Origin of the sequence: Streptococcus sp. 27098_8_22, assembly GCF_041432415.1 — a bacterium.
GTDB lineage: Bacteria > Bacillota > Bacilli > Lactobacillales > Streptococcaceae > Streptococcus > Streptococcus pseudopneumoniae_M.
The window spans coordinates 576,353-691,695 of the sequence record NZ_JAPVZP010000001.1; the positions used below are offsets into that span (position 1 = coordinate 576,353).

At 40.9% G+C, this 115,343-nt stretch carries 87 protein-coding genes and 5 pseudogenes (2 of these 92 running past the window's edge); 6 read left to right on the forward strand and 86 right to left on the reverse strand.

Features of this window, described 5'->3' with window-relative positions:
* From O3633_RS02865 to O3633_RS02925, 13 genes are all read right to left on the reverse strand, one after another.
* A protein-coding gene (locus O3633_RS02865; protein WP_371620313.1) for a 6-phospho-beta-glucosidase crosses the window boundary here: on the reverse strand, positions 1–1,071 show its 5' portion. Its footprint begins 369 nt before the window's first position; only the first 1,071 of its 1,440 coding nucleotides appear in the window; the start codon lies at positions 1,069–1,071; its stop codon lies beyond the left edge, outside the window.
* A 187-nt stretch (positions 1,072–1,258) separates the two neighbouring features.
* On the reverse strand, positions 1,259–1,606 hold the full coding sequence (locus tag O3633_RS02870; RefSeq protein WP_049530678.1) for a VOC family protein: 348 nt from the start codon (positions 1,604–1,606) through the stop codon (positions 1,259–1,261).
* Between the two features lie 42 nt (positions 1,607–1,648).
* Positions 1,649–1,804 (reverse strand): hypothetical protein, encoded by a 156-nt coding sequence (locus O3633_RS02875; protein WP_162837481.1) that lies wholly within the window; start codon positions 1,802–1,804, stop codon positions 1,649–1,651.
* A 310-nt stretch (positions 1,805–2,114) separates the two neighbouring features.
* Positions 2,115–3,890 (reverse strand): pyruvate oxidase, encoded by a 1,776-nt coding sequence (spxB, locus tag O3633_RS02880; protein WP_371620314.1) that lies wholly within the window; start codon positions 3,888–3,890, stop codon positions 2,115–2,117.
* A gap of 218 nt (positions 3,891–4,108) precedes the next feature.
* Positions 4,109–6,331 (reverse strand): heavy metal translocating P-type ATPase, encoded by a 2,223-nt coding sequence (locus tag O3633_RS02885; RefSeq protein ID WP_371620315.1) that lies wholly within the window; start codon positions 6,329–6,331, stop codon positions 4,109–4,111.
* A 9-nt stretch (positions 6,332–6,340) separates the two neighbouring features.
* Positions 6,341–6,712 (reverse strand): cupredoxin domain-containing protein, encoded by a 372-nt coding sequence (locus O3633_RS02890; protein ID WP_000933322.1) that lies wholly within the window; start codon positions 6,710–6,712, stop codon positions 6,341–6,343.
* A 10-nt stretch (positions 6,713–6,722) separates the two neighbouring features.
* A complete protein-coding gene (locus tag O3633_RS02895) occupies positions 6,723–7,118 on the reverse strand; it encodes a CopY/TcrY family copper transport repressor (RefSeq protein WP_006155565.1) in 396 nt (131 codons plus the stop codon).
* Between the two features lie 285 nt (positions 7,119–7,403).
* Positions 7,404–9,005, reverse strand: a complete 1,602-nt coding sequence (locus tag O3633_RS02900) for a type I restriction-modification system subunit M (protein WP_371620316.1) — start codon at positions 9,003–9,005, stop codon at positions 7,404–7,406.
* Positions 9,006–9,399: 394 nt separating this feature from the next.
* Positions 9,400–10,629: a restriction endonuclease subunit S gene (locus O3633_RS02905; protein ID WP_371620317.1), complete on the reverse strand. Its 1,230-nt coding sequence runs from the start codon at positions 10,627–10,629 to the stop codon at positions 9,400–9,402.
* Positions 10,622–12,142: a hypothetical protein gene (locus tag O3633_RS02910; protein ID WP_371620318.1), complete on the reverse strand. Its 1,521-nt coding sequence runs from the start codon at positions 12,140–12,142 to the stop codon at positions 10,622–10,624. The genes O3633_RS02905 and O3633_RS02910 overlap by 8 nt, the downstream gene beginning before the upstream one ends.
* A 154-nt stretch (positions 12,143–12,296) precedes the next feature.
* Positions 12,297–15,665: a type I restriction endonuclease subunit R gene (locus tag O3633_RS02915; RefSeq protein ID WP_371620319.1), complete on the reverse strand. Its 3,369-nt coding sequence runs from the start codon at positions 15,663–15,665 to the stop codon at positions 12,297–12,299.
* Positions 15,666–15,991: 326 nt separating this feature from the next.
* Positions 15,992–17,239 (reverse strand): toxic anion resistance protein, encoded by a 1,248-nt coding sequence (locus O3633_RS02920; RefSeq protein ID WP_371620320.1) that lies wholly within the window; start codon positions 17,237–17,239, stop codon positions 15,992–15,994.
* A 21-nt stretch (positions 17,240–17,260) separates the two neighbouring features.
* Positions 17,261–18,067 (reverse strand): coiled-coil domain-containing protein, encoded by an 807-nt coding sequence (locus tag O3633_RS02925; RefSeq protein WP_371620321.1) that lies wholly within the window; start codon positions 18,065–18,067, stop codon positions 17,261–17,263.
* A 624-nt stretch (positions 18,068–18,691) separates the two neighbouring features.
* Between O3633_RS02925 and O3633_RS02930 the strand changes: the two are divergent.
* Positions 18,692–18,881, forward strand: a pseudogene (locus O3633_RS02930) (IS3-like element ISSth1b family transposase); the annotation flags it as partial.
* A gap of 71 nt (positions 18,882–18,952) precedes the next feature.
* Here O3633_RS02930 and pyrE read toward each other — a convergent pair.
* The 27 genes and pseudogenes from pyrE to miaA form a co-directional block, all read right to left on the reverse strand.
* A complete protein-coding gene (pyrE, locus tag O3633_RS02935) occupies positions 18,953–19,585 on the reverse strand; it encodes an orotate phosphoribosyltransferase (protein ID WP_070889329.1) in 633 nt (210 codons plus the stop codon).
* A gap of 31 nt (positions 19,586–19,616) precedes the next feature.
* A complete protein-coding gene (gene pyrF, locus O3633_RS02940) occupies positions 19,617–20,318 on the reverse strand; it encodes an orotidine-5'-phosphate decarboxylase (RefSeq protein ID WP_371620322.1) in 702 nt (233 codons plus the stop codon).
* A 240-nt stretch (positions 20,319–20,558) separates the two neighbouring features.
* Complete coding sequence (locus O3633_RS02945) at positions 20,559–21,848, reverse strand: cell division protein FtsQ/DivIB (RefSeq protein ID WP_371620323.1); 1,290 nt, start codon at positions 21,846–21,848, stop codon at positions 20,559–20,561.
* A 9-nt stretch (positions 21,849–21,857) separates the two neighbouring features.
* On the reverse strand, positions 21,858–22,916 hold the full coding sequence (locus tag O3633_RS02950) for a UDP-N-acetylglucosamine--N-acetylmuramyl-(pentapeptide) pyrophosphoryl-undecaprenol N-acetylglucosamine transferase (protein WP_371620324.1): 1,059 nt from the start codon (positions 22,914–22,916) through the stop codon (positions 21,858–21,860).
* A 1-nt stretch (position 22,917) separates the two neighbouring features.
* Complete coding sequence (gene murD / locus O3633_RS02955) at positions 22,918–24,270, reverse strand: UDP-N-acetylmuramoyl-L-alanine--D-glutamate ligase (RefSeq protein ID WP_371620325.1); 1,353 nt, start codon at positions 24,268–24,270, stop codon at positions 22,918–22,920.
* A 95-nt stretch (positions 24,271–24,365) separates the two neighbouring features.
* Positions 24,366–27,071 (reverse strand): ABC transporter permease, encoded by a 2,706-nt coding sequence (locus O3633_RS02960; RefSeq protein ID WP_371620326.1) that lies wholly within the window; start codon positions 27,069–27,071, stop codon positions 24,366–24,368.
* A 1-nt stretch (position 27,072) separates the two neighbouring features.
* On the reverse strand, positions 27,073–27,774 hold the full coding sequence (locus O3633_RS02965) for an ABC transporter ATP-binding protein (protein ID WP_371620327.1): 702 nt from the start codon (positions 27,772–27,774) through the stop codon (positions 27,073–27,075).
* A 206-nt stretch (positions 27,775–27,980) separates the two neighbouring features.
* Entirely contained in the window at positions 27,981–29,165 is a 1,185-nt protein-coding gene (locus O3633_RS02970) for a hypothetical protein (protein ID WP_371620328.1), read from the reverse strand.
* A gap of 3 nt (positions 29,166–29,168) precedes the next feature.
* The gene (locus O3633_RS02975; protein ID WP_371620329.1) at positions 29,169–29,756 is read right to left on the reverse strand and encodes an ABC transporter ATP-binding protein; all 588 of its coding nucleotides are present in this window, start codon (positions 29,754–29,756) and stop codon (positions 29,169–29,171) included.
* A gap of 32 nt (positions 29,757–29,788) precedes the next feature.
* Positions 29,789–29,977, reverse strand: a pseudogene (locus O3633_RS02980) (hypothetical protein).
* An 808-nt stretch (positions 29,978–30,785) separates the two neighbouring features.
* Positions 30,786–37,238: pseudogene (locus O3633_RS02985) on the reverse strand (SIALI-17 repeat-containing surface protein); the annotation flags it as partial.
* A 228-nt stretch (positions 37,239–37,466) separates the two neighbouring features.
* A pseudogene (locus O3633_RS02990) lies at positions 37,467–37,616 on the reverse strand (YSIRK-type signal peptide-containing protein); the annotation flags it as partial.
* Between the two features lie 397 nt (positions 37,617–38,013).
* Complete coding sequence (locus tag O3633_RS02995; RefSeq protein ID WP_371620330.1) at positions 38,014–38,571, reverse strand: SMI1/KNR4 family protein; 558 nt, start codon at positions 38,569–38,571, stop codon at positions 38,014–38,016.
* 14 nt (positions 38,572–38,585) lie between these two features.
* Positions 38,586–40,334: a glycoside hydrolase family 13 protein gene (locus tag O3633_RS03000; protein WP_371620331.1), complete on the reverse strand. Its 1,749-nt coding sequence runs from the start codon at positions 40,332–40,334 to the stop codon at positions 38,586–38,588.
* A gap of 240 nt (positions 40,335–40,574) precedes the next feature.
* The gene (locus O3633_RS03005; protein ID WP_033584559.1) at positions 40,575–40,769 is read right to left on the reverse strand and encodes a helix-turn-helix transcriptional regulator; all 195 of its coding nucleotides are present in this window, start codon (positions 40,767–40,769) and stop codon (positions 40,575–40,577) included.
* Between the two features lie 6 nt (positions 40,770–40,775).
* Positions 40,776–41,105 carry a hypothetical protein gene (locus tag O3633_RS03010; protein ID WP_371620332.1) on the reverse strand — a complete coding sequence of 110 codons (330 nt, stop codon included), beginning with the start codon at positions 41,103–41,105 and terminating at the stop codon, positions 40,776–40,778.
* 153 nt (positions 41,106–41,258) lie between these two features.
* The gene (locus O3633_RS03015; RefSeq protein WP_371620333.1) at positions 41,259–42,215 is read right to left on the reverse strand and encodes a hypothetical protein; all 957 of its coding nucleotides are present in this window, start codon (positions 42,213–42,215) and stop codon (positions 41,259–41,261) included.
* 18 nt (positions 42,216–42,233) lie between these two features.
* Entirely contained in the window at positions 42,234–42,983 is a 750-nt protein-coding gene (locus tag O3633_RS03020; RefSeq protein WP_371620334.1) for a hypothetical protein, read from the reverse strand.
* Complete coding sequence (locus O3633_RS03025) at positions 42,980–43,567, reverse strand: SMI1/KNR4 family protein (protein WP_371620335.1); 588 nt, start codon at positions 43,565–43,567, stop codon at positions 42,980–42,982. Before O3633_RS03025 ends, O3633_RS03020 begins: the two co-directional genes overlap by 4 nt.
* Before the next feature lie 44 nt (positions 43,568–43,611).
* On the reverse strand, positions 43,612–44,676 hold the full coding sequence (locus O3633_RS03030) for an ankyrin repeat domain-containing protein (protein WP_371620336.1): 1,065 nt from the start codon (positions 44,674–44,676) through the stop codon (positions 43,612–43,614).
* 2 nt (positions 44,677–44,678) lie between these two features.
* Positions 44,679–45,116 (reverse strand): hypothetical protein, encoded by a 438-nt coding sequence (locus O3633_RS03035; protein ID WP_371620337.1) that lies wholly within the window; start codon positions 45,114–45,116, stop codon positions 44,679–44,681.
* 18 nt (positions 45,117–45,134) lie between these two features.
* Entirely contained in the window at positions 45,135–45,704 is a 570-nt protein-coding gene (locus O3633_RS03040) for an SMI1/KNR4 family protein (protein WP_371620338.1), read from the reverse strand.
* A gap of 201 nt (positions 45,705–45,905) precedes the next feature.
* Positions 45,906–46,661, reverse strand: coding sequence for an SDR family NAD(P)-dependent oxidoreductase (locus O3633_RS03045; protein WP_371620339.1), 756 nt, complete (start codon positions 46,659–46,661; stop codon positions 45,906–45,908).
* 20 nt (positions 46,662–46,681) lie between these two features.
* Positions 46,682–47,611: a ribonuclease Z gene (rnz, locus tag O3633_RS03050; protein ID WP_371620340.1), complete on the reverse strand. Its 930-nt coding sequence runs from the start codon at positions 47,609–47,611 to the stop codon at positions 46,682–46,684.
* A 14-nt stretch (positions 47,612–47,625) separates the two neighbouring features.
* Positions 47,626–48,249, reverse strand: a complete 624-nt coding sequence (locus O3633_RS03055; RefSeq protein ID WP_371620341.1) for a cystathionine beta-lyase — start codon at positions 48,247–48,249, stop codon at positions 47,626–47,628.
* Positions 48,242–49,480 carry a GTPase HflX gene (hflX, locus tag O3633_RS03060; RefSeq protein ID WP_371620342.1) on the reverse strand — a complete coding sequence of 413 codons (1,239 nt, stop codon included), beginning with the start codon at positions 49,478–49,480 and terminating at the stop codon, positions 48,242–48,244. The genes O3633_RS03055 and hflX overlap by 8 nt, the downstream gene beginning before the upstream one ends.
* Positions 49,473–50,357 carry a tRNA (adenosine(37)-N6)-dimethylallyltransferase MiaA gene (gene miaA / locus O3633_RS03065; protein ID WP_371620343.1) on the reverse strand — a complete coding sequence of 295 codons (885 nt, stop codon included), beginning with the start codon at positions 50,355–50,357 and terminating at the stop codon, positions 49,473–49,475. Before miaA ends, hflX begins: the two co-directional genes overlap by 8 nt.
* 120 nt (positions 50,358–50,477) lie before the next feature.
* Here miaA and O3633_RS03070 point away from each other — a divergent pair, with 120 nt between their 5' ends.
* The gene (locus tag O3633_RS03070) at positions 50,478–50,648 is read left to right on the forward strand and encodes a DUF3042 family protein (protein WP_001051776.1); all 171 of its coding nucleotides are present in this window, start codon (positions 50,478–50,480) and stop codon (positions 50,646–50,648) included.
* A 116-nt stretch (positions 50,649–50,764) separates the two neighbouring features.
* On the opposite strand, the gene O3633_RS03075 is transcribed toward O3633_RS03070, so the two are convergent.
* The 12 genes and pseudogenes from O3633_RS03075 to mecA form a co-directional block, all read right to left on the reverse strand.
* Positions 50,765–51,604 carry a thymidylate synthase gene (locus O3633_RS03075; protein WP_049502758.1) on the reverse strand — a complete coding sequence of 280 codons (840 nt, stop codon included), beginning with the start codon at positions 51,602–51,604 and terminating at the stop codon, positions 50,765–50,767.
* A 101-nt stretch (positions 51,605–51,705) separates the two neighbouring features.
* Positions 51,706–52,665 carry an ROK family glucokinase gene (locus tag O3633_RS03080; protein WP_049548904.1) on the reverse strand — a complete coding sequence of 320 codons (960 nt, stop codon included), beginning with the start codon at positions 52,663–52,665 and terminating at the stop codon, positions 51,706–51,708.
* Between the two features lie 103 nt (positions 52,666–52,768).
* A complete protein-coding gene (locus tag O3633_RS03085; protein WP_371620344.1) occupies positions 52,769–53,614 on the reverse strand; it encodes an excalibur calcium-binding domain-containing protein in 846 nt (281 codons plus the stop codon).
* Between the two features lie 43 nt (positions 53,615–53,657).
* Complete coding sequence (locus tag O3633_RS03090) at positions 53,658–54,281, reverse strand: alpha/beta fold hydrolase (protein ID WP_371620345.1); 624 nt, start codon at positions 54,279–54,281, stop codon at positions 53,658–53,660.
* Positions 54,282–56,003, reverse strand: coding sequence for an aminodeoxychorismate synthase component I (pabB, locus tag O3633_RS03095; RefSeq protein WP_371620346.1), 1,722 nt, complete (start codon positions 56,001–56,003; stop codon positions 54,282–54,284).
* 115 nt (positions 56,004–56,118) lie between these two features.
* On the reverse strand, positions 56,119–61,287 hold the full coding sequence (locus O3633_RS03100) for an SIALI-17 repeat-containing surface protein (protein ID WP_371620347.1): 5,169 nt from the start codon (positions 61,285–61,287) through the stop codon (positions 56,119–56,121).
* 158 nt (positions 61,288–61,445) lie between these two features.
* Positions 61,446–61,558: pseudogene (locus O3633_RS03105) on the reverse strand (helix-turn-helix domain-containing protein).
* 117 nt (positions 61,559–61,675) lie between these two features.
* Positions 61,676–62,791: a peptide-methionine (R)-S-oxide reductase MsrB gene (msrB, locus tag O3633_RS03110; RefSeq protein WP_371620348.1), complete on the reverse strand. Its 1,116-nt coding sequence runs from the start codon at positions 62,789–62,791 to the stop codon at positions 61,676–61,678.
* A gap of 9 nt (positions 62,792–62,800) precedes the next feature.
* Positions 62,801–63,361 (reverse strand): TlpA family protein disulfide reductase, encoded by a 561-nt coding sequence (locus O3633_RS03115; protein WP_371620349.1) that lies wholly within the window; start codon positions 63,359–63,361, stop codon positions 62,801–62,803.
* Between the two features lie 157 nt (positions 63,362–63,518).
* Positions 63,519–69,413, reverse strand: coding sequence for a ZmpA/ZmpB/ZmpC family metallo-endopeptidase (locus O3633_RS03120; protein ID WP_371620350.1), 5,895 nt, complete (start codon positions 69,411–69,413; stop codon positions 63,519–63,521).
* A gap of 1 nt (position 69,414) precedes the next feature.
* Positions 69,415–69,978: a TIGR01440 family protein gene (locus O3633_RS03125; RefSeq protein ID WP_049526246.1), complete on the reverse strand. Its 564-nt coding sequence runs from the start codon at positions 69,976–69,978 to the stop codon at positions 69,415–69,417.
* A 664-nt stretch (positions 69,979–70,642) separates the two neighbouring features.
* Positions 70,643–71,380, reverse strand: coding sequence for an adaptor protein MecA (gene mecA, locus O3633_RS03130; protein WP_371620351.1), 738 nt, complete (start codon positions 71,378–71,380; stop codon positions 70,643–70,645).
* A gap of 125 nt (positions 71,381–71,505) precedes the next feature.
* Between mecA and O3633_RS03135 the strand changes: the two genes are divergently transcribed.
* Positions 71,506–72,984, forward strand: coding sequence for an oligosaccharide flippase family protein (locus O3633_RS03135; RefSeq protein ID WP_371620352.1), 1,479 nt, complete (start codon positions 71,506–71,508; stop codon positions 72,982–72,984).
* A 179-nt stretch (positions 72,985–73,163) separates the two neighbouring features.
* Here the strand turns inward: O3633_RS03135 and O3633_RS03140 are convergent, their stop codons facing one another.
* The 12 genes from O3633_RS03140 to O3633_RS03195 all read right to left on the reverse strand — a co-directional run bounded on the left by O3633_RS03140 (position 73,164) and on the right by O3633_RS03195 (position 89,494).
* Positions 73,164–74,423, reverse strand: coding sequence for a TRZ/ATZ family protein (locus O3633_RS03140; RefSeq protein ID WP_371620353.1), 1,260 nt, complete (start codon positions 74,421–74,423; stop codon positions 73,164–73,166).
* A gap of 273 nt (positions 74,424–74,696) precedes the next feature.
* Entirely contained in the window at positions 74,697–76,445 is a 1,749-nt protein-coding gene (locus O3633_RS03145) for an ABC transporter ATP-binding protein (protein ID WP_371620354.1), read from the reverse strand.
* Between the two features lies 1 nt (position 76,446).
* Positions 76,447–78,171 (reverse strand): ABC transporter ATP-binding protein, encoded by a 1,725-nt coding sequence (locus O3633_RS03150; protein WP_371620355.1) that lies wholly within the window; start codon positions 78,169–78,171, stop codon positions 76,447–76,449.
* Between the two features lie 49 nt (positions 78,172–78,220).
* A complete protein-coding gene (gene msrB, locus O3633_RS03155; protein WP_049529977.1) occupies positions 78,221–79,159 on the reverse strand; it encodes a peptide-methionine (R)-S-oxide reductase MsrB in 939 nt (312 codons plus the stop codon).
* Between the two features lie 123 nt (positions 79,160–79,282).
* On the reverse strand, positions 79,283–80,152 hold the full coding sequence (gene thrB / locus O3633_RS03160) for a homoserine kinase (protein ID WP_371620356.1): 870 nt from the start codon (positions 80,150–80,152) through the stop codon (positions 79,283–79,285).
* A gap of 1 nt (position 80,153) precedes the next feature.
* Complete coding sequence (locus O3633_RS03165; protein ID WP_371620357.1) at positions 80,154–81,440, reverse strand: homoserine dehydrogenase; 1,287 nt, start codon at positions 81,438–81,440, stop codon at positions 80,154–80,156.
* A gap of 287 nt (positions 81,441–81,727) precedes the next feature.
* Positions 81,728–82,450 (reverse strand): peroxide stress protein YaaA, encoded by a 723-nt coding sequence (yaaA, locus tag O3633_RS03170; RefSeq protein ID WP_371620358.1) that lies wholly within the window; start codon positions 82,448–82,450, stop codon positions 81,728–81,730.
* A 45-nt stretch (positions 82,451–82,495) separates the two neighbouring features.
* Positions 82,496–82,906: a peptide deformylase gene (locus O3633_RS03175; protein ID WP_371620359.1), complete on the reverse strand. Its 411-nt coding sequence runs from the start codon at positions 82,904–82,906 to the stop codon at positions 82,496–82,498.
* A gap of 108 nt (positions 82,907–83,014) precedes the next feature.
* The gene (locus O3633_RS03180; protein ID WP_371620360.1) at positions 83,015–85,699 is read right to left on the reverse strand and encodes a cation-translocating P-type ATPase; all 2,685 of its coding nucleotides are present in this window, start codon (positions 85,697–85,699) and stop codon (positions 83,015–83,017) included.
* Positions 85,700–85,889: 190 nt separating this feature from the next.
* Entirely contained in the window at positions 85,890–86,858 is a 969-nt protein-coding gene (locus O3633_RS03185) for a glycosyltransferase family 2 protein (RefSeq protein ID WP_371620361.1), read from the reverse strand.
* Entirely contained in the window at positions 86,851–87,882 is a 1,032-nt protein-coding gene (locus tag O3633_RS03190) for an acyltransferase family protein (RefSeq protein ID WP_371620362.1), read from the reverse strand. The genes O3633_RS03185 and O3633_RS03190 overlap by 8 nt, the downstream gene beginning before the upstream one ends.
* Before the next feature lies 1 nt (position 87,883).
* On the reverse strand, positions 87,884–89,494 hold the full coding sequence (locus tag O3633_RS03195; RefSeq protein ID WP_371620363.1) for a hypothetical protein: 1,611 nt from the start codon (positions 89,492–89,494) through the stop codon (positions 87,884–87,886).
* 157 nt (positions 89,495–89,651) lie between these two features.
* On the opposite strand from O3633_RS03195, the gene O3633_RS03200 reads away from it, so the two are divergent.
* Entirely contained in the window at positions 89,652–90,842 is a 1,191-nt protein-coding gene (locus O3633_RS03200) for a cation diffusion facilitator family transporter (protein ID WP_371620364.1), read from the forward strand.
* A 40-nt stretch (positions 90,843–90,882) separates the two neighbouring features.
* Here the strand turns inward: O3633_RS03200 and scrK are convergent, their stop codons facing one another.
* Positions 90,883–91,770: a fructokinase ScrK gene (gene scrK / locus O3633_RS03205; protein WP_371620365.1), complete on the reverse strand. Its 888-nt coding sequence runs from the start codon at positions 91,768–91,770 to the stop codon at positions 90,883–90,885.
* Between the two features lie 140 nt (positions 91,771–91,910).
* Positions 91,911–93,806, reverse strand: coding sequence for a sucrose-specific PTS transporter subunit IIBC (locus O3633_RS03210; RefSeq protein WP_371620366.1), 1,896 nt, complete (start codon positions 93,804–93,806; stop codon positions 91,911–91,913).
* A 364-nt stretch (positions 93,807–94,170) separates the two neighbouring features.
* On the opposite strand from O3633_RS03210, the gene O3633_RS03215 reads away from it, so the two are divergent.
* Together O3633_RS03215 and O3633_RS03220 are read left to right on the forward strand one after the other, a co-directional pair.
* Positions 94,171–95,625, forward strand: a complete 1,455-nt coding sequence (locus tag O3633_RS03215) for a sucrose-6-phosphate hydrolase (RefSeq protein WP_371620367.1) — start codon at positions 94,171–94,173, stop codon at positions 95,623–95,625.
* Positions 95,606–96,571 carry a LacI family DNA-binding transcriptional regulator gene (locus tag O3633_RS03220; RefSeq protein ID WP_254726861.1) on the forward strand — a complete coding sequence of 322 codons (966 nt, stop codon included), beginning with the start codon at positions 95,606–95,608 and terminating at the stop codon, positions 96,569–96,571. Before O3633_RS03215 ends, O3633_RS03220 begins: the two co-directional genes overlap by 20 nt.
* A gap of 36 nt (positions 96,572–96,607) precedes the next feature.
* On the opposite strand, the gene O3633_RS03225 is transcribed toward O3633_RS03220, so the two are convergent.
* From O3633_RS03225 to O3633_RS03320, 20 genes are all read right to left on the reverse strand, one after another.
* Complete coding sequence (locus O3633_RS03225; protein WP_371620368.1) at positions 96,608–97,882, reverse strand: hydroxymethylglutaryl-CoA reductase, degradative; 1,275 nt, start codon at positions 97,880–97,882, stop codon at positions 96,608–96,610.
* Positions 97,882–99,054, reverse strand: a complete 1,173-nt coding sequence (locus O3633_RS03230) for a hydroxymethylglutaryl-CoA synthase (protein ID WP_049529964.1) — start codon at positions 99,052–99,054, stop codon at positions 97,882–97,884. The genes O3633_RS03225 and O3633_RS03230 overlap by 1 nt, the downstream gene beginning before the upstream one ends.
* Before the next feature lie 176 nt (positions 99,055–99,230).
* Positions 99,231–99,680 carry a threonine/serine exporter family protein gene (locus tag O3633_RS03235; RefSeq protein ID WP_045763178.1) on the reverse strand — a complete coding sequence of 150 codons (450 nt, stop codon included), beginning with the start codon at positions 99,678–99,680 and terminating at the stop codon, positions 99,231–99,233.
* A gap of 1 nt (position 99,681) precedes the next feature.
* Positions 99,682–100,440, reverse strand: coding sequence for a threonine/serine exporter family protein (locus O3633_RS03240; protein WP_049529963.1), 759 nt, complete (start codon positions 100,438–100,440; stop codon positions 99,682–99,684).
* 104 nt (positions 100,441–100,544) lie between these two features.
* Positions 100,545–102,431, reverse strand: coding sequence for a Stk1 family PASTA domain-containing Ser/Thr kinase (gene pknB, locus O3633_RS03245; RefSeq protein WP_049529962.1), 1,887 nt, complete (start codon positions 102,429–102,431; stop codon positions 100,545–100,547).
* Entirely contained in the window at positions 102,428–103,168 is a 741-nt protein-coding gene (locus O3633_RS03250) for a Stp1/IreP family PP2C-type Ser/Thr phosphatase (RefSeq protein WP_045763175.1), read from the reverse strand. The genes pknB and O3633_RS03250 overlap by 4 nt, the downstream gene beginning before the upstream one ends.
* A gap of 15 nt (positions 103,169–103,183) precedes the next feature.
* A complete protein-coding gene (gene rsmB / locus O3633_RS03255) occupies positions 103,184–104,497 on the reverse strand; it encodes a 16S rRNA (cytosine(967)-C(5))-methyltransferase RsmB (RefSeq protein WP_371620369.1) in 1,314 nt (437 codons plus the stop codon).
* On the reverse strand, positions 104,490–105,425 hold the full coding sequence (gene fmt / locus O3633_RS03260) for a methionyl-tRNA formyltransferase (protein WP_371620370.1): 936 nt from the start codon (positions 105,423–105,425) through the stop codon (positions 104,490–104,492). The genes rsmB and fmt overlap by 8 nt, the downstream gene beginning before the upstream one ends.
* A gap of 12 nt (positions 105,426–105,437) precedes the next feature.
* Complete coding sequence (locus tag O3633_RS03265) at positions 105,438–107,834, reverse strand: primosomal protein N' (protein WP_371620371.1); 2,397 nt, start codon at positions 107,832–107,834, stop codon at positions 105,438–105,440.
* Positions 107,835–107,918: 84 nt separating this feature from the next.
* Positions 107,919–108,233, reverse strand: a complete 315-nt coding sequence (gene rpoZ, locus O3633_RS03270; RefSeq protein ID WP_006146546.1) for a DNA-directed RNA polymerase subunit omega — start codon at positions 108,231–108,233, stop codon at positions 107,919–107,921.
* A 24-nt stretch (positions 108,234–108,257) separates the two neighbouring features.
* Positions 108,258–108,884 carry a guanylate kinase gene (gene gmk, locus O3633_RS03275; RefSeq protein WP_000775049.1) on the reverse strand — a complete coding sequence of 209 codons (627 nt, stop codon included), beginning with the start codon at positions 108,882–108,884 and terminating at the stop codon, positions 108,258–108,260.
* A gap of 136 nt (positions 108,885–109,020) precedes the next feature.
* Positions 109,021–110,634: a ribonuclease Y gene (locus O3633_RS03280; RefSeq protein WP_049529959.1), complete on the reverse strand. Its 1,614-nt coding sequence runs from the start codon at positions 110,632–110,634 to the stop codon at positions 109,021–109,023.
* 213 nt (positions 110,635–110,847) lie between these two features.
* Entirely contained in the window at positions 110,848–111,102 is a 255-nt protein-coding gene (locus O3633_RS03285; RefSeq protein WP_049492101.1) for a Txe/YoeB family addiction module toxin, read from the reverse strand.
* Between the two features lie 3 nt (positions 111,103–111,105).
* Positions 111,106–111,360, reverse strand: a complete 255-nt coding sequence (locus tag O3633_RS03290) for a type II toxin-antitoxin system Phd/YefM family antitoxin (protein WP_186822552.1) — start codon at positions 111,358–111,360, stop codon at positions 111,106–111,108.
* A 131-nt stretch (positions 111,361–111,491) separates the two neighbouring features.
* Entirely contained in the window at positions 111,492–112,589 is a 1,098-nt protein-coding gene (locus O3633_RS03295) for a nucleotidyltransferase (RefSeq protein WP_049529958.1), read from the reverse strand.
* A 9-nt stretch (positions 112,590–112,598) separates the two neighbouring features.
* Complete coding sequence (locus O3633_RS03300) at positions 112,599–113,339, reverse strand: methyltransferase domain-containing protein (RefSeq protein WP_049530001.1); 741 nt, start codon at positions 113,337–113,339, stop codon at positions 112,599–112,601.
* Positions 113,340–113,449: 110 nt separating this feature from the next.
* Positions 113,450–113,803: a ribosome silencing factor gene (gene rsfS, locus O3633_RS03305; protein ID WP_049503418.1), complete on the reverse strand. Its 354-nt coding sequence runs from the start codon at positions 113,801–113,803 to the stop codon at positions 113,450–113,452.
* A gap of 11 nt (positions 113,804–113,814) precedes the next feature.
* The gene (locus O3633_RS03310) at positions 113,815–114,315 is read right to left on the reverse strand and encodes a cysteine hydrolase family protein (RefSeq protein ID WP_371620372.1); all 501 of its coding nucleotides are present in this window, start codon (positions 114,313–114,315) and stop codon (positions 113,815–113,817) included.
* Positions 114,316–114,909, reverse strand: coding sequence for a bis(5'-nucleosyl)-tetraphosphatase (symmetrical) YqeK (gene yqeK, locus O3633_RS03315; RefSeq protein ID WP_371620373.1), 594 nt, complete (start codon positions 114,907–114,909; stop codon positions 114,316–114,318).
* A protein-coding gene (locus O3633_RS03320; protein ID WP_049529954.1) for a nicotinate-nucleotide adenylyltransferase crosses the window boundary here: on the reverse strand, positions 114,909–115,343 show its 3' portion. It continues 195 nt past the right edge of the window; 435 of the gene's 630 nt are visible here — the last part of the coding sequence; its start codon lies off the right edge, out of view — the gene reads right to left on this strand; the stop codon is at positions 114,909–114,911. The genes yqeK and O3633_RS03320 overlap by 1 nt, the downstream gene beginning before the upstream one ends.

The following is a 115,343-nucleotide window of genomic DNA, read 5'->3' on the forward strand; positions in this document are numbered from 1 at the left end:
AAGCCCAAGTGGGTCAATCTGCCATCCCCATTCTGAGGATTCTAGATAGGGATTTTTGAGAGAGGCAAAAACATTTCCAGCTGTTAATTCTTTAACTTCTGGATCACCTGAGGCCACTCGACTTGCATAGTAAGAGAAGGAAACAAAGTCAACAGTGTAATTCTTCAACAAGTCTAGATCCTCTGCCGTCATTTCAATCTCAATTCCTTCACGCTCCCACTGCTTCTTGGCATAATTTGGATATTCCCCACGCGCCTGAACATCAATGAAGAAGTAACTCTTACGGTCTTCCTCCATAGCAGCCCAGTAGTCTCTCGGATGGGCTGTGTTAGGATAATACTGCCCTGCCGCCAACATACATCCAATCTTGTTTTCTGGGTCAATTTCGTGGGCAATCTTAGTCGCTAGAGCTGAAGCTACCAACTCATGGTGAGCTGCTTGGTATTTGACTTGTTCTTGATTTTCACCTTCTTCAAAACAGAGACCAGCTCCCATAAAGGGGGCATGGAGAATCATGTTGATTTCATTAAATGTTAGCCAGTATTTGACCAAACCCTTGTAACGGGTAAAGAGTGTGCGACAGAGATTCTCATAGAAGTCCAACATACGACGATTGCGCCAACCACCATACTCAGTAATTAAGTGCATGGGGCAGTCAAAATGCGTAATAGTCACCAGAGGTTGGATCCCATACTTTTGGCATTCCTTAAATAAGTCTTCATAAAAGGCTAGACCAGCTTCATTTGGCTCCGCTTCGTCGCCCTTAGGAAAAATCCGAGTCCAAGCGATGGAAAGTCGATAAGTCTTAAAGCCCATTTCTGCAAAAAGAGCAATATCTTCCTTGTAATGATGGTACATATCAATGGCTTCTTTGGCTGGGTAAAAATAGCCCTCCTCAAACGAAAACATCTTTTTCTGACCTGTGATAATGGCTTCACGATCCTTACCGATGGGGACGACATCAACATTGGCCAATCCACGACCGTCTAAATTATAAGCCCCCTCACATTGATTAGCTGCCGTAGCACCACCCCAGAGGAACCCCTCTGGAAATTGTAGTATTTCTGTCATCACTTTACCTCACTTGATTTACTACTTTTATTATACCACTAAATTTTTAAATGAATCTGAAACTTGATAACCCCTTCATATCGAAAAAAATAAAGAAAAGACCGGATGACTCCGATCTTTCAATAGTTTATATTCTCACATTCTGTTTTAAGAATCATTAAGGTTAACTTCAAATGACTAAGCGCCCTTATTTCATTCTATAAAAATCAATTACTAGACCAGCAGGGCCTCTAACTAATAAGGACTCTGTTCCCCAATCCGTTTCACAAGGACCGTGTAAAATCTCGACATCAATCTCTTTTAAACGTTGGTAATTCTGATTTAGATCCTCAACCTCAATGTGAAGAATGATTCCTGACTGAAAATCTTCCAAAGGAATCAAATGATGTTGAGACAACATAAGACAGTGACTGCCAATCGTGAACTGAGCAAAACTGTTATCAACATAGTCAGCCTTTTTATCCAAAAGTCGCTCAAAGTCAGAACACACTTGGGAAACATCTGAAACAATAATATCTAATTGATTTAAATCCATTTACTCTCCTCTATAAAAATATTAGAAAACGAATACTCCTTATCAATGAATCGATTGATTGATAGTAAATAAGCCGTTAGAAATTATTTGAGCAATAAGTTCAAGACCATGAAAAATAAAACTTCCTATAATCAATCCTAGAATAATTGAACAGATAATCATGGTAATACAGATTAGATAAATATCCTTTTTTTCCATATCTTTCCTCCTAATATCTACTTATTGAGATACTTTCAATCCCAAGTTTCATTGGTCATTATGTGACTTCTCAAAGCCATAAAAAAGAGTAATGAACTGAATGTTATAATCATCCTTTATTTCTAATGAAATAAGAAAATCTACTTACCACACCTATTAAAAAAATCCTCTTTTCTATATCTGTCACATTTTCTATTATTACATTTTTATTATAAGATTTTAGGAAAGCGTTGTCAATTATTTATATGTGATTGCTTTATATAAAAAAAAGACCGGATTGCTCCGATCTTTTTAAGTTCCACGAAAGAAATTATTTGATTGCGCGTGATTGCAACCCTTCTTCTTCTAAGAAGAGGCGGAATGGTACAAGCTCTTCAGCTTCGTATTTTTCCTTGAAGGCTTTGATTGCTTCTTCTGAGTGTTGTTTTGGATCCAACTCAAGTACTTCTACTGGAAGTGGACGGTGTTGCGTGATGTGGGCATCGATCACAACTGTCTTACCTTCTTTGTTCAATTTAACAGCTTCTGCAACGACTGTATCGATATCTTCGATACGGTCAACTGTAAATCCTACAGCACCTTGCGCTTCAGCGATTTTCGCATAGTCAGCATTAGGGAAGTCACAACCAAACAAGTGTTTGTTTGTGTCTTCGTATTTGTCCTTAATGAAGGCATATTTACCATTTGAGAAGACCACGTTAATAACTGGAAGGTCGTATTGAACGTTTGTGATCACGTCTGGGTAGCACATGTTGAAGGCACCATCACCCATGATGTTCCATACTTGGCGATCTGGATTGTCTTTCTTAGCAGCAATACCACCAGGAAGGGCAATACCCATTGTCGCAAAGAGTGGAGATGTACGCCACATGTTCTTAGGTGTCATGTGAAGGTGACGAGTAGATGTTTGAGTAGTGTCACCTACGTCGATTGAGTAGATAGCGTCTTGATCAGCGTATTTGTTGATAGCATTGTAAACTTGATACAATTGCAATTCACCCTCAGTTTTACCTTCGAGTTTGTTCATGTAATCACGCCAGTTTTGGTTGTTCTTCACGTTTGCACGCCACCATGGAGTAGATTCAACTGGGTTCACTTTGTCAAGGATAGCTTTAGCTGCTTGACCTGCGTCACCAAGGATTGAAGCGTCAAGGGCGTGACGTTTACCAAGTTTGTAAGGGTCGATATCCACTTGGATGAATTTTTCAGTGTTTTTAAATGCTTCGTATACTTCAGCAAATGGGAAGTTTGAACCAAGGAAAAGAACTGTGTCTGCTTCAAAGACCACTTCGTTGGCTGGTTTCCAACCAACACGGTATGCAGAACCTGTCAAACCTTCGTAGTTCCATTCAAAAGCTTCAAAGTTTTTACCAGTTGTGATGATTGGGGCTTTGATTTTACGTGACAATTCAGTAATCACTTCACCAGCTTTAACACCACCGTAACCAGCGTAGATAACTGGACGTTCAGCGTTGTTCAAGATTTCAACAGCTTTGTCGATTTCAACTTCGTTCAAAGCAGGAGCGATAAATGAACGTTCGTATGAACCTGAACCGTAGTATGAGTTTTCGTCGATTTCTTGGAAACCGAAGTTTACTGGAATTTCAACAACCGCTGGACCTTTTTTAGAAACGGCAGCACGGCAAGCTTCGTCGATTACTTTTGGTAATTGCTCTGCGTAAGCTACACGTTTGTTGTAAACAGCGATACCGTTGTACATTGGGTTTTGGTTCAATTCTTGGAAGGCATCCATGTTGAGTTCATTAACAGGACGTGATCCAAGGATAGCGAGGAATGGAGTGTTATCCATAGCTGCATCGTAAACACCGTTGATCAAGTGAGTCGCACCAGGACCACCTGAACCAACTGCAACACCGATAGAACCGCCAAATTTAGCCTGCATAACCGCTGCAAGAGCACCTGTTTCTTCGTGGCGAACTTGCAAGAAACGGATATCTTTGTCTTCAGCCAAAGCGTCCATAAGTGAGCTGAGTGTCCCTGATGGGATACCGTAGATAGTGTCTACGCCCCATGTTTTCAATACGTTAAGCATTGCTGCAGATGCAGTAATTTTCCCTTGAGTCATAATGATAACTCTCCTTAAAAGTTAATTTGATGAATAATAAAAGCGCTTTTATATGTTTTTTGAAAACGATTCAGTAAATTTACACTCCTAATTTATCACATTTACTTATAGTTTCATAAGAATGTGCTCACAAAACTTCATTCTCTATTACAGTACAGATTGAAAACGTTTTGAAAATCTGTTTTAGAATAGCAAAAAAAGCGGTTAAGACCGCCTTTTTAATCGACTTTAGTAAAATTAAGCATGAGAGAGCTGATCAGAACAGAGACTGAACTAAAGGCCATGGCTAATCCTGCAAGTTCTGGATTGAGTACCAAACCAAGACCAGAAAACACTCCTGCTGCAATCGGAATACCAATGAGGTTATAGATAGAAGCCCAGAAAAGATTGAGTAGAATACGATTAAAGGTCTTCTTACTCATATCAAAAGCACGTGCCAATCCTAGTAAATTGTTGGTTGTAAGGACAAGATCTGCTGATTCAATGGCAATATCTGTACCAGAGCCCATGGCAATTCCGACATCGGCTACACTGAGGGCCGGCGCATCATTGATACCATCTCCAACAAAGGCCAATTTGCCATTCTTTTGAAGCTTGTGAATTTCATGTGCCTTTTCCTCTGGCAAGACATTTGCAATCACTTCTTCTATCCCAATTTGCTCTGCAATCGCATGGGCTACTCCAGCATTATCTCCAGTAAGCATGACCGTTCTAAGGCCACGTTTTTTCAATTTGGCAATAGCTTCTCGAGCATTTTCCTTAGGGACATCCTGCAAGGCAATTAAGCCTTTTAACTCACCATCCACGGATAGGAAGACAACTGTTTTTGCTTCTTTCTCAAGCAAATCAAATCGTTCTTGATAATCATGTGGAATAGCAAGGTCAGCTAAGAGTTTGGCATTCCCAAGCAAGACTTGTTTACTATTAATAATCCCAGTCACACCTTTTCCATGCAAGGCTTGAAAGTTTTCAACGGGGTAAAGGCTAATTCCTAGTTCAGATGCACGATTAACAATAGCTTGAGCTAGCGGGTGTTGAGATACATCTTCCAGTGAAGCAGCCAAACTTAGCACTTCTCTTTCATCACCGATAACATCTGTCACTACTGGCTTCCCTTCGGTCAAGGTTCCTGTCTTATCAAAAACAACCGTTTGGACTTTTTGGATTTCCTGTAAAACTGTACCATTTTTGAGAAGAATCCCCATCTTGGCACTTCGTCCTGTTCCAACCATGAGTGCTGTCGGTGTCGCAAGTCCTAGAGCACAAGGGCAGGCAATAATCAAGACTGCAACTCCGTAGAGGAGGGAAGTCACAAAGCTTTCACCAAGCAAGACAAACCAGACCCAAAAAGTAAGAAGTCCTAAAATGACAACTGCTGGTACAAAAATCCCAGAAATCTTGTCGGTCAAATCTTGAATAGGAGCACGACTCGTTTGCGCTTTTTTCACAAAGTCCACAATCTGAGCCAACATAGTCTCAGAGCCCACTTTTTCGGCTCTAAAAATGATCGTACCACTATTATTGATGGTTGAACCAATGACAGCATCTCCAACTGATTTATCGACTGGAATACTTTCCCCAGTCACCATTGATTCATCAATACTCGTTTCACCTTCTAAGACAATACCATCAACGGCAATTTTTTCACCTGGTCGAACGCGAATGAGATCCCCAACTTTGACTTGTTCTAGAGGTATTTGAACATAAACATCATCACGCAAAACCTCTGCTGTTTTTGCTTGTAGGTCTAATAATTTTTCGACTGCCTGCGAAGTATTTTTTCGCATTTTTTCCTCAAAAACTGCTCCCAAAAGAATGAAGAAGAGGATAAATGCAGCACTTTCAAAGTAAACGGGCAGACCAGTGAAGAGGGCAACTAAGCTATAGAAATAGGCCACTAGGGTTCCCAGAGCAACCAAGGTATCCATGTTGGAATTGTGCTTTTTAAAACTAGCCCAGGCGCTTCTGATATATGGAACTCCAGCTACCAGCATAATGGGTGTTGTGGCTAAAAAGGTGCCCCAACGCATGACTTGGTGACTAATTCCTCCTGTAGACATCCCAATCATGAGAATCACAAGAGGTACAGTAAAGATACTAGTAATCCAAAAACGCTGAAAAAGACTGAGGGACTTTTTATTTTTTTCAACTACGGTATAACTCCCCTTTTGCATCTTCATGCCGCATGAAAATTCATGCTCACCCAGGTCTTGAGGAGTAAAACGAATGACTTTTTCCTCATCTTGAGCGATTGGTTCTAGGATCCCTTCTTCTTCGAAGAGAATCTCTTTATAACAGTTTGAAGGTGTCACACGATGAAAGGTAATCTCAGCAGGAATCCCTTTTTGCAGTTGAATGTGGGCTGGATGGTAGCCTTTGTCTGCCGTGATACGAATTTTTTGCACACCATTTTCAAGGCTTGCTTTTACAATTTCAGTCATAACATTCTCCTATTCTACAATCATCTTACCGTGCATCATATTCATGCCACAAGAGAAACCATACTCACCTGCTTCTTCAGGAGTGATTTCAACCACATATTGGTCTCCCATAGGCAGATCTGCATGCACTCCAAAGTCTGGAAAAACGATTTGGTCCAAGCAAGGTGAAGGATCTTTTCGATCAAAAATAATACGAGCAGGTTGCGATTTTTTAAGGATAATGGTTTCTGGAGTATATCCTCCCATGACCTCCACTCGAATCTCCTGATAGCCATTTTTTTGCTGGGCTCTCTTAGCATCTTCTTGCGGTTTTTTGAAAAACCAAAAGAGGATAAAAGCAATCATTCCTAAAACAACAATAGATACAAATAGATTTAACATAGCGTCTCCTTTACATACAATTACATCTTACTTCTGTTACAGCACTTGCTTTTTTCTTTGAAATCACTTCTTCCAAGCCTTCCAAGTCAGCTAGGGTGAAATCACATTCTTCAATCAAATCAGCTAGCAAGAGCTTTATTCTTCGAGAACAAAGCTTGTCTTTGATATCCTGAACCATTAAGCCCCTACTATCATCTGGAGTTAAAAGGGACGAATACACAAAGGACTTACCCTGTTTTTCCCGAGTCAAACATTCTTTCTCCACCAAACGAGCCAAGAGTGTCTGGATCGTGGATTTAGACCAGCTAAACCTTTTCTCTAATACTTTTATGAGATCAGTACTAGTCTGCTCCCCCTGCATCCATATAATCTTCATGACCTGCCATTCTGCATCCGAAATCTGCATCAGCACACCTCCAAAATCTACATTTGTCAATTACAATCACCAGTATACTCTTAAAATCTACATTTGTCAACTAAATTTCCTAAAAATTTTTAAATTTCTCTTTCCAATAGATTTTGACTATCATTGTGATAAAAAATACATATTATCCAAATGAGATTTTTAAAGCTACAATTTTTTATCATTTAGCATCATTTTTTACCTATACTATACATGATGTATAATACAGCGAAATCCAAAAACACCTCGTACAATCTATACGAGATGTTTTCATCATTATCCTACTCTCTAAATCTCTTTCAACTTTTCGAGATAGGCGGTTAATTCTGCTTGGGCTTCTGGTGTTGTGCCTACTAGTTGGCTGCGCATTTGTGCAAGTCTGGCTTCTACTTGACAAATTTCTTTATCAATCTCTGCGAGCTGGTCTGCGAGGTCGACAAGGGGAACAACGGGTTCTTCCTCAAAGGTATCGACATAGCGTGGAATGTTGAGGTTGTAGTCGTTTTCGACAATCTCTTCAAAGTTGGCTAGATGGGCAAACTTCTCGACATTCTCGCGTTTTTGATAGGTCTCCAAAATCTTGGCAATATGGTCTTCGGTCATATTGTTTTGATTTTTCCCTTTTTCAAACTCTTTTGAGGCATCGATAAAGAAGACATCCTTATTGGTGCGATTCTTTTTAAGGATAATAATAGTTGTCGGAATAGAGGTGTTGTAGAAGATATTTGCTGGCAAGCCGATAACTGTATCAATAGCGCCTTCTTCTAGCAGGTGCTGGCGAATCTTTTGCTCGGCTGCTCCTCTAAAGAGAACTCCGTGAGGAAGAACGATGGCCATGACACCATTATGCTTGAGATGATAAAAACCGTGAAGAAGGAAGGCAAAATCTGCTTTAGACTTAGGTGCAAGAACTCCATAACTTGAAAAGCGAGGATCTTGTAGGAAGCCACTATCTGCTGACCACTTCAGTGAATAGGGTGGGTTCATCAAAACCCCATCAAAGTCTGTAGGCTCCGTAGTTGGCCAATCTTCGTCTAGGGTATCGTGGTTGCTGAGGTGATAGTTCTCAATCGCGACCCCATGAAGCATCATATTCATGCGAGCAAGGTTGAAAGTCGAAGTAATCAATTCTTGACCGTAGTAAGAAATAGTCGAAGCTTCCTTACTATAGCGCTTGGCATTGAGCAAGAGAGAACCAGAACCCATGGTCGGGTCGTAAACCGACATGCCCTTTTGATGCTCGCGCCCTGAAAAGACAATCTGAGTCATGAGATGAGAGACTGCTTGAGGTGTATAAAACTCTCCAGCCTTTTTCCCAGAATCACTGGCAAACTGGCCAATCAAGTACTCATAAGCATCACCCAAGATATCACCAGCATGACCAGAAACATTAAGGTCGTTGAGCTGTTTCATGACTTCAGAGATGGTCTTGTTTTGCTTTTGTGGGGTGTTGCCTAGCTTTTTCGCATAGAGGTCGATATCTTCGAAGAGATTTTCAAATTTTTCATTGGCCTGCTCGATATCACGGAAACTTTGGGCTAGGGATTCTAGCTGGAAGGTTCCTTCGTAGATAGACTGAACCAGCTTGGTAAAGGTTAGAGAAGGCTCAATCACATAGCCCAGATCGTCATTTAAGACCTCGATGAGGTCTTCACGGACATCTGCATCCGCAAAGTTTTCCTCATAGAGAAGTTGCGCTTGCTGGAAGGACTCAAAGGTCTCTTCCAAGTTATCACAGACGGCTTGGAGGATGTTGTCGGATAGGTACTTGTAGAAAATCAAGCCCAAGAGGTAGGACTTGTATTCATTGGCTTCCATCTGGCCACGCAGGATATCCGCCGCATTCCAGAGGGATTGGTAGAGTTCTCTTGATAAATCTGTTTGTGACATAGGGTCTCCTATCAATGTATGTTGTTAGTAGTATTCCATGTTTTAAAATATTGTTCTTTTTTATATTTTCCTTAAATAGTGCGGACGGGAGCAACTTCCTTCGGAATTTCATCCCTAATTTTTGAGCCTAGAGTCTCAAAAATCCCGTCCTATACAATAACTTTGTTATTGTATAGGATACCACTATGGCGGAAAATATCTTCTAAAAACTCACTTCGTTCGCGCTCATTTTACAATAAACTCTTTTAAAACTAATTACTGGGCTTTTTATGGTCTTGGTATCTTATGAATTGAACACGACCTAAAAGCTGGGTAAAAAAGATAAACTGTCTGGCCTTCATCGAAGACTGCGCCAGTTTCCTATTTTTACTGGGCTTTTGACGGTCTTTGTATCTTATATAAACATTTTTCTGAGTAGGGTTTGTTTGCTTTCTTTGAGTTGGTTGACTTTTTCCTCTTGCTTGGCAATAGCCTTGTCTAGGTCTTGGAAGAAAGAACCGATAGCTTCTTGTTCGGGTATGGTTGGGCATAGTACAATTTCTTTTTCCAAATTTGATTTACTTAAATTACCGATTGCACCATTACCTCCCGCTACCGAAACATCAATGAATCTACTGTACCACTCAGAACTAAGTAAAGCATTTAAAAACTTATATTGTTTACTTCTAGCAAGAAGCATAAAGCCACCATGAACCATCTTCTCACTATCCTCTATAATCGCGTGTTTTCCTACTAACTTTGAAGAACCATTAGCAGCAGTAATTAAAATATCACCAAACTGAACATAGGGAATAGTGACCGAACTATCTTCAACAAAAACATCATCTTCTTGCTTTTTAAAAACATCTCCATCTATATTTGAAGAACGCAACACTCTAATTCCGTTTTCTACAACAGAGGTAGGTTTGTAGGTTAAACCTCGTTTTAATTCTGCAACTTCCCCCAACTTCACTTCCTTCCAGTCATCTTCAAATCCTGCGAAGCGAAGGGCTGGTTTGGTTTGTCCTTTGGCTGGGAAGAGGAGTTTGAGGTAGGTTTTCTTCTGCTCTTTGAGCACCTCTAATTTACGCTGTTGAAGGCTAATGAGCTGGTCAATATCTTGGAAGAAAGAACCAATAGCAGTTTGCTCGGATTGGTTAACAGGAAAAATTAGCTCTGTATCAAAGAAATCTTGGGGCGAAATATTTAAAAGACCATGATTTCTAGCTCCTTCTGCTGCTCGCATAGAAACTTCCTTATACCATTTTGGAGAATCGTAATATACAGCTAAAAAATCTGAATCTATAGAATTGGGTCTAAAAACTATATATAATGTTGATAATACTCCCATTTCATAATTATCCAATCTTTTAACTGCACCCCATGGATAATCTGACGAATAAGATTTATTATACGCAAATTCACCTTTTTTCAATAAGTAATATCCACTGACATCTTTACTAGCAACCTTTTTATTAAAAAAAGTTTCTTGGTCAATCAATCCATACTGAGCAGAAATAGTCAAAGGTAAATCAGATTCCAAATTTTTATTTTTCCTCGTAATCCTTTCCACTATTTCACCCAATTTCTTCTCTTCCCAAGGTTCGGTATAGTTTTTAAATCGATAATCTGGTATCTTAATCATGTGACACCTCTTCTATACTTTCTAAGAAATCAGATGATACAATATATTCTGTCCATAACATCTCACCATCTACTCTTCTTTCATCATCCACTATGACATAGTGAATGTTCTCTACTCGACTTACTTTCAATTGATCTGCTAATTTTTGAGATCTAATTTCTACAGTTTCATACTTACTTGGCGCAATAACCACAAGATGCTTTCCATCTCTTTCAATAGCTGTTCGAATAATACCATTTATATGTTCATCATCTGTGTTAAATCCAAAACCAACAGAACAGATAAAATCAGATTGTCGCAACTTAGAATAATAATCAACATATTTTATGGACATATCAATAGACGTCATTGGTTTCGTACCACTTTGTGTAAATATCAAAGGGACAGCAAAACGTTCATAGCTATCAAATTCTTCTTTACTGATTGTCGTATTCATATACGGATCATAAAATTCATCTATACTGCCATTTAGAAAAATAATATCCTTGCCTGGTAATTTAGCTCCTATCAGATTATTGATATAATTAGATGTCGCAATAGTTTCGATTTCAAAAATATCTTGACTATTTAAATCATCATAATATCCTGCGTTTTGGTCATTAAAATTACAAGATTCTATATATTCACGTACTGAATGAAGAAAGATGCTAATGTTGCAAAACTTACTCCACTCATGTTTAGGAATGTATAGATAATGCCAATTACTATCAATTACAGATTTATAATCCAAAACTTCAGCATAAATTTCTTCTATTACTTTAAAAGCAAGTTTAACAATATGGTGAGCATCATCAGGTGCTTTCCTAGATAAAAGCTCCAACCCCTTAACACCCGCGGCTTGATAATTAACAGAGAGATTACTTCCTAAATCATCAAAAATATCTAACTCTAATTCATGTGTAGAAAAAATATTTTCTTGTAAGTTCCTAGATAGATTTTCACTCATTGCCCCTATATGCAACTGTAAAATAGATTTTACAATATCACCCAGCAATTCTCTATCAGAAATATTCGGAAATTCAAAATTTTTATAATATGTTAATAAAATTGAAAAAATCTTGCTAGTAAATAAACGATTCCCATCCATTAAGTAATCGTTATATTTTAATTGCTGACTGACATTTATATTTTGATATTCTCTACCTAACTCTTCTTGTACAATATTTTTAAAGTTAGGCAAAGAATCAAATATCTGAACTGCTATCGGAACTGCAACCTTATCAAAATTATTAATTCTCTTTACTATATCATTACGATGATTTACTACAGTATCCTTTATTATATTTTCATACACACTTTCTCGAAATGTAGTAACTCTTTTGGAATTATAATCTTGCGGTAGCCATGTGCTTGCATATTGAGAATAATTTAAAATTCTATCACGATTTTCTTTAAACTTTTCCTTAGCTTGACTAGTATCTCTCCTGAAAATATCTAAAGCAAATTTCCCACCATTGGGCATACCATAAGCAATCTCAGCTCCAGCCCCAAATAAAAAACCAATTTTTGTCATATTACTCCCTTTCTATTACTCCATTTTCCTATTTCTACACTTTAGATTTTCTTTTTTGATTTCTATTCTTCAATTTTGCCTATTTTGAAACAATAGAAGGTCTGATTTGACAAGATAACGTTAAACATCTAGCAAATCAGAATATCAAATAAACCTATCTCCCCCTTAGCGGTAAGATATCCTCTGAAATCATGCGCATATAGTCCTCTTTGAGGGCTTTTTTGTATTTGAGTTTTGGTAGTGCCTTGTCTCCGTTGGCTTCCTTATAGGCCAGATAGTCCTGAGACTCGGTGATGGCTTTTTCGCCATTTTGCTTGTCTCGTCCGATGCGGTAGTTGTCCACTACGAACTGGAGTTCATCCTCTCCTATCTGCCAATAATCCGCCGTTTCACGAATCTTTTGCTGGGTAGTAAGCTCAATCATCTCATCCAACTTATGGATGATAGACTGACCCTGATAGCTCTTGGCATCTGCTTGGACATTCTGCCAGAGTTTGGAGATGAGGCTGGATAACTTGGGATTGGATTTGTTCAAATCTTCGATATAGTTATCTACCAGACTCTTTTCCTTTTTACCGATGAGGTTTTCCCGATTTTCAATCAGGGCTTGGATGAGAGAGAGGATATAGTGATAATTTATCTCATCGGTGCGGATGGATTCGAGCTCGTACTCGATATCCAGCAAAACGCCTTCATCTTCTTGGTCTTCTTTTCTGCGTCTGCGGAGTTCTTCGATGACATTTTGATATTGGCCGGCAAAGTTCTCGATGTCCTCTAGGCTGAGACCAATCTCTCTGAGAATGACTTTCTCATCATAGTCAGAATAGACCTGTATAGAGGATAGGAGCTTGTCAAATTCTTGGAAGGCCTTGGCAAAGCGTTTTAATTCTGCATCTGTCGCTGTATCCAAATCAGGCACCTGCTCTGGACTTGGAGCGATGTCTAGTAGTTGATGAACCTTCTCAAGAAACTTGGCCTTCTCCTCCTGCCATTCTGGGGCTAAGACACTGGTTTCGCCACCATTTGAGTAAAGACTCAGAGCTTCATCCACTTTTTCTTTAAAGCGGTCAGGAGTTTGGAAGGTAACGATTTGACCGAATTTCTTGCCTTCATCAAAGAGGCGATTGGTTCGTGAAAAGGCCTGAATGATATGCTGGGGTTTCATGGGCTGACGATCCATGAACAGGGTCGATAGACAAGGGGCATCAAAGCCTGTCAACAAGCGGTCCACTACAATAACCAGATCCAGCTGTTCTTCACGGAAGGCAAAGCGTTCTTTCTTACGGGCCAGACGGTCGTTGAGGTCACTATTGTAGGAAGCAATGGTCGCTAAGCTAAAGTGGGTACCAAACATGGCATTGTAGTCCTCTAGACTTTCCTCCATGTAGGCTTGGTTGACATAGGAGTCTGCTTCATTTTCTGTCACAGAGTAAGTAATAGCAACCTTAGGAAAGTCTGGTAAGACCTTTTTAACATTTTCCGAGATGCTTAGAGACTTCTCTCCATTTTTGACTTGCTTAATCAGGTTATAATAGGCCTGCGCACGAGCAATGCTTTTAACGGTCAAAATGGCTTCATAGGTTTTTCCTACCCCATTTTGGAAACCGAGTTTGCGTCTTGAGCGATTGAGAATGGCATCTAAAACGGCAAGCATGTGACCTTCGTCATCATAACGCTCCTCGTCAATCTCATCTTCTGCCCAACCAGGCATGGTCGTCTGATACTCTACATTAAAGCCAAGAACCGCCTTGTCATGGATGGCTTCTTTGACGGTATATTGGTGGAGGCAGTCACCGTACTGCTCTTCGGTCGTCTGAGCAAGGTCTCCTTTTTGTTCACGTTTATTTTCTGTAAAGATAGGAGTCCCTGTAAAACCATACCAGAGAGAATTTGTAAAGAAGTGCTCTAGGTGGCGTTGGCGTTCAGGAGTCACTGCGCGATGGCATTCATCGACGACAAAGGCTAGTTTGAGTTGCTTGATACGATTGTAGACCTTTTGGTGACGCCCTTCATCAAACTGACGAATCATGGCATTGATTTTCTGGATGGTCGTCACAACGACACGGCGGTCATCAGAAGCCAGATTTTTAACCAATTCCTGTGTATCATCGGTCTCGTCGATATCGATCATGTCGTTCTCTGCGTAAGACTGAAAAGAACTAGTCGTCTGCTGGTCAAGGTCTGTCCTATCAATCACAAAGATTGTCTTTTCGATAGATGGTATCTGGAGCAGATTGCGCGAAACCTTATAGGAGGTCAGGGTCTTTCCTGAACCAGTCGTATGCCAAATATAGCCCGATTGGCGCTGGCGACTGGCTTCACGGATAGCCTCAATAGCATGAACCTGATAGGGGCGCAATAAAATCAAGGCCTTCTTGTCATCATCGATGACAGAATACTGCATGACCATTTCGTGGGCTCTCGGTATCGACAAGACAGACTCTGCAAAGTCAAATAGCTGGGGTTGAGGTCTATTTTCACTATCCACCCACTTGGTCAAGAAGCGTTCATTTAGCTTGTTGGCTTTGGCAGCTGCAATGTAGCGAGTATCCGTTACATTGGAAACGACAAACATTTGAAGACTTGAATAAATACCTCGGAACTGTCCTTCTTGGTCGTATTTTTTAATCTGACGGAAAGCATCCATGTAAGGATGAGAACGGCTTTTCAGTTCGATTTGAATCATGGGCAGACCATTGATCAGCAGAGTCACATCTCCACGGCGCTGGCGAATCCCTTCTCCGCCTGTGATAACTTGGTTGACAACCTCATAGCTTGATTTGCCACCTGCGACATTGTTTCTCCACAAAACTTCCAAGCGAATGGTTCCTAGACTGGCATCCTCACGTTGAACCTGCACCTTGGCAATGCCATTTTCCCCTGCTATCCACTTGGCTGCTTCATAGAAGTTGACAAAATTGAGCTGGTTTTTGATTTGATTTTTCTCTGAATTTGTAAGGGGATGGTCTTGCAAAATGCGGACATTATTGGCTTCCAGCTTGGCAAAAAAGTTTTCCCATAGAAGGTCTTCTGTATTTAACTCAGGTCGATATACCCATTGACTTTCTCCCTTTGTCAACTGGTTGATCAAATCTCGCTCGACAGCCAATTCCTGTTTGGTTTTGGGTTTACCTGCTACAGGGATAGCAGTCTCATCTTTAGGAGAGAGTCTCTGGCTGATGTGGAAATCCTGCAAGGCTGCTTGGTTGAGATGTTGTAATTTTTCAAGAAGGGCTTGCTCCGTACCTTTTATGGCTTGATAGGCTGCTGTCAGGTCTTTATCTGCATCTAGGTAGTGATGGGGATTCTTCTTTATCTGGATATAGCCTTGCACCAAATCTTCTAAACGTCTCAGCTGAATAGTAAGCTGATTCTGGAGCTCCTGAGAATTGCTTCCAGATGCTTCTTTCTGGTTGATAGCCTCTAGGTATTCTACGATAGCAGCATAACTAGCCTGCAGCTCAGATGCTGAAACGATGAGCTCTTGTTCTAATTCTTTTGATAAAGTGTAAGCCATGTTCATACCCCATTTCTACAACGCAAAAAGCCTACCAAAAACATTGGTAGGTTTTGAAAATGGGTATGAAAACGTGAGTTTATATATATATATGCAATCTAGTTATTTGCTTAAATCTGAAAACCATAGGGACTCTTCCTTTTCATTCATCCAAGGCGTTGCGACATCGAAAAAACAGCGCCTTTACTTCCTTCCATTGTATCATAAAAGACTAGTAGTGAAAAGGTTTTCTAGGGCATTCTCTCTAAATCTAGCAATAATTTCCTGACCTTCAAGCTTCTACTAAAACAAGCAAAATCCCCTGCAAACTATGCTTGCAGGGGACTTATGTGTTATTCTTGTACTTCTTTTTGGGCGGCCTTGCCTTGGTCTAGAAGGGCTTGGACGATTTTCTCATCGCGTAGTTTGACAGAATCGTTGATCATTTCTGCGGACTTGACGATGGTTGTTTCTAGTTGGGCACGTTTCTGGCGTCCCAATTCAATGGCAGCGACGATGCCTTGGTTTTGAGCGACCAGACTTTCAGCCAGTTTAGTAACCGATTCGACAGCGACTGTCGGGTTTTGGGCAATTCGTTCCATCTGCGGAATCACTTCCTTACTGGTTTCAGCTAGCATCTGAAGAGCAGCATTATTGGCATTGACAATGGCATCTGCCACAACACCTGATTTCATTGATTGCTGCAAAATACCAAGTTGGGCAATGGAAAGCTTCATTGTTGGAATGGTATTGCGACGAAGCATGCCCAATTTTTGGCGCATATCAGATGATACCTTCACAAGATTGCGCATCTGAGGTGTTGTTGCCCAGGCAACATAGAGACGGCTGACATACTCGGTGTGCTGTTGTTCAAGGGTATTGACCACTTCTGCCATGCGGGCCAATTCTTGAGACTTGGTCTGGTATTCTACCGTACTTGTATCGAGTTGGTCAACTTGAACTTTCAATTCTGCAGCGCGCTTGCCAGCTTCTGTCTGGCTGGCTTCGATAAAGGAAATCACTCCCACTAGATTTTCAATTGATTTGGTATTGTCCTCGATCAACATCTCAGCAGAGACGATATTTCGAGCAAGCACATCTTCTTGCTTGACCACTGCGGCAGCCATGCCATCGAGCTTTTGCTCCACTGTTTTTGAGTCAAAGTAAAATTCCTGGAGGGTATTCTTGCTCTTGTTAAACAATCGTTGCAAAAAGTTTGGCTTTTCTTCTAACTCAGCAATTTCAGCGTTCTTGTATTTGACGACAAAGCCTTGCAACTCACGGTTGGTATTCTTGAGTAAATCATCCACTTGGGGAATCTGCAATTTCTTTTGTTCTGACAAGATACGATTAACCGTATTGTTCACACCTTCTACAGCAGATTGTCCAAAATCCAAAAGAGCATTTTGATTGGTAACAAACTGGTCTACTAACTGGGGCACGTGCGTCTTGATTCCTTCTTGCTGCTCAGAGCTCAACTTTTCAAGGAAGGTCAAGGTCTTGTCCGAGCCAGTATTGGTCTCGATGATTTGGGTTGTTTTATCCACCTTAGCTACCGTATTGTTGGCAATCTGGTCAATATCAAAATTAAATTCTGTCATGGTTACTCCTTTATTTCTAACCTATTCTTTACGATCTTTTTCTAGAATGCGCAGACTGATATCAAAATCACGCATATCTGTTTCATTGAGTTCTCTCAAGACTTGGTCCAGCTCAAGGTCAAATTGTTCGATGGCTGCTTTAGCTTGCGCTAAGCGTTCTTCTGCCCGATTATAGTTCTTCGGATTGGCCTTAATCTTTAAATAGCCTTCTAAAATCGTTTGGAATTTCTCCATCTTCAAACTATGAATGGCAGTCAATTCTTCCTTATCCCCCTCAGCAGAGGTAGCAATCTTGTCTAAAATGGCCTGATGGTCAACGGCAATATTGGCCAAGGTCTGGGACAATTCTGGAGCTAATTCCTCTGGCTCCGCATTTTCAAGATCTACCTGACTTTCTCTATCCAAACGTTCTAGCTGAACATCGATGTTTGCCCTTACTGTACGAACCTTTTTGTCAATACGATTGTAGACATCATCATCAATATAGGACTTGAGACGATCTGCCTCCTGATGGATTTCCCGCAGTTCAATCAATACTTGATTGGCCAGACTCTTATAGGCCTCTGAGCCTTTTTCTACTAAAGTTCCCTCCAATTGCTGAATATCTTTATCCGCCTGACGAATCCGAGCTTTTAAAAGCTCAATCCGATCGTCGAGCGAACGATCCTGCAAAAGAGGATAGCGCCAACGTTTGTAGAGACGGTAACCGCCATAACCCAGTAGGACACAAGCCGCAAGTGGGAGAGCATATTGAACCAAAAGGCCCAGTAAGAACAAGAAGCCCCAAAAATAGAGACAGCCTTTCCAAAAACCATTACCCGATTTCATAAACATTCCTTATTTTCAATTTATAAGTCTATTTTAGCACAAAAGACAAAAATGAGGGCGGAAATCCCTAGAAAAGAGTTGATTTCTTTATTGTAAAATGGAAGCTAGTAGCTCGTATGCTAATTTCAGTGGAGCAGACTCAAACCACAGGCTTCAGTGTTCTAGAATTGTTGAATGAACACTGATGAAATATAAAAACAAAAGCTTGAAATATCGATAGATTTGTGTTAAAATGAACTTACAATGTGAGTAAAGTTACAGCATATGTAACTAAAAAAGCCCCACCGTGCCACCGATGGGGTTTTTTGCTACCCTCTAAAAGGGTTAACCATTACTTCTTACGTTTCTTAAGCCATAACTTGAAAAGCTCAGATAACACGTTAATCAGTAACGGAGCTAGAAACACTGTGAGTAAAGTTTCTAACATATGTAACACCTCCCTTCCTTAAATTGAGGGGGCTAAAACATTATATCATACCGGATTTATATCATCAACATTACTTAATTCAAGGAAGAGGCTGTATACGATAATCCCTTAGTCATGGAAAAGCTATGGAGGCTAATCCAGCGCAACTCCGCTGATTCATAGTATACACCACGAGAATACTAGATGGTCACCACTGCTCTATGTCTAGAGTTGGTATATAAATTGGTAATGCTCCGATTAATCGCTTCTTGGAATACTTTAAAACAGAGAGTGACAATTTGAAGAAGTATAAGACTTTTGAGGAACTTGTTGCCGATATCTACTTTTCGTTTTCAAAGGCGCAACACGGGCCTTTCTCCTCTTGAAATGAGGAACAAAGCCCGTGTGCTTAATCTTTTATTATTTCATTGTCCACTTGACAGGGAGCAGTTCATTTTGACTACCTGATTTTCTATGTCTTAAGCTTTTTGCCAATTTTCTTGGTCTTCTTTGAAGCGTTTTAGGAGGTCAAGTCCTTCTGGTGTGATATAGCCTTCTTCTTGGGCTAGGTGGATGAGCTCGCTGTAGTTTGAAAGTGTTACTAGTTTGACACCAGCATCCGCAAAGTTCTTATCCGCTTTTGGCAATTGATAGCTGAAGATAGCTACAACACCCAGAACATCTGCTCCTTCACGTTTGGCAGCTGCTACGGCTTCGAGAACTGAACCACCCGTTGAAATCAAATCTTCAACAACGACCATCTTTTGTCCTTGGGCTACACGGCCTTCGATTTGATTTCCAGCACCGTGATCTTTTGGTTTGCTACGGATATAGGCAAATGGCAAGTTCATCTTGTCAGCGATGATGGCACCATGCGGAATGCCTGCAGTCGCTGTTCCTGCAATCACTTCTACTTCTGGGAATTCTGCCTTGATGGCTTCCACAAAACCATTTTCAATCAAAGTACGTGTCTCTGGGTAGGCAAGTGTTACACGGTTGTCCGTATAAATTGGTGACTTGATTCCTGATGCCCAAGTGAAGGGCTCTTCTGGTTTGAGGTAAACGGCTTGAATTTTCAATAGATGGCTAGCAATGTCTTTAGCAAGTGTCATGGGATTCTCCTTTGTATTTTAAACTAAATTCTTATTTCCAGTCTCGTGTCCACTCATCCTTGATAGCATGATAAGCTGCTACTGGATCAGTGGCTTGAGTGATTGGGCGTCCGACAACGATATAGTCACTACCAATCTGATAAGCATCTGCAGGTGTCATAACTCGTTTTTGGTCTCCAACTGCAGCTCCTGATGGACGAATACCTGGTGTCAGACAGATAAAGTCTTGGTTGGTAGCTTCTTTGATGAGTTTCACTTCCTGAGCCGAACAAACCACACCATCCAAACCGGCTTCAGCAGTTTTCTTGGCATAGTGAATAACAGATTCTTGAAGGCTGGTTTGAATATTTTGAAAGTCTCTCATTTGTTCTTCAGAAGTTGAAGTCAACTGGGTAACAGCAATCAATTTGGCTTCTTTTCCAAAGCCTTCACGCGCAGCCTTCATCATCTCTACACCACCTGCTGCGTGAACGTTGGTCATGTCAACGCCCAGATTAGACAAAACCTTCATGGCTGACTTGACCGTATTAGGTATATCATGGAGTTTGAGATCCAGAAAGACGCTATGTCCCAAGCCTTTCAAATAAGAAATAATTTCCGGACCTGTAGCGTAATAGAGCTCCATACCTACCTTTAGATAGAGGCTCTCTTCAGCTGGAAAAAGAGCTAAAAATTTCTTGACTGCCTCAAAACTTGGAAAATCAAGAGCAATAACTGGACGAGATTCGCGCATACTTTTCTCCTTTTACCTTTGTGAGCTAGAGAGCATGAAAAAAGGAACCTGCCTACAGCAAGGTTCCACGAAAAATGGGTAGAGTCCACCCTTTCACCGTCTAACCTTAGCTGCCTCTCTGGACTGCTTTAAAGGTTTTTTACTATTCTATTATTTAAAGCGGTACTTGTCAAGTAAAAACCAGTAATTGAACTTGTAGAAAACATGACTCATCATCAAGTCAACAGAATCATCTTAATCTTAACGACTCTGTGATTGTTGGGTTGTTTGATTTTGACTCTGAGTTTGATTCCCCTGCTCTTCTTGTTTTTTCTTTTCTTCTTCCTGCTTTTTCTTTTCCTCTTCTTTAGCTTTGATTCTTGCTTCTTCTAAAGCCTTATCCGTCAAGCTATAACTATAGATCCCGACTTCCATATCAATACCGCTCGGTACTGTTAATTGGGGTTTAATCTTACTATAGTAAGGTAATTTTTTACCTAGTTCTGATAAAGGAACCAAAATTTCGTCCGTATCATACATGGTAATCTTGAGCAAATCACTGGTTACACTAGTTGGAGCCAATTCAATCGTTTTGATCGCCTGCTTAATCTCTGGGCTGACTTCAGCTAGTTGTTCAATCAAGGTTTTGACTTGCTGCTCATCGTTAAAGAGTACAGACATATAGGTTTCTGGAAGACTGACTAGGCTAACTGGACTAGTTTCCACCGTCCCACTAGAAAGAATCGGATAATGGTCCTCTCCAGAAACATAATAGGCTACAATCCCGTATTCCTTGACCTGGATGGTGAAATTGGTCGGGAATTGATAGCGAATGCTAGCAGATTCAATCCAGTGATTGGACTTAATCATCTCAGCATGTTTGTCTTTATTGAGGAGCAGACCAAAGGTATAGTCACTATCACGAATCCCTGAAGCCTCTTTGATTTGGTCTGCATTGGTCTCTACCGTACCAGTAACCTCTATGTTTTTCAAAGTTGAGTATGGCGTCAAAAGATAGATGGAAAAGAACAAGACAAGCAAACTTGGGATTAGAATCGTAACAGCACGCCAGATATGAACACTTGGAATAGAAGGCTTAGCAATCTTTTCCTTAGACTTAGATCTCTTTTCTTCTACTTTTGTTTCTTCAGATTTTTCGTCAGATTTTTCGCCCTCTTCTTCCACTAGTTCTGGTTCAGTGGTTTCCTCCTCATTTTCAAGCGAGGACTGGTCTTCTGCACTCTCCTTCTGCTCTTCAGGATTAGAGTCTGAATCATCTTCCTCCTCAGATAAGTCTGACTCTTGTTCTTCCTTGGTCTCTTCCTCAGCCTTTTTACGCAGATATTCACGGTTCTGCTTCTGCCACTCTGATAAAGTGGTTTCTTCTTCCGGAGCTTTTGCAACTTCTTTTTTATTGGTATCTGCTTGGGTCTTTTCTTTGGCTAATTGGGCCTCTTCTTCAGCTTTTTTTTGAAGATATTCTTGATTTCGTTTTTGCCACTCTGACAATTCCTTGCCTTGAGTTGGCTCTTGTTTCTTATCCTTTGACATCGATTTTCCTTATGATAGATCTTTTTTTAGTAGCGCATAAAAATCCGCCACAGATTTTAATTCATGAGAATTCTTCATCGTGTTCTGGTAGTCTTCCTTGTGGGTCAAAAGCTTGCTTATTTTTTCTTCTAAAGTAGACAAGGTCAAATCGCCCTCTTGCAACTCCTCAGCATAGCCTTTTTTCACAAAGTAAGCCGCATTCTCAATCTGATCTCCACGGCTAGCTTCACGCCCTAGAGGGACAATGACATGCAATTTAGCCATGGCAAGAAGTTCAAAAATCGTATTGGCACCACCACGAGTGATGACTACATCAGCCATATTCATGAGCGGTTGATAGAGTTCAGTCACATAGTCAACACGGTAGAGGTTTGAACTTAGTTCATTTAAGCTAGCATCCCCTGTTAGGTTGATGATATTATAACGACTAGTCAGCTCTTCCTTATGGTCTGTAACTAATTGGTTAAAGACACGCGCACCAGCAGAACCTCCGACGAAAAGAAGAGTTGGTAGCTTATCATTGAAAGAAGTTCGGATATCCACCATTTCTTCAGGTTCTTCCATAACCGGACCAGAAACCTTGGTCACGGCTCCTACATGCTCTACCTTAGTGAGGCTAGACGCTTGCTCAAAAGTAGAGTACATCTTAGTCGCAAATTTATAGGCGATTTTATTGGCCAATCCCATAGAGAGGTCAGACTCGTGGATAAAGACTGGTACTCTGCATACTCGCGCTGCAATAACAGGCGGAACAGATACAAATCCACCCTTAGAAAAGAGGGCTTGTGGACGAACTCGAAGCATGATAAAGAGCGATTGAAGAATTCCAAAAGCAACCTTAAAGACGTCAACCATGTTTTGCCATGAGAAATAACGACGCAATTTCCCAGTTGCAATCGAATGGAAGGTGACATCTAAACCTGACTTGAGAATTTCATGATACTCAATTCCGTTTTTGTCACCAATATAGTGGACTTCCCAGCCATCTTCGATAAACTTAGGCATTAACAAAAGGTTTAGGGTAACGTGTCCAACCGTTCCCCCACCTGTAAATACTATTTTTTTCATATTATCCCTTTAACTCCGCTACAGTGTCGATGAAAAGATCTCCACGTACCTCAAAGTTGGCATACATATCCCAGCTAGCATTAGCAGGACTGAGGAGAACCACATCTCCTTCTTCCGCAATTTCATAAGCCTTTCGAGTTGCGTCAGCAATATCTGTTGCATCCACATAAGCCACACCAGCCTTGTCCGCTGCACGTTTGACACGCTCTGCAGACTGACCGAGGATGACCATTTTCTTAAGACCAGTGATGTCTGGAACCAGCTCATCAAACTCATTTCCACGGTCTAAACCACCAGCAATCAGGACAACCTTACTATTGTCAAATCCAGACAAGGCTTTTTGAGTTGCCAAGATATTGGTTGACTTACTATCGTTGTAGAATTTCACCCCATTGATTTGGTCTACAAATTGGAGACGGTGTTTGACACCACCAAAAGCTGACAAGATTTCCTTGATGGTTTCATTATCAACGCCACGCAGTTTAGCAACGGCAATGGTTGCAAGAGCATTTTCCACATTGTGGCTACCAGGAACTCCGATTTCATCAGCTGCCATGACTTTCTCACCACGGAAGTAAAGAAGACCATCTTCAAGATAAGCACCGTCAACCTTTTCAAGGGTTGAGAATGGTACTACAGTCGCGTTTGTCTTTGTAGCAAGCTCTTTAGCTAATTCCTGGTTGAAGTTCAATACTAAGTAATCAGCCACTGTCATATTGCTTTGAATATTCCACTTAGCTTCGACATAGGCTTCAAAAGAACCGTGATAGTCAATATGTGTTGGCATCAGGTTGGTGATAACAGCAATTTCAGGATGGAATTCCTGAATTCCCATTAATTGGAAAGAAGAAAGTTCCATGACAAGGGTATCCTTATCTGTTGCTGTCTGAGCTACCTGGCTTGCAGGGTAACCAATGTTCCCTGATAAAAGGCCATTTTGCCCAGCTGCAGTCAGAACTTCTCCAATCATGGTTGTGGTCGTAGTCTTACCATTTGAACCAGTAATACCAACAATCGGTGCATCAGAAATCAAGTAGGCCAACTCAACCTCTGTCAAGACTGGAATGCCTTTTTCTAAAGCTTTTTCAATCATCGGATTGCTATAAGGAATTCCTGGATTTTTTACCATGAGAGCAAAATCTTCATCCAATAATTCCAAAGGATGTCCACCAGTGACAACCTTGATGCCCTCTTCCAAGAGACTTTGCGCAGCTGGATTTTCCTCAAAGGGCTTGCCATCATTCACCGTTACGATGGCTCCTAGCTTGTCCAAGAGACGAGCTGCTGATTCACCAGATTTGGCCAAACCTAGGACTAATACTTTCTTATTTTCAAATTGATCAATTCGTTTCATATCTAGAACTCCATTTCTACTCTTACTATTTTACCATTTTTATGAAAATAAAAAAGCCACAAAGGGCTTTCTTATTTGTTTTTGTCCTCTACCAATTATTCTACAGACTTGAGGGCTTCTAACATATCCACCTTTCGGAGATAATGATTGACAAAAACTCCTAGGATGGTCAAAATGACACTGACAGCTAGAACTGGAATGAGATAAACTTCCCAGCCGACCTTCGGTTGAAAACGGAAGGTACCTGGTGCGATCATCTGAATGAGAAATTGATGGAGATAAAAGCCTGATACCAATCCTACAATCATTCCAATTAGTGACAATAGGATGGTTTCCCGATAGATGTAAAGGGTCACTTCTTTGTTATGAAAACCAAGAACCTTGATGGTTGAGAGTTCCCTAATCCGTTCAGCAACATTGATATTGGTCAAATTATAGAGAATCACGATGGCTAATAGCACCGATACCAGCACCAAAATCGCCATGGTATGATTCAGAGAATTAGCAAAACTTTCAAAGAGCTGAATGGTTGAGGCATTTTGAACGAGGCCACTAACAGCAGCTAGATCCATAAATTCTCCTGCGACGGTTTCAGTATTTCCTTCACTTTTATCCTTGAGTTGGACCAGATAGGTGTTCATCTTGGGAGCTTGACCATAAATTTTCTCATAGGTCGCCTGATTCATATAAACAAAATGTCCTACGTAGTGTTCGGTAATGGCTCCAACCTTAAAGGTTTTCCCATCTATTGTAAAGTTGTCACCAAGGGAAACTCCTGCCAACTGGGCTAATTTTTCAGTCAGAACAAGTCCGTTAGATAAGTTCAGTTTTTCTCCATTTTTTTCTAGGAGGACAAATGGAGCCAGATCATCTTGATCCGTTACCATCGTGGTCACGGTTTGAACACCTGCCTTGCCAGCATACTTTTCCTCAACCTGTTTGGAAGAAATCAATCGATAGCTTTCAACTTCATCACTCTGCAATTTTTCTTCTAGCTTTGCCTTATCAGAATCTGAAGCTCGAGAATTGACAGAGAGAATCATCTGGTATTGTTGCAGATTCTTAAACTGCCTGTCAGCAACTCCTACCACAGAAGATTGAATACCAAGCCCTGCAAAGAGGAGAGCTACTGAACCTGCAACCCCAAAAATGGTCATCAGCATACGTTGTTTGTAACGGAAAATATTGCGGGCAGTTACCTTTTGGGTAAAGCTCAAATGAGACCAGATAAAGGTTATCCGCTCCAAGAGAATCTTTGAGCCCTTGACTGGTGGCTTGGGTAGTAATAATTGTGCTGCTTCTTCATGCAATTCTCTACGAGATACAAGGTAGGCAGGTAGGACACTAGCTACTAAGCTTAGTCCCAAAGCCAAGCAACTATAGGTCCAATAGAAATACTGCTGACTCTCACCAACGTTCATTCGCTTAGTGATGATATGCGAAATAGTAGGTGCTAGGATGTAGTGACCAATCAGAATTCCTAGTAGAGTGCCAAGAGTACCAGCAACTAGACCGTAAATCACAAACTTAGCAATGATATCCTTGCTATGGTAGCCTAGAGCTTTGAAAATCCCTGCATTGGTCCTTTCCTCGTCTACAAATCGTGTCATGGTGGTAAAGGTAACCATGGCTGCTACGGCATAGAGAACAACTGGAAAAATATTCCCTACGGCACGAATACTCATGGCCGAATTACTATACATGAGATAACCTTGACCAGTAGGAGAACTCTTGCGATTGTAGACATGATAGGTTGGCTCTGTCAGAGTATTGACCTCATCCTGACTGGTCTGCCATTTAGCCTTTTCATTAATAAGATCTGTTTCGGCTTGGCTCAGCTTTTCCTTTTCTTGCTTTAGTTGGTCTTTTGCTTCTTCTAACTGACTAGAGGCTTGACTTTTTTGTGGTTCTGGTAGTTGGCTCACTTGATTTTCTTGAGCTTGTAGACGCGTTTCGATTTCTTGCAAGCGTTTCTTGCCAGCTGTCAAGTTGGTCTCTGCCTCGTCTAGTTGTTTCTTACCCTCATCAAGGGACTCTTGGGCATCCTTCTTCATTTTCTCTAGCCGCGCTTGTCCATTGTCAGCAACTAGTTCCTTTAAAGTCTCCTCTTCTTCCTCTAGCTTCTTTTCGTAATCACTAGAGAAAGGATTGACATCTGTTAGGCTAGCAAAACGCAGGCGGGCAATCGTGTAAACAGAGCTCTTAAAATTTTCTTCAGTTACAACACCATATGCTGCTAAGTTCCCATTACCACTGGCTGAACTCCCCATATCTGATTTTGAAAAAATATCTGGAGAGTGGATAAAGCCTGTAATGGTATAGCTATCTCGCTTCAACTGAGAATTACTGCCCTTTTTTTGACTCAAATGAATGACTTGACCTATCTGATAGCGATCTTTCCAAAAGTCCGCCAAAGCCAATTCATCTTCTTTTTCAGGCAAACGACCTTGGGTTACTTGAAATTTTGAAATCTTTTCAGTATTTGAAAAAATTCGTACGGCATCTTCACTATCCTCTAATGTCAAATCCGCCATATAACCAAATTCAACATTTGCTCCTGATAGAGTTTGCAATTCTTCCTGGTCTGTCTGATCTAGACCATAATCTCCCATGATGGTCATATCTGCCGCATTAGTATCTTTCAGATAAGCCCAAGCTGTTCGCTCCATATTGGGACTGGCTACTTTAAGACCAACCACAGCCAAAGATCCCAACATCATCAGAGTTAGGATGGATAAAAACCGTCCCTTTGAACCTGTGAAAGACTGGAGCAGGTCTTTCCAATATGTCTTTCTTTTCATCTTAGTACTCCAAATCATCAATATCCTGTGGTTGAGGATTGAGGACAACACTCTTGACACCAGCATCATGCATTTGAATCACCCGATCAGCTATAGGAGCTAGCGAGGCATTGTGGGTCACAATGATAACGGTAGCCCCCTTCTTACGTGACATATCTTGAAGAATCTTTAGAACCTGCTTACCAGTCTGGTAGTCCAAAGCTCCCGTTGGTTCATCACAAAGGAGAATTTTAGGATTTTTAGCCACAGCTCGAGCAATAGATACCCGTTGTTGCTCACCACCTGACAACTGGGCTGGAAAATTATTAAGACGGTGACCTAAGCCTACATCCTTGAGAACCTGCTCAGGATCTAAGGCATCTGATACAATTTCTGATGCCAACTCGACATTTTCTTTGGCAGTCAAGTTAGAAACCAAGTTATAAAATTGAAAGACGAAACCAACATCATCCCTACGATAGTTGGTTCTCTGATGGGAAGTAAAATTCGAGATATTGATTCCATCAATCCAGACTTGTCCTTCATCGTTTGTATCCATACCACCTAGAATATTCAAAACTGTTGACTTCCCTGCACCAGATGAACCAAGGATAATGACCAGTTCTCCCTTTTCAATCTCGAAGTTGACATCTCGATTTGCTACAATTTCTGTATCACCAGTATGATACCTCTTATAGCTATTTTTCATTTCAATATAAGCCATCCTATCTCCTCCTCTTCTCCTACTATTTTCACCTTTATTATAACTCTTTTAATAGCAAAAAAGCCATCTAATGATGACTTTTTTTGGCTCATATTTTGAGAGTCTCCTGAGATTCGTTTCCCCTCATTTTTCATAGCTAACAATAATTCGGATGTTCTTTCATATTCTTGATTGCATGAAGTAGTTATCAAGTGGAAATAGGAAAACTAACACCTATTTAGCATACTCTTTTTTCGTGAATTTCTCAAACTTTCGATAAATAGAATTCCCAATAGCAAAAGAATTATCGTGCAAGGCAGTAAGACCACCCCCATGCCCCAATTTAGATTGACATTATCAATCTGCTTAGGTAATCTTCCAGACAAAATCTCCACTGAACGCAAGTAAGTAAAGGGAATCAGATGTGCAATCCTCTGAAGAGGCTGAATGGTTTGGATACCAAACAATAAGCCAACTATCCCAATTAAGGAAATAAAGAGAACAGGCATTTTTTGCTTAAAAAAGTATGTAATCAAGTAGACGACTTCCACAATAACGATAAAAGCCAAGAAAGCTAATAACAAGCCAGGAAATAACACATCCTGTATTTTCCCAATAGTTACTTCTTGATTGGTTAAGTTATAAATCGGGTAGGGGTAATCTAACTGTCCAAAACCACTTATCAGACTTCCTATTAGAAAAGAAAAGCCACAAATTCCGATAAACAGCACGGTTACATAGCTCACCCCAACTCCAATAGAGGATATGGCAAATGTCACTTTTGAAAAAGGATATAACTGAGCTGTGTCCAGATGATTTTGATATCTTTCTGCAAATAGTTGCGTTAGCATAAAAATAATAGCAACCACAAACAAGCTTGGGATGATAACCTCTAAAATCCAGACAATCTGATCAATCCCGTGGGTCGGATAATATAAATTGTGCGCTTTTATGTTCAAGGGATATAGGGCTTGGTAAGTCTTTCGTTCGCGGTCAACCGCCATTTTTAAGTCAGAGCTAGAAGTCGGTTGCTTCGATACAATTTCATAACTCTTTTCCTCAGCTTGCCACTGCAAATAGTAGGCTTCTTTCCAGCGTCCTTCTTTTAACAAAGCCAGAATTTCTTTCTTTTGAGTCAAAAGATTTTTTTGCAATTCTAAATTACTTTCAGCAATCTGGTATTCCTCCGAGCTGGTGTCAGATATTTGGGAGAGTTTCTCTTCATATCCATTGATGACTCTCTCACGGTCTACAAGACTAGTTTCCAACTCTCTCTCCAAGCTGACGGAGTTTGCAGTCTGACTATTAAAATAAAAGGTAACACCGAGTCCAGATACAAATAAAGCTAAGATAATCCAGTTTAAGCGACTTTTGAAAACTTTTTTCAATAAAAATAGACTAACATCTTTCATAAACTAAACCTCTTCTATCTGTCCCTGACGAATGGTTACTATTCTATCGCAGACATCAACTAGTTCTTCTTTGTAGTGGGAACTTAAAAGAACCAGCTGCTCTTGTCTATCGATTTCTGCTAGCCTATCAAAAAATTTCTGTCGATAATATTCATCTAAGCCATTTGTTATCTCATCCATGAGCCAACATTTCGCCTGACTGAGAAAATACATGGCAATCACCAAGCGTTGCTTCATGCCTAAGGAATACTTGCGAATGGGAAGACTGATATAGTCAGACATTTCCCAGTAGGCGATTTCATCCCTCAAGTTCAGGTCTGACTTCCAGATGTTTTTTATAAGACGAAGGTAGTCCATCCCACTTAGGTTACCATCTAGCCATTCAACACTTTCATAATAAAATAAAGAAGGAGGGACTGCGATATTTCCACTACTTATGGGAATTAAGTTGCTAATGGCGCGGAACAGTGTCGTCTTTCCAGAGCCATTGATAGCAAGAAGACCATAAATCCTACCCTTTTTAAAGGTGAAATCTACATCTTGTAAGATGACTTGTCGCGTTTTTAAGGTAACATGAGTAAACCTTAACATATCAAACCCTCCTTTTTCTCACTCTTTAACGATTAAAAGTCTCCGCTGTAGTAGTTTATGATCTCATAACGATAGAAATTCCAGCCAGAACCTACTTTATACTCTGAATAGCTGTAATAACAAGACCACGACGGGATGTTAAAAGATTAATGGTCGTGATAGTTGGTACTATATTCCCAAACCGTATTCCAATCATACCGATAACTTTTAGTGACTGTCACAACAGATACACCGGATTGAAAAGACTAATTAATAACAAACTAGCTAATAACACGACTTTGACTGATTTTTCATTGCATTTATATCACCGTTATTTAAAACGCTTTCATTATATCATTTTCCCCGTTTTTATACAACAGTTCCCATTTGTTTTAATAATATATAACACGTAGAAGTTAGCTAGTCATACTTTCTAAAAATAAGATTGTTTAACTAGCATAGAGAAAATATGGGATGTGATTTCATTTGATAAAATGGCTTAGGCTAAGACTAGCCTTGGTTTAGCTGACTAAACATCTTCAAGGGAACCTGCTATCAAATGAACGGTAATTTATGAATAAGAAGCCAGCTCTGTCTTATACTCAATGAAAATCAAAGAGCAAACTAGGAAACTAGCCGCAGGTTGCTCAAAGCACTGCTTTGAGGTTGTAGATAAGACTGATGAAGTCAGTTACATATATAATCCAAGGCGACGTTGACGCGGTTTGAAGAGATTTTCTAAGAGTATTACACTTTCTTGTTGTTCACTACAGTTGACAATGAGCCAAAAAAGCGAACAAGACCAGTCTCTGTAGATCAGAAAACTAGTTTTGTCCGCTTTTTATGATTGAGGCTGGAACAAAAGTCCTATCCTCTCAATTGTCTTTGGATTGTCGAGCAAGACGCAGTGGTTGAGTGGGCTCTACTACGCTGATTTCATCAGCTTTTACAGCCCTACTCAACTGTGCGGAGGTGGGACGACGAAATCGAATTCTAACGAATTACCGATTTCTGTCCCACTCTCTATGACTTAGATGCTTTTACATCATCTTATTGGTCTTCTTTTTTCTTTCCCATTGCAAACATACCAAGAAGTGCTCCTACTACACCTGCTGTTGCAAGGGTTGCATTTTCCTTAGTACCTGTTTCAGGGAGGATATTTTGACGACTTGCAGGCGCTTGGTAGGTCTTGTCTTGTGACATAGCAAGAGCTACTTGTGACTGCTCATCGCTGTATGCTGGAGTTTCACCTGTAGTTGGGGCTGAACTATTCACACTTCCAGTAAATTCTGGAACTTGGTGACTAGTCCCTTCTCCACCAGGAACGCCACCTTCAAAGTGTGGAACTTCATGGGTAGCTCCTTCTGAACCATTTACATGACCAGTGAACTCTGGTACTTCATGAACAGCAGCTTCTGCTCCATTGACACCACCTGTAAATTCTGGAACTTCTAATACTGGTGCTGGAATCTTGTCTGCTTCTACCGTAGCTTCAGTATATTCAGGTACTTCATGAACAGCAGCTTCTGCTCCATTGACACCGCCTGTGAATTCTGGAACTTCATGAACTGTTGCCTCTTCTCCATTCACACCACCTGTGAACTCTGGAACTTCGTGTACAGCTGGTTCTGTCTTAGCAGTTTCAACCTTTTCTTTAGTCAATTGGATACGGTATTCCTTGACGTGTTTACCACTTTCTGAAACGAGACGTACCAAGACTGGGAGTTTGTCATCCCCACTATCAACAACTGTCGCTGCTACGTTTTCACCAGCTTCTACTGTCACTTTAGGACGAGTTCCACTATAGGTTACTTGGTAATCTACACGAGCTTCAGAGAAATCAGCAAGCTCTTTACCATCTACTAGAAGTTTAGAAGCTGTATTGTCTTTAGGAGCTTCACTTGGTGCAATAAAGGCCATTTCAGTGATAGCCACACCCTTCTTGTCTGCTTTTCTGTCCATGCGCCATCTCATAGCTTTAGCTTTGACCGGTGCAAAGGTTACATGGATGTCAGTTCCTGCTTGAACCTCTTGATCAGCACGGTATTCAACTTTCTCCCAGTTAGAAGGAGTGTTAAATGGATGTTCTGGATCGTATGGTTGGTAGTTAGAGTAATATTCTGGTGAATCAAATTCTGGTCCCACATAGCGTTCTAGGACGAGTTTAGAAGGGGCGTCTGTTCCACCATCTGCAAAGAATCGAATGCTTCCTTCAGCTACTGTACGTTCAACAATCTTACCAGCTTCTCTAAAGATAACCCCTACTGAGACTTCTGGATTTTCAGATGGACTTGCAGACCAGTTGGTCCAACGACGGGTTTCATCATCTGAACCATCGTTAACATAATCTACACGGTCATGAGAGTTTGGATCAATATCGTTAGTTGCTGAGGCAAATGAACGGTTGCTATCGTCATCGAAGTCTGGGTTGTCTGAAAGGTTTTCACCGAGTTTATCTGTCACACGTACAGCCACTTCAGCAGTTAAATCAGTACCCAAAACGCGACCATGAACTGTAAATTCACCTGCTTTTGTTAGATTTTCTGCTGGAACTGCTTCCCAGTCAACAGCCAAGTCTTTGACTTCATAGTCAGTTTTTCCTGTGAAGTAGACAGGAACTTTTGCTGGTAACTCAAGGGTTTGTCCTTTAGCAACCAAGCGAGATGATTTGTCAACAGCAACAGGTTTACTTGCGAGCAAATCTTTATCATTTGTGAAGTGTAGACGATATTCACCCAGGATATCACCGTTTTCAGCCTTGACAACAACACGAACTGGATCTCCTTCACGTACGCTTGGTACAACTGTTGCAATACCATTTTCAGTAACACTTGCTGTAACAGCTGGAGCTTTTCCTTGGCTTGCTTCAAGATAGTAGTCAGTCAAGCCTGGGTTAAAGTTTGGCAAATCTTTTCCATCTACTTGGATTTGTGCTTGAGCTTTCTTAGCTGCTGCTACCTGTTTAGAGAAGACTTGCATTTCTGTAATAGAAGTTCCCCATTTACCATCTGGTCGAACCATGCGGATACGAACTGCATAAGTGTTGACTTTATCAAAGCTAAAGTGGGTCATTTCTCCAGCTCTTACTTGATCTGGAGCCTTGAGATTTGTTACTTCTTTCCAGTTTTTATCGTCATTAAAGACATGATCTTCACGTGCTACGAAGCTTGGATTCTTAGGAACTGTTGGAGTTGCTGAACCGACATAGTATTCGATGACATAGGATTTAGGTGCACCAACTCCGTGGTCTTCGTGGAAGGCTACATTGAGGTTGTCAACTGAACGTTTAGACATAATACCAGAGTCTCCAAAGAGTACTCCGACTGATGCCTCGCTTGTACGGTTCCAGTTTGTCCAACGGTTTGCTGGTTGGTTATTATATGAGATTAGTTTGTCATTGACATTTGCTACTGAATCACTTGGGTTTGAGTCTGAAGCAAAGGCAAGTGGCAATTCTGAACCAGTCCACTGGTCAGAAATATTAGCACCAGTTTCTGTTTGTGAAGACACACGAACATGAAGTTTGGTTGGTAGTTGAGTACCTTCGACATGTCCTGTCACAGTAAACTTGCCTTCTTGTGCGTATTGGCTTGGTTCAATTGCGTCCCAAGTTACTTTAGCTGAAGATACTTGGCCATTTGAGTGATAAGTCCGAACGCTCTCTGGTAGTTGAGGAGCTTCTGCAACTGGAGTTGTTACGCTCACTTCCTCGACAGCAATGATACCTTCAACAGATACCTTAGCATGAGCTTCTTTTTCAAGCCCTTCTACTTTACCAAGAACATCAAAGCTATGGTATTTAGCAAGTTCTTCCTTAGCAACTGCTTGCCAAGTCACCTTGTGAACCTTCGGAAATCCTTTGTCATACTCTACAGTTACTGTAGCAGGTAGACTTGGTTCTTGGTTCAAACCTGTCACGACACTAACTGGACGGATGGCTTGGACGACTTTGTTTTCAGTATTTGCTTGAATGTTCAAGTCAATCTGACCTTCTGCTCCTTCAAATTGAGCTTTCAGAGTTACTTGACCTGGTTTGTGCAATTCAAGCATACCTTTACGAACGGCTACATCTCCCTCACCTGTAGTTGAGAAGGTAACCTTGTCAGCCTTCAAGACTGCCTGAGTACCATCTTGGTAGTGAGCCAAGACCTTGATACCGACCGTTTGATCCTCTTTCAAAGCAGCTGCATTTTCAACTTCTAGGCTCAAACGTTCAATTTGTGGAGCCTCTTGTAGGAATTGGATAGCATAGGTTTGTAGTGGGCCACCATCGTTGGGTTGAACATGGATGCTTGCACGCATACCATTTGCTTCATTAGCTTGAATAACTGTCACTTGAGCATTTTCAGCCGTAGCTTTAACCTCTGGCAAAGCTACGCCATAAGCAAGCTTGTGGTATTTTACAGGTTGGTCAGTTGAAAGAACTTCAACCGCTTGATCTGCCACAGTTACACTTGGAACTACTGGATTAGCAGCTTCCCCTTCTGCAACTACCAAGGTCGCAGCGATTTCTTCATCTTCTAAAATACCTTTTGCTTGGATGCGAGAGCCTGGGATTGCTAGTTTAGCTTGATCTTCAGCTGCAATTTCCCACTTATCAACATCATAGCTTGCTACAGTACCATCTGACAATACGTAGGAAACAGATTTGTCAACTGAATTTAGGTCTGTATTTGGAGCGATTCTCTTGACTACAGGCAATTCTGCTTCGAGAGCCAAGACTTCAACACGCGCTTCTACATCACGTCCATCTGCTACACCCTTAACAGTTACAATTCCTGGTTCATTGACATCAACTGCTGACCATTCTACTGGAAGTTTTGTCCGGCTACCATCACTGTAGATAAAGGCTACTTTCTTAGGCATTTTCGGTGCTTGACCGATAACAGTACGAACTTTAGCAACTTCTGTACCCAAAACTGTTTTTTCAGCTTGCTCTTTCTTACCTGTGAAAATGGTTGTTTGATCAGATTTCAAGAGATCAGAGTGGGCAGTCAAAGTGAATTTACCTGCTTGCTCAGTTGATTTGACAATGACAACACCCTTACCGTTGAAGGCCTTGCGAATCCATGAACCGTCAGCTTGCTCTTTGTAACGCTCACGGCTTGCTTGTTCACCGTTGTCCACACCGACAATCTGACCTTGTCCATGCAACTGGAAGCGCACAAGGTTATTAGCAGTAGGAACTACATTGCCAGCGCTATCAACGATTTCGTAGTAGATATAAGTGAGGTCTTTCCCGTCTGCTGCGATAGCATTTTCTTCTTTGACTAAGCGAACACCTGCAGGCTCACCAGCAGTCGTAACCTTATCACGAGCAATTTCATTACCAGCCTCATCACGAGCTACTGCTTCCAGGGTTCCAGGTTGATAAGCAACCTTCCACTCAAGGTAAAGTTCATTTGCATTGGCACCTTCTTGGTAAGTACGGCCATCACTTGTTTGTCTCTTGTTAAATGTTTTCTTACCTAAGGACTCACCATTCAAGAATAGTTCCACACTGGCAGCATTTGAAAATGCACGAACAGGAATCTTACCATCTGCATCCGCTACATTCTCTTTTAGACTAGAGTCTTCCCAATTCCAGTGAGGAAGGAGGTGAACCATTGGTTTCTTCTGAGCAGAAACCCATTGGCTTTGGTACAAGTAGTAGTCATTCTTTGGAATGCCGGCTGTATCTACGATACCGAAGTAAGAACTCTTAACTGGTGTGTTGTTTTGGTTGTGCCATGGAGTAGGCTCACCGATATAGTCGGTACCCGTCCAAATAAACTGACCAGCATAACCAGCATTGTCACGATCAAAAGTCCAAGATGCAGTTGCTGTTTTACCCCAACCAACACGGTCATTACCGTAGTCTGACTGCTCATAATGACGGTAAGCTTGGTTACTGTGAACTAGCTCACTTTCTGGACGGAAATAGCTACCACGAGTACGAGTTGCAGAAGAAGTTTCTGAACCGTAAATCAACCAATTTGGATGTTTCGCACGAAGCTTCTTGTAGTTGTCTTCTGAATAGTTAAATCCAACCGCATCAAGTTCGTTCGCAATCTTTTCATGATCACCACTACCATCACCAAAGCGGAACTTGTCTGCTCCCATAGTGACATAGCGTGTCTTATCAACAGCCTTGATCACTTGCACCAAGCGTTTAACCGTTGCTAGAGAACGAGCCTTACCGTCTGCTTCACCGATTTCATTACCGATAGACCACATGAAGATAGCAGGGTTGTTCTTGCCTCTCTCGACCATTGTACGTAGGTCAAAGTCAGACCATTTTTCACCTTTTTTAGCATCTGGGTGAGTGGCGTCTTTGTCAAAGAAACGGCCGTAGTCATACTGTTTCTTACCACCGTACCAAGTATCAAAGGCTTCTTCTTGGACCAACAAACCTAGTTCTGCAGCAATCTGCAAAGTTTGCTCACTAGCTGGGTTGTGGGTTGTACGGATAGAGTTCACACCCATATCCTTCATCTGTTTCAGACGACGGTATTCTGCCTTATAGTTTTCTTCAGCTCCTAGAGCTCCATGGTCATGGTGAAGAGAAACTCCATGGAATTTAATGCGTTCACCATTCAAAGAGAAGCCTTCATTTGGTGTCCAGTTATAGTAACGGTAACCAAACAAGTCCTTCTTAGCATCGACCAATTGACCATCACGATAAACACGAGTCACCAACTCATAAAGGGCAGGCTTGTCGTTAAGGACTGTCCAAAGTTTTGGTTTCTCAACTTGCAAAATAGCATTTAGACTAGTTGATTGATGAGCTTTCAAGACTTGGCTATCTGTACGAACCACGTCCGTTACAGCCTGACCATTTCGTTCGATAATTTGGTATTCAGCAACAATTTCATGATCTTTGTCATCTGTATTGACAATCTTACTTGTTACATGAGTATCAACCTTACCATTTTGTTGTTTTTCAAGGTCTGGTGTTAAGATAGTTGTTCCATTTTTCTCAGCATGAACCTTATCTGTGACTTGAAGGGTAACATCGCGGTAAATACCACTTCCTGAGTACCAACGGCTACTTGGTTGTTTATTAACCGCATGTACAGCTACAACATTTTCACGACCGTCTTTATTGAGATAGTCAGTGATGTCATAAGAGAATTGGTTGTAACCATTTGGATAGTGACCAACTAGCTGACCATTTACATAGACTTGCGAATCCATATAAACACCATCAAAGACTAGGCGAACATTCTTGTTAAGGTCTTTTTCATCTAGTTTAAAGGTCTTGCGATACCAAGCATCACCACCATTGAGTTGTCCACCCTCATTTTGGGCAGGAGAATCATGATCGAAGTCATTGTAGATACTCCAGTCATGAGGAAGGTCTAATTTCTTCCAGCTTGATACATCTGCATCTGGTTTGATGGCATCTTTGGCATTAGCATTGAGTTTAAAATGCCAGTTTTGGTTAAATTCTACTTTACGGTCCTCAACCAATTGATTTACCTCCTCGCTGGTAGCCGGTTTTAGGTCCGGTTTTTCCGTTTGAGCAGATTGATCTTGAGTAATTGCTTGAGGTTTCTTATCTAACATGGAATCCTCTTTTTTATCAGAATCTGATTGTACAGTTTGGTCGTCCTGTGTTTTTTCAACTTCATGAGTTGGTGTAGCAACTTCACTTGCAGCTGATTCGGTTGATGCTGGCTGTTCTGGACTTCTTGCTTCACCAAGTTCCTCTTTATGAGAATCATCCTCTACTTTTTCTGTAGCAACTGCAATTGGAGTTTCATCAGCTGAAACTGGGTTTGCACCAGCTACACTTGCTCCAAATAAGACTGAGCAAGTACCGATGACTACAGAGCAAGTTCCAACGGTAAATTTTCTGATACTATACACTCTTTTTCGATTCCAATGATCTTTTCCCATAAGATCCTCCTTATATTAGTAACCGCTTCCATTTTTATGTAAGCGCTCTACTTTTTCAGTAGTATTTTGCTTCTATTTTATAAAATAATATAAGAAACTTCAATACTGCCAGCATAAAAATCATACTTTTGATTCTTTTTTCTATAATTTGTAGAAAAGTGTAAAAATCTGAATGTACATTTAGTAAATGATTTTATTAAAAAAGGCGGTGGGACAGAAATCGATAGACAAAGTCTCGATTTCGTAGTCCCAGCCCCGCGAGGATGATTAGGAGCTTTTTGGAGTCTAAAAGTTCAATCAGCTACCGCGTCAAAGTTTGAATGCTAATAAAAAGTGAGGTCGGGATCTTTTGTCCCAACCTCTTTTACGGATTTTCAAACTGATATTTCCTTATAAATTATTGACTAGATTTTCCCTTTTCCAAAAGCTTGACAATCTCATTTTTACGCTCTTCTAGCTCTGCAATTTGATGAAGCAAAAGCCCTGAAAAATCACATTCAAGCTCTTCAGTTTCACCACTATTATACCAATCTAGAGCTACAATATGATTCTCCTTATCAAAGCAAAAAATAACATCTCCATCCCCGACGATAGACAGAAATGGAATATAATCCACAAAGCCCAGAGCGTGTAATTCCTTGGTTTTAAGACGAATGTCTGAGAAGTCTGGGATGCCATTTGCAATTCCCAAGACCTTAATACCTCGACAGAAGGTCCAAAATGGTGCTACATCGTAAGCCTTGGCTCTTGGCCATAGCTCTTCCCTGACTTCCATAAAGAGACCTCCAAGAGATGACATGGTGAATTCCCTGAAATCTTCTGGCAGACGAATGCCGTATTGATTTTCAAAATCCTGAACATCTTCTTCCGATGGTTCATTGCCCATGCAGGCGACAACCTGATAAGTTTCCTTATCATAGTGACGAAAATACTCATAAACTTCCTTAAGTGCCATTATTTTAATCCTTTTTACTCAGAAATAATAACTACAAATCCATCTGGCAAGATGACTTGCTGACCATCTTCAAACTGATAATGACTCGCTAAATCAACTGAATCTCTGTCTAAAGTATATTTCTCAGAAGACTGATTAAAGATTGCCTGAACTTCTTTTCCTTGGTAGTTCCAGCTCAAGGCAAGAACATCTGGTTCCACTTCTTCCAAGCGATAATTTCCATGCTGAATCATACTTGCCACTTCCTTACGAATCTTGATTAATTTCTTCATAAAATTCAGCATGTCATTTTCCTCAGACACACGCTCCCAAGGCATGACACGACGGCAGTCAGGGTCTGGTCCACCAATTAGGGCCAACTCTGTTCCGTAATAGATACAAGGAGTCCCTTTTTGAAGGTAGAGGAAAGCTAGAGCAGCCTTGACATGTTGGAGATTTCCTTTGGCAGTTGTGAGGATACGCTCTGTATCGTGAGAATCCAGAAGGTTAAACATCACTTCTGAGATTTGTTGCTTATAGTACATAGACTGGCTATTGATTTCTGAAATGAATTGCTCCGTCTTTTTACGCTGACGCAAGAAATAATCCTTGATACTTTCAGAGAGCGGGTAGTTCATGACCGCATGGAACTCATCCCCTTTTAGCCAAGGCTGAGACGTATGCCAGATTTCACCTAAAATATACAAATCAGGCTTTTTAGCGAGAACTGCCTTTCTAAAATCTTTCCAGAACTGATGGTCAATTTCATTTGCAACATCCAAGCGCCAAGCATCGATATCAAAATTCTCAATCCAGTAAGTTGCAACACTAAGAAGATAGTCTTTGACTTCAGGATTTGCTGTATTTAACTTAGGCATATAGCTAGCAAAGGCAAAGGTATGATAAGGGAGTTGTCTTGGATTCTGAAGTTTATCCTCAGTAATTGGAAATTCTTGGATATGGAACCAATCTTTATAAGGTGACTTTTCTCCGTTCTTTAGAACATCCTGCCATTGGGCAGACTGGTAGCCGATATGATTGAAAACAGCATCTAGCATAATCTTGATGCCCCGTTTGTGGGCTTCCTCGACTAGATTACGAAAGACTTCCTTGTCTCCAAAGTGACGGTCGATTTCAAAATAATCCGTCGTATCGTACTTATGATTGGTTGTAGCTTCAAAAATCGGACATAGGTAAAGTCCAGTGATTCCCAAATCTTTTAGATAGTCTAAATGATCAATAATCCCTTGTAAATCTCCACCAAAAAAATCATCCATGTTAGGTGCAATGACAGCATCCCACTCTCGAGCTCCATCTGGAGTCAGATTAGGATTTCCATTAGCAAATCGTTCTGGGAAAATCTGGTACCAAACGGTACTTGAAACCCAGCTAGGAACCTGACATCCGTCGATTTCGTGAATGTATGGAAGTTTAAAGCCGTTTCCATCAGCATCCAAGTTTTCTTGAGTATGTTCTACGCAACCCTTATCACCGTAGAAAATACCCTGACCTTCCTCATCAAGGAGTTCAAAGAGATACTGAATCCGTGCAAAATCAACAGAGACCGTAACCTGCCAATAATCAAATAAAGCATCCGAGGTTACTTTAGTCATTTCTTTCTTGGCTTCATACTTATCCTCGATGAAGATAAAGGGATCTCCATAATGCAAAATAACCTGCTGGACATCATTTTTCTTGGTTCTAATTCGGATATGTAGCTGACCTTCTTTGTACAGATAAGCATACTCTGATTCTGGTCTATGATAAATGGCTGTCAATTCCATGTCTTATCTCCTAAATAATCATCATCAACAAAAACGCAAACGTTTTCATAACTAACAGAACTAGTATACTATTTTAAGATTCGATTTGCAATTTTTATACCAGTTTTACGATAGATATATAGATGGACAAGGGTAAAATTGAGTAGACTCTTTATGAGCTTTAAAAAGAGAGTTTCCATGAACCGGAAAACTCTCCATCATTACGAATCAGATGATTAGAATAAATGCTATCTGATATCTTTAATCTTCTAAAATGAAAATTTCTTCAACATGTAGTTGTAGCAACCTTGCAATTTTCATTGCTAGTTCAAGTGTAGGATTGTACTTGTCATTCTCGATAGCAATAATGGTTTGTCGACTAACGCCTAATATTTTTGCCATATCTTCCTGACGTAGTCCTTCAGACTTTCTTAACTGTTTGATATTATTTTTCATACAGCATTAGTCTTTCTGAAAACAATAAATGCCAATCGCAAAAACTACGATAATGATAACAACCATCAAAATTATTCCTTGAACAAGTTTATTTGGTTCTTTAAAATCTTCATCACCGTCAATCATTTTCTGTTTTATGGCAGTTTGTGCAAATCCTTGAACACAAATAGATAAACATAAAATCAGACATGGTAACATTTCAAGTTCAATGCCTTTTGTAATAGATTGATAGATATTAAATACTGTCCATCCACATAAGCCAAATAGAGCCGTTTTATACCCCCACTCCGCAGAACGTAGCTGAATTGCTCTGTCCATTTCATCCATTTTTCTCATGGTCCTGTTCCTCCAATCTGTCAAAACAATGTTAAGAGCTCTTTACATTTTTTATTATACTCTAAATTGCTAAAATGTCAAGATGTTTTAACATTTTTTTGTTTTTTATTTTCTTCATCTATTCTAAGAATATTCCAAACTTAGCCTCACAGCCTAGTCAATCTGACAAAGGGCAAGTTCTTTTAATCCTCTATCGTAAAGGAAGGTTAAACAAAAGTTGTCAGTCATATTTTGAAGCTTGTGTTTACTCATTCCTCTAGGCAAGGCTATATCGCATAATTCTCTCGTTGCCAGAGAAAATAGCTTTTGCTTGCCCTTCCAATCATCATTCTTAAATAGGGGGCTCAGGATAATATAAGGCGAATCCGTAAAAATTCCATTGACACCAGCTTTTTTACCTGAAGCCTTTAAATGTTCAGATTCTAATAACTTTTCGATAATACGACCATCACTAGAGATTTTAACAAGAGCATAATAGTCCATGCCCCATTTATTGACAGAAGTTTGACTTTCTCCAGAGCTAAAGGCATAGAGCTCTTGCTTCCAAGATTTCATACTATCGATTTTAGGACAAGCATCAGAGTTCGTGTCGTGGTGATTTAACTCTTTTTTATCAATATGCGAATAAGTGGTCCACTTAGCCTGCTTTTTCTCTCTATCAAATTCTAAAAGGGCAAAGTTTCTTGCCTGATTTGTATAAACATGATCTTCAAAACACACGGGTATCTGGTCGCTATCTGATACTATTTGAAAATATCTCTCTTGTGCCTTTTTAGGAAGTATACTCTGGGAATCCTTTATGGCAATGATTTCTGGATTAGAAAAATCACCAGTATAATAGACTATTTCCTTGCCAGCCTTGATGATGCCAATATTTTGTCCATCTGTAAAGAGTAGAGGCTCTTCCTCCCAAACATGGTCACAAGCCCAAGCATCTATCTCCTTCACACCCAAAGGGGATACTTCAAGCAGACAGTAGCGATTGAAAGTTTCCTTCTCACTGGTTAAGACAAAGGCTCTACCATCATGTAACATGACAGAATTGAAAACACTATTGTAGTCCTTGTCTAGTTCCCATTTATTCAATAGACTTAACTTTAACTTCCCCATTTTCTCTCTCCTAATCCATCACCACTCGTTGATGGCAAATAGAATGGCTAATCTAATATTTCTTAGCAATTGATCCGAAAGTTCATCGTATACTTGACCCAGTCCCTTATCTTGTGCCAGCCATCCAGATTCATCATTCCAGGAGCCCATTCCTCCAAAAACATCCGCTGCACTTGCAGCTCTAAATATGCTTAGATGTTGCGGTGGAATTTGAGGTTCTGCCAGTCCTTTACCAGATTCTGGGTCTATCAAAAAGTTTCTAGCAGAGTGAAAGACTTTGGCAAAGTTGTCACATTCAATTTTACTTGCTAGATTTTCTATACGAGTCAATATGTCCTTAAATTCTTCGATATTATTTTCATAGTGGGGAAGTTCTTGAGAAGACCTTTCCCATTCATACTCAGTGTAGGTAACATCCCAGCCCCTACCTGCGGAAGCAGATTCCCAATTTGGTAGGAAATAACTTGCCTTCCCATCTTTATAAAAACAGAGAATTGCACTCTGTGTCGTATTGGAGAAACCTAAAATACCTCTGTCTTCAACTGAAATAGGACAAAATAATTTTAAGTCCTTCAAACCTTTTTCCTTGAGGTTTTCAAAACAGTCAGATACAGATAGTTCTATAACTTCCCCTTTTTCTGACGGCAAAATTTGAAAGCTCAACTTATTTGTATATTTTTCAGGCTTATAGCATATTTCTTTACCACTTTTTAAAGCCTTCCTAGCTCCTGCCACGATACAGGCTATTTGGTACATTTGTCCGTTCATACTATCTCATCCATTATCCCTTCAATCAGATTTGTAAGGCTTTTAGCCGCATAGATCATCTGGTCAGGATCATGGATGTAGCAAATAACCTGACCTTCCTGACCCTCCTGGTCTGGATCAAAATCCAGCATAAGATAACAAGAGTCACAATACTGAGCAAAAGGAAGCCATTTTTTATTAAAAAGATAGGGCTTAATCCTGCTATCACGCATATTTTCCAGGTCTTGACTAGAAAAATAGTCGGGAAATTCGGTTAACAGAGCATCTCTATTTTGAAAGTACTTTTTACAAGTCTCAATTTCCTGTAGACTCATGAGAGAAAAAGTCAAATCTCTCTGGTCAATTACACAAGGTAAAATAGAGAGGTACTTACTCCCATTTTTATAACTATAAAGCTCTTTGAAGTCACTAGGTAGACGAATACCAAATATTTCCTCAAAGGCTTGAAGCTCTTCCTCGGAAGCACCAGAAATGCCCTGATAATCTTCCAGATATCCTTCCTCTACAGGATCATCCAAATCCCAGTCTTCAAAACACTCACAAATATAAGTTTCTATTTTTTTAACTTGGTCAATTAGTTGCATAATCCCACCATGATTTCTTTATTTTATCTGTCTTCCAATGCTTTTTACCGCTTATAACTTGTTTTTTCTAGGAGAAGGGGTTCAGGATTTTGCTTAATCCAAGCAAGAGCCAATTGGCAGAGGCGGTCTAGGCGAGGCTCGTCATCAAAATCTTTCCCATGAACTTGAGCAATAAGCTCTTTAGTCTCTGCTAATTCTTGTTCTGAAAGAGAGCTTCCTAGAGACAAGTATTGAGGAAGAGCCTGAAGCATTTTTCTATAGTCCCTGTCCCAGTTGACCCCACCATTGCGATCCAGTTCATCTCGAACTCTTCCTGGTATACGGATAACTTCTCCCTGAACAGTTTTGGCTGCTCCACTTGAAGGAATCAAGAAAGACCATAGTTCCTCATATTGCTCCTCCCAGCTACCTTCTTTTACGAGAATCGGAGAAACTCCATCGTGGGTTATTCGTTTGGCTACCGGCTTGACATTAAACAAAGCATAAAGTTTTTCTAGACCCTGATCTGCGGCTTCTAGATAGTCGGGATTGATCCCTTCTCTATGAAATTCAAAATCTTTACCGATATTTTCAACCTTTTCTTTCATAGCAGATGTTTTCTTAGCACCAGAATCCACAAGCATTGTGGCGATTTCAGCTGTTTGGGCAATATAAATCCCCCGACAAACCATCAAGACTGAAGCTAGTGGGGTTCTTCCCATATCATTTTTAGCATTGACATCTGCTCCCTTATCAATCAAAAGTTTGACAGTCTTAGGATGGAAAAACTCAGCTGCTACATGTAGGGGGGTCTCACCATAGGTATTAGGTTTTCCAATGTCTGCCCCCAATTCAAGCAAGAGTTTTACTGTATCTCTCCCCAAGATTGCTTGACGGTACAAAGGTGTTGCTCCATAATAATCAGGGATATTGATATCCAAGCCCTTTTCCACCAGCCAGATAACCAATTCATCCGGGACTCCTCCCATATGCAGAGGTGTACATAAGCTAAATCTTCCATCATGAGCGGTTAATTCACAACGATCATAGACTGCTTTAAGGGCTTCAATATTTCCTTCATCCATTAAATCCTTAAACTCTTTTGGTAATGTAACTCTTTTCTTTGCCATATTTAGTTCCTTTCTTCTGATTTAGCATCTAGGGCAAGCCAATGAAGATTGTCAACCGTTTTCAAAGTCAGGGCTTGTCCATCATAATCATTTTTCAACTCAAGACCGTTTTGCTCAATAGATATATGATTGTACCAGTGGTCTAGGCTGGCGTATTCCCCCGTATGAATGTTGATGAGCATACTCGTTATGGAATCCCAAGTCCCTTTCTTAACTGTTTCTGCTAAGAGGTAGTAAGCATCTAAAAATATGAGATTTCTCCCATAGATCCAAAAGGGCAGATCAAGCCCCAACAAAGGCAACTTGGCAGAAAAAATCTCATCACCGTGCGGTGGCACGGTTTCATAATGAAATTCTATCTCACTGCCATAATAGGCAATCAGGGCTCCCTGACATCCGATATTTTGAGGAATCCCTTCCTCAGCTACAATAAATTCCATGACCTGCTCCTTCTATTTTCAATCATAAAATCCAACCAGACTCTGCCAGAATATCAGGCTGGACGCATGACCTATTCTAGTCATCAAGTGGATGAAGTCACTTTCACAACCCTTCCAAACTGCAGATTGGGCCGTTCCCATGGCTCTAACAAATGCTAAAAAATCTGGTGTCAGCCATATTTTTTCATCATAGTTCATCTCTGCATCAAGAGCATAGACCGCCCCAGATTGACAATCCAGCAAAATAGTGTAGGGATCTCCATTTGCAATGATGATTAAGCCTCTTTCTTGTAGAGTCGAGTAATCATGGTATTCCAGATTGCGATTGATTAGCCAAGTAAGACTAGTGTCGTCCCCATATCCAAACTGGTAACTTAAAAAACCGACCTGCCCCCAGTTATAGGCCAAAATATACTTCCTAAAAATCGGATCCAAATCTTGTATTTGCAGTTGTTTTTTCAAACGATCCAGTTCAGACACGGGCAGTTCAGTATGGCTCAGGACAATTCCTTCTCTTATCTCAGGGTCCAGCCCTTGCGTTTCTTCTTGGGTAAGGGAAATGATTTGGTCAATTGTCAATAATTCCATTGTCAACCTCCGGCTATACATGAGTCATTATCTAGGGTAAGCTAGCTGGTTTGGGACTTCATTTATCTAATGAACTTTCTTATCTCTATTATACCTTAAAGCTATCTAACAGGGATAAACTACCAATATTTTCAGGGATTTTTTTGATCAACAACTTCTCCTAATTAAAGCAAAAAGCCATTCCTCAAGGGAACAGCTTTCTCACTTATAATTAAAGGTTTCTCCAGCCAACTTATCTGCTAGCTTGGGAAAGAGGGTATAAAACTTATGGGCTAGATTGAGCAAGATCGGGAGATTGAGCTCGCGTTTGTTTTTACCTATTATCTTAACAATCTTTTGCGCGACAGCATCTGGTTCCAAGAGAAAACGGTCAACCGACTTGAGATAGGTCCCATCTGGATCTGCCTGGTCAAAAAATCCTGTACGGATCGGGCCCGGATTAACCGTTGTCACATAGACACCATAGGGCATGAGTTCAAGGCGCAAAGCATTTGAAAAACCAATGGCCGCAAACTTGGTCGCAGAGTATAGACTGGACTTGCTAGTCGCTATCAATCCTGCCATACTGACGATATTGATGATATGACCTTTTCGCATTTCCTTCATGCGAGAAGCAACCAAACGAGATAGATTCATGAGAGCAAAGGTGTTAACCTCAAACATTTGATGAATATCTTGATTAGAAATCTGGTCAAATTCCTCAAAAATCCCATAACCAGCGTTGTTTATCAAAACGTCAATCTTGCCATAGCGGAGATAGAGGTCAGCTACCAATCCTTCTAAGGCTTGCTCATCGGTAATATCAATCTCGACCAATTCTGCCTGTGGATGATTTCCGTATAGTTGAACTAATTTTTCCTTATTTCTACCTAGCAAAATGAGTTGGTCTTGAGGCAAGAGTTTGACCATTTCTTGGGCTAGACCACCACTGGCACCTGTAATGAGAATAGTAGACATACTTTTCCTTTCTCGAGATTCTAGATTTCCACTTCTTCTAGATCTTTAACCACATGAACATTTTCAAAAATACTAGCAGCGTCTTTCTTGAGCTGGCTGATATCTTTTGATAGGAAACGAGCACTGATGTGGTTGAGCAAAAGCCGTTTGGCACCTGCTTCTACTGCGACCTGCGCTGCCTGCATGTTAGTAGAGTGACCGTGATTGCGAGCAATTTTCTCATCGCCCTTGCCATAAGTTGATTCATGGACAAGAACATCCGTATTGACAGCCAGACGCACACTGGCATCCGTTTTTCGAGTATCACCCAAGATAGTGATAATCTTACCTGGACGTGGAGCTGAGATGTAGTCTGCTGCCTTGATCTCGGTGCCGTCCTCTAATACAACATCCTGCCCGTTTTTGATTTTTCCAAAAAGCGGTCCAAATGGCACACCAGCAGCCTTTAGTTTTTCAGCGTCCAAGGTCCCTTCTAGATCCTTTTGCATGACACGGTAGCCCACACAGAAAATAGTGTGATCCAACTCTTCTGCATACACCGTGAATTTATCTGTTTCAAGAATTTTCCCTAGAGAATCTTGGTCAAATTCATGGAAATGAATCTTATAGGGCAGACGAGAACCAGAGACACGCAAACTAGTCAAGACAAAAGATTTGATACCTTGGGGACCATAGATTTCCAAATCTGTCTGCTCTTCATTGGCTTGAAAGGCACGACTAGAGAGAAAACCAGGCAAACCAAAAATATGATCTCCATGTAAGTGTGTAATAAAGATTTTGCTGACCTTACGTGGTCGAATCGTGGTTTCCAGAATGCGATTTTGCGTTCCTTCGCCACAGTCAAAGAGCCAGACTTCGTTAATCTCGTCCAAGAGTTTCAGAGCGAGACTTGAAACGTTGCGGGCTTTAGAGGGCTGACCAGCCCCTGTTCCTAAAAATTGAATATCCATTCGATACTTTCTAATTAATCAATATATAACATAGCGGTACGGTTTTCCGAGCGGTAATAAAACTTGCCAGAAAAAGCTCTAGCTTCTTGCAGTAAATCCTCTTGGCTGTAGCCTTTAAGTCGCTTTCTTCCATCTGCCAAGGTTTCCAAATCTGTCAAAGCTGTGAGATTTTCCACGCTAACAACTTCCTCTTCTCCGATTGCCTTCATATAAATTTTTCCAGACTTCTCAAAAACTAGCTGATGGGGAAAAATTTGTGCAATCTCAAAGAGTAATTCATCCGTAATTGCTTCCTCATATTCAGAGAAAATGCGACCAAGGTCGTCCCTCTCATAGCAAAAGCCAAAGGATTTACCCGACAGATTAAGACGAATAAAGGGCTTGCTTTCTTCCGTGAAATTTGGCTCAGCATTGTAAAGGTTTAATTCTTTACTGACTTCCGCAAAATAATCGGTCGCAGCCTCGGGGCTCTTTTTCTGATAGAGCTCGGCAAAGTAGGCATTCACTACGCTGGGTGGAGGAGTGATAAGGGCTAGCTGTTCCTCTTCAGACCTACCAGCTAAAAGCTGGTCCAGATAGACCTTGTCTAAACTTGTATAGCCACCATACTTGAGAGCTAATGATTTGATATCAGTCATAAAATTCTTCTAATCTCCATTTATTTTTCTCAGAAATGAAGCCTGTGATGACTTCGCCGTCATCTTGGTAGTCACGTTCTTCTAAGATAGAAACACTCTCCAAATCATGAATCTTGTAAGACTTAGAAAAAGGCACACGCAAAGTAAAGGGTTCAAAAATTTCCTTAATCTTATCCAGCAATAAAGCCTGCAACTGTTCGCGACTATTCTCAGACTTGGCAGAAATCAGTGCATACGGCGTTTGGGTAGGCGTAAAGTCCTCCACCAAATCCGCTTTATTATAAAGGGTCAAGCGAGGAATATCCTCCATATCCAAGTCTTTCATGATGGAAAGAACTGTTTTTTCATGTTCCTCATGGTAAGGATTGCTGGCATCGATAACATGAACCAGAAGGTCTACATGCTTGCTTTCTTCCAAGGTCGACTTGAAACTTGACACCAATTCGGTTGGTAAGTCTTGAATAAATCCAACGGTATCTGTCAAGGTTACCTGTAGATTGCCACCAAGATGGATGCTCTTAGTCGTCGCATCCAGAGTCGCAAAGAGCTCATCTGCTTCATATTGGGTCTTGCTGGTCAAAGTATTCATAATAGTTGACTTACCAGCATTGGTATAGCCAATCAAGCCAATCTTAAAGGTACTTGACTCCAAACGTTTTTCTCGAACTGTCGCTCGATTTTTCTCAACCACCTTGAGCTGGCGCTCGATATCTGTAATCTGGTTGCGAACACTACGACGGCTCAGCTCCAGTTGACTTTCACCTGGACCACGGGAACCAATTCCCCCTGCCTGACGGCTGAGCATAATCCCCTGACCAACTAGGCGAGGCAAGAGGTACTTGAGCTGTGCAAGATGCACTTGGAGCTTTCCTTCATGACTTCGAGCTCTCATGGCAAAGATATCCAAAATCAACTGCATACGGTCAATAACCTTAACACCTAACACTTCCTCGAGGTTAACATTTTGCCGTGGTGTCAGACGGTTATTGACGATGACTGTCGTGATTTCTTCTGCGTCCACCATTTGAGCAATTTCTTCCAACTTACCAGTTCCGACAAAGGTCTTGGAGTCGTATTTTTCTCGTTTTTGTCTGTAACTATCGACTACGACTGCACCAGCCGTCTTAGCCAGACTAGCCAGCTCTTCCATGGAGAGGTCAAAATTATCCATGCCCTGGAGTTCAACACCAACCAGCAGGACCCGCTCCTCTTTTTTCTCCGTTTCAATCATTTAAAAACTCCTCAATCTGGTTTAAAATACGGTCTGTCACACCAGATTCTCCTATTTGATAAAAGGTCACCTGCATACGATTACGGAACCAGGTTAGCTGACGCTTGGCAAAACGACGGGTCGCCTGTTTGAGACTGTCACTAGCCTGCTCCAGGCTCTGCTCCCCTCGAAAATAGGGAAAGAGTTCCTTGTAACCAATCCCTTTAGCAGCCTGCACATCTGGATAATGGTCAAACAACCACTTAGCTTCATCCAATAGTCCAGCTTCAAACATCAAATCCACACGGTTGTTAATCCGTTCATAAAGCTGACTACGCTCATCATCCAAGCAAATAATCAGAGGTTCATACAAGGTCTCTTGATTTTCCAAGTCTTGAGCAAAATGGGCAATTTCCAAGGCACGCATGGCACGACGACGATTAAACTGGGGAATTTCAAGGCCTATTTGCTCTACAAGATGGGCTAACTCCTCATCTGAAAAAGGATCTAGACTAGCACGATAAGCTAAAATCTCCTCATGAGGTGTCTCCCCACCTAAATGATATCCTTCTAGCAGACTCTGGATATAAAGTCCTGTCCCACCTGCAATAATAGCGAGCTTACCTCGACTTTGAATATCCTCAATGGCCGCCTTAGCTTCTGAAACAAAATCAAAAGCCGAGTAAGACTCGGTTACCTCTCTCACATCAATCAAATGATGAGGGACAGTTGCCTGCTCCTCTGGACTAGCCTTGGCTGTCCCAATATCTAGTCCTCGATAGACTTGTTGGCTATCTCCACTAACTACTTCGCCATTAAAATGCTTAGCAACTTCAATGGCTAGAGCTGTTTTTCCAACTGCAGTCGGTCCAACAATCACAATTATTTTTGTTTTCATCTTTTTTCCTTGAAAAATTCCCATTTTTTCGTTACTATTATTATATCACAAAAAGGTCAGTCAGAAAAATGCGACCTCTTGAGGTAACTGGCTGATTTATAAGTTAAAGGAGGAATACTCATGGCTAAAGGATTCGCTAAAGGTCTTGTAACAGGTATTGCAGGAACTGTCGCTGCAGTTGCAGGTGCAGTATACGCAGTTAAAAAGAAAGTGATCGAACCAGAAGAACAAAAAGCAGCTTTCATCGAAGAAAACCGTAAGAAAGCAGCACGTCGTCGCGTATCACACTAAGCAACAAAAGAAGTTGAGAAAAATCTCAACTTCTTTTTTTCTATTCTTTTATACTCAATGAAAATCAAAGAGCAAACTAGGAATCTAGCGTGGTTTGAAGAGATTTTCAGAGAGTATTAAATGGCCAAGTCAAACTTCAACTGTGGCTTGACTGGATCATAATCAACTAGCTCAAAATCCTCTGCTTTAATATCAAAGAAATTAGTCTTGTCTGGTACATTCAAGACCAAACGTGGTTGGCAATTTGAAGGTTCACGACGGAGCAATTCCTGAGCTTGTTCAAATTGATTGTCATAGATGTGAAGGTTGTTAATAAAGTAGAAGAATTTCCCAACTTTCCAACCAAAGTGTTTAGCAATCATCATCTGAAGAGCCACATACTGCATGGCATTGATGTGGTGAGCTACTAGCATATCATTAGAACGCTGGGTCAAAGTCGCATCCAGATAGATGTCCCCATCAACTCGACGGACATCAAACATAGTCTGAAAGGCACAAGGAAGAAGGCCATCTGTCTCCTCAAAAGCCTGATAATCCCAAAGTGAGATGATATTGCGACGGTTCCAAGGATTGGCTTCTAACTGTTTGAGAATCTTGTTAATGATGTCATGCTTCTTAACAACAGCCCCATAACGTTCCCCAATAGTCCCTGTATCTCCAACTTCCCAGTCATTCCAGTAGTGAACATTGTACTTGTCATTGAGAACTTCCAAACTATTGGTCTGATCTTGGTAGATCCAAAGCACTTCTTTAATAGCTGATTTGATAGCGATAGGGCGCAAGGTCGTAATCGGAAATTCACCCTTAGACAAATCATACTCTGCAAAGGCCCCTGTGATGTACTTGGAGTTAGCAACAGTCCCATCCTTGTACTTGGGACGAGCCTGTTCTGAAAAGACACCCTCATTCAAGATTCGCTCGATATTTTCTTTAAAAATCGTGTCTGCTTTTGTCATTTACTCTCACCTCAATTATTGTCTTAACTAGTATAGCATTAAAAAAGAAAGGAGGAAAATCACTCGCTTACAGAAAGCAATTTTCTCCTTTTTATGTTTATTTATTGCAATACAAGTGATGCAGCACCAATCACTCCAGCGTCATTTCCTAGAGTTGCAAGAGCCAATTTAGTTGTTGTGCGGACTTGTGGGAAGGTATTTTCATCATAAACCTTTTGCACACCTTGAAGAAGGAATTCTCCCGCAGCTGATACACCACCACCGATAACGATTGTTGATGGGTTTAGAATTGAACCGATGTTGGCACATGCAATACCCAAGTAACGTGAAAAGTTACGGTAAACGATCAAAGCGAGGTCGTCCCCTTCTTTTGCCAAATCAAAGACAGTTTTAGCTGTTACTTCTTCTCCGTCATCAATCAAGCGTTTCAACTCTGCATCGCCTTCGTATTCATCTGCGTAACGACGAGTCAAGTTAACAATACCTGTTGCTGAAGCTACTGTCTCAAGACAGCCTTTTTTACCACAAGTACATGCGATTGGTTGATCAAAGTCAACTGTGATGTGTCCAAGTTCACCAGCAGCACCTGCAACACCGTGAAGCAATTTACCTTCTGCTACGATACCGCCACCAACACCTGTACCAAGTGTCATAAAGACAACATCTGGTTGGTTGTCACCAGCACCCATCCAACGCTCACCAAGAGCTGCCACGTTGGCGTCATTGTCGATAAAGAATGGAATCCCCAAGGCTTTTTCCATTTTTTCTTTGATTGGTTGAAGAGTTTTCCAGTTGAGGTTGTAGGCACCGATAACAGTCCCTTTTTCACGGTCAACCACACCAGGTGACCCCATACCAATTCCACTGAAATCTTCAGCAGACAATCCAAGCAAGCCCAAACGGTGTTGAATAGTTTCAATCATATCGTCTACGATATGGCTTCCTTCATCCAAAATGTTTGTCTTAATAGACCATTTTTCTTGGATTTCTCCTTCTTGCGTTAAAATAGCGAACTTGATAGAAGTTCCACCAAGGTCAATCCCAATAATCTTTTGACTCATCGTCTTCTCCTTATTCTTAATTGAAAATGCTTATAGTAATAGTATAACAAAAACTACTTATCAATGCAGAGGTTTGCATTAACTTTCCAGATTTTTTTCTATTCTATGGTTTCCACAAACCAGAAGCATCTACATAATAGCGTCCGCCATCCACTCGTTCATTTTTTGCCATTTTGCCATCTGATTTGAGATAGTAATTTCCTTGCCATGCATTGCGAGCATAAGATCCATCTGATTTCAAGTAATACCAGGCTTGGTAAGAAGAATCATAGACCCACTCACTCTGAGCCATTTTCCCATTTGACTTGAGGTAATATGCACCTTGCCAAGTATTATGCGCATAAGATCCATCTGATTTGAGGTAATACCAAGCTTTGTAGTAAGAATCATAAATCCATTCACCCTGAGCCATCTTACCATCTGATTTGAGATAGTAACTTCCCTGCCAAGTATTGCGTGCATAAGATCCATCTGATTTGAGGTAATACCAGGCTTGGTAATAGTTATCGTATACCCACTCATTCTCAGCCATTCTTCCATCTGACTTGAGATAGTAAGCACCCTGCCAAGTATTTGTTACTGGTTTCCCATTTTCAGAAAAATAGTACCAAGATCCATTCTGACGAACCCAGCCACTTTCAGCTGCTACACTTGGGGTAGGTGCTACACTATTTGGTGCTACATTGGTGTTAGCTTGAGATGTACTCGACTTTTTCTCTTTTAAAACACCCTTAGGCGCATTCTTCGATTCACAGGCAATCCCATCATGATCTTTATCTAGAGTAGCAGAATAACCTGGTTCCCCCCTATGAATATCTGCATAGCCATTCTCCCAAGCCTCCTTACAGCTCGAAAAATGGATACTTTCATCTGCCACAACTGGATGTAAAAACAAAGCTAGAGCAGGTAAAGAAGCTAGGCCTAGTTTTAGTAAATGACGTTTGTTCATGATTTTCTCCTAAAATTATAATATCAATCTCAATATTATTTTATCAAACTTGTTTCAGCAATTCAAGAAAACTTCTGGTTATTTCTGCAAACTCTTTTGGTTTTGCCCTATTCAAGACATGAGGGCCGTCAGGGATAATCTCAAACTGAGAATCTGGCATCAGTTCTTGAATAGCTCTCATTGAACTGAGATTAGGCTTATCCTGACTACCACAAATTAACAGACTTGGATAGGGACAATTCCGTGCAATCTCTCTTAAATCAAGTGTTTTTAATTCCTCAGAAACTCCAACCATAAGAGTCTTATCTGCTCCCTGTTTCTCAAATATCCTTTTTGGGAGTAGTTTGAATATCAGCAACTGAATGTAAAAAGGAATGCTACCTGCTAGTTTCAGTGGACAACCTGACAAAACCAAGGCTTGAAGATTTGGTATCTCATAACTTGAAAGCTCTAATGCAAGGGCAGCCCCTAAGGACAAACCGATTAGGACAAAAGGTTCTGTTTCCACTGTTAAGCGCTGATAAATGCGATCCTTAGCTTCTTGGTAGTTAGCAACTCCGGAAGGAAATAGCTCTAGAGCTTCAGAGGGATAATTTGCCAGCAAATCCTGGACTTCTTTCCAACTATCTGCTGACTGACCTAGGCCATGTAAAAATATTAGTTTCATTTAGTTCTCCCTTACTGACAACTCATATAAGCCCCTTACTGCATTACAAGCATAAATGACTTCTGCCTGTTTCAAATCTTCTACGGTCAAGATTTTCTCTTCTACCTGCCCGCTTTCAAGTAAATGCTGGCGATAAATCCCTGGTAAAATGCCAAGACTACTAGGTGGGGTATAGAGCTTGCTATTCATTTTTAAGACCAGATTCCCAATAGAGGTTTCTAGCAGTTTTCCATCAGCAGTGTGATAGATGATTTCCTGCTCTCCCATTGTCAAATGCGGTCGGTGTGTCGTCTTAAAGTAGGTAAAGGCCTGCTGCAAATCAGCTTCTTGCAGACAAAGTTTAGCCTGACAGAAGCTAGAACTAAGTGGTGTCAATACTTGTCGATCAAATTCTATTTCTCCAGATTTGCTGAGACTGATTCGCAAACGGTAGTCTTGCTGGAGGTCACAAGCCTGACACTCTTCCTCTATCTTTTGTCTCAAGTTTTCTGCATCAAAAGGAAAGGCAAAATAACGACTAGCCTTTTGTAGTCTTTCTAGATGTTGATTTTCAAAGAGCAAGGTTTTCTGGCTGATTTTTCCTGTCGTAATCAGTTGAAAACGAGGCTGTTTGCGATAAAGAACAGCAGCCTTTTGCTGGACTTCACGGTATTCCGATTCCCAAGTACTGTCCCAAGTGATGCCACCACCAACTCCATAGATGGCTTGCCCTCGATGCAGTTGAATGGTTCGAATAGCCACATTGAAAATCCGTCGTCCATTGGGAAGTAAGAGACCGACAGTTCCACAGTAAACTCCTCTAGCTTGTGGCTCCAAGTTCTTGATAATTTCCATGGTCGCAATTTTCGGTGCTCCAGTTATTGAACCACATGGAAAGAGCGAACGAAAAATCGCAACTAGGTCAACATCCGGTCGTAACTGACTCTTGATGGTCGAAGTCATTTGCCAAACTGTAGAATACTGCTCTACTTGACACAGACGCTCCACATGCTCACTTCCCACCTCAGAAATACGGTTCATATCATTGCGCAAGAGGTCAACTATCATCATGTTTTCTGAGCGATTTTTGGGATCTTGCTCCAACCAAGCCGCTTCCTTCAAGTCTTCAACGTCGTTCAGACCCCGTTTAGTCGTCCCCTTCATAGGGCGAGTCGTTAATTCACGGCCATTTTGCTCAAAAAAGAGTTCTGGACTCATGGAAATCACTGCCATGTCGTCATGCTCTACGTAAGCATTGTAACCTGCTTCCTGCTCGACAACCATACGATTGTAGATAGCAAAAGGATTGGCAGACAACTCCTGCTTGAGTTGAACCGTATAATTGACCTGATAAGTATCGCCCTGTCGTAAATGATGGTGAATCTGGGCAATAGCTTTTTCATAGTCCTCTGCAGAAGTTACTTCCTGCCAGTTTGACGGCAAATCCACCTCCTCATAAGTCAGAGGAATGCTAGATGTTTCAATACTGTCATGAACAGTAAAGTAAAGCAAATACTCCCCCAGTAAGGGAGCCTTGTGGACCTCTAATTTTTCCTCAAAAGCTGGCGCAGCCTCATAGCTGACATAACCTGCCACATAAAAGCCTTGCTCTTGGTAGTTTTCCACTTGAGCTAATAAGTCTGCTACTTCTGCTAAATCTCTGGTTTTTAACTCTTTAATAGGCTGGGTAAAGGTGTATCGCTCGCCCAAAACCCTGAAATCAATCACTGTTTTTCTATGCATATCCTAAGTATACCATAAAAGCCAGACCCCAAACAGGAGATCTGGCAATTTTATTCTTTGAGAATGCCAAAGTAGATTTCACTTCCTTAGGAAATCTGAACACACTCTCTTTTATCTATCCTTTGGGAAAGAGTTCGGATGAAAAGGCATCTGTGACCTGCAATAGTTTTTGGAAGACTTTTTTCTTCAGAGCTACTGTATAGTTGGCAACTGAGCCTCCATACTTGAAGTTTCGATAATCCGTTTCTACTGCTTGGTCAAACAAATCTTGCAATTTCTCGTAAGAATCAATTTGCTGACCATCAATTTCAAAACTATGGATTCCTCGTTTTGCCTTGGCAATAATAGCATCAAACCAGGCCTTCTTCCATTCTTCTAAGTTCTGGAACTTGCCTTTCGAAACCTTCTGGATGATGAAATCATCTCCAAGGGTGTCACGTCCCTCGCTTAACGCCTCATCCTTGTATTTATTAGAAGCATAGCCTAAGAAACCATTTTCGTAGCCATAATATCCCCACATACGGAAGGCATTATGCTTGAAAGAAATGGCTCCTGGAGCTCCCTGACTGGTATTTCCACCATAGATAGCATCCACCATCTTGACATTGACATAAGCTGTCTTAAGTTCTTCTGGTCGGTAAGTTCCCTGATAATGCCTATTGGTGATGATGTTATGTTTGATTAAGTCATCCACAGAATTTAGCTGAGTCTTGGCTTCCTCATCTGTCAATGGACGGACATAGTCCCACTGGTTTGGAGCAAGGAGTTTATTATCCTGATCCTGATAGCGCATTTGCTTGGTCATCTTGCTGAACCAAGCCTTCTTCAAAGCAAGATCATTCTTAGCGAGAACTCGTTCTCCTTCCAGATAATCTAGAAGCATCAAGGCCTCGTTATACCCCTTCATGTAGTGGTCAATCTGCTGGCGTGTTTGCAACTTGGTTGGATCTGGATTGTACCATTGATCCCCATCATTTGGTCGCATGTAGGCCATGTTGAGACCAAGAGCGCCGTACTCACCCTGATGACCTTCCTCAGCTGGCGACTGGAGCATGCCCTGAGCATAGGCTTCTACATAGGTTCCTTCACGATGTTTGTAGCCACCCAGATAGACAATGCGATCGTTGACGTGAGTTGTCTCATGGGTGTAGACAGACAAGCCATACTCACTCATCATATCGATTTCCACAAAGTGAACAGCATCTCTGGAATTTATCTTTGGATAGATAGAGGCATAAGCTCCTAGCTTATTGTCTTTATAGTAGCGACCTGCTGGTCCAAATACCTCACGAATTGGCGCGTAGTCTTCCATACCACTGGTATGTCCATAACGCTCTACCCAGCCACGTCCATCAACGCGATAGCCTTCCCAAACTGGTGTAGCTACATTAAAGTCACTCTTAACCATACGGTCTTTAACTTCATCAGCAGCAAGTCGATACCAGAAATCCAAGTAAGTCAACTGGCGGTCCGCTACTAGATCAATGTCAGCTTTCATCTGGTCTATGGTTTTGCCAGATTTATCAGCTGATCCGAAAGTAATGGTATTGTAGTTGGAAATCAGGAACATCTGTGCCTTCTTGACATTCAACAAAGGCAGAATCATATTGCGATGCAACCAGTTATTAAGATTGTCATAAGCCCGATGCTTCCGATTGGCAATTTCTTGATTCTTCGAAGCTCGCTCTGCTATGTACACATGGCCCTTGGTGGCATTCACAAACCAGTCATTCATATCCTTGTCAGTCGTCAATAACTGTCTGTTGTAGTCTAAGAAGGCATGTAAATCTTCAGATTTTGTATCTTTGGCTAGGACTCTGGCAAAGGTTTCATGAGTCTGGTCGCCTTTTAGGTTGTTCTCTCTTGAACCAAGTTCAATCAATCGATCCAAGATATCCACATTTTGCCCATAAAAATCTGGTCTAAAGAGCATGAGTTCTTTTAGATTATAATCGGCAAATCGGATACCGTAATAGCGATTAAGATAAGCCAGACCCAGCATGATAGCTGATTGATTGTCCTGAACTTTTTTCTTTAAGGCAGCAGTTCTAGCAGGCGATTCATTCCACTGGTAGTCTAGATTGGTAAGTAGCTTATCAACCAGGCTTCCTAGCTTCGCTTTGACCTCTGCAAAGCTTTCTTCTAGGTACCAATTCTGCACTGCCTCAACCTTCTTATCAAGGCTAGTGGTTTGATCATCTAGGATTCGATAAACTCCCTCAGACTGTAAGTCCACTATTTTCAGGATAGCTGTTAGCTCCTTGGCTAAGGCAGAATGATCCTTAACAAGCATATCTGGAGTATAAACCACATCCAAGTCAGCAATCTTATATTCCTTGATGGCAGTCAAGCCAGAATTTTGCGAGGTGATTGCAAACACATCCTTGGTCTTGTCTGCATAATGAACCATGATATGGTCTGCCACTGAAAGATCCGTCACAAAGTCTTTCCCTTTCATGGCGATAACAGAGATTACCTCTTTCTTGGCTAGATTGTGATCAAGATTCAGCTTATTTCCTTGATTAACGATCCATTCTTTATTGTAGAACGGTTGCAATTTTTCAAGGTTGCGATAGGCTTGATCGTGGCGACTATCATAATCTTGGATATCCTGATAAGCGTATTCTTTTACACCAAGAACAGCATGAGATGCAGTACTCGACTTAGCCAGATAGTAGCTGTAGCCTTCTTCAAAGGTTTTCTGAGCATCGCGTTGAATCAAGTCAGTCGCTTCAGCAGTCACCTTATAATATTCTTTGCCATCTATTCTCTCAGTTTGGATTGACTTGATGGCTAAACGGCTGGTCTTATGGTCCTCTGAATTAATCTTGAGGTAGTAGTCTTCCAAATTCCTTGGTGCTTCTGTCAAGTGCTGAATCACAGACTCTTTGCCATTTTCAACCTTAACAAGGTTTGTTTCCTTGATATCTTTTATTTCTAGCTTTTTAAGTTCTAAACGAAGCTTCTTGTCCTCAAGCAGAGTGCTCTCCTCACCCTTACCACGATTGTAGACCATCCTTGTAGATATGGTGTAATCCGTATAAAGTTTTAGATTATCAACTGTTGCTTCCAGCTGATCACTCGTTAAGTCAATGGTCTGATCCTCTAGCCCCTTGGCTTTAATAGTGGCACTAATTTTTGAAACGGAAACACCATCTGCCTTCTCCAAGTTATAACTTAAGCGAGCTGAACGGCCCATCGAATTTCCAGTAATATTTGAAAGAGTTAGGACAGGTTCAGGTTTAATTTCTTCTTTTTCCTTACTGCCACGGATGATAACCTGATCTTTAGCTTCTGTTAAAATCCGTGTTGTTTCTTTCAGCTCTGAGATCCGTTTCCCATCTTTTTCCTCATAGCTGGTAACAATCTCTTTCTCACCATCTTGACCGACTTGCTCGATTCTTGTTTCACCGACAAGCATGTCTGGATCAATCTTTTCCCTAGTTTGTTTAGGAATCAACTCTTTTCGGACTTCAACATGTAGAGTCGGTTTTGCATCTTGAACGAGCGCTTCAGTAGCATTCACACCACCACTATAGCTAGGGAGTTCCTGTTTCAGAGTATCAACTGGAACTGCACCACCTTCATACTCTGGTAAGCTTTCAGCTACTGTACCTTGGCCATTGACTCCACCTTCAAATGTTGGTTTTGTTGGCTCAACCAAGGATTCGCCTGATACGCCACCTGTAAAGTCTGCTTTGTCATGGACTTCTGGGATACCACTTTGACTACTCGAGTCCAGTGTATACTCTGGTAAGCTTTCTGCTACTGCTCCTTGGCCATTGACGCCATCCTCAAATGTTGGTTTTGGTGGCTCAACTAAGGATTCGCCTGATACCCCACCTGTAAAGTCGGGTTTGGCGTGAACTTCTGGGACGCCACTTTGACTACTCGAGTTCGGTGTGTACTCTGGTAAGCTTTCTGCTACCGTACCTTGGCCATTGACGCCACCTTCAAATGTTGGTTTAGTTGACTCAACCAAGGAGTCGCCTGATACACCGCCTGTGAATTCTGGTTTGTCATGGACTTCTGGGATGCCACTTTGACTGCTAAATTCTGGTGTATACTCTGGTATGGCTTCGGATACTGTTCCTTGGCCATTGACGCCTCCTTCAAAAGTTGGTTTAGTTGACTCAACCAAGGATTCGCCAGATACCCCACCTGTAAAGTCTGGGATTTCCTGTTTCAAAGTTTCAACTGGAACTGCACCACCTTCATAGTCTTGTAAGGTTTCAGCTACTGCTCCTTGGCCATTAACACCACCCTCAAATGTTGGTTTTGGTGGCTCAACTAAGGATTCGCCTGATACGCCACCTGTAAAGTCGGGTTTGGCGTGAACTTCTGGGACGCCACTTTGACTACTCGAGTTCGGTGTGTACTCTGGTAAGCTTTCTGCTACTGTACCCGGACCACTGACCCCACCTTCAAATGTTGGTTTAGTGGGCTCAACCAAAGATTCGCCCGATACGCCGCCAGTAAAGTCTGCTTTGTCATGGACTTCTGGGATGCCACTTTGACTGCTAAATTCTGGTGTATACTCTGGTAAGGTTTCAGTTACTACACCTTGGCCATTGACGCCACCCTCAAATGATGGTTTTTTTGGCTCAACCAAGGATTCGCCTGATACGCCACCTGTAAATTCGGAAATTTCATGAACGGCTGCTTGATTTACTGGCTTTGCAGGAGTTTCTGGATTTCCACTAGACGTTAGATCTTGGCCTCTTCCTCTTAAATCCGACTCTAATAAATAACCGACATAGTCATAGCCTTTAATGTCAATAATCCCTTGAGATAAACCATCTGCAGACACAAGGGTTTGGGTTTGATCATAAGCTAGCAAGTCCTTGTGTTCAAAAGCAAATACCTGATAAGGAAGTAATAAGCTCTTACCTAGCGAAGCAATCAATAACACTCCAACTATCTTTGAAGGTTTTTTCTTAGAAAATAGGAAAACCACCAAACTAGCAGTCAAAAGACCAAGACCAGCCAAGGGGAAGGTAACTGTTCCTGTTTGAGGTAAGACGGCTTGTCCCTGCTTGCGATAGACTAAATAATAGCTCTCTTGGCTCAGATCTTGTGGTAATTCATGGTGAATGAGTTCACGTTCAGCAGCTGTCAACTCCGATTCTGCTAAATAGTGAAAGGAAACTTGCTTGATCTCATCAGCCTGAACCAGTTTGGGTTCAAGTGTTCCTCCAATGAAGGCAAGTCCAATCAATACCGAGCCCACCCCCATGCTCAGTTTTCGAATGGCAAATTTTTGTAGCTTTTTTCTATCTTCCATACCAGCTTTGTTCTTGTCCTTAAAGACATCTCCTTTGTTCCGTTTTCATAATCTTATTATAATATTTTGTTGATTTTTTTACAAAATATTTCCGAGATAAATCCACATTTTTAGTATGGCACATATTCCAATATAACCCCTATCCAGCGACCCAGTTATTAGTAGATAGTTTCAATCATTGAAAAACGGATGCCCTTCGCCTTACTTGTTTTCAAAATCAAAAATTTGCGGGAGTAATCCCAACACGTTCTGCTAAATCTCCTGAACGCATTTTTTTCTTTTAGATAAAAGAAAGCTTATCGAAAAGACATTCTACTTCTAAAGTCTAAATTCTACACTTTTTATGAACTAAAACATTTTTAGTAAACTCTTTTTAAGAATATCACGTTCACTCAACATATTCCAACAAATAACCGTAACCCTTCTCTTCCATTTGATCCTTAGGAATAAAGCGGATAGATAGACTATTAATACAATAGCGAAGCCCTCCCTTGTCCTTAGGTCCATCTGTAAAAACATGTCCTAAGTGGGAATCACCAGTTCGGCTTCTGACTTCTGTTCTGACCATATTATAAGACTTGTCTTCCTTGTAGGTCGCAACATCTGGACTGATAGGCTGGGTAAAACTTGGCCAACCACAACCCGATTCAAATTTATCTTTCGAAGAAAAGAGAGGTTCTCCAGTTGCCACATCCACATAAATCCCTGCTTCAAATTTATCCCAGTAACGATTTGAAAAGGCGCGTTCTGTTTGACCGTTTTGAGTCACTGCATATTCCTCAGGAGAGAGGAGTTTTTTCAATTCATCGTCACTCGGTTTTGGATATTTACTCGCATCAATAACAGGATAGGCTGCTTGATTGACATTGATATGGCAATATCCGTTAGGATTTTTCTGGAGATAATCTTGGTGATAGTCCTCAGCCACGATAAAATTTCTTAAGGCTTCCTTTTCAACCGCTAGAGGCTGGTCATACTTCTTAGAAACTTGATCAAAGACTTGATTGATGACTTCTAGGTCTTTATCATCTGTATAGTAGACTCCCGTGCGATATTGGGTTCCTACGTCATTACCTTGCTTGTTTTTACTAGTTGGATTGATAATGCGGAAATAATGGAGCAGGATTTCTTTTAAAGAAATTTGATTGGCATCATAAGTCACATGAACAGTTTCAGCATGCCCCGTTTGGCCGATCAATTCATACTGGGTTGTTTCTCCTCTGCCATTCGCATAGCCAGAAACAGCATCTGTCACACCTGCTACTCTTGAAAAATACTCTTCAACTCCCCAGAAACAGCCTCCCGCTAGATATATTTCATGTAAGTCAGCATCTTTATCTGGCACAGTTTTAGACTTAACATTTTGTCCCTGACTAACTGCTGCTCTCTCGATTTGAGAGGTATCGGTGTAGCTAGCGCTTCTTTTTTCCAAAAGAAATAAAATTCCGATGATGATGCAAATGAACACTCCAATTAAGAGTATTGTTTTTAATTTATCATTCATAATAAGCCTCTAATTCATAGTCTTTAAATTCTCTAAAATAGTTTCCTTGTCCATAAAGCCTGGTTGAGTCTTCACCAATTTGCCTTCTTTATCAATAAATGCCTGAGTCGGATAAGAACGAACTCCGTAACTCGCTAAAAGTTGTCCCGAAGGGTCTAGCAATACTGGTAAAGCTTTATAGTCCAAACCCTGATACCATTTTTTAAAGGCTTCTTCTGACTGCTCCCCTTTTTGACCCGGAGAAACGACTGTCAAAACGACAAAGTCATCGCCAGCTTCTTTTGCCAGTTCATCTGTATCAGGCAGACTAGCTAGACAAATAGAGCACCATGAAGCCCAAAATTTGAGATAGACCTTTTTGCCTTTATAATCTGATAGGCGATACGTTTTACCATCAACTCCCGTAAGCTCAAAGTCTGGAACTGCTTCTCCTTTTTTTGCTACCTGAGAACTAACTTGCGCATTTTTGTCTCCATTTTGTTTATCAGCCTCGCTCGTCGTCTGGTTGTTACAAGCCGATAGACAGACCAGACTAGCGCAGATCAATACAGTTGCTTGCCATTTTTTCATTTTCATCACCTTTCTCGCTCATCATATGAATATAGATATTGTATTATAGCTCTATTATATACCTATCACCCTAAAAATACTTGAAATCTGTTTGGAAAATAAGGCATCTTTTGGGACACAAAAAACTCCCACCTGCTTAGCAGATGAGAGTTTTGGATTATTTAAAGATAGAAGTTTTAAAGCTATCTGTTTGTTGAAGAAGTTTCTTATAAACAGCTTCTTTGAGTTTGGTTACATTATTTGTAGACACAGACTTATTACCATTCTTCTCTGTTTTTAAGGTTGCAGCATCCTTAGCAGCAGCTTCCTTGAATAAGCGAAGAAGATCATTGTAAGATGAAATGTTAGTTCCATTTACTTCAAAGGTTGTCAAACCATTTGTAGCCTTGTCTTTCACTTCTTTATAGTAAGCTTTCTTGAATTCTTCTAAGTTTGCAAATCGACCTTCAGAAATCTTGCTGATAATAAAGTCGTCACCTAGGGTGTTCTTACCTGCAGCCTTAGCCTCTTGTTTATACTTATTAGTAGCATAGCCTAGGAAGCCTTTTTCATATCCGTAGTAACCCCATAATCTGAATGTATTATGTTTAAATGACATTCCTCCAGGAGCACCTTCACTTGTGTTACCACCATAGATACCTGTCATCATAGGGACGTTGACATATGCAGAACTAAAGTCATCTGGTTTATAGACACCATTTCCTGGGCCACGGTTAGTCATAAAGTTGTTATCTACTAGGTCATTCACGGAATGAAGTTGAATAGCTTTTTCAGTATCATTTAGACCACGAACATTATCGTATTGGTTCTTAGAGTTTCCTCTCATTTGCTTATCAACTTTCTTGAACCAAGCATTATTCAATTCTTGACTATTTTGTCCAAGAACTGCATCAGCCTCAAGATTGTCTAACATCATCAGAGTATCGTTATAACCTTTCATGTAGTTATCGATAGCTTCACGTGATTTAAGATCATTTGGATTCGTATTATACCATTGGTTACCATCGTTAGGTCTTTCAAATGCCATGTTTAATCCTAGAGCTCCATATTCACCTTGGTGGCCTTGTGTTGCAGGTGATTGAAGCATACCTTGGGCGAAGGCTTCAACATTTGTACCTTCACGACGACCAAAATTACCGAAGTAAACAAGACGGTCATTTAAGTGTGTAGTCTCGTGTGTGAACGCAGAAGCTCCGTATTCGCTAATCATATTAGACATAACGAAAGTTACTTTGGCACGATTATCATTTGGATTATCGTAAATACTTGCATAAGCTCCAGCAACAGCTCCATTATCACCGTAGTATTCTCCTACAGGTCCATAGATTTCACGGATTGGGGCATATACTTCAGTACTATTTTTGAATTGGCCATAGCGTTCAGGCCAGCCTGGCCAACCATGACCCCAAACATAGAATCCTTCCCAAACTGGATAGACGATATCTTTGAACAATCTATTCTTCACATTATCCAAGGCCAATCGATGCCAGAAATCAAGATAATTAATCTGACGTTGTGCGGCTAAATCAATCTCAGGTTTAAGTTTTTCCAAAGTAGTATTGTACTTATTAGCTGTACCATAAGACATCGTATCGTAAGTAGAAATGAGGAACATTTCTGTCTTATCTAGATTCAACAAAGGTAGAATCATTTTTCTATGAAGACCACGAGTCAAATTGTCATAAGCACGATATTTATGTTCGCCAACTCCTGGATTTTGAGAAGCTTTTTCTACTACATAGACCTTATCCTTAGTCGCATCAATGAACCAATCATTCATATTATCGATATTAGTGAATAATCCTCTGTTGTAGTCTAAGAAACCATTTAAATCTCCAGATTTAGTGTATTTCGCTAGAACTTCACCGAAAGCATCATATGTTCTTGAACCACTAATATTATTTTCTTTAGAGCCAATTTCAATTAATCTATCAAGAACATCAATGTTTTTACCATAGAAATCAGGTTTGAATAACATTAATTCTTTAATGTTAACATCACCGAATTTAACGCCGTAGTATCGATTTAAGTATGTTAAACCTAATAATAGGGCAGCTTTATTTTTCTCAACTTTATCAAGAATCATTTGTTGAGCTGCAGGAGAATTATTAAGTTGGTGGTCTTCATTTTCAACTAATTTAGTTACTAATGTATTAAGATTAGCTTTTACATAGTCAAAACTTTCTTCTAAGAATAGATTTTTAATCGCATTTACTTTATTTGGTCCAGTTCTGCCAAGTTTTTGGTAAATTGAATCAGATTGAAGCTCGATAGGGTTTAAGATATTTACGATACCGTTAATTAAAACACTATGATCTTTTTGAACGATATTAGGTGTATATTTAATACCTAAGTCTGTTACAGTATATTCTCTAACATTACTTAGACCCTCATCACTAGAAGATAGGTTGAAGTAATCTTTTGTTCCATCAGCATAGTGAACAATAATTCTGTTTGCAACACTTAAATCTGTTACAAAGTTATTATCATTCATTGGAGTAACAGAAATAACTTCTTTAGTATTTAACTTGTGGTTCTTAGCTAGTTTATTAGCTTGATTAACGATAAAATCTTTGTTATAAAATGGTTGTATTTTTTCAATATTCTTATAAGCAAGTTTATAGTCTGGATTGTAGTCTTGAATAGACTCATAAGCTGCTTCACGAGTGCTTACATTGTTCAACTTGTTCAATTCATAAGGTTCACTTATGAATTTATCGGCTGTAATATTGTAGCCAGCAACACGCTTATCAGCTTCTTCCTTAGTCAAATGTTTGAGTTTTTTAGGACTCTTGGTATCTTTACCAGTACCATCCTCAGCTGAGCTATAGCCAACTACGCCAAAAAGGTCTTTAATATGTGGGCCACCATCTTCATCGTTAACATCGTTAGATCCAAATATTTCATGACCTTTGATTACTTTAGCATATGTTACGTTATCTTGTACAGCTCCATATGGCCATGTTTTAGAGGCAATACCACCAACGTTTCTAGTATTTTTAACATCAAGGATACCCTTGGCAACAGAATTGGTTAATCTTGCTTTTGTACCTGATTTCCAACTATTTAGCATATAAGTGACAAATGGTACTAGCATACTTGCATTGGCATTTTGGGCCGTAATAGTCGCATCTACATAGGCTCTATTGACAAAGCCCATATAGTTTGAACCAGCAATACCACCAACTGTCGAGTTATTCCCTAAAGAGTTGACTTTACCAATAAAGGCGACATTTTCAACCTTACCATCTTCATCAATTTTATTGACAATACCTGCAACATCATTGTTACCAGTAACCGAACCAGTCACCTTAACATCTTCAATCAGACCTTTATTTTTAAGGTTAAATCCAACCGTCGCAATTTGATTTTGACCAGAACGATTAATATCTACATTTTCAAAGTTGATGTTCTTAATAGTCCCACCATTAATGACATTGAAGAGTGGATGTTCCAAATTATAGATAGCATAACGTTTGTCACCATCACTCAATAGTTTACCAGTAAACTCCGAAGTAATGTAAGATTTCCCTTGAGGAACAACGTTACGAGCACTCATACTTTGACCCAGTTTAAATTCACCAGCAGGATTTGCCTGAATGGCTTGGATCAATTCTCCAAAGTCGTAGAAAACACCATCTTGGCTAGCTTTTGGTTTTTCAATATAGTAGGTATAAGTTTCATTAAAGCGACTATCGGCATTACGTTGAACCAAGTTCTCCGCTACTGCTGTTACCTTGTAGACTTGTTTTCCATCAATTGTTGACTCTTCGATTTTTTGAACCGCTAGTAGATTGGTTTTATGGTCATTAGAGGTAACTTTCAGATAATAGTTTGACAAGTCGGTTGGCACTGAAGTCAGTCGAGTTTCATCCATTTCGATTTGATTTTCATATTTGATCAAATCCGTTCTTAGAATATCTTTAATCTCGATTTTCTTTAAATCCAGTCGCAGTGGTTCTTCCGTGAGAACAACTTCTTCGTTCCCATTTCCACGATCGTAAACCATCTTGGTCGCAATCTTGTAGTCCTTGTAATACTTCAAGCTTGTAAGATTAGCGGTCAAATCTCCCTCAGACATATTGACTGTTTGAAGGCTAGTGTCTCCATCTTTCAAAACAACTTCAAGAGATTTAATGGTTACACCTGTTGGTTTCACCAATTGGTAACGAACCTTAGCACTACGCTCTAATTCTTCTTTGTCTATATGATTGAGAGTCAACGTTGGCTCAGTCAGGATTTGATCACCTTTTTTGATGATACGATCTTGAACTGCTTCAACAACTACCTCTGAAATCGTTGGAGCATCTGCAGTTTTCACGCCCTTAAGAGTCTTATAGACTTTGGTAATCTTTTTCTTACCGTTTTGACCAGCTTGAGCAACAACTTCTGTTCCCTTCGGAAGAGTGCTGTCTACTTCTGTTCTTGTCTCGAAAGGAATTTCTTCAAATGAAACTTCTTCAACTTGACCTTCAATAGCCTTTGTACCACGACTAATTTTTTCGTTTACTGGAGCCTTAACAGTTTCTGTACTCGTGCTAATTGGGTCCCCAACTTTTTGGCCATTGACTGTCTTATAGACACGATGAATCAGCTGACTTCCTGCTTGACCATTTTGAATTACTGTTTCTTCATCAGTGTATCGAGTATCGTCATTTACATACTCTCTTGTATATGGAACTTCTACAGTTTCAGTTTCTGTGATAGTTGCTTCAGCTACTGTATACTCTGGTAATTCTGGCTGAACTAGGGATTCACCTTCGTGACCTTCTTCTTGGGTGCCTTTGGCTGTAATCTCGCCGGTGTAAGCTGGCAACTCTGGCTGAACTAAGGATTCACCTTCGTGGCCTTCTTCTTGGGTACCTTTGGCTGTAATCTCGCCGGTGTAGGCTGGAGCTTCTGGTTGAACTAGAGACTCACCTTGGTGGCCCTCTTCTTGAGTACCTTTGGCTGTAATCTCGCCGGTGTAAGCTGGCAATTCTGGCTGAACTAAGGATTCACCTTGGTGGCCCTCTTCTTGCGTTCCTTTGGCACTAATCTCACCCGTGTAGGCTGGAGCTTCTGGTTGAACTAAAGCTTCGCCTTGGTGACCCTCTTCTTGGGTGCCTTTAGCACTGATCTCACCTGTATAAGCTGGTAATTCTGGCTGAACTAAAGACTCACCTTCGTGACCTTTTTCTTGAGTACCTTTGGCTGTAATCTCGCCGGTGTAGGCTGGCAATTCTGGCTGAACTAAGGATTCACCTTGGTGGCCCTCTTCTTGGGTGCCTTTGGCTGTAATCTTGCCGGTGTAGGCTGGCAATTCTGGCTGAACCAAGGATTCGCCTTCGTGACCCTCTTCTTGGGTGCCTTTGGCTGTAATCTCACCCGTGTAGGCTGGCAATTCTGGCTGAACCAGAGATTTGCCTTCATGACCTTCTTCTTGAGTTCCCTTAGCAGTCGTCATTTGCTCTGGTTGTTCTTGGAAGTCTGATGCTTTAAAGTAACCGACGTATTCGTATCCTTCAATTTGAATGACACCTTTTGCCAAGTCCTCTTGACTACTTGCTGCAATCGTTTGATTGAAGGACACCAAGATTTTATTCTCAAAGGCTTGAGCTGACTGAGGGATAAAGTAACTACCACCTAGAGCTCCAATAAAGAGAAGGCCAAGCATTTTATTGCGGTGTTTTTTAGACATCACCACAACAACCATAGACGCTGTTGCAAATCCAAGAGTTGCCAGTGCTAACTCCTTGCTTCCAGTGTTCGGCAATTGTTGAGAATTCACTTCCTTCTTTCTGTAAACAAGATAGACAAGATCATCTTGTTTTAAATCAGAAGGGAGTTCGTGATGGATCAAAGCTTTTTCTGCTTCTGTCAATTCTTGTTCAGCCAAATAATGGTAATGAACTTGGTTGGGTGTTGCCACTTCGTTTGCTGAAACAGTTTCAACTAAAAAGCTATTTGCCCCCAAAAGAAATGTCCCGATAACCGCAGAACCGACACCAACCGAGAACTTCCGAATAGAGTATTTAATGACTCTCTCAAACTGCATTTTTCTAGTATTCATTTTATATCTTCCTAATATGATCTATTGGATATTGAGCACGCGCCCCTCCAATGAGTTTTGGTCGACTAGCAAGTGCCGTTACATGAGCCTGACCAATCTCTCTTAAGACTGGTCGAATGGGTACTTGAACATGTTTGATATGCATACCGATAGCTGTATCACCAATGTCTAGACCAGCATCTGCCCTGATAAATTCGACCTCCACGGGATCCTTCATATAGCGAAAGGCAGCTAACTGACCAGAACCTCCTGCATGTAAGGTCGGGAGTACACTCACAATCTCCAACTGATGTTTTATAGCTACTTCTCGTTCAACAACTAAAGCCCGATTGACATGTTCGCACCCTTGAACAGCCAGGTGAATTCCCTTAGCCGTCAACAGTTCCAACATAGTCTTGACAATAAGTTCACCGATTTCCTGACTCGAATCTTTTCCGATGTGTCCTCCCAGCACTTCACTCGAAGACAAACCCAAGACAAATAATGCTCCCTCCTGTAAAGAAGCCTTGTCTAATACATCTTCAAGTATCTGCTGTGTTTCTGTTTGAATCCGTCTTTGGTCCATATTTCACCTCGCTCTTTTTCATTCTATCATATCGTTTTTCATCAATTTTAGCAAGATTGGAAGACGTAGGAATACCATTTGCTAGGATTCAAAAACTATATGAGGGCTCTTTTTAAAAACTGATTCAAATTCATCTAGTTTCAAATATAAGATAAATTATACTTTGAAAACAAAAAAATATAATAGTTTAGTAAAATCGTTGATGTAACAACATTTACACCTAAAAGATTTGTCTGCCAATTCGATTATAAGCTACCGAAAAGCAACTTCTACAATTCTATCCCATTTCTTCTATTAAAGCTACTAGTTTGCTTATTTTTTAGCCACTTTTTCGTCCTTGTAGATTTAGATGATGATTCAGAAAATTTTCATGAAATTATGATCAAACTTTAATTTCGCTTTCAAATTATAATATGTCGGTTTTTTGAATACAAACTGTATCCAATATTTTAAAAAACTAGATTTTACAGAGAAGATAACAAAAGGCGGTGGGACAGAAATCGATAGACAAAGTCTCGATTTCGTAGTCCCAGCCCCGCGAGGATGATTAGGAGCTTTTTGGAGTCTAAAAGACGAACAAAAAGTTCAATCAGCTACCGCGTCAAAGTTTGATTGCTAATAAAAAGTGAGGTCGGGATCTTTTGTCCCAACCTCTTTTTCTAGATTAAACTTTTTGGAGTCCTTGAACCGCATCATGATTGATGAGCACTTGACCATATTCTTGTAGAACCGAACGGCTGATGTCGCTATCATCCGCAAATTCTCGCATACGAGCCAGTAACCAAGCTGGATAAAGATTTGGTCGATCCTCTACATCCACTAAGACTGTCAGATAATACTGGTCATTCATCTTATAGAGTTCTGAAGTTTCCATTTGATAAGTAACTGTCTTCACAAAAGCAACTAGACTAGTCAGATTATCAAAGCGTAAGATATAGTAGATATAAGGTTCTCTTTTTCCTTCTTCTACCCCAAGTGCTTCGTCAAGCGCTGCTTCCTCTTCCTTTTCAACCTGTTCTAAAGATTGAATAGCTTCAATATCGTCTTTAGTTTTTTCTGCCATGGTTTTCTCCAAGGTTTTCAAAAACTCATCTGGAGACATTTTAGCTAACTCATCCATATCAGGAAGATCTGCCAAATCGTCAAAATCCAAATTCTGGTCGATCTTAGATTTTGTCACAAAGACATCAACCTTATCTGGCTTAGGAGTCACTCGGAAGCTAAGCATACCCGTATCCAAAAAACTATCTGGCATCTCTAGCTCATCCAAAATGGCATAGAAAAATTCTTCTGTTTTTTCTTGTGGAACGAGAAAGTCTGCGATTTCCATTCCACGATCCATCAAATCTTCTAAAGACATGGTGATTTTCAAAGTTGTATCACTGATTTGTTTCATTTTCATAGTTCGTAACCTCATACTTTCAGTTCTATCTATTATACAAGATTTCACAGATTTTATCAAAAGAATGGCGTTGGAATGTGATATAATACTAGTATCTAATTTAGAATATAAGAAAGAAAGTTTTCATGAAAAATATAAAAGTTAACGCTTTGGCTAGCTTGCTGGTCAATATCTTGAATATCGTTTTTCCTTTGATTACTAATCCCTATCTAACACGGATTCTTAGCAAATCGAATTACGGTTACTTCAACACTGCCAACACCTGGGCAAGCTTTGTCATTCCACTCGCTGCCTTTGGGATTTACAATTATGGGATTCGAGCTATCAGTAAGGTTAAAGATGATAAGAATAAGATCAATTATGTCTTCTCTAAGTTATTCTATATTTCCCTGATTACTTCAGTTCTGACAACAGCTATCTATTTCCTCTTTATTCACTTTGATACTAGCATTGTCAATCTAAAAATCCTTTATTATATCCTTGGAATCCAGGCCCTTTTCCAATTCCTAAATATTGAGTGGATGAATGAAGCCTACGAGAACTATTCTTTTATCCTTTATAAAACACTGGTTATTCGTATTGGAATGTTGGTCGCTATCTTTGCCTTCGTCAAGACACCTGATGATATCGTCCCTTATGCCACAATCATGAGTGCGACAACCATTATCAACTATCTGCTCAGCTTCCTCTGGATTAAACGAGAGGTTTCCTTTGTTAAGATTGAGTTCATCGAACTTCTCAAGTCATCTAAACCACTCTTAACCATGCTCCTTCTAGCAAATGCTAATATGCTCTATACCTTGCTAGACCGTATGTTCATCACTAAAGGACCTGATGAGAATTTTATCTCCTACTACACCATCGCCTCCAGTATCGTTATGCTGATTGCTAGTGTTCTTAGCGGAGCTATCAACGTCAGCATCCCACGACTTGGTTATTATCTAGGAAAAAAAGATTTTACTTCTTATAAAAATTTGGTCAATCAGGGCGCATCTCTCTTTTACTTCCTCATGGTCCCTACTAGTATCGGGATTATGGTTTTAGGAACTTATGCGACTGTTATCTACTCTTCTGAGAAGTATATAGAAGCAGGAATTGTAACAAGCGTCTTTGCCTTTCGAACCATTATCTGGGCTATCGAATTAATCCTTGGTAAGCAAATTATCTTTATCAATGACCACGAAAACCGATTAACAGCTTTCTACTTTATCGGTGGTGGTGTCAATGTCATCCTAAACTCTCTACTCCTTTTCAACAACATCTTTACTCCTGCCTACTACATCGGGACAACGATTATTGCTGAGGCAATTGTGGTTCTACTTGAAATCCGCTTTATTCAGAAACATAAACTCTTGGATTTGAAAGAGATTTTTACAACCTTGGCTCGATATACAATCGTATCACTCGGTTTCATCCCAATTTATTATGTTTTTAAAATCCTCTTCCAAGTTTATAGCTATGAAGTTACGATGAAGATGATTAGCATGGTTCTATGCACAATTGTTGCTTGCGGCATCTATTACGCTATCACCCTCTTTATTATCAAAGATAAAACACTTCATTATGCACTTGACCTAGTTCGTGCAAGGATTAAAAGAGGATAAAGGTCTGTATCCCTCTCAAAAGTGTTCAGATTAAATATTATGCAACAAAAAGAAGACCTTACAGAGTCTTCTTTTTTCTATATGGTCCACACAATAAATACCCACTCAATAAACTTGTTAGAGCATACGAAGTTAAGACGACACCGACCTAGCTTTAAAAAAATTAGAAGGAGCATCACTTACAAATCTACTGTTAATACCTTCCCAGCTCTCACGACTTGCTCACCTGCAATGTAGACATCATCAACATCACTGGATTTGACGGCATAAACGAGGTGAGAGAGCATGTTTTCTTGAGGTTGGAGATGGATTTTTCCTTGGGGTTGAATGACGAGAAAATCTGCTTGTTTGCCGACTTCCAGGCTACCAATCTCATCTTCCATTCCTAACACCTTAGCACCCTCGATTGTCAGTGCCTTGAGGGCAATCTCGATTGGAAATTGACTGGCATCACCACTCTTCATTTTTTGCAAAAGGGCTGCAGTGCGTCCTTCCTCAAACATATCGAGATTATTGTTAGAAGCAACTGAGTCCGTCGCAATACCAACTGCTACTCCAGCCTTTTGAAGTTGGATAATCGGTGCAATACCCGAAGCTAGTTTGAGATTGCTAATAGGATTGTGGGCGATAGCGACTTGCGAATCTGCCAAGCGGGTAATTTCTGCTTCATTTAACTCCACACCATGGGCAAAGACAGCTTTATGGTCTAAATAGCCAAGCTCATCCAGAAAGGCTAATGGGCATTTGCCATAACGTTTCAGGATAATCCCTGACTCTTCCTGTGTTTCTGCTACATGGATATGAAGGGGAATATCCAGCTCTTTTGCCAAGTTCAAACTAAACTCCAGTAAGTCTCGACTACAACTGTAAGGCGAATGAGGGGCCACCATGACCTTGAAATTGGGATCCTGATAGCCTTTGATTGTCTCGATGACAGATCGAGTTCTGGCTATGGTTTCATCCGTCGTCTCGGTTTCTGAAGAAAAGAGGGTCGGAGAGAAATAGCACCGCATCTTGGAAGCCTTGACCGCATCATAAATCTCCGCTATATCCACTCCATTAGGATTGTACATATCATTGAAAGTTGTCGTTCCTGACTGGAGCATCTCTGTTAGCGCCTCTTTGACGGCCTTTGTGGTCATCTCTGGTGTGAACTCTGCTTCTGCCGGCCAAATATAGTCCTCTAGCCATTCGTGGAGATTGCTATCATCACGAATCCCCCTCAAGCCTGTCATTGCAGAGTGAGTATGGCAGTTAACCAAACCAGGCATAATCCAAGCACCCTGATAGTCTATGATTTTATCTGCTTGCTTGAGAATTTCTTGATTCTCCTGACCGACATAGACGATTTGAGAATTTTCAAGAGCTAAGATACCATCCAGGTAGACATGGAAATCTTGGTCACAAGTCACGATATTTACATGCTGAAAGACTTTCATCAATAGGCTCCTTTTCTAAATTATACTCTTCTAAAATCTCTTCAAACCGCGTCAACGTCGCCTTGTCGTATGTGTAGGATACTGACTACGTCAGTTCCATCTACAACCTCAAAACAGTGTTTTGAGCAGCCTGCGGCTAGTTTCCTAGTTTGCTCTTTGATTTTCATTGAGTATTAGCTTTCATACCAGATAATTTTTCTAGCTATTGTAACAAAAAAGTCACCCGAAGGCAACTTTTCTTGTTGTTTATTGGCATTATAAAGGCTCTCCCATTTATTCTGGGCTAAAAGCAGCTGCTTCTTGCATTTGATAGTATTTACCTTTTCTCGCCATGAGTTCCTGATGATTGCCATATTCGACAATATCTCCATCGACCAAGACAAGAATCAAATCAGCATCTTGAATGGTCGATAAACGGTGGGCAATGATAAAGCTTGTGCGCCCCTTCATGAGTTTGGCAAAAGCATCCTGAACCAGCACCTCTGTCCGAGTATCGATGGATGAAGTCGCCTCGTCTAAGATTAGAATCTTAGGAATGGCTAGAAAGACGCGGGCAACGGTTAAAAGCTGAGCTTGACCAGCAGACAAGGACTCCCCTGCATTTTCAAGCTTGGTATCATAACCCTGTGGCAATTGTTGGATAAAGAAATCCGCGTTTGCTGCCTTGGCTGCTGCAATGACATGCTCTCGGCTAGCATCAGGATTGCCAAAGGCAATATTGTCATGAATGGTTCCCTGCTTGAGCCAAGTTTCTTGGAGCACCATCCCAAACTGTTGTCGAAGAGATGCTCTAGTATAGTCATAAATAGAACGACCGTCTAGCAAAATATCTCCGGAGTTAATCGGGTAAAAACGCATGAGGAGATTGATAAGGGTAGACTTCCCTGCACCCGTTGGTCCAACGATAGCAACCTTACTACCCGCTGGGATATCAATAGACAGATTCTTAATCAAAATCTTTTCAGGATTGTAACCAAAAGAAACATGTTTAAAGGAAATAGCTCCCTTGACTTGGTCGCTGTTCAATTCTTTAAGACCTGTTTCTGTAACCTCTTGACTTTTTAGAACAGCATAAACACGTTCTGCACAAGCTAAGGCGCTTTGCAACTCGGCTAAGACTGATGAAATATCGTTAAAAGGCTTGGTGTACTGCTGCACATAGTTCAAAAAGGTCACTAAACGCCCAACCGTCAAAGTAGAACCCGCCATGATGCGCAAGGCTCCAACACCAGCTAGTAGTGCATAAATGAGGGCATTAACAAAACGGGTGGAAGGATTGACTGTCGATGAATAAAAGATAGCCGACTGAGAATAACCTGCGTAGTTGTCATTTGCCTCATGAAGTCTCTCGATAAATTCTTCCTGAGCATTGAAGGACTGGATAATGTTCTGTTGGGTGAGCGATTCTTCTATCAACTGAGTCTGAATCCCCCTAGTCTCTGTCTGCTTTTGAAAGAGATGGTAGGATTTCTTAGCGATAAAGCGTGAAATGACCATAGATAGAGGTGTTAAGAGCAGAACCAAGAGAGTCATCAATAGATGGATTTGGAGCATAGCAAGGATGCTGACCAAAATCATCAAAACTCCTATGAAAAATTGGTTGAAAATCATATTCAGACCCGCTGCCAACTGCTCGATATCTGTCGTGACACGGCTGACCATTTCTCCACTACCTTGTCTATCTACAAGGGCAATCGGAAGACGATGGAGCTTTTCAATGATTTTTTCGCGCAAATCTCTGGTATAGGAGAAAATCAGTCGATTATAGAGGAGAGGATTGGCCCATTGTACCAGCGTATTCCCAATGACCACCAGAATCATCTGGAGGAAAATCTGCCAAAAAACCTGGGATGAACCATCGACTAGGACTTGGTCAATCACCTGTCCTATCAAGATTGGTAGATAGATTGATAGGGCTACCTGAGCAATGGTACCCAAGAAAGCCAGGAAAAGAAGGACGGGATGACCAGCTAAATCTTTTGCTAATCGTTTAATGGTTTGGCTTGCATGTTTGCCTTTCATTCTAGTCCTCCTTTCCATGTTGGGATGCATTAATTTCACGATAGACTTGGCTAGTCTCCATCAATTCCTCATGATTTCCAAGTGCTAATTGCTCCCCTTTTTCTAAAAGGAGAATTTGATCAGCAATCTTCAAGGTTGAAGTTCGTTGGGAAATCAAGATCAAGCTGGTGTTTGGTAGGTTATCTTGAACAGCCTTCAGAAGATTGGACTCAGTAATGGTATCAAGAGCCGAAGTAGCATCATCCAAGATGAGGAATGGTGCTCGACGCAAGACTGCCCGGGCAATCGATAAACGTTGCTTTTGCCCACCTGAGAAATTACGACCACCTGCTTGAACCTCTGCGTCCAGTTGACCTTCCTTGTCACTGACAAAGTCCTTGGCTTGAGCAATTTCCAAAGCCTGCCAGAGTTCTTGGTCAGAGATAGGGTCTTCCATACCCAGAGTCAAGTTAGAACGAATGCTTCCCTTAAAGAGTTCAACTTTTTGAGAAACATAAGCCATCCAGGACCGCCATTCAGAAAAATTGCGAGGACTACGTCCATCTCGATAAAGGAAAATGCTTCCCTTATCTGCTGTATAAAGGCCAAGTAGGACCTGTACCAAACTTGACTTACCAGAACCAGTCCCCCCGATGATTCCAAGAATTTGTCCTTGCTGCATAGCAAAAGAAAGATTTCGCAAGGATGGTTGAGCTGCATCTGGGTAGGTAAAGCTCAAGTGACTGACTTGTAATACTTGACGCCCGTGCACTTTTCCTGCTTGAATCTTAGAATGAATATCTTCAGGTTTTTCAGCGAAGACTTCCTCAATGCGCTTTGCTGATATATAAGACTGGTTGAGTGAATTAATGAGCATGGCTAGTTTTATCAACTCTACCAAGATTTGTAGGAGATAGTTGATTAAGGCAATCAAGGCACCTTGACTGAGCCAGCCTCCCTGGATAGAAATATAACCATTCCAGATAATCACCAGCAAAGTTCCATTGACGATCAAATAGGTCAAGGGGGTCAAGAGACTGGACCAGTAGCCTGTTTTTATTTGGATAGCTGTATAGACTTGATTGAGTACTTGGAAGTTCTCGATTTCTCGTTTTTCTTGGCCAAAGGCACGAATCACACGCATACCTTGTATCTGTTGGCGTGTTTCCTGAACCAGCTGGTCTGTTTTCTTTCTCAAAATACTATAGAGAGGATTGACCAAGCGTGATAACACGACAATGACAAAGGACAAAATGGCAACCATGACCAAAAACCAGAAGGTCAATTCAGGCGAGAGACGATAAGCCATAAAAATGGCACCAAAAACAATAATAGGAGCCCTTAAAAATAGGCGTAAAAATTGATTGATCCCTGTCTGAATCTGATAAGTATCTGAAGTCAAACGCGTCACCAAACTCGAGGTCGTTAAGCGGTCTCTACTATCCTTGGGCAAGGAAAGAATATGACGATAGAGGTCATTGGTTAACTCCTTGGCAAATCCTACTGCTGCCTTGGCTGAGTAAAACTGAGCAACTAAGGCTACCAAAACGCCGATAACCGCAAAAACAAAGAGGAAACCCATTTGCATCCAGAGGTGACCCTGATCTTTTTTGGGGATAGATTGGTCGACAATCCCAGCTATCACCATGGGTACCAAGAGTTCAAAAACGGCTTCTAGCAGCTTAAACAAGGGCGCTAGAAATGATTCCTTGAGGTAGGGTTTAAAGTAAGAAAGTAATTGTTTCATATGTCCCTTCTATTTCCAAAATGAAGAAGGTGGAAAAACCACCATCTTTTTACTTATTCAAATATGGAAGCAGGTAGCCATAACCAGCCTCTTCCATTTCATCCTTAGCAATGAATCGTAAGGATGCAGAATTGATACAATAGCGTAAACCACCTAGTTCCTGAGGTCCGTCTGTAAAGACATGTCCCAAGTGAGCATTTCCTGAACGTGAACGAACTTCGATACGTTCCATACCATGACTCAAGTCTTGATAGTAATGGATAAGCTCTTTAGAGATTGGTCGGCTAAAACTTGGCCAACCACAGCCTGAAGCAAACTTATCCTTGGCAAAGAAGAGGGGCTCACCAGTCGTGATATCGACATAAATTCCTTCCTCAAAAGTTTGGTCATAAGCATTGCTAAAAGGAACTTCCGTCGCTGCCTCTTGGGTAACTCTATAAGACTCTTCTGACAAACTTTCTCGCAAAACTGCCTGACTAGGCTTTTCGTAGTTAGCAGCGTCTATGAGTGGCTTCTCTGCATCTCTCACATCAATGTGGCAATAGCCACCAAGATTTTTCTTGAGGTAGTCTTGGTGATAGTCTTCAGCTAAGATATAGTGGCGAAGCTTCTCCACTTCCACTGCAATTTTACGACCGATGAGGAGTTCTTGTTCGCGAACTACTGTATTGATAGTCGGTAAATCCTCTTCATCTAGGTAATAAATCCCTGTGCGGTATTGACGACCACGGTCATTCCCTTGTTGGTTGACAGAAAGAGGATCAATGACTCGGAAATAATAGAGTAAAATCTCACGGAGCGAGACCACCTTTTCGTCGTAGACGACTTGCACAGTCTCTGCGTGATCTGTTTCTTTGATCAGTTGATAATTGGTGGTTTCTACCTGACCATTAGCATAACCAACACTTGTTTGCAACACTCCAGAAATACGGGAAAAGTATTCCTCTAAACCCCAAAAGCAACCACCTGCTAAATATATTTCTGCCATTTCAAATCCTCCTTGACCGTCTGTCGGTCGACAAAACTGGAAATCATTTCATATCCCATGTTTCATTTTCAAAAAAAGGACAGGAAGCCTCTAATAGAGAGTTTCCCCATCCTATTGTTCTGTTTATTTTGCTTCGACGCGAACGCCTTGTGTATCTACTTGCAAATCATGAAGCTTGCCTTTGAAAGGTTGCTTTTCAAGTTCAGCCTTAATCTTAGGCATCTTGTCAGGATCAGCCAAGACCATAACAGTTGGACCAGCACCAGACAAGTAGGTCGCATAAGCACTATTTCTCTTAGCAACTTTCTTGATGGTCGCAAATTCTCTCACCAGTTCTTGACGGTAACGCTCATGGAAAAGGTCACTCTCAATAGCCTGGCCTGCTTTGACCATATCTCCAGTCAGTAGGGCTGCAATAGCCACATTGGCGATAGAACTTGCTGCAACAGCTTCTTTATAAGAAAGCTTCTTAGGCAAGACACCACGACTATCTCGAGTACGTAATTCATAATTTGGAATGTAGGCTAGAAAGGCACACTCTGGAAAAGGCGCCACAACTGCTGAAACCTGACCCTCGACTGAGCTTGCAATGACCAGATTTCCATAGATAGCAGGTGCAACATTATCAGGATGTCCTTCAATCTTAGTCGCCAATTGCAACTTATCGTGATCCGTTAATTTTAGGTTCCCTAATTGATTTGCCAGCTCAATTCCTGCAACGATGACTGAACTAGAAGAACCAAGTCCACGCGCAAGTGGAATATCACTAATCATTTTCAGACGTCTTGGTTGTAGGTCTGGAACAATTTGTAAAGCAATCTTCAGCAAAAGATTACGTTCATCACGTGGAATCCATTTGCCTAATTGGTGCTCGATCATCCATTCTTCACGTTCCTCACAAACCTGAATTTCTAGATACTTAGTTACAGCTACACCAACAGAGTCAAAACCAGGACCCACATTGGCACTTGTAGCAGGTACAATAATCTTCATCTTAGTCTCCTAAAACCTTGAAGGTGTTGAGAAGTTCAAACTCGGCTACCGCCTTCAAAGCGTCTGTAATATTTTCAAGCTGTGCCTTGTTAATCTTATGGGTAATGATGACAATACGAGCCTTTCCTTCTTGCTTACCATCTTGAAGGATTTGCTTGAAGGAGATATCTTCCGCATTAAAGAGTTCTGCCAATTTCAAGACTTGCCCTTTTGAATCTGGAGCCAAGATTGAGAAATAGTAGTTGGCTTTGACATCTTCTGGCTGAGCCAAAACAAGGTCACGATGGTATTCGTTAAAGGCTTTTCCAATGGTACCGTCATTCAAACGACGAACGATACGGGCGATATCAGCTACAACACTTGTTGCAGTTGGTTTTTGACCTGCACCTGGTCCATAGTACATAGACTCGCCGATACCGATAGATTCCACAAAGACCGCATTCATAACACCGTTAACACTTGCGAGTGGATGAGCTTTAGGAAGGAAGGTTGGAGTAACCTCGGCAGCGATTCCAGAAGGTGTTTCTTCGATAGAACCTACTAATTTAACAACATAACCAAGTTCTTGAGCTACTGCTACATCTTCTGGAGTAATGTTGCGAATTCCTTGGTGGCCTACATCTTCAAACTTAACATTCATTCCAAATGCAAACTGACTGAGGATGACCATCTTATAGGCCGCATCAATCCCGTCAACGTCATTGGTAGGGTCGCTTTCAGCAAAGCCAAGTCGTTGGGCTTCTGCCAAAGCATCTTCATAAGACCAGCCTTCTGTTACCATTTTGGTCATCATGAAGTTAGATGTTCCGTTCACAACACCAAGAACACGTGTTATTTTGTCTGATGCTAATGAGTTAACCAAAGTACGAAGGATTGGAATTCCTCCTGCAACTGCTGCTTCGTAGTATAGGGCAACATTGTGAGCTTTGGCTACCTCAAGCAATTCTGCACCATGGACTGCCAAAAGATCCTTGTTAGCTGTCACGACATGTTTCCCTGCTTCTAAGGCACGAGTGATAAAGGTTTTAGCAGGTTCGATACGCCCCATCAACTCAACAACGATCGTGATGTCTTTGTCTGACAAGATTTCATCGATATTTGTTACAAAATTAAAATCATTTCCTGCTTCAAGCAAGCGGGCTTTCTCTTGATCGTCTTTGACCAAAACTTTAGCTACTTCAATTTCTGACTGAGCTGCTTGAACAATTTTTTCTTTATTTTCCTTTAGCAAGAATGGCACACCACTGGCTACTGTACCAAATCCAAGTAAAGCAATCTTAACTGACATGTTTGTCTCCTCGAAATTTTCTAATAGTCTTATTATACCAAAATTGTGTGAAAATTCCTACCATTCTAAACTAAAAATAGGAGCACCAAATCACAAAAAGAGGCTGGAACAAAAGTCCTAGCCTCTCAATTGCCTTTGGATTGTCGAGCAAGACGCAGTGGTTGAGTGGACTCTAACTACGCTGATTTCATCAGCTTTTACAGCCCTACTCAACTGTGCGGAGGTGGGACAACGAAATCGAATTCTAACGAATTAACGATTTCTGTCCCACTCTCTCTATTTTCAATCTATTTTACAAAAGCCAATTCCTTATCACTAGACAAGTCTTCTCGATAATTGAAACCCGCAAAGCTAAGCTTTTTAATCTCTTCAACTGAAGTCACCTGACCTTCCATCAAGGCTGTCAAAAAGGATCCTCTGGCTTTTTTTGAAATGGTTGAATGGATTTTTAGTTTTCCATCTCTTTCTTCCATGAACTTGAAGGTCATCATTTTCTCACGGATTTCTTTTGGAAAGACAGTTTCAAACTCAGAAGACAAGAGTGAAAAGATTAACTCCTGGTCTTTCATTGACTCTTCATAGGCTGACTGCCAGTGATTTTTTAGGCTTTTCCCAGCAACTTTAAGCTTCATCAAAAAGTCCAGTCTGTGAGGTGCAATCAGCGCAAAGGCTGGGATCACACCATAGAGAGCTGACGTTATCATGAGGTGTTTCTCCAGATAGGTTTGCTCCTCCTTGGTGAGATCGTCCCGTTTGATGTTGCGATACATGAGTCCATCAAAGAGGTGCAAGGCTGGATAGTTTGTCGCAGTTTCATTTTTCAAGGCCTGGATATGGTCATACTCCTCTTGCGCTTTTTCGGCAGATATTTTGTAAAAACTCTCCAGCTCTTGGGCAGAATATCTGGCCAATTCATTCAGCACTGCCTGACTTTCAGGACGTAATGGTCTAGCCTCTAAACTAGGAATTTCGGTGTTCATTTCTTTTGCGGTTGGGATTAGAATTTTCATAGTGTTAGTGTAGCATATTTTTTTAGGACTACCAAGGATTTGAGCTTAAATAATACGACCTTCCAAATGATCCAATTCATGTTGACAAATCTGTGCTGGAAATCCTGTCAGGGTAATGGTTTGCTCTTGCCAATGGATATCTCTGTAGCTTACTGTAATCTTCTCATACCGAGTTGTAGGTCTGACACCTGTCAAAGACAAACAACCTTCCTCTGTCTCGTATGGTCCTTCAAAAGATTGGAGAACTGGATTAAACATAACCATGGGAATCATTCCGATATTAAAAATAATGACGCGTTTTTGTACCCCAATCATATTGGCCGCTAGTCCAACACAGGTTTCTCGGTTAGCCAATAGAGTATCCTGCAAATCCTTTGCTAAGGGTAAATCTTCCTGACTAGCAGGCTGGGATACCTGCGACAAAAACAAGATATCTTTTACAATTTTCTTTTCCAAGATTCTTTCCTCCATGCGGTATCATTCTCTTTGATTATAGCACAAAATCTTTGGCAGTTTACCTTTATATACAAACAAAAAGCCATCCGAAGATGACTTTCATAATGCTTAAATAGCGTTTTTATCTTTTCCAAGTGCTCGTTGGATTGCTTTAACAATCTCAACAAGGACCACAATCATAAGCGCTCCTACGGCAACAACCATCCATTGAGTCAAACTCAAATGTGACACGTGGAAGAGATTATTAAATCCAGGAACCAAGATTGTCACCATCAAGAGGACAAAGGCAACTGGGATTGACCAGTTAAAGGTCTTGTTCTTGAAGAGTCCAACCGTAAAGATTGATTGGTAAACAGACTTGACGTTAAAGGCATGGAGCAATTGGATCAAACCAAGAGTTGCAAAGGCCATGGTAAGGGCATCTGCATGGATTTCACTTTGAACTTGATGCTCTGGGAAGAGAATAGCCCAACCATAAACACCCAGAACGAGCATGGTTTGGAAGATACCTTGATACATGATAGCACCGAAGACACCACCATCAAAGAAGTTAGACTTACGTCCACGAGGTTTGTGGGTCATAACACCTGGCTCAGCTGGTTCAACACCAAGGGCAATGGCTGGAAGCGTATCTGTTACCAAGTTAATCCAGAGAAGATGTACTGGTTGCAACACATCCCAACCAAAGAGAGTTGCAAAGAAGATGGTGAAGACTTCAGCCATATTGGCAGACAAGAGGTATTGGATAGATTTTTGGATATTTGAGAAGACCTTACGTCCTTCTTCAACCGCTACGATAATGGTTGCAAAGTTATCATCAGCAAGGACCATATCTGAGGCTCCCTTAGAAACCTCTGTACCTGTAATCCCCATACCGATACCGATATCCGCTGTCTTAAGTGATGGCGCGTCATTAACCCCGTCACCTGTCATGGCAACAACCTTACCTTCTTTTTGCCATGCTTTCACGATACGAACCTTGTGCTCAGGTGATACACGGGCATATACAGAGTATTGCTTGAAGACTTTTTGGAATTCTTCATCAGAGAGTTCGTTCAACTCAGCTCCTGTAAAGACATGGTCTTCTGTATCATTTGGATCGATGATTCCAAGACGTTTAGCAATAGCCTCTGCTGTATCTTGGTGATCACCCGTGATCATGATTGGACGGATACCTGCTTCTTTAGCGACACGGACAGCTTCTGCTGCTTCAGGACGTTCAGGGTCAATCATTCCGACCAAACCAGAGAAGATGAGGTCAGACTCAACAATTTCAGATTCCAAGGTTGGAATTTCGTTACTTGTCTTATAAGCCATCATCAAAACACGAAGGGCTTGTTTAGCCAAGTCTTTATTGGTGGCAAGGATAGCATTCTTGTCTTCTTCTGTGATTGGGCGAACTTCCCCATTGACTTCAATACGAGTCACGCGCTTGAGCAATTGGTCAGGTGCACCCTTGACAGCGATAAAGTAAGAACCGTCAGCTTCCTTATGAACGGTAGACATTAGCTTACGGTCTGAGTCAAATGGCAATTCAGCCACACGTGGCTCATCCTTCAAGGCTTCACGAACATCAAAGTTGTGATCCAAACCAAACTGTACAAGAGCTGTCTCAGTTGGGTCACCAATCAGCTTACCAGATGGGTCCACCTTGGTGTCATTGGCAAAGTTCATGATACGAAGGGTATTGTTATCGGCAGCAATTTCAGATGCCGAGCTTTGCAATTGACCGTTGGTATAAACTTTTTCAACCGTCATTTGGTTCATGGTTAAAGTACCTGTTTTATCAGATGCGATGATTTCTGTTGAACCAAGCGTTTCAACCGCTGGCAATTTACGGACGATTGAATTCCGTTTTGCAAGGGTTGTAGTTCCCAATGATAGAACGATGGTTACAATGGCAGGGAGACCTTCTGGAATCGCAGCAACCGCAAGGGCAACCGCAACCATCAAGCCTTCCAACGGATGTTCACCACGAACGAATACACCAACCAAGAAAGTAATAACGGCAATCACAACAATCAAGTAAGTCAAGGCCTTAGACAATTGTTCCAAACTTTGCTTCAATGGTGTCTCTGTCTCGTCAGCATTAGCCAACATATCTGCAATCTTACCAACTTCTGTATACATACCAGTGTTGGTCACGACCCCAATACCACGACCGTAAGTTACGTTTGAGTTTTGGTAACCCATGTTAACACGATCCCCGATACCAGCATCTGCTTCAACAAGTCCTGTCACATCTTTTTCAACTGGGACAGACTCCCCTGTAAGAGCTGCTTCTTCAATTTTAAGGGAAGCTGCTTCAAACAAACGCATATCTGCAGGCACGACATCTCCTGCTTCAAGCAAGACGATATCCCCAGGGACCAATTCTTTTGAGTCAATCTCAATCACATGACCATCACGACGAACACGAGCCATCGGGCTAGACATATTTTTCAGAGCTTCAATGGCTGCTTCTGCTTGCCCTTCTTGGTAAACCCCAAAGGCAGCATTCAAGACAACAACGGCCAAGATGATAATGGCATCCGTTAGACCGTCCATTCCTTCTGTAATCACAGAAAGTGCCGCTGCCGCAAGCAAGATGATAATCATCAAATCCTTAAATTGATCAAGGAATTTAGCTAGTAGGCTACGTTTCTCTCCCTCTTCCAACTCATTACGACCATAAGTCGCTAAGCGTTCTTGAGCTTGAGCAGTTGATAAACCTTCGATAGATGAGTCCAAGTTCTTTAGGACTTCCTCTGAGGCTTGTGTATAAAACAAGTCTTTATTTTGTTCTTTTGACAAAACAGTCTCCTCCTTTTTGGCCTCTTTTTACAAAAAAAGAGACCTGTTTTTTAAAAAAACAAGTCTCGCTGTTTAATATAGTGCCGGAAATAATTCGTAATGACGACACTATCGCGGTTAACCGCCAGCTACTCCCTTGAGTAGTTCTATTATATCAGAATTTCAAAAGTTTTCAAGTTTTGAGGTGGGGTTACTCAGCACTCTCATCATAGGTGCGATCGCTGATAATATATCTTGGACGTTGTTTGGTTTCTAGATAGATTTTCCCAATATATTCACCAATTACACCAAGACTAATGAGTTGAACCCCGCCAAGTAAACTTACAATGGCGTAGGTACTGGCCCATCCAGCTACTACATTACCAGCAAATTTGCTCCACAAAACCCAGATAATCAACAAAAAACTAAAAAGTGAAGTCATAACTCCCAAGCTAGTAATCAAGCGAATAGGTTTAATAGATAGGCTAGTAATACCATCCATTGCTAGACCAAGCATTTTAGAAAGTGGATAGTGACTTTCTCCAGCAATTCGTTCATGGCGTTTATAAGTCACGTAGGAATACTTAAATCCTACAAGAGGCATAATACCTCGAAGAAATAAGTTTACTTCTTTAAATTTAGCAAGTTCATGAATAAAACGTTTGGAGACTAAACGATAGTCAGCATGATTAAAAACGACATCTGCTCCAAATAAATGCATCACCTTATAGAATCCCTCTGCTGTAATACGTTTAAAAGCCGAATCTGTCTCTCGGTTATCACGAACGCCGTAAACAATCTCTGAACCTGACTTGTATTCAGCAATCATCTGACTCATACAATCAATATCATCTTGACCATCTGCGTCAATGGTAATCACGATATCCGCAAATTCTGCAGCTTCGTACATCCCAGCAAGAACACTACTTTGATGACCGCGATTTCGACTCTGCGAAATACCTACTACATATGGATTCGATGTGGCATATTCTTGGATAAGTTCCCAGGTTTTATCCTTACTGCCATCGTTCACATACATGACCCTACTTAGTGGATGAACCTCTTGATTTTTCACAAGCTCCTCTATTTTTCCCACAAACATCGGATTTGTATGAGGTAACACTTGCTCTTCGTTATAACATGGAATCACGATATATAAAATCGGATTATTTCTACTCATTTTTGACTCCTAATCTTTTAATCCCAAAGGGAAAGTTTGTCCCTCTAAATGCTCTGACAATCAATTCACATCCTACCAAAGTCAATATTGTCACAACACTTGTTGTAACGTAGCCATTCACAAAAATACCGGTGTATCTAGTAGATAATTGTAAAACTAATTTTTCTACCAATACTAAAACAATCGGGGCATGGACACCATAGTAAATCAAGGTTCTTTGACCGATTGATTTCAAGAGAGTCATTTCAGGAATTGACTTAAAGAATATGAGGGTAGACCATATACCTGAAATTGCAGCAATGTAAAACAAGAGATGGTTTCCTATTTGCTGATAGTAGAGATCGACAATCTGTCTTCCACTCCAATGATAGTTTAACCTACCAACAAATATAGTTAGCAATAAGGCAAGTGGCAAATAATAAATTGTAAAAAACTTTTCTATCTGCGCTAAATATTTTCTCACTCCGACACCTAAGAGCGTAAAGATAATGGCTACAGGGACCAGGTCAATATTCCAGATAAGATAAAAATTCCAGGCATAGATTTTTTGTCCCAAAAAGACTAAAAATAAGAGTGATACACTAATCAAAAGCCATTGGATAATGGTCCATTTTTTTCTGAGAATAAAGTAACTAAAAATATGTGCTAAAAACATGACATTCAGAAACCATAACTGAAAATAAACATGCAGGCGGTCTGACAACAATAACTGTTTAGTAAAATGAATAAGATTAAAACTAAACACTTGTTCAGGATACATGACAAAGAGTTGAAAGAGAAAAACAAAAATATTCAGGCAAAAAAAGGGAACGACCAAACTTTTCACCTTGCTAAGAAAATATTCCTTAAATGTTTTGTATTTAGTGACATTTAAAGTAAAACCTGACAAGAAGAAAAATAAGGGGATATGAAAAACATAGAGGAGTATTTTTGCACGAAGAGGCACAAAACTACTATGCCCTATAATAACAAGTATAATCGCTAGCCCCTTAGCCATATCTAGGTAACCTATGCGCTTTTTCATCCTATCTCCCTTCTCCTGTTCTTAGTCGATAAAGACTCATATCAGAAGTGACCACCTCAACTTCTTCAAAATAAACATCTTTCTGGTAATGTTCTTTCATTATTTTCTTGACTTGATCCATCTTTCCTGAAGAGGGTGACCAAAAGAATAGGATATTCTCCTTATCAATAGCAGAAGAAAGAAGATTACTAGGCTCCTCAACATTATACTTTTTCATTAATTGATAATAATGTGGCGAAAAAGTTTGCCAGTTACCTAAGGTTGTTGTATTTTCAACCAACTGATCAGGCTTCCTTCTAATCGTAGCCAAGCTCGATTGAGAATTGACAAGTGTTCCATAACCGCCAAAAACAAGCAATTTATCAGAATGTTTTTCCACTACATCATGATACTCTGATACCATGGATGATTGAATGATTGGGAACCAGTAAAGTTCTTGTCCCACACTATTTACCCAGGCCATACTCGCCAGCATTCCTACAAGTTGTAGACTATAAAAAATTCCTCTTTTTTTCAACAGTTTACGCTTATTGTAAAATAAGGGCGCATAGTAGACGAAAAAGATTAAAAAGCTAACGATAATCGGGATATAAACACGTTCTACCACTCTCTGCCTAACAAATAGAGCTCCAATTAGTACAAATGGAACAAGGGGGAGTAACCAGCCATAGACTTTCTTAGGTTTGAAGAACAAAAACCAGCCAACCATAACAAGAAGAAAGGTTGTCAAAATGATATTTTGGAAATAATCTTTCACCATCTGAAATACATTAAAGGAGTACTTTTCAGAGAAAGAACGTACGGATTGAATTTTTGTTAATAACTCATTGTTCAAAGCATCTTTTTCTGCAAACAACCAGTAGGTTGAAGCAGATAAGTCGTTTTCACTGACCCCCAATTCCTGAAATTCCTTGGCATGCTTCTCATACTCAATCGCAGGGAAATCTCTCAAATTGGTACTTAGAGTATTCCAATTTAGGTATTCTTGAACATCTGGTCTCATTAAGGTATAAATTTTATTGGAAGCAAAGATAAGAAAAATGACAGCAGACAACAAGAATAATTCTTTTTTCTTTTTTCCTTTGATTACTTCAAAAGCTAGGAAGGGGAGTAAAAGCAATAATAAACTGGCAATAATTTGTGGTCTAATCGACAACCCTATCAAAGATAAGAGCACTCCAGTTATATATTTTCTATCAAATAATAATAGTATCCCTGCTGTCGATAACAAGTAAGCAATGACTGAAAACGAGAAATACTTCATTAAAACCATTTGAAGCAACATTACTAAGGGAAGTAAGAAATAATATTTCTTTCTAAAAAAGAACTCCAAATAGATACTAAAACTCAAGCAAAAACTGAGAGCTAAAAAAATAAAATAAATATTCCAATTTGTAAATAATTGTTGAAAAAATACTAAAGCAGATGATAACAAAATTCCAATATAGGGAAGCAACATATTATCACCAGATAATATGGTTTGATTGACCATGATATCATCAACCACTGGATAATCAAACCCCTTAACTACTCTATAGCCATAAAAAATAAGAAATGGTAGCAACAGCAAACCAATTCGAATCATTCTATCTGTGATTTGTTTATGGGTCATGGAAAACTCTCTCTAAAATTATGATTACTTTATATTCTATCATATTTCAATCAAAAAATCTGTTGAATCAATGCAAATCTCCCCAACCCCTCCATTTGAATTTTCCTTGGAAAACCAGTATAATGAAAGAATACTAAAATGCTAGAAGGGGAGTTAGATGAATCAATCGGTTTCAAACTTAAAATTAGCTGAGCGTGGTGCCATTATCAGCATTTTGACCTATCTATTCTTGTCTGCAGCTAAGCTAGCGACCGGACATTTGCTCCATTCATCCAGTTTGGTAGCAGATGGTTTTAATAACGTTTCAGATATTGTTGGAAATGTAGCCCTTCTCATCGGGATTCGTTTGGCTCGCCAACCGGCTGATAGAGATCATCGCTTCGGCCACTGGAAAATCGAGGATTTGGCAAGTCTCATCACTTCCATCATCATGTTTTACGTTGGCTTTGATGTTCTACGTGACACCATCCAAAAGATACTCAGCCGAGAACAAACGGTCATTGACCCACTTGGTGCGACTCTGGGAGTCATCTCTGCCATCATCATGTTCGCCGTTTATCTCTACAATACCCATCTGAGTAAGCAAGCTAAATCAAAGGCCCTCAAGGCTGCAGCTAAGGACAATCTGTCAGATGCCGTAACATCTCTTGGAACTTCTATTGCTATCCTGGCTAGTAGCTTCAACTATCCAATCGTGGATAAGTTGGTCGCTATTATCATCACCTTCTTTATCCTCAAAACAGCCTATGACATCTTTATCGAGTCATCCTTCAGCCTTTCTGATGGTTTTGATGAACACTTGCTAGAAGATTATCAAAAAGCTATCATGGAAATTCCTAAGATTAGCAAGGTCAAATCACAACGCGGTCGTACCTACGGAAGTAATATCTATCTGGACATCACACTTGAGATGAACCCAGACCTCTCTGTTTTTGAAAGTCATGAAATCGCGGATCAGGTCGAATCCATGTTATCAGAACGCTTTGGCGTCTTTGATACCGATATTCATATCGAACCAGCACCAATCCCTGAAGATGAAATTCTTGATAATGTCTATAAAAAATTGCTCATGAGAGAGCAACTAATTGACCAAGGAAATCAATTGGAAGAATTACTGGCTGAAGATTTCATTTATATTCGCCAAGACGGACTAGAACTAGACAAGGAAGCCTATAAGGAGGAAAAAGAATTAACCTCTGCTATCAAAGAGCTTCACTTGACGTCCATTAGTCAGAAGACAAAACTCATCCGCTATCAGATTGGTGACACCATCCATACAAGTATCTGGCGCAGACATGAAACTTGGCAAAATATATTCCATCAGGAAACGAAAATTGAAAAAGACTAAAGAAAGAGGCCGGGACAAATCCCGACCTCATTTTTTATACTTATTTTGCTACGCTCTTAGCAAGAACGAAGTTTCCAAGTGTAGCTGAACCATTACCTGCAACAGCTGGTGTTACGATATAGTCACGTACATCTGGAACTGGTAGGTAACCATTGAGAAGAGATGTGAATTTTTCACGTACACGGTCAAGCATGTGTTGTTGGGCCATAACCCCACCACCAAAGACGATGACATCTGGTCGGAAAGTTACGGTAGCATTAACCGCGGCTTGAGCGATATAGTAGGCTTGAACATCCCAAACAGGGTTGTTGAGTTCAATGTTTTCCCCACGAACACCTGTACGAGCTTCCAAACTTGGACCAGCTGCATAGCCTTCCAGACATCCCTTATGGAAAGGACAAACACCCTTAAACTCTTTTTCAATATCCATTGGGTGTCTAGCCACATAGTAGTGTCCCATCTCAGGGTGTCCGACACCACCGATAAATTCACCACGTTGAATAACACCAGCTCCGATACCTGTACCGATTGTGTAATAAACCAAGTTTTCGATTCGTCCACCTGCGTTATTACGTGCTACTACTTCACCGTAGGCAGAACTATTAACGTCTGTTGTGAAGTACATTGGTACGTTCAAAGCGCGACGTAGAGCACCAAGCAAGTCAACATTTGCCCAGTGAGGTTTTGGTGTAGTTGTGATAAAGCCATATGTTTTTGAATTTTTATCGATATCAATAGGACCAAATGAACCGATTGCTAGTCCTGCAAGATTATCAAATTTTGAAAAGAATTCGATCGTTTTATCGATTGTTTCAATAGGTGTTGTTGTAGGAAATTGTACCTTTTCTACAACGTTAAAGTTTTCATCACCGACAGCACAGACAAATTTTGTACCGCCCGCTTCCAAGCTTCCGTATAGTTTTGTCATGATAAACCTCTTGTATTTATTTTCTCTATTATAGCATATTCCCAGAAGGAAAATTGCTCTATATTTTAGTTTTTTCTCTGTAAATTTTACCATTCAAGCAAAAACGAACAAACATAACATTTGTTCGTTTTTTTGATTTATTAAGCTTTAACTTCGATGATTGCATCACCCTTAGCAACTGTTCCAGAAGCAACTGGATTTACTGAAGCAAAGTCTGCAGTGTTTGTTACGATAACCATTGTTGTGTTATCAAGACCAGCAGCAGCAATCTTAGCTGAGTCAAATGTTCCAAGAACATCTCCAGCTTTAACCTTATCACCTTGAGCAACTTTATGGTTGAATCCTTCACCGTTCATTGAAACAGTGTCGATACCAACGTGGATCAAAATTTCAGCTCCGTTAGCTGTTCTTAGGCCATAAGCATGTCCTGTTGGGAAGACAATTGTCACTTCAGCATCAGCCGGTGCGTAAACAACATCTTCACTAGGTTTTACAGCGATACCTTGTCCCATGGCTCCACTTGAGAAGACTGGATCATTCACATTTGAAAGAGCAACGACATCACCAACGATTGGTGTTTGGATAACACCTTCGCTTGGTGAAACCACAGTACCAGTTACTGCTTCTTCAGTCAAACGATCTGTTTCAGCTTCAGTAATAGCACCTGCAGCTTCTTCTACTTCATCTTCATAACCAAACATGTAAGTAAGAGCGAAACCAAGTGCAAATGATACAGCTACCATAAGAAGGTATTGTAGAAGTTGTCCGTTACCAATGTAAAGCATTGTACCAGGGATGATTGTGATACCATTACCAGTACCAGCAAGTCCAAGGATAGATGCCAATCCACCACCGATTGCACCAGCAATCAATGAAAGGAAGAATGGTTTACGGAAACGCAAGTTAACCCCGAAGATAGCAGGCTCAGTAATACCTAGGAAGGCAGAAAGAGCAGCTGGGAAAGCAAGTGTTTTAAGTTTAGGATTTTTAGTTTTCACACCAACGGCTACTGTCGCAGCACCTTGAGCAGTCATGGCAGCTGTGATGATAGCGTTGAATGGGTTAGCATGGTCAGCAGCAAGCAATTGAACTTCAAGCAAGTTGAAGATGTGGTGAACACCTGATACGACGATTAATTGGTGAACTCCACCAATCAAGAAACCACCAAGTCCGAATGGCAAGTTAAGAATTGCTTTAGTTCCAATGAGAATGTAGTTTTCAACAACGTGGAAGACTGGTCCGATAACAAACAATCCAAGAATTGACATTACAAGGAGTGTTACAAACGGTGTTACCAAGAGATCAAGTACATCTGGAACAACCTTACGAACTGCTTTTTCAAACTTAGCTCCGACAACCCCGATGATGAAGGCTGGAAGAACTGAACCTTGCAAACCTACAACTGGGATAAATCCGAAGAACTGCATTGCAGTTACTTCACCACCAGACGCAACAGCCCAGGCATTTGGAAGTGAACCAGAAACGAGCATCATACCAAGAACGATACCAACAGCTGGGTTACCACCGAATACACGGAAAGTTGACCAAACAACCAAACCTGGCAAGATAATAAAGGCAGTGTCTGTCAAGATCTGAGTATAAGTTGTCACATCTTCTGGAAGTGTCATTCCAAGAGCAGTCAAGAGACCACGAACACCCATGAAGAGACCAGTTGCTACGATAACTGGAATGATTGGAACGAAGACGTCACCGAAAGTACGGATGGCACGTTGGAACCAATTTCCTTGTTTAGCAGCTTCTGCTTTCATTTCAGCTTTTGTTGAAGTTGGCAAACCAAGGGCTACAACTTCATCGTACATCTTGTTTACTGTACCAGTACCAAAGATGATTTGGTATTGACCTGAGTTAAAGAAAGCACCTTGAACTTTTTCCAAGCTCTCGATAGCATCTTTGTTGATCTTTGCTTCATCTTTAACCATAACGCGAAGACGAGTAGCACAGTGCGCAACACTGTTAACGTTCTCACGTCCGCCCAAGGCTTCGATGACTTTTTTTGCAATTTCTGTATTCGTCATTTGCAAAAATCTCCTTATAAAAAATTTGTAAAATGTTTGAAAGCGATTTTATCCGCCCTACGCATATAATTCTATCATGTTTTTAAAATATGTCAAGCGTTTTGCAGAAAAAATTTTAGCATTTTGAATTTTTTGATTGTTTTTGATGTTTTTAAAATAAAACAAGCAATATTTTACCTATTATTGTGAGGTTTTTAAAGATTTTTTTGCAAATTCTTTCATTTTTTCATTTATTTTCATAAAATTATTCAAACTGTTTCTGTCAATCGTTTGACATTTTTTTCTTAATTTTATGATAAAAGACTTGCTTTTTTAAAAGGAAACGTTTACTATAAAGATAGTAGAATTTATGGAGGGAATAGAAATGGAATGGACTACTGAACGTCGTTACAGACGTTATGAAGATTGGACACAAGAAGAAAGAAAAGAAATCCAAGAAAAGATGGCACAATCCCCATGGCATGTCAGCTATCACATTGAACCAAAGGAAGGACTCCTTAACGATCCGAACGGTTTTTCTTACTTTGATGGCAAGTGGGTTGTCTTTTACCAAAACTTCCCCTTTGGTGCAGCTCATGGATTGAAATCTTGGGTTCAGCTTGAAAGCGACGACTTGGTTCACTTTACTGAAACAGGTGTAAAAATCTTACCTGACACTCCACTTGATAGCCACGGCGCTTACTCTGGATCTGCTATGCAGTTTGGCGATCAGTTATTCCTATTTTATACGGGAAATGTCCGTGATGAAAACTGGGTGCGTCACCCTTATCAAATCGGTGCCTTAATGGATAAGGACGGTAAGATTGAAAAAATTGATAAGGTCTTGATTGATCAACCGGCTGATGCAACTGACCACTTCCGCGATCCACAGATTTTTAACTTTAAAGGACAATACTACGCAATCGTTGGTGGACAAGACTTGGAGAAAAAAGGATTTGTCCGTCTCTACAAAGCTATCGATAATGATTATACAAACTGGCAAGAAGTTGGTGATTTGGACTTCAACAATGACCGTACTGCCTATATGATGGAGTGCCCAAATCTTGTCTTTGTCGGAGAACAACCTGTCCTTCTCTACTGCCCACAAGGTTTGGATAAAAAGGTTCTTGACTATGACAATATCTATCCAAATATGTATAAAATTGGTGCTTCCTTCGATCCTGAAAATGCTCGTTTGGTAGATGTGTCTGAACTACACAATCTAGACTATGGTTTCGAAGCATATGCTACTCAGGCCTTCAATGCTCCTGATGGACGTGCCTTAGCAGTAAGTTGGCTTGGTTTACCAGATGTTTCTTATCCATCTGATCGCTTTGATCACCAAGGAACTTTCTCATTAGTCAAAGAACTTACCATTAAAGATGGCAAACTCTATCAGTATCCTGTAGCAGCCATCAAGGAACTCCGTGCTTCAAAAGAGGAATTTTCAAATCGTTCTGAAACTAAGAACACCTACGAACTTGAACTGAACTTAGAGGCTAATAGTCAAAGTGAAATCATACTTCTTGCTGATAAAGACGGCAAGGGGCTCTCTATCAATTTCGATCTTGTCAATGGCCAAGTAACCGTTGACCGCAGTCAGGCAGGTGAGCAATACGCTCAAGAATTTGGAACTACTCGCTCATGTCCAATTAATAACCAAGCAACTACCGTAAATATCTTCATCGATAATTCAGTCTTTGAAATTTTCATTAATAAAGGAGAAAAAGTATTTTCTGGTCGTGTCTTCCCACATGAGAACCAAAATGGAATCATGATTAAATCTGGAAACCCAACTGGAACTTACTACGAATTAGAATATGGTCGCAAAACTAACTGATGTCGCAAAATTGGCTGGCGTCAGCCCTACTACCGTTTCACGTGTCATCAATAAAAAAGGCTATCTGTCTGAAAAAACCATTCAAAAAGTCAATGAAGCTATGCGTGAGCTGGGATATAAACCTAATAACTTAGCTCGAAGTCTTCAAGGAAAATCAGCCAAGTTAATCGGTTTGATTTTCCCAAAAATCAGCCATGTTTTCTATGCTGAATTGATTGACAAATTGGAACACGAACTCTTCAAAAAAGGTTACAAGACAATCATCTGTAACAGTGAGCACGATTCGGAAAAAGAACGTGAGTATCTTGAAATGCTAGAAGCCAACCAAGTGGATGGCATCATCTCTGGTAGCCATAACTTAGGGATCGAAGACTACAATCGCGTCACAGCACCAATTATCTCTTTTGACCGTAACCTATCACCGGACATTCCTGTTGTTTCCTCTGATAACTATGCTGGTGGAGTCCTTGCAGCTCAAACTTTAGAGAAAACTGGAGCTAAGTCTGTTATTATGATTACAGGTAATGACAACTCCAATTCACCAACTGGACTTCGGCATGCAGGCTTTGCTTCTATCTTCCCTAAAGCTCCCATCATCAATATTTCCAGTGACTTTTCACCCCTCCGCAAGGAAATGGAAATCAAAACTATCCTAACTAAACAAAAACCAGATGCTATTTTCGCATCGGATGATTTGACAGCCATCTTAGTGATGAAGATCGCTCAGGAACTTGCTATTTCTGTTCCAGAACAACTTAAGGTTATTGGATACGACGGAACTTATTTTATCGAGAATTTCTATCCTCACCTTACTACCATTAAACAACCCTTGGAAGAGATTGCGCGCCTAACAGTTGATTTGCTCTTACAAAAAATTGAAGGTAAAGAGGTTGCTACCACTGGTTATTTCTTGCCAGTCTCCCTTTTACCAGGTAAAAGTATTTAAACAAAAAACTCGGACTGAATCAGTCTGAGTTTTTTCTTATGATCTAAATTTTTTCAAGAGTGTTTGGGCTTTTTCTAAATTAAAAGTTTTTTCAGCAATCAAGCTTTCTACCAACTTAGGCACTTCTGCCTCTGTAGCTCCTGCAAGGAGGGCTAGTGACTTCGCTTGAAGTTTCATGTGTCCATGCTGAATTCCTGTGCTGACAAGAGCTTTAAGAGCTGCAAAATTTTGTGCAAGACCAATTGACACGATAATTTGAGCCAATTCCTTAGCTGATGGATGACCTAGCAAGTCATGGCTGAGAACTACACGAGGATTAAGACCAATTGATCCACCCTTGGTAGCAACTGGCATCGGCATAGTCATCTCTCCTATTAGCTCTTCTGTTTCCAAATCCATCGTCCAACGACTAAGGCCTCGATAGGAACCATCATGACTGGCATAGGCATGTGCTCCCGCTTCAATGGCCCGCCAATCATTTCCAGTAGCAATCAAGAGAGCATCGATTCCATTAAAGATTCCCTTATTGTGAGTAGCTGCTCGATAAGGATCTGCTTGAGCAAACTGGCTGGCTAAAACCATTTTTTCTGCTAGTTCACGTGCTTCATCCTTCTGGCGACTCAAATAACGAAAGGCAATCCGACAAGTTGCAGTTACTAGAGAATCTGTTGCGTAGTTGGATAGAATGCCCATTAAACTTTGCCCTTGACTTAGAGCCTCTAAGCTAGGTTTTAAAGCCTCAAGCATAGTATTGAGCATATTGGCTCCCATGGCTTCTTGAGTATCTACATAGAGATAAACCACTAAAAAGTCCGTCTCACCAGAAATTTTCTCAACTGTTAGCTCTCTAGCTCCACCACCACGTTTGACAATAGAGGGATAGGCTTGGTTTGCTTGTTCGAGCAACTCTGCTTTTTGACTCAGAATAGCCTCACAAGCTTTATCCCTATCTGAAACCTGATAAAGAGCTACCTGACCAATCATTTGGCGTTGATGAACCTGAGCAGTAAAACCACCCGCACGTTTGATAATCTTACTTGCAAAACTAGCTGCAGCAACGACGGATGGTTCTTCTGTTACATAAGGAACGGTGTACTCTTGACCGTTTACCAGTACTTCTGGAACTACTGAGTATGGGAGAGAAAAGGTCCCCACCACATTTTCACTCAATTGGTCCGCAACTGCTAGACTGAGATTTTCATTTTGCTCAAGACTTTCTTGGGCTTCAATAGAAGTAAGCGCCTGAGACTTAACTAGTTCTAGGCGCTCTTGAATTGATTTTTTAGCAAATCCATTCCAGTTTTTTTTCATTATTTTTCAACCTTGCTGTAGCGACGTTGGTGGTCTACAATCTCAACCAGAGCATAATCCTGCCCTTCATAGCCTGACATGGTTGCAGAACCTGACTCATCCAAGTTTGCTTCCTCAAAGAAGATTCGTTCATAATCAGCTACGCTCAATGCTTGACGCTGGTCTAGCAATTCTAAGCGATTTTTCTGCAATTGCTGTTCATAGCCTTCAACCAATTCTACACTAAAGAACTCAGATACAGCACCACTACCATAGCTGTAGAGGGCAATCTTATCCCCAGCTTTCAGACTATCAGAATTTTCAAGAAGAGACAAGAGTCCTAAAAAGAGTGAACCCGTATAGATATTTCCAACTTTTTGGCTATAAATAATAGATTCATCAAAGTGCTTTTGAAGTAAATCCTTTTTCTCTTGAGGTAGAGATTTATCAAGAATTTTTTTCAATCCCTTGAGAGCTAGTTTCGGATATGGCAAGTGGAAACAAATAGCCTCAAAATCATCCAAAGTACAGTCATAACGCTTTTGGTACTCTTCCCAAGTCGTTTTTAAGCTATCAAGATACTGTTGCGTTGAGTAGACTCCATTTACAAATGGTGTCGTGGAATAATTTGGACGCCAAAAGTCCATAATATCACGAGTCTGCGCAACATTATCGTTGTTGAAAGTCATGATACGTGGATTCTGACTAATCAGCATAGCGACACTACCTGCCCCCTGGGTCGGTTCACCTGGAGTTTCGATTCCATATCTTGCAATATCACTAGCAAGGACCAAAACCTTAGATTTTGGGGAATTTTCTACGTGTAGCTTAGCATAGTGAAGGGCCGCAGTTGCACCATAGCAAGCTTCTTTGATTTCAAAACTACGAGCAAAAGGTTGAATTCCAAGCAAACCGTGTACAAAAACCGCAGCAGCCTTACTTTGATCGACTCCAGATTCTGTCGCTACGATAACCATATCAATCTCTTGCTTCTCTTCTTCAGTCAGGATAGAACTTCCTGCACTGGCAGCCAAGGTCACAATATCCTCTGTTAAAGGAGCAATACTCAATTCTTTTAAAAGGAGTCCTTTACTCAATTTTTCAGGATCAATTCCTCGGGTTTCTGCTAAATCTTGTAATTTCAAAACGTATTGACTGGTCGCAAAACCAATCTTATCAATACCGATTGTCATATTTACCTCTATTTTTATCATTCATTGTAAAAAATCGTTCACCTCTATTTTATCACAATTGAGATCAAATGAGCGAAAAAAGACTTGATTCACCAAATCAAGTTCATTTTCAAAACCTTGTCTCATTTTTAGGCTAGTCCAACAAACAGAACTTTAGGGCTATAAAAAATCGAGTCTTAGCTAGCTCGATTCTTTTTGAGATAATGATACAATTTCAACAAAACTGTTCCACTGGCCATTCCAATGGAGATAACGAGAGCCAACATCATGACTAACATGGCACTAGAAATGGCATGACTGTAGTCACCTGTAACGAAGAAGGAAGTGGTTCGATAGGACAGATAACCTGGTACTAGTGGTGCCAATATTGCCAGAGCAAAAACAACTGCTGGTGTCTTATAGAGGATACTCATAATTTGGCTGACACAAGAACCAATCACAGCAGCAATAAAGGTTGCCAAAATGACATTGGTTGGTTCCTTAAGTATTAGATAGAGTAGCCAGATAGACATCCCTAAAACTCCACCAGGAATCAGCATGGAACGCTGGACATTTAAAACGATTAAAAACGTGATAATGGCAAGCAAACTTGCCAGAGCTTGCAATAAAAATGTTGTTAGTGTCATATTAGTTCATTAGTACGAGGGCGACTGATGTTCCAGCCCCTAAGGCAAGGGTAATCAGCAAGGATTCAAACATCTTGCTCATACCAGAGTTAATGTGATTGGTCATAATATCTCGAACAGCATTGGTCAGGGCAATTCCAGGTACAAAAGGCATAACCGCACCCGCAATCACCAAATCCGCCGTCGATGGTAAACCAGAATAGCGCGCCCAAAATTGTGCAATCAAACCAAAGACAAGAGCACCTGCAAAAGCTGTCATAAAAGGAATACGAATAAACTTCTCTACATAGAGAGAGCAAGTAAAGGCAAATAAGGTCGCCACTCCCGCTCCGATGGCATCATAGACATTCCCCCCAAACATGATAGAGAAGAAGGGAGCACTGAGAGCCGCTGCAGCAGTTAGTTGAACATTGGTATAGGGAGACGCCTTAGCATTTAATTCCTTTAATTGGATAAAGGCTGTCTCCAGATCAAGCTGTCCTGCTACAAGCTGCCTTGAAATTTGGTTAACATCACATACCTTCTCAATATTATAAGAGGAGGATGTCACTCGCTTCATACGAGAGATATTTGTATTTTCAATGGAGAAAAAAATGGCGGCAGGCATGGCCAAAACATTACAATCCATAATGCCCTGTGAATGAGCAATCCGAATCATGGTATCTTCAACACGATAAATCTCAGAACCATTGCGAAGCAGAATTGTTCCAGCTAGCATGACGACATCAATAACTGCATTCAGTTTTTTTGATTCTTCCATATTTCCCTCCTTTTTCAAACTCCATTTTATTTTATCATAATTTCGGAGGAAAAAAAATCTTTGTCACAAAAACTGTGACAAAGATTGGTTTATATATAGAGAGTCTATTGATTTCGTTGACTTCCAGTTCCATCTTGTGTAGGAGTCGTTGGATGGTTACCCTGCGTAGGGTTTGTAGGGTTTGTTGTGTCAGTTTGACCAGAATTATGTTCTGACGAAGGTTGACTAATTGGTGGTGAAGTTTTTTTAGGTTTATAAATATAGAGTTTAACTATCGGATTGCTTAAATCAAGTTTTTCATCCGGTGCGGGACTTTGTTTCGCAATCTCACCTTCTTTAATTCCTTCTTGTGCTATCTCCACTTCTTTAATTTCAATTCTATCTTCACTAATACCAATACTTTTAAGATTATTTTTAGCAAATTCAAGATTTGAGCCAATGTAGTTTGGCATAGTTATCGTCGTCACCTTTTTCTTCTTAGCAACAGTTAAAACGATAGAAGTGGCCTTGGTAAGATCATAGGTCGTCCCTTCTGAAAGGCTCTGTTTTAAAACAACACCGGGTTCCGATTCACTGGACTCTTCTTCCTCAATCTTAATCAGATTTTCAGGAACTTTGTTTTCCTTGAGCTCAGCAATGACATCAGTCGATTTCCGACCGATGTAATTACCAATCTTAAAGGATTGCTTACCAGACGAAATAATCAGATTAATCTTACTCCCCTCTTTTCGGTTACTACCCGCCTCAGGGTCTGTCCGAATCACTCGCCCTTCCTCGACTGTTTCACTAGCTTCCGTTTTCTCATCACCAACTTCAAAGTTGGCTTTTTTCAAGGTTTCCTTAGCTTCAGCAACTGTTTGACCTGCTACATTTGGAATATCGATGTTAGCTGGTGTTCTGGATAAAATCCACACCAGAGAAGCGGCAACCAGTACGAAACTTGCTAGTAGAACTAGATAACGTGCTTTAAAACGACGTTTTTTCACTGGTTTTTCCACAGATTTTTTAGCGCTTACTTCTGGGCTAGCTTTAGTTGCCTGATGGGCATCTGCCTGTGGTTGAACCTTAGGAATAGAGGTCAAGGTTGTTTGAGAAACCTTTGGCAATGTCTTTGTGTCCGCCTTAGTAGCATCATCAAAAACAAGTTTAGGTTCATTTCTGCGGTTATAAGATAGACTGCTAGATAAATCAACATACATCTCTGAAACCGACTGATATCGATCTGTTAGCTTTTTAGCAGTTGCTTTGATAACCACATTCTCCAAAGCTTGTGGAACAGATGGATTTTCAGCTATGACCGAAGGAAGAGGTTTTTGAAAATGCTGGAGAGCGATGGTTACTGCACTATCGCCATCATAAGGGATATGCCCTGTCAGCATTTCATAGAAAATAATCCCCATGGCATAAATGTCACTTTGGAACGTTGCTTTAGAACCACGAGCCTGCTCAGGTGACAAGTAGTGGACAGAGCCCAGCATAGAGTTGGTCTGAGTCAGACTGGTCTCTGCAAAGGCTACGGCAATCCCAAAGTCCGTTACCTTAGCCGTCCCATCCGGAGTTAAAAGGATGTTTTGAGGCTTTAAGTCACGATGGACAATACCTTTAGTGTGCGCCAAGCGCATCGCTAAGAGAATCTGACCCATGATACGGACAGCTTCTTCATTTGAGAGGGGATGGTGTTCCTTGATATAGCGCTTGAGATCAAGACCAGCTACATATTCCATAGCTAGGTACTGTTGACCGTCCTCTTCGCCGATATCCGTTATCCGAACGATATGGGGATGATCTAAGTCAGCCATTGCACGCGCTTCACGCTGAAAACGCGCAACAGCAATCGGGTCAGTCTGGTAGTTAGTCCTCAAGACCTTAACAGCTACCTCTTCCCCGTCTAAGATCAAATCCTTGGCCAGGTAGACATCTGCCATACCTCCACGGCCAATTTGTTTGATAATCCGATACCGCCCGGCAAAAATCTTGCCGATTTGGATCATAGTGCCGCCTCCTCCTCAATCGAAACAAGGGCAACTGTAATATTATCAAGCCCTCCGGCATTGTTGGCAAAGCGTACCAAAGTGGCTGCCTTATCATCAAGAGAGATATCGCTAGTCACAATATCATAGATCTCACTACCTGAAATCATATTGGTTAGACCGTCACTATTCATGACCAGATAGTCACCTGCTTCCAAGCTGACAATTCCTAAGTCAGGTTGAATTTCATCTTTTTGTCCGATAGATTGAGTGATAATATTCTTTTGTGGATGTGCTTCAGCTTCTTCAGGTGTCAATTGACCCGCCTTGAGCAATTCGTTAACCAAGGAATGATCGCTTGTCAGTTGACGGTACTCTTCTCCTCGAATGAGACCGATACGAGAATCTCCAATATGAGCGTAAATAGCTTGATGATCAATGATTGCAAGGGCTTCTAGAGTTGTCCCCATTCCCTTATAGGCTTCATCACGCCCCATTTGATAAATCTTTTGATTTTCAACTTCTAAATGGTGGGCAAACCATTCGCGAACTTCATTAACGGTGTCAATCTGCGTATCAACCCAGGCAACACCCAAATCAGTTACTGCCATCTCGCTGGCAATATTACCTGCACGGTGTCCTCCCATCCCATCAGCCAAGATGATCATTGTACGACCGGCACGGTTGACAAAAAGATTGACATAGTCTTGATTATTTGTACGTTTCTGACCCACATCTGTTAATAATGAAATCTCCATTGTGTCAGTTCCTTCCTAATTGGATATCTTACGAAATTGGCTGATAAAGAATCCATCACTTCCGTATAATTCCGGAGTAATGAGGATACAGCCATCTTTTAGGATATCCTTACATTCATGTTCTAGTTTAACCTGCTCAAAGTCGGGATGACTTTCTAAAAAAGCTTGAACCACTTGAAAGTTCTCTTCCGAGACAATAGTACAGGTACTATACGTTATTATACCACCTTTACGTAGCGTTTGACAAACACTACCTAATATTTCCAATTGAATTTCCTGTAATGACGCGAAATCTGCTGTCTCTTTATTATATTTGATATCTGGTTTTCGACGCAATAGACCAATCCCTGAACAAGGAGCGTCAACTAAAATTTTATCAAATTGATCCTTACCAAAAAATTCATGCACTTTTCGAGCGTCCAGTTTTTGCGTTTGGACACGGTCCGCTACACCTAAACGCTGAGCATTCTCTTGAATCAAAGTGAGTTTGTGGTCATAGAGATCTAGAGCCGTTACCTGACCTGTCGTCAGATAGGATGCCATATGGGCGGTCTTTCCGCCAGGAGCTGCACAAGCATCTAAAACCTGCTCGTCGCCTTGTAGCTCTAGTGTCGGTGCAACCAGTTGACTTGACTCATCTTGGATAGTAATAAGTCCTTCTGAAAACAATTCATGACTAGCAAAATGCCCCTGTTCCTTAACCAGACCAGCAGGAGATAAATGAGAATCACTTGCACCAAGCAGGGCTTTAATTTCCTCTTTTCGGCTCAAATCTGTCACACGGATACTGGCTTTATTACGCCTCAATAGACTTTCAAAAATCGCTTGCGCTCTCTCATCACCGTACTCTTCCTTTAGCTTAGAAACCAACCAAACTGGAAGAGAGAAAGCAATAGAATCACGCTTATTTTTACGTTTGATAGAGGCAATATCTGGCAAGCCCTCACGCAAGATACAGCGCAGAACAGCATTGACTAGTTTTTCGCTCCCCTTTTTTCGAAATTTAGCAATTTCAACTGCTTCATTGACCACTGCATGGTCAGGTAGCTTATCTAGATATTGGAGTTGATAGACACTCATGAGAAGAAGAACATAGAGCCAACTATCTAGCTTCTCTCTGTCTTGGATAAAATGAGACAAGTACCATTCCAGAGTAAGTTTTCGAGCTACGGTTCCGTAAACAAGTTCTGTCACCAAGCCTTTATCTGCCGCTGACAGTTGACTTCCCTTGAGGTGTTTATTTAAGGCGATATTGGAGTATGCTTGTTGGATAAAGACATCCTCCAATACCTCTAAAGCTAAACTTCTAGCCGTTTCTACTTTAGTCACCAAATCGTTCTCCTACAGCCAAAGTTCGTCCCACACCGTTAAGGAAGGAAGCAATGTCCATCTTAGGTTTTCCTGCTGGTTGAACCTGTTTGAAAGACAGGGCTCCTTCTGCTGTTGCGACAATCAATTCTTTCTTACCGATAGAGATAATCTCACCTGGATTCCCCTCGCCTTCTACAGGCAGAGCTTCATAGATTTTGAAGCGTTCGCCCTTTAGAAAAGTGTGGGCAACTGGCCAAGGATTCATCCCACGGATTTGGTTAAAGAGTTGACGATTGGTCTTGTACCAGTCCAACTTTTCTTCTTCAGGTTTGATATTAGGCGAAAATGTAACCTGGCTTGGGTCCTGTGGTTGAGGCTGAATCTCGCCAGCAATGTATGCAGGCAAAGTATCCAAAAGCAAATCACGACCAACAATCGCCAATTTCTCAAACAAGGTTCCTACATTGTCCTCATCAGTAATGGGAATACTACGACGAGAAATCATATCTCCTGCATCCATTTCCTTGACCATTTCCATAATGGTTACTCCTGCCTCCTCATCACCCTGAATCAAGGCATAATGGATAGGAGCACCACCACGGTGTTTAGGAAGGAGCGAAGCATGAACATTGACTGCAAAATCCATGCTATCAAGGAGTTTACTTGGGAGGAATTGTCCAAAAGCTGCTGTTACAATCCCATCAGCTCCCAAATTCATGATGGCTTCCATTTCTGGACTACCTGATAATTTTTCAGGTTGGTAGATAGGTAGGCCTGCCTCTTTGGCTGCTTGTTTGACTGGGGTTTCTTGGATGACTTTTTTACGTCCAACCGCACGGTCTGGCTGAGTTACAACTGCAACAATCTCGTAGCGATCATCTGTCAAAAGTCCCTTTAAAACAGTCGCTGAAAATTCAGGCGTTCCCATAAATATTAGTTTTGTCATATCTTCTCCTTCTTATAAAAATTGTTGCGGTTCGTGGTCAATACTGAGACGAAGTTCACTATTTTCCCGTTCTTGTGTCAAGGCCAAGACCTGGTTAAGGGTTGGACCTAGCTCATCTTCTAAACGGTATTTAATTAAAATCTGATAATGATAGAGGTTATGAGTCCGAGCAATAGGTTTTGGCGTTGGTCCAAGGATGATACTAGCATCCGACAAACCTGACCGCAATATTTCCATGACTTGATAAGCACGTCTAAGAACCTCTTCTTCTTTCTTATGAGACAAGGTAATTCCAATTGTGAAATAATAAGGTGGATAACCCAACTGACGTCTGATACCCATTTCATAGGCATAAAAGCCTTCATAGTCCTGATCCTTGGCAAAGCGAATAGCATAGTGCTGAGGATTGTAAGACTGGATCAAGACCTGCCCAGCTTTTTCAGCCCTTCCTGCTCGTCCTGCCACCTGGGTCAAGAGTTGGAAAGTTCTCTCAGAAGAACGGAAATCAGGAAGGTTCAAGGCTGTATCCGCATTGAGAACACCAACCAAGGTTACATTTGGAAAGTCCAAGCCCTTGGCAATCATCTGGGTTCCTAGCAATATGTCCGCTTCACCATTGCCAAATTGTTCAAGTAAAGCTTGGTGACTACCCTTTTTACGAGTTGTATCCACATCCATGCGCAGAATACGTGCCTCTGGAAAGAGTTCAGCTAGCTCATCGTAGGCCTTCTGAGTTCCTGTTCCATAGTAACGAATACTGCGACTCTGACAGTTTGGACAGACATGAGGAATTTCCTTAGAAAAACCACAATAATGACAATTCATAGTTTTAGTATCCATGTGCAGAGTAAGAGAAATATCACAGTTTGGACAGGTATCCACGGCCCCACATTCCCGGCACATGACAAAACTAGAATAGCCACGGCGGTTGAGCATGAGAACCACTTGCTCTTTTTTATCCAGTCGATCTTGTATTGCCTCAATCAGTGGTGGTGTAAAGTTGGACGTTTCATTCTGCCCGATATAGTCACGGAAGTCAATCAGTTGAACCTCAGGAATACTTGCTAAAGGATTGGCCCGTTGCGTCAGGCGTAGATGTTGATAGACACCCTTGCCAGCACGCGCACGACTTTCTAGACTCGGGGTTGCAGAACCAAGGACTAATGCTGCTTGATTGTACCGGGCACGTAAAAGAGCCACATCCCTAGCATGATAACGCGGATTGCTGTCTTGCTTGTAGCTAGCCTCATGCTCTTCATCGATAATGATAACACCTAGATTTTTTAAAGGTGCAAAAATAGCAGACCTGGCCCCAACAACTACCTGAGCATCACCACGCTCCACCTTGCGCCACTCATCATACTTTTCACCATTGGACAAGCCTGAGTGGAGGATGGCAACTTGCTCACCAAAACGAGCAATAAAGCGCTCCGTCATTTGAGGTGTCAGAGAGATTTCCGGAACTAGAACAATCGCTGTTTTTCCCATATCCAGGGTACCTTGGATAATCTGCAAGTAAACCTCGGTTTTCCCACTTCCAGTGATTCCTTGTAGAAGAAATGGAGGATGTTGCTTTCCGATCGATCCAACAACCGCCTCACAGGCTTCTTTTTGCTCCGGATTTAACTCTAAGGCTTGATTTGACTCGATTCCTTCAAAGTAGGCAGCTGAACGTTGAACTTCCTTTTGAAAAATCGCCAAAGCACCCTGTCCCACAAAGAAGTTAACTTGTTCCCGTGAGTAATGTTCTAACAAAGCAGCCAAAGGAGTACTTTCTGGATGTGCTAATAAATAATCTCGCAATTCCAATTTCTTCTTGGCACGGTTTGAGATTTCTAGCTGTTCTAACTGTTCAAGATGAACTTCAACCCAAGACTGTATTTTAACCTTCTTCTGGTCTATAGCCTGATACTCTAACTTCAAAAGTCCTTTTCGAGTCAATCGCATCATCTCGGCCTGCTTTTTCAAGTCAAGCGATGAAAAGGCTAGAGAATCTTGCGAACCAAACAAACGGTCTCTATCTTTCTGACTCAAGCCTTCCAGAGGATAGAGGATCTTATCATAGCTAGAGTTCAAAAATCCAGGGAGCATGGCTTTTAAGATAGAAATTTTGTATGAGAAGACTGATTTACGTAGTTCCTCTGCTAGCCAGAGTTGTTCCTTTGTTAAAATAGGAGAAAAGTCCAGCACCTCGGCAATTTCTTTTAAGTCCTCGTCTGCCACATCTGCATCAGATTGAGACTCCAACCCAAGAACAATTCCCTGAATCAAGCGATTGGCCTTCCCAAAAGGTACATGAACCCGCATGCCAACTTTCAGCATCTCTTCAAATTCCTCTGGAATCTTGTAGCTATAGGGCTGGTCTGTCTGCATCAAGGGAACATCCACAATGATTTTTGCAATAGCCATATCCTCACCTCCTTCTCTTCTTAAATCCTTTTAATTAATTGAGTATTCTTGCAATAGAAAAAATAAGATTGAGTCCCCCCAACCTTAAATTTTTTCACCTTCTTCTTTTTCTTTCGCGATTTGCTCTTTAATTTTCTTTTCTTCTTCTTCTTTCAATCGTCTTTCTTCTTCGATACGACGACGAACAGCTTCGCGTTTTCCTTCTGGATCTGGGTGGATGGTTACATTCCCAGATTCAATTTCTTCCAGAGCACGAAGAGTAGATTTTTCAGATTTAAATTCTTGAGTAGCAGGTGCTCCAGCTTCTAATTCGTGAGCACGCTTTGCTTCCAAGATGACGAGTGAATATTTTGATGGTACCTTATCAAGCAAGGTATCAATAGAGGGTTTAAGCATCATTTGTTTGTACCTATTTTCTATAGTTTATCGAATAGTCGGAGACTTTGGTAGCATATCCTGATAATGACCAATCACGCGGTCTACACGGAAATGTTCAGCTTCAATGACACGTTTCACACGTTCTGCTGCAAGAGGAACATGATCATTTACAATAGCGTAGTCATACTCACGCATCAAAGCAATTTCTTCCTTAGCTTTTTCGATACGCTGGGCAATCACTTCTGCACTATCGGTACCACGGCCTACGAGACGGTCTTGCAATTCTTCCAAATCTGGTGGTGTCAAAAAGATAAAGACAGCATCTGGCACTTTTTTCTTGACCTGGAGAGCTCCCTGCACTTCAATTTCAAGAAAGACATCGATTCCCTTATCAAGTGTTTCGTTGACATAGGTCAGAGGAGTTCCGTAGTAGTTGCCTACATACTCTGCATACTCTAACATCTGCCCTTGACGGATCAATTCTTCAAATTCTTCACGCGTACGGAAGAAATAGTCAACTCCGTCTACTTCACCTGGACGTTGAGCCCGTGTTGTCATAGATACAGAATATTGGAATTGATTTTCAGAACTCTCAAAAATTTCTCGTCTAACCGTTCCTTTTCCAACTCCTGAAGGACCTGAAAAAACGATTAGTAAGCCACGGTCTGCCATTATGTCTCCTTTGGATAGTTTGTGAAATGCCTTGGAAATTCATTCAGAATTCTCTTTGTGAAGGCATTTCTGCTTACTACAATCTTTCTATCTAGTGTAACAAAAAAGCAGTAATTTTTCAACTGCTCTTTCTTATTTATTTTGCATAATCAACTGCACGAAGTTCACGAATCACGGTTACCTTGATATTTCCTGGGTAATCGAGGTTGCTTTCAATTTTCTCACGAACTTTGTGAGCTAAGATTGTGACCTTGTCGTCCTTGATTTGACCTGGATTTACCATGATTCGGATTTCACGACCTGCTTGAAGGGCAAAGCTATTTTGAACTCCTTCAAAGCTATTAGCGATTTCCTCTAAATCATGGAGACGTTTGATGTAGCTTTCAAGCGATTCACTACGAGCTCCTGGACGGGCTGCGCTTAAGGCATCCGCTGCAGCAACGATGACTGCGATCACACTTTCAGGCTCTACATCTCCGTGGTGACTGGCAATAGTATTCACCACAACTGGGTGTTCCTTGTACTTGCGAGCCAATTCCGTACCAATCTCAACGTGGCTACCTTCCACCTCACGGTCAATGGCTTTCCCAATATCGTGAAGGAATCCCGCGCGACGAGCAAGGGTAGCATTTTCACCAAGTTCGCTAGCCATGATACCAGCCAACTTAGCCACTTCAATCGAGTGGTGCAAGACATTTTGTCCGTATGAAGTACGGAACTGCAAGCGACCCATGATCTTCATCAAGTCAGGGTGAAGGTTCGGTGCACCAATTTCATAGGCTGCAGCTTCACCATATTCACGAATCTTGTTATCAATCTCTTGACGATTTTTCTCAACCAACTCTTCGATACGAGCTGGGTGAATACGTCCATCCTTAAGCAAGGTTTCCATAGTCATACGGGCAATCTCGCGACGGATAGGATCAAAACCTGACAAGGTTACCACTTCTGGCGTATCATCAATGATGACATCAACCCCTGTCAAACTTTCAAAAGTACGGATATTACGTCCTTCACGACCAATGATACGACCTTTCATCGTATCATCAGGCAGATGAACCGTAGAGTTGGTAGACTCAGCCACATACTCACCAGCAATTCTCTGCATGGCTTGAGACAAGATATCCTTAGCCAATTTGTCTGAACGTTCCTTAACTTCTTGCTCAGCCTCACGAATGCGACTAGCAATTTCCTTAGTCAAGTTTTCCTCTGTCTGGGCTAAGATAATGTCTTTTGCTTCCGACTGAGTCAGACTTCCGACACGCTCTAGTTCAGCTTGCTTTTGTTTCTCAATTTCTTCTAGTTGCTCTTCACGTACATCAAGGTTTTTTGCTCTATCAGAAATACTTTGTTCTTTTTGTTCAAGTGTTTTTTCTTTGTTCGTCAAATTGTCATCTTTACGATCAAGACTGCTAGCACGTTCGGTCAAACGACTTTCGATTTGCTTGAGTTCTTGACGTTCTGATTTAAATTCAGCGTCCACTTCTTCACGGTATTTTCTGGCTTCTTCTTTGGCCTCCAATAGTGCTTCTTTTTTAAGAGACTTGCTTTCGCTCTTAGCTTCATTGAGTAATAAATCCGCTTCGCGCTCAGCTTGTCCTCGTAAATTAGTTGCTTCTTGTTCAGCATTTAAAAGCATCAGCTCTGCAGCCTCTTGTGATGATTTCATCTTGACTGAGATGCTGACATATCCAATGACTAAACCAATGATGACGGCAAAAACAACGATAACAATCGCCATAATTTCCATGTTTTTACCTCAATTTATTTGTTTATCCGAATGATATGCATTCTTATACATTCTACCATAAAAAATCATTTTTAACAAACCTTAAATGGAAGATGTTTTGGTCATTTCAAGGCTAAAAATCCTTATTTTTCCTAATAAAATAGGCTGTTCTCCCTTATTAAATTTTTAAAGATTTTTTTCAAAAAAAGTTAAAAAGTCTACCTTTCAGTAGACTTAATAATGATCCTTAAAGGACAAGAAAGCGATGCTATCTCCATCCATCATGTAAATCAAGCGATTTTCTGCGTCAATACGCCGTGACCAGGCTCCTTGGTAGTCATATTTGAGTGGTTCTGGTTTACCAATTCCTGTAAATGGATCACGTTGAATATCCTTAATTAGTTTGTTGATTCTTTTTAATGTTTTCTTATCTTGGTTTTGCCAATAGCAATAATCTGCCCAGGCATCCTCTGTAAACTTGAGTAGCATCCATCATTCCTCAATCACATGCACCTGAGTGTGTCCCGCACGAACTTGGGACATTCCTCGCAAGACCTTGTCAGAAAGCTCCTTATTCTGAGCAATTCTCAAAGTTTCTTGAATACTATCCCACTCGCTCTTTGAAAGGACTACAATGTCCTCGTCAGGATTTTTATTGACCACCGTCAAAGGCTCAAACTCATCGTTTACCTTCTTCATATAATCCTTCAAATGATTTCGGAATGTTGAGTAAAGAACTGCTTCCATAACCATACCTCGTTTTACCTCTTTTCCACTATTATACACAAAAAGAAAGAAATTGTCAGGAACTTGTACAAGTTTTTTCTTTTCTATCTATTTATTCGAAAAAATCTCAAAAAGCCTACCTTTCAGTAGACTTAGTTTGATTCTATTCTATTGGGTACTCTGCCGAAATTCTGCTCTTCTATACTTGGATGTCCCAGTTGATAAATTTGGTCTGCCTTTTGAGTCATAGCATCCCAAGGTTCTTTACCGATTCGGCTGACGAGATTGACCTGCTCCTTGAGAGCTTTAAGGTGTTGTCTGCCTTTTTCGGTAAAACCAAGGATGTGAATACCTTCTGGCAGGCCACTTTCTCTGGCCTGCACCAAGGTATAGGTCAAGAGGCGTCTGACACGGGCCTTGGTGTAGCGTTTGGTCGCCACTAACTCAACCAATTCTTCTACAGACTGGGCTGTTTTGATGGCTTCCTTAATGCGCACAGCCATCTCTTGATTAACCTGATAGATAGTAGTTAGTTCTGGATTTGACAAGATTTGATAGCGTAAAAGCGGAAAATAATCTTCCCAGCTCACCTTACTAGCATTTTCAAAAAGGGCAAGAGAAGGCATAAAGCGTTCTAAGAAATCTTTATCACTTTGGTGCTGACGGAGAGCTGTGGCCGAGGCAAAGTCTACATCCTTGTTCACAGAATGATAGCCGGCTCCTTGACGCTGAATCGGATGAAGTCTGATGTTTCGTCCTGCAACCGCCTTGGCATAAGCGAGAGCAAGGACATGATTGGGCGTATTGCCTGAAAAATCAAGACCTGCAAATTCCTTCCACATAGCTTGCGTTTTCTGAGGGTAGGAGAGAGAGTCAGGTAAATTATCCACAAATTTCTCCATCTCAGCACCTTTCTCTGTGTATAAGTCAGCAATTTTCTGGTAATCCAGAACTTCCTCTGTCCCGAAAGCAAGAGTGTTAATCCCCAAACGAACCAAGATAGCCACTGCACCCTGACCGAAAAAATCTGCTGCTTGGACACTAACTAAAAAGGGCAATTCTACCACTAAGTCCGCCCCATTTTCCAGCGCCATCTGAGCCCGTGTCCACTTATCCACGATAGCAGGCTCCCCACGCTGCATGAAATTCCCAGACATGACAACGATTTTCAGTCCCTCTGCCTGTTCCAGTAGGTATTTGTGGCCATTATGAAAGGGATTGAACTCCGCGATAATACCTGTAATGGTCATGGAAATCTCCTACTTCTGAGCAACGAAAAACCAACGGGTACTGGTTTCTGTTGGCTCCTTGTCTTCAAAGTCCGCAAAGAGTTTGAAGGACTTGAAACCAGCCTGCTCCAGCAAAATATCATAGGTCAAGACCTCGTAAGTCCGTTCCTCATGTACCTCATCATGACGGCTAAAGGAACCATCTGCCTCCTTGACAAAGAAGGTCAGTTCATGCACGATGGAGTGAGGAGCATCGTCCTCATAGGTATCCCACAGCATGGCAAAGTCTTCGGCGTTTTCATGGTAGGAATAGCCTGGGAAGACCTCATCTGTCTGGTAAGTCGAATGCACATCAAAGATAAAGATACCATTTTCATTGAGGGCATTATAAACTTCCTTAAAGACATCCCCGACTTCCACCTCATCCTGCATATAACAGATAGAGTCCGAATAACAAGTGACAAAGTCGTATTTACCAGCCTTGGACAAATCCAGCATGTTGCCTTCAATGAAATCAATCTTTTGCTTGGCTGAAGCCGCTCTCTTTTCGGCAATCTTCAACATATCCGCACTCAAATCAAGTCCAGTCACATCAAAACCAGCTTGAGAAAAGCGCACAGACTGGATCCCTGTCCCGCAAGCAAGCTCCAATAGTTTCTTTCTGTCCTTGGTTTTAGGCAAATGACGTAGAGAAAAATCCGTCCATTTATCGTATAAACTATCATCCATCACAGCATCGTAAACAGCCGCAAAGGTTTCATAAGTTGCCATAATCATGATACCAAGAGCCCCATGGTAAACACCACTAGCCCTTACCTTTCTAACAATTTTCTTCTAACATAAGCAAATAAAACCCAGTTGATTACAACTGAGTTCATCTTCTATGCTAAGGCTTCTGAAATGTCTACAGAATTTGCCTCATGCCATAGTTTTTCGAGGTTATAGTGGGCACGCATTTCTTCTGAGAAGATATGCACTACGACACCACCGAGGTCTAGTAGTACCCAGCCTCCAGCTGCATCGCCTTCAACATGGCTACCTTTAAAGCCAGCTTCAGCTACTTTTTCACGGATATTGTCAGCGATAGCATCCAACTGACGACTATTCATAGAACTAGTGATGACAAAGTAGTCAGTCACGCTAGTCAAATCTTGTACATCAAGTGCGAGGATATCCTCTGCACGTTTCTCATCAGCCGCTTTCACGACTAGTTCTAGTAATTCTTTTTCGTTCATTTAATCCTCTTTTAAAAAATATTTTTACAATCTAGGACATCTGCAAAGCGATCCTCCCAAATGTCCTCATAAAATTCATTTATCGTTTCAGCTGGAATGTCATCCCCATCAAACGTTGTGCAAGTTCCTTCTGGAATAATAAGCTTATAGCCATATTCAAAAGCAACCTTGACAGAGGTATCCACACAATATTCTGTCTGCATACCACATAAAACTAATTTTTTAATCCCCTGTTTATCCAAGTATTCTTTTAAGCCAGTTTCTTTGAAAATACTATTATACTTCTTCTGAAAGACCATTTCATCAGGTTTTCGATTTAAAAGCGCAGATAACTGCCAATCTTCTGATGTTTGGGCTTCAGGGTTCTCAATATGTTGAACATAGATAATTTCGATATTCTTACTTCTAGCTTGGTTTTGTAAATAAGAAATTTTTTCCAATAGACCTTTTGTCTGAAACCCCGTTTCCACTAAAATATTTTGTACATCAATAATGATAAAAGCCGTCTTCATTTAATCCTCTTTCAAATAGTGCACAAAGGCGTTATAGGTTTCAAGGGTTTGGGGATAGATGGGAAAACCCTGGTGAGCTAAATGCTCCACAGTACGAGCTGTTTCGTAGGCCACAGCCTTATTGAGCGATTGCTCAGCAATCTCACGTGCCTGGTCCACACCTGGAAAGGCACGATTGTGCTCGATATAGTCTGCGACGTAGATAACCTTATCAAGGTCTGTCATCTGACTTGCTCCGACTGTATGAATTTCGATAGCCCGTAAAATTTCAGGATCTTGCAAGTTCAAATCTTCCTGAATTTTGTAAATGCCGACCATACCATGCCAGACATTATTGCCCCAGTTTTTAAGGTCTGGATCTAGTTGATATCGATCAATCAAGTCTAGAAACTCTTGATCTGATAGTTTTTTAGCATAATCATGAAGTAGCCCTGCTAGACCTGCCTTCTCAACATCCACACCAAAGCGCTGAGCCAATTCTATGGCTGCACGCTCTACACCCAGACAATGGGTTAGACGTTTTTCAGGTAGGAGCTCTGCCATTTTTTCCAACAATTCTTCACGGGAACAGTTGATGTAGTCTTGGTATGCCATCAGTAAAGCCCTTCTTTCTCGATATAGTCTAGCACTGGTTTGGGTAGGAGAAAGTTGGGTGTGCGTCCTTGGGCGATGAAATCACGCACCATACTAGATGAAATATCCATGAGAGGCACATCCACCCAGATAACGGGATAAGAAGTCCCTGCCTTGTAACGTGGGCGCTGAACTCCTACAAACTGAACCATGTCAACCAGGTCGTCAATTCGATACCACTTAGGCAGATAGTCCACCATGTCAGCTCCGATAATGAAATAATAATCCGTATCTGGATGTTGCTCTGTCAAAATCTTCATGGTGTCGTAGGTGTAGGAAATGCCCTTGCGCTCTAGCTCAATAGTCTCAATAGCTAAACCTTCGATTCCGTCAATTGCCAATTCAAGCATTTTGAGACGGTGGTGTTCAGGAATGGTTTCCTTTTTATCTACGTG

Bases quoted from the DNA above. Each gene is read 5' to 3' on its own strand.
- O3633_RS02870 (WP_049530678.1), bottom strand. From the start codon at position 1,606: ATGGATTTAAATCAATTAGATATTATTGTTTCAGATGTTTCCCAAGTG.
- O3633_RS02875 (WP_162837481.1), bottom strand. From the start codon at position 1,804: ATGGAAAAAAAGGATATTTATCTAATCTGTATTACCATGATTATCTGT.
- spxB (WP_371620314.1), bottom strand. From the start codon at position 3,890: ATGACTCAAGGGAAAATTACTGCATCTGCAGCAATGCTTAACGTATTG.
- O3633_RS02885 (WP_371620315.1), bottom strand. From the start codon at position 6,331: ATGACTGAAATTGTAAAAGCAAGCCTTGAAAATGGTGTGCAAAAAATT.
- O3633_RS02890 (WP_000933322.1), bottom strand. From the start codon at position 6,712: ATGTTAAATCTATTTGTATCTATTGTTGTTTTAGGAATGATTGCTTTT.
- O3633_RS02895 (WP_006155565.1), bottom strand. From the start codon at position 7,118: ATGCAGATTTCGGATGCAGAATGGCAGGTCATGAAGATTATATGGATG.
- O3633_RS02900 (WP_371620316.1), bottom strand. From the start codon at position 9,005: ATGTCACAAACAGATTTATCAAGAGAACTCTACCAATCCCTCTGGAAT.
- O3633_RS02905 (WP_371620317.1), bottom strand. From the start codon at position 10,629: ATGATTAAGATACCAGATTATCGATTTAAAAACTATACCGAACCTTGG.
- O3633_RS02910 (WP_371620318.1), bottom strand. From the start codon at position 12,142: ATGACAAAAATTGGTTTTTTATTTGGGGCTGGAGCTGAGATTGCTTAT.
- O3633_RS02915 (WP_371620319.1), bottom strand. From the start codon at position 15,665: ATGAACATGGCTTACACTTTATCAAAAGAATTAGAACAAGAGCTCATC.
- O3633_RS02920 (WP_371620320.1), bottom strand. From the start codon at position 17,239: ATGACAGAATTTAATTTTGATATTGACCAGATTGCCAACAATACGGTA.
- O3633_RS02925 (WP_371620321.1), bottom strand. From the start codon at position 18,067: ATGAAATCGGGTAATGGTTTTTGGAAAGGCTGTCTCTATTTTTGGGGC.
- pyrE (WP_070889329.1), bottom strand. From the start codon at position 19,585: ATGACACTTGCTAAAGACATTGCTAGCCATCTATTGAAAATTCAAGCC.
- pyrF (WP_371620322.1), bottom strand. From the start codon at position 20,318: ATGCGCGAATCTCGTCCAGTTATTGCTCTTGATTTTCCAAGTTTTGAG.
- O3633_RS02945 (WP_371620323.1), bottom strand. From the start codon at position 21,848: ATGTCAAAGGATAAGAAACAAGAGCCAACTCAAGGCAAGGAATTGTCA.
- O3633_RS02950 (WP_371620324.1), bottom strand. From the start codon at position 22,916: ATGAAAAAAATAGTATTTACAGGTGGGGGAACGGTTGGACACGTTACC.
- murD (WP_371620325.1), bottom strand. From the start codon at position 24,270: ATGAAACGAATTGATCAATTTGAAAATAAGAAAGTATTAGTCCTAGGT.
- O3633_RS02960 (WP_371620326.1), bottom strand. From the start codon at position 27,071: ATGAAAAGAAAGACATATTGGAAAGACCTGCTCCAGTCTTTCACAGGT.
- O3633_RS02965 (WP_371620327.1), bottom strand. From the start codon at position 27,774: ATGGCTTATATTGAAATGAAAAATAGCTATAAGAGGTATCATACTGGT.
- O3633_RS02970 (WP_371620328.1), bottom strand. From the start codon at position 29,165: ATGAAAGATGTTAGTCTATTTTTATTGAAAAAAGTTTTCAAAAGTCGC.
- O3633_RS02975 (WP_371620329.1), bottom strand. From the start codon at position 29,756: ATGTTAAGGTTTACTCATGTTACCTTAAAAACGCGACAAGTCATCTTA.
- O3633_RS02995 (WP_371620330.1), bottom strand. From the start codon at position 38,571: ATGGCACTTAAGGAAGTTTATGAGTATTTTCGTCACTATGATAAGGAA.
- O3633_RS03000 (WP_371620331.1), bottom strand. From the start codon at position 40,334: ATGGAATTGACAGCCATTTATCATAGACCAGAATCAGAGTATGCTTAT.
- O3633_RS03005 (WP_033584559.1), bottom strand. From the start codon at position 40,769: ATGAAAAATAATATCAAACAGTTAAGAAAGTCTGAAGGACTACGTCAG.
- O3633_RS03010 (WP_371620332.1), bottom strand. From the start codon at position 41,105: ATGAGAAAAATGGATGAAATGGACAGAGCAATTCAGCTACGTTCTGCG.
- O3633_RS03015 (WP_371620333.1), bottom strand. From the start codon at position 42,215: ATGGGGAAGTTAAAGTTAAGTCTATTGAATAAATGGGAACTAGACAAG.
- O3633_RS03020 (WP_371620334.1), bottom strand. From the start codon at position 42,983: ATGAACGGACAAATGTACCAAATAGCCTGTATCGTGGCAGGAGCTAGG.
- O3633_RS03025 (WP_371620335.1), bottom strand. From the start codon at position 43,567: ATGCAACTAATTGACCAAGTTAAAAAAATAGAAACTTATATTTGTGAG.
- O3633_RS03030 (WP_371620336.1), bottom strand. From the start codon at position 44,676: ATGGCAAAGAAAAGAGTTACATTACCAAAAGAGTTTAAGGATTTAATG.
- O3633_RS03035 (WP_371620337.1), bottom strand. From the start codon at position 45,116: ATGGAATTTATTGTAGCTGAGGAAGGGATTCCTCAAAATATCGGATGT.
- O3633_RS03040 (WP_371620338.1), bottom strand. From the start codon at position 45,704: ATGGAATTATTGACAATTGACCAAATCATTTCCCTTACCCAAGAAGAA.
- O3633_RS03045 (WP_371620339.1), bottom strand. From the start codon at position 46,661: ATGTCTACTATTCTCATTACAGGTGCCAGTGGTGGTCTAGCCCAAGAA.
- rnz (WP_371620340.1), bottom strand. From the start codon at position 47,611: ATGGATATTCAATTTTTAGGAACAGGGGCTGGTCAGCCCTCTAAAGCC.
- O3633_RS03055 (WP_371620341.1), bottom strand. From the start codon at position 48,249: ATGACTGATATCAAATCATTAGCTCTCAAGTATGGTGGCTATACAAGT.
- hflX (WP_371620342.1), bottom strand. From the start codon at position 49,480: ATGATTGAAACGGAGAAAAAAGAGGAGCGGGTCCTGCTGGTTGGTGTT.
- miaA (WP_371620343.1), bottom strand. From the start codon at position 50,357: ATGAAAACAAAAATAATTGTGATTGTTGGACCGACTGCAGTTGGAAAA.
- O3633_RS03070 (WP_001051776.1), top strand. From the start codon at position 50,478: ATGGCTAAAGGATTCGCTAAAGGTCTTGTAACAGGTATTGCAGGAACT.
- O3633_RS03075 (WP_049502758.1), bottom strand. From the start codon at position 51,604: ATGACAAAAGCAGACACGATTTTTAAAGAAAATATCGAGCGAATCTTG.
- O3633_RS03080 (WP_049548904.1), bottom strand. From the start codon at position 52,665: ATGAGTCAAAAGATTATTGGGATTGACCTTGGTGGAACTTCTATCAAG.
- O3633_RS03085 (WP_371620344.1), bottom strand. From the start codon at position 53,614: ATGAACAAACGTCATTTACTAAAACTAGGCCTAGCTTCTTTACCTGCT.
- O3633_RS03090 (WP_371620345.1), bottom strand. From the start codon at position 54,281: ATGAAACTAATATTTTTACATGGCCTAGGTCAGTCAGCAGATAGTTGG.
- pabB (WP_371620346.1), bottom strand. From the start codon at position 56,003: ATGCATAGAAAAACAGTGATTGATTTCAGGGTTTTGGGCGAGCGATAC.
- O3633_RS03100 (WP_371620347.1), bottom strand. From the start codon at position 61,287: ATGGAAGATAGAAAAAAGCTACAAAAATTTGCCATTCGAAAACTGAGC.
- msrB (WP_371620348.1), bottom strand. From the start codon at position 62,791: ATGAATGATAAATTAAAAACAATACTCTTAATTGGAGTGTTCATTTGC.
- O3633_RS03115 (WP_371620349.1), bottom strand. From the start codon at position 63,361: ATGAAAAAATGGCAAGCAACTGTATTGATCTGCGCTAGTCTGGTCTGT.
- O3633_RS03120 (WP_371620350.1), bottom strand. From the start codon at position 69,413: ATGAATACTAGAAAAATGCAGTTTGAGAGAGTCATTAAATACTCTATT.
- O3633_RS03125 (WP_049526246.1), bottom strand. From the start codon at position 69,978: ATGGACCAAAGACGGATTCAAACAGAAACACAGCAGATACTTGAAGAT.
- mecA (WP_371620351.1), bottom strand. From the start codon at position 71,380: ATGAAAATGAAACAAATCAGTGATACAACTTTGAAAATCACCATGTCT.
- O3633_RS03135 (WP_371620352.1), top strand. From the start codon at position 71,506: ATGAAAAATATAAAAGTTAACGCTTTGGCTAGCTTGCTGGTCAATATC.
- O3633_RS03140 (WP_371620353.1), bottom strand. From the start codon at position 74,423: ATGAAAGTCTTTCAGCATGTAAATATCGTGACTTGTGACCAAGATTTC.
- O3633_RS03145 (WP_371620354.1), bottom strand. From the start codon at position 76,445: ATGAAAGGCAAACATGCAAGCCAAACCATTAAACGATTAGCAAAAGAT.
- O3633_RS03150 (WP_371620355.1), bottom strand. From the start codon at position 78,171: ATGAAACAATTACTTTCTTACTTTAAACCCTACCTCAAGGAATCATTT.
- msrB (WP_049529977.1), bottom strand. From the start codon at position 79,159: ATGGCAGAAATATATTTAGCAGGTGGTTGCTTTTGGGGTTTAGAGGAA.
- thrB (WP_371620356.1), bottom strand. From the start codon at position 80,152: ATGAAGATTATTGTACCTGCTACAAGTGCCAATGTGGGTCCTGGTTTT.
- O3633_RS03165 (WP_371620357.1), bottom strand. From the start codon at position 81,440: ATGTCAGTTAAGATTGCTTTACTTGGATTTGGTACAGTAGCCAGTGGT.
- yaaA (WP_371620358.1), bottom strand. From the start codon at position 82,450: ATGAAAATTCTAATCCCAACCGCAAAAGAAATGAACACCGAAATTCCT.
- O3633_RS03185 (WP_371620361.1), bottom strand. From the start codon at position 86,858: ATGAGTAGAAATAATCCGATTTTATATATCGTGATTCCATGTTATAAC.
- O3633_RS03190 (WP_371620362.1), bottom strand. From the start codon at position 87,882: ATGAAAAAGCGCATAGGTTACCTAGATATGGCTAAGGGGCTAGCGATT.
- O3633_RS03195 (WP_371620363.1), bottom strand. From the start codon at position 89,494: ATGACCCATAAACAAATCACAGATAGAATGATTCGAATTGGTTTGCTG.
- O3633_RS03200 (WP_371620364.1), top strand. From the start codon at position 89,652: ATGAATCAATCGGTTTCAAACTTAAAATTAGCTGAGCGTGGTGCCATT.
- scrK (WP_371620365.1), bottom strand. From the start codon at position 91,770: ATGACAAAACTATACGGAAGCTTGGAAGCGGGCGGTACAAAATTTGTC.
- O3633_RS03210 (WP_371620366.1), bottom strand. From the start codon at position 93,806: ATGACGAATACAGAAATTGCAAAAAAAGTCATCGAAGCCTTGGGCGGA.
- O3633_RS03215 (WP_371620367.1), top strand. From the start codon at position 94,171: ATGGAATGGACTACTGAACGTCGTTACAGACGTTATGAAGATTGGACA.
- O3633_RS03220 (WP_254726861.1), top strand. From the start codon at position 95,606: ATGGTCGCAAAACTAACTGATGTCGCAAAATTGGCTGGCGTCAGCCCT.
- O3633_RS03225 (WP_371620368.1), bottom strand. From the start codon at position 97,882: ATGAAAAAAAACTGGAATGGATTTGCTAAAAAATCAATTCAAGAGCGC.
- O3633_RS03230 (WP_049529964.1), bottom strand. From the start codon at position 99,054: ATGACAATCGGTATTGATAAGATTGGTTTTGCGACCAGTCAATACGTT.
- O3633_RS03235 (WP_045763178.1), bottom strand. From the start codon at position 99,680: ATGACACTAACAACATTTTTATTGCAAGCTCTGGCAAGTTTGCTTGCC.
- O3633_RS03240 (WP_049529963.1), bottom strand. From the start codon at position 100,440: ATGGAAGAATCAAAAAAACTGAATGCAGTTATTGATGTCGTCATGCTA.
- pknB (WP_049529962.1), bottom strand. From the start codon at position 102,431: ATGATCCAAATCGGCAAGATTTTTGCCGGGCGGTATCGGATTATCAAA.
- O3633_RS03250 (WP_045763175.1), bottom strand. From the start codon at position 103,168: ATGGAGATTTCATTATTAACAGATGTGGGTCAGAAACGTACAAATAAT.
- fmt (WP_371620370.1), bottom strand. From the start codon at position 105,425: ATGACAAAACTAATATTTATGGGAACGCCTGAATTTTCAGCGACTGTT.
- O3633_RS03265 (WP_371620371.1), bottom strand. From the start codon at position 107,834: ATGGCTATTGCAAAAATCATTGTGGATGTTCCCTTGATGCAGACAGAC.
- rpoZ (WP_006146546.1), bottom strand. From the start codon at position 108,233: ATGATGCTTAAACCCTCTATTGATACCTTGCTTGATAAGGTACCATCA.
- gmk (WP_000775049.1), bottom strand. From the start codon at position 108,884: ATGGCAGACCGTGGCTTACTAATCGTTTTTTCAGGTCCTTCAGGAGTT.
- O3633_RS03280 (WP_049529959.1), bottom strand. From the start codon at position 110,634: ATGGAAATTATGGCGATTGTTATCGTTGTTTTTGCCGTCATCATTGGT.
- O3633_RS03285 (WP_049492101.1), bottom strand. From the start codon at position 111,102: ATGCTACTCAAGTTTACAGAGGATGCCTGGGCAGATTATTGCTATTGG.
- O3633_RS03290 (WP_186822552.1), bottom strand. From the start codon at position 111,360: ATGGAAGCAGTTCTTTACTCAACATTCCGAAATCATTTGAAGGATTAT.
- O3633_RS03295 (WP_049529958.1), bottom strand. From the start codon at position 112,589: ATGACCATTACAGGTATTATCGCGGAGTTCAATCCCTTTCATAATGGC.
- O3633_RS03300 (WP_049530001.1), bottom strand. From the start codon at position 113,339: ATGGCAACTTATGAAACCTTTGCGGCTGTTTACGATGCTGTGATGGAT.
- rsfS (WP_049503418.1), bottom strand. From the start codon at position 113,803: ATGAACGAAAAAGAATTACTAGAACTAGTCGTGAAAGCGGCTGATGAG.
- O3633_RS03310 (WP_371620372.1), bottom strand. From the start codon at position 114,315: ATGAAGACGGCTTTTATCATTATTGATGTACAAAATATTTTAGTGGAA.
- yqeK (WP_371620373.1), bottom strand. From the start codon at position 114,909: ATGGCATACCAAGACTACATCAACTGTTCCCGTGAAGAATTGTTGGAA.